Here is a 115,343-nt window from a genome sequence, read left to right as displayed (position 1 = left end):
CTAATACATTCAGGTCCCGTGCGATTTCTAGTATGACCATCATTGGAATAATAATTAATGCCATCTGTAAGACATTTTTAAAACTTCCCGTTAGGGCGACTTTGATTATTTCCGTCCAGTTCATTTTTTACGTCCTTCCTGTAGGGATTTAACTATACTTAAGTTTATAGAGTAATATTCAATATGACTCCTGCGAAAATAGCAAAGGCCATGCGACCTAACCCGATAACCCAGGGATTGATGCCTGATTTTCCAGCCACTGCGCATTCCACTGGTAGGGTATGGGAAAAAAGCAGCATCATAGCAATAATAGTGATCTCTCTAGGCTCTAAATGCAGTGATGTGATTACTCCAATGGCTGCATACATATTTAATACATTTCCGATTACCAAGGCCAAAGAAGCCTCTCCGGGCAAACCCACATATTTCATAAAAGGAGCACAAAAATCTGCAATTTTAGCTAATAGAGGAGTAAAACTTAAAATTGTGACAGCTACATAAATTGGAACCACCACCTTGGAAAGCATCCAGGTGGTGGATAGGCCCTTATGAAAACCCCTTTTTAGTGTATTCACTGTAACCAATTGTCAACAACCTCCGATGTCCTTATTTTTTACATATGCATTTTAGAATTCTCTAAATTAATTTAATTCCCTGCTCCTGACCGTATAACTAGTAAATAGTATAAAGGACAGCTAACTCTGTCCTTTATACTATTTATACCAATACTCTACTATCGCCCACCCTACGAGTAAGACGCTCACGATCCAAGGATTCCAGTAATGGCAAAATATATTTTCGGGAAGTGTTTAATAAATCTCTGGTTTGGGCTACAGAAATTTCCTTGTTTTCTTTTAAATATTCAACAATCTTGTCCTTAGCCTGGTGATATTTTTCTGCAGATAGGTATAGCTCATCATCACCTAATTTAAGCAATTTACCTGTACGAAGTAAATATTGTAGATATTCCTGAGCCTCTGTATCCTTTAATCGATATTTTTTTATTACTTCAGTCCAGGATGGTGGTTGAAACTTGCCCTCTTCAATGGTTTTAAGGATACCATCAACGATAGTCTGTTGACTATGAGCTAAGTCTCCAGTAAATTCAGGGCTGGCCAAGGTCTTATCATAAAGCTTAACGACTCCATCGACTTCCATAGACTGTAATATGTACTGAAAATTTTTATTGTTAGTAAAGGAAAACTTCCTAGAGCGTAGTTCTTCCTTCGGATAACCTTCCCTTAAGGGAAACTCCCGATGATAGTTTATAACCATACTTTTTATTTCCTGACACCATTTACGGTAAAGCGGCAGAGCTAGCAACAAGTGCTTTTTATCTGCGACTATAGACTTAATCTTTTGCTCAGATACAAGTTTTGACAAACTAATCTCCACAGCCTCACTGCTGAGTCCAGTTCCTGCAACAATTTCTTCTAGGCTAAAGAGACCCTGTTTATTGGCCAAAAATTGGTCTATTAACTCCTCTGGAGTTCCTTTTTCCTTAGTGGCAAGTGCCTCAATTACTTCAGGTCGGTGGCGTTTATGCTTAGGTGCATTTGAGTCAATAACCACACCCCCGCCGATGGTTCGCATAGGGGAATAGGAACGAATAACAAATCGGTCACCTTTTCCTGCAATACCCTCCTGCTCTAATTCCAGTTGGGCATAGACCTCCTGATTGGGCTCCAATTCCTCCCTATCTAAAAGTCTAACCCTTCCCAAAATCTCATCAGTTCCTAAATATAAGCGAACCCTAGCACGATTTTTCAAGGGCTTTGCCGCGCTTTCTAATAATAATAGCTTAACATCCATGCGATGAGATGGTTCCACACTGTTGGGTGTTACCAGTACGCTACCTCGCTTAACATCATCCACTTCTAAGTTTGTTAGGTTTACAGCAGTGCGCTGCCCTGCCCGGGCTTGCTCTACTTTTTGACCATGAACCTGAATGGAGCGAACCCTAGAAACCAATCCCTGAGGCATTATTCCTACAGTATCGCCGACCATTACACGGCCAGCCTGCAAGGTACCGGTAACTACTGTACCAAAACCAGTCACCGAAAAAACCCGGTCAATGGGTAATCTAAGATTGCCAATGCTAACTCTTTCTTCTGTGTCTTCAACAAATTTATCAATTAATTGTAACAGTTCTGGAACTCCTTCCCCTGTTAAGGAAGACACTGGAATAATGGGTGCTTGGCTGAGGACCGTTTTTCTTAAATATTCCCTGATTTCCTCAGTTACCAAGGCAAGCCATTCTTCATCCACCAAATCCGTTTTTGTTAAAACTACAATGCCCTTTTTAACCTGTAGTAGTTGAATAATATCGACATGCTCCTTGGTTTGGGGCATAACACCTTCGTCAGCTGCAATCACCAACAGGACCAAATCTATGCCGCCAACCCCTGCCAGCATATTCTTTATAAAACGCTCATGTCCAGGAACATCAACAATACCTGCCTGCTTACCACTGGGCAGCTTTAATTGGGCAAATCCAAGCTCTATGGAAATTCCTCTTTCTTTTTCTTCCTTGAGGCGGTCAGTTTCTGTTCCCGTTAATGTTTTTATTAGCTGAGTTTTTCCGTGATCAACGTGACCGGCGGTACCTATAATTATATGTTTCAAGAATGAGCCACCTCCCCAGAATTTATTGTTTTAGCCAAAATCTCAGCCAGCATATCAATTTCATGGGGTTGAACAGTACGCAGATCTATCTGATATCTCCCATCTCGAACCCTGGCAACAACAGCTGGTTCTGCCATACGTAATTTTACAGCAAGCTGGTCAACGGCAATATTTTCGACCAAAATAGTCAATATATAGGTGGGCAGTTCAGCAGTTGGCATAGAACCTCCACCAACTTGGGAAGATCCGGTAATAATCTCTAAATGTACCTTTGTTTTCAGTAATGACTTAAGTTTACTCTCTAAACTCCGAGCCCTGATCAGTATTTTCTCTGTATCTTCTGTAAGCATACGTAGTGTAGGAATGTTCCTTAGTACATTTTTCTCATCTATATACTCTCTCAACGTGGCTTCCAGTGCTGCAACTGTAAATTTATTGATACGAACCGCACGGGTTAAGGGATTTATCTTCATTTTATCAATCCAATATTTTTTCCCTACAATGATGCCTGCCTGGGGCCCTCCCAGCAGCTTATCACCAGAAAATGTTACAATATCAGCTCCGGCTGCAACGGTTTCTTGAACACTTGGCTCTTTAGGTAACCCATATTTGGCTAAATCAACCAAAAATCCGCTGCCTAGATCAGACATAACCGGGAGGTGACATGTTTGTCCTATTTGTACCAATTCTTCCACGGTTGTTTCTCTGGTAAAACCAACGATGCGATAATTACTCGTATGTACATGCAACAGAAGTGCAGTATTTTCCGATATACCATGCTGGTAATCTCTGGGGTGAGTTTTATTGGTAGCGCCTACCTCTACTAAGATTGCTCCGCTTTGTTCCATAACTTCTGGAATACGGAAGGAACCTCCGATCTCAACCAACTGTCCCCTAGAAACTATAACTTCTTTTCCTTTGGCCAGAGTACCCAAGGCAAGTAAGACAGCAGCTGCATTGTTGTTTACAACCAAAGCAGCTTCTGCACCCGTAAGCCGAGTCAATAGCTCTTCCACTGGTTGATAGCGAGAGCCCCTTTTTCCTGATTCTAAATTAATTTCTAAATTACAAAAAGAAGATGAAACTGCATTTACAGTATCTCTGGCGTTCTCTGACAAGAGAGCTCGACCTAAATTTGTATGTAATACAACCCCACTGGCGTTAATAACTCTTCGTAAGTTAGGCTGAGTTTGTTTTTCCACCAAAGTAACAGCCTTTTGTATCACCATCTCTTGCACTTGCTTTAAGTCATCAAGTTGACCGTCTAAAATTGCACTTCTAATTGAATCAATGGAATTGCGGATAGATTCAACTACCACTGCTCTAGGGGTGGTCAGCAACAGCTTTGCAATAACCTCATGTAACATTATTTGGTCAACTTTAGGTAGTTCTCTTAGTAAGGTTTTATGGTTTTGCGATTCCATACAGTTCCTCCGTTACTTTTTCTTCGTTCATTATAGGTCACCCCTTATGTAAAATGCAAGAAACCCAGCATTAGCTGGGTTTAACATTTTTCTTTTGACCTACTCCATAAATCCTTTTTCAGCATTATCTAAATTTATGAACATCGTTTTTCGAGCCTCAAGCTCATCACCTTTTATTATGGCCTCGAAGATTTTTTTATGTTCTTCCAACAGTCTAGTAGGTGTACCTGGTACTCGGTAAAGCTTTTCGCGGACTGTAACCATTTCTCTTTTCATGGTTTCTGAAATGGAGCTCATTAGCTTGTTTAATAAAGAATTATGGGCTGCCGCACAGATGGTGTAGTGAAATTTAATATCAGAGATATCTCCTAGGTTACCTTTCTGAATATCTTTTTCCATTTCATCCAGGGCTTTTTTTATCATTTGAATATCTTCTTCTGTTCTTCTCTGGGCAGCTAAAGCAGCAGCTTCCACCTCAACAATCTTTCTTAATTCCAACAACTCAAAGATGCTATTTTTTCCAGTTTGAACAGCTAAAGACATAATATCAGTCATAGATTTAAAACCCATTTCACGAACAAAGGTTCCTTCTCCAGGTTTTATTTCAATAATACCAATGGCCTCTAAGGCACGATAAGCTTCCCTAACCGCCGAACGACCTACTTCAAGTTTCTCAGCTAACTCCCGCTCCGGAATCAATTTATCCCCAGGATTAAGGTCTCCATGTACAATCATTTGCTTTATTTGCTCAACTATTTCTTCGTAAATCTTTTTTGTTTTTATCGGCTTAAAATCCATCGTTTACACTCCATCAATTTTATTCCATAGTTAACTAGCAAAAAGCCTTGTACCTAATTATAGCATAAAGTTTCTATTAGCTGTTAGCTATTAGCCTTTAGCTTTTAGCTTTTGAACTAATGACTAATAGCTAATAACTAGACCCCAAAGAATACCTCATAGGCTTTATAAATCTCCGGTCTTCTACAGGCTAGAAAAAAACTATTGGCCATAGATGAAGCTTTTCCTTTTCGAATTGTGTTTATTTTAGAACAATCTAAAGTTACCACCAGCATTGATTGCTCTCCCCTAAAATCCTCTGCTATAACATTGCCCTTTGGATCAATAACCATGGTGCCACCGCAAAATTGATGGCCATTTCCATCTTCACCTACTAAATTACAGGTAGCCACAAAGACAGAGTTATCATAGGCTCTGGCAGCCAGATATTTTAACCAAATAGCCTTGCGATCTCCCACTATGGTTGGGGATGCATGGGGCGTGAAAACAATTTCGGCTCCTTGCAGTGAAAGAATAGTTGTCATCTCTGGAAAGTGAGTATCCCAACATATTTGCATGCCAATAACTGCTTTCTTCGTAACAAAGTGTTTGATTCTATCGCCAGCTTGATAATAAGGCTGTTCACTGTTTCCCAGGTGAGCTTTGCGATAGTACTCAATATTTTGGTCAGGTTTAACAACCAAATGAGTTATAAAGGGCTTACTTCCCTGGTTCTTTTCTGCCATGCCGGCGAGGATGATAATGTTGTTGTCCACGGCCAGCTTTTTAAGGTTTGAAACTACTTCCCCTTCCAAGCTTACTAGTAACTGTTCAGGCATCTCCCGGGCATATCCTTGAATACACATCTCAGGAAAACATATAATATCCACTTCGTTTAGTGCTGCTTCTCGGATAAAACTTTCCATAGTGGCTAAATTTTTGGCAATATCACCAAAGGTTGCTTGCATTTGCACCAAGGCAATTTTGGTATTTTCCAACGGGGTACCACCCTTCATTTAGCTTTTAGCTATGACTAATATTATACCGCGCCTTAAGACGCGGTATAAATTAGGCTTTTCCTACATTTTTTAGTATTTCTGTAATATGCTGAGGCTTATTCATGGTGTATAGGTGAACACCATCCACTCCATTATCCAATAGGTCTTGGACCTGATTACTGGCATATTCAAGGCCAGCTTTCTCCATATCTTCTGGATTATCACCAAATTTATCAACCATTATTAAAAGTTTTGCTGGCATCGAAGCCCCACATAAAGAAATAATTCTCTTAATTTGTTTAGCATTTAGTACCGGCATGATCCCAGGTATAACCGGACAATTAATATTGACTCTGCGGGCATTTTCCAGGAAGTTATAAAAAACTCTATTATCATAGTAGAGCTGAGTTATAAGAAAGTCCACACCTTGTTCCACTTTATACTTTAACCAATGTAGATCGTCACTGAGGCGTCGACAATGAATATGTCCCTCAGGATATGCTGCTGCTGCCACACAGTAATCACCACTGTTTTTAATGTGTCTTACTAAATCAGAAGCATACTTAAAGTCAGAATCGGAGAAGTCATAGCCTTGGGCATCTGCTGGTGGGTCACCTCTTAGGGCTAAAACATTTTCAATATTTTCTTCCTGTAATCCCTTTAGGATTTGATTAATCTCATCCACTGTTTGACCAACACATGTTAGGTGGGCAAGGGCTTCTACTTTATATTTGTTTTTAATTGTCGAGGCAATTTCCTTTGTTCTATCCCTATTGCTGCCTCCTGCCCCATAAGTTACACTGATAAAACCGGGATTAAGTTTGATCAAACCCTCTAGAGTTTGATAGACCGTTTCCACCGGAGCAGTGCTTTTGGGAGGGAAAATTTCAAAGGAAATAACTGGTTTCTTTTGCTGGTATAGATTAGAAATTTTCAAATATATCACCTTTGTCTATTTCAGAATATCCTTTGTCTATTATAACGCTACACGACCAATGGGGAAATAAAAATATTTCCCAAACCTTACATCTATCTTAACTATTTCAAGAGATCCTTGTTTTATGTTGCCAGGGTTTATTATACTATTTTATGTAAATGATAGCTATTATAAGCATAATTAATATATCAAGGAGGATTTATATGAGTACAGATAATAACTTGAAGGCTTCCTTTGCAGGAGAGTCTCAGGCAAACCGTAAATATTCAGCCTTTGCAGCTAAGGCTGAACAGGAAGGATATCCAGCTGTGGCCAAACTGTTCAGGGCAGCCTCTGAAGCTGAAGCCATCCACGCTTTAAGTGAGTTAAAAGCTATGGGTGGAATCAAAACCACTGCAGAAAACCTTAAAGCAGCCATTGATGGCGAAACCTATGAATTTACTGAAATGTACCCTGATTTCATTAAGACTGCTGAAGCAGAAGGTAACAACCTTGCCAAGCGAACCTTTCACTTAGCCAACGAAGCTGAAAAGGTACACGCCAAGTTATACAAAGAAGCTTTAGAATTACTGGAAAGCAAAGAAGATGCTGATTATTACCTATGTCCAGTATGTGGATACATTCATAAAAACAATGCTCCCGAAAAATGTCCCATCTGTGGTGCCAACGCCAATGCATTCAAAAATGTTGGTTAGTAGAAATGGCCGTCTGCCTTCAGTTTTAGAACCTTGGAAAAAGCCATGGGCCTGGGGCGCTTATTAGGAAACTAACCTTAACGGATCAGCAACTGAGGGGCAGGGACGATAATATAAAAAGCGAGATGTCTAGAGATCATCTCGCTTTTTCATTCGCCCCATATTGACAACCGTACCCTTTCCTCAATAAGACCACTTTTGTAACAATAATCATAGAAGGTTAACAAAGCCCTTTTATGGTCTTCTGTAAACTCGTTATCAATGACCTTAAAAAACTCTTCCAAAACATCCATGGGCAGACCACTTCTGCGCCTGCCTTTTTTCAATACTGACATCAGGTTATCCACCCCATACTGTTTGGCCTCTAACAATTTACTACAGAGATTACCAATCTCCTCTTGATTATCTTTAGCAAAATCCTTGTGGGTAACCCATAAGTTATAGACCATACGTTCACCGGTAAATTGCTTCCAAATTTCGCCCAAATCGGTAACGTAATAGGGTAAGTTCGCCTGCTTGACCCTCAAGTGAGCTCTCATGGCATCATCGCCAATCAATAAAGCACCATCACCTTTGATCATCATACTATCAAAATCCGGCTGCATGGTAACAAAGTTAGCTTCCAAATGGTAATAATGCTGAAAAAGCACCTTAAGCAAGGCTACCGAAGTAGCCGAAGTAGAAGTTAAACAGACCTTTTTACCTTCCAATTCTACAACTGGTATTTTACTAAATAAAAGGGCATTTTGCACTGTTCCATCTGCACTTACAGACAAATTTGGTAGTATTATGCATTGATCAATATTTCTGGCGTATTCAATAGATGAAATAGGAGCTATGTCCAATTTACCAGCCAAAAACATTTTATTTAGCTCTGACTGTGATCCTTTGATCAACTCACCATCAAAGGCCAGAAGGCCTTCCTCCAAAGCATGGAAGACTAGTAGGGTATTAAGATATTCCGCCTGTCCAAACCTTATTTTGGCCACTAAAAACCCTCCCAAGACCTGTACAGGTATCTCGTTCAAATGGTTATTTTCCTGCACTTTTTGTAACACTAATTCAACATAACCTCTACCGCTATAATCTATCACCCTAGCTACATAGTGCGCTAGGTAGAGGGGAACGGACACACTGTGATTTCGTTTCTCACTGATATTGGAGTAATTTCCTCCTACAATTTTATTTCATTAACCATCAATCCATGACACTTAAATATGCTCTTTTTAGGTCATAATACTTGGTACAAAGGATTACAATTATTAGATACCATTTATTAGACAACCTTACGAACTGTCTGATCATTTTGCCATAGAGTTTGAAGAATTTGTTCTAACAATATTTTTTCAGGGTAATTTGGTAATTTCTCCAGTACCGATTTCGCCTGATTATAATATGTTAGTAAAATTTGTCTATCGTAAGAATTCCTTTGACTTAATCCAAATAACATCCCTAAATTATGGCCATATTCATTTAATAACATCTGATCTTCCTGCGATGCACCTGCCAGATTTCCTGCAATAGTTGCAGCTCCTGCCAGCAATTCAGCCACTTCCAAACGTGTTACTTCATTAATTAAATGATTATTTAATCTATTTTGGTTAACTTTTCTTAGAATGCCACCTTCATGGATGTGCCCTATGATATCAGCTAATGGACGAAGATACTGAAGTAACTTCGCATCACATAAGTTTGTAAAGAATTTTCCATAAAGATAATCCCCTACTAATACAGGAAACTGAGTCCCATCCTTAGGGTCAACTGTATGGGACTGTACGTTTGTATCCGGAATTTGCTTATGAATTTGAGAGGCCATAAAAATAAACTGCACTATTGCACCAAGAGAAAGTACCTTGGGTGATCTGTAATTATATAACCTTGCAACGGTAAGTACCACCGCCGGACGAATGAAACTGTCCATAGGGGAGAATTCCAAATGGGCATAATCTCCTACATGACCGGCTTTAACAAGTAATTGACCCTTTATATTATTATGAATAGTATGAATATCTTCCCGAATACTTACAAAAATATCGCCTGACATCAACGAAAGCCCCCTTTTTGGCGGTTAACTCATTATTATTTCGTTAACAAATCTGAATTTCCTCTTTTAAGTATTTGGAAAAAAGGCATAAAAAACTGACGAGCTTCGCTTCATCAAATGATGAGCCAAGCTCGTCAGGTCGTGCTACTCTTGGTACTAATAAATATCCCTCCTATGAGTTTACGGCCACCAAGTGCGGCGCCATACCAGGCAGGATTCCTCTCTTAGTCTCCTGAGCAGCCATATCCTTTGCACCAAATTCTCTGGTTAAGAAGTTGCATGCATCCCAGGGATTCACTGAATCACCGCAGGTAAAGACATCAACCGCAGCGTAGCCTAATTCAGGCCAGGTATGAATAGCCAGGTGGCTTTCACTAATTACTACTACCCCACTAACTCCCTGAGGGCTAAATTTATGGAAAACATACTCGCGGACCTCAGCCCCCGATTCCAGTGCTGCGTTAACCATAATCTCCTCAACCCTTTTTACATCGTTGAGGACTTCAAAATCACAGCCATAGATTTCAGCCAAGACATGGCGGCCCAATGGTTTCATTATAGTTATCCTCCTCCATTTCTTCAATTAAAATGTTGGAATTAACCAGCCCAAATGACAAAATTATCGGGCTGGCCAATTCCAACCAAAATCAATTTTAGCATAAACAATTTCCTTGTCAATAAAATCTTACACAATATTCGCCTATAATAGTCAAATATATTAATTTGTACCACAATTCACTTGTTTATTGCATTTACCTAAACATTCTTTCACAGTATATAGGTTTTACTCTCGCTTACTTTACATATTAGACTTACATAATCATATGTTTATTCTTTTGCCTTTGTTCAGATAAAACCAAGTATACCAACGGCGGTGCACCAAAAATCATGGTAGTGGCTGCAGCCACTACCCCTGAGTCATTAGCGGCAAAGGCAACTAGGGCTCCCACAATTACTCCAATAAACCCCTTAAATAAATAAGGGTATTTTACCCTTAATTTTTTAACCACACCATATGGGCGATAAAAAAGTAAAGCTAATATACCTAAGCTTGCAAGTAAAACCCTACTCCATACAGTATACCTCAAAAGCTTCATGTTCATAGACCATTTACGCTCAATTATTTCCAGAGCATAGGTGGGATTTTGTAGTAGTAAGGCTGCTGTGGTTCCCATGTGAGAACGCAAATCCACTGGTCTGCTTAGGTCGTAGACTACAAATCCTGATACAGCTAATAACACCAAAATTCCTACCAAGATAACCGTTCGGAATCGGAATCGTACACCCAACAGTAAAAGAAAAGTAACCAAAAGTCCCGTAGTTGCAGCAATTGTACCCCCTACATTGGTACCAATATGGGGTGCTGCCATTACATAAATGGTAAATAGATACACCAGTCCACTTATTACAATTAATGTCCGTCTCTGCTTCACCCAATATTGAATGGTCGCCGTAGTTCCTATAATTAAGGAACCGATCAATACTCCCATGTATTCATTGCCAATACCATAAAATCTTGCTCCAACTATGGGATCATAGCCCAGTAGGGATTGTTTCTGTAAGTTAGCCGCATTGACTAAATCAATTAAAATTGTTCCAGCAGTGGCAATGCATATAAATATGAAGGGATCTAAACCCGTTTTTCTGTTTATCAAGATAGCTAATCCCGCAATTATCAAAGCTAGTACAACCAATTGAAAGGCCATGATTGCCACAGACGTACTTGGTAAAAGGGGCAAGATTAACTCCACCAAAGGTACAGACATAACCAAAAGTAGCAATGGTTTAATCATTTCACATATATGTTTCTTCAGGAAAATTGCATATAGACTTATTGCCAGAACCAATAGTAGTACAAGCACATAGGCAGATTGTAAAGGTGCTCTAGCCTGATAGGTATTGACTAATTGCCTATTAAGGTCAAGCAAATATTCTAGACTACTGCCTTCAATTTGTACTTGTGAACTCACAAAATAACGCCCAGACATTTCTGCCCTTGGTTCAATTCCTAAACACTTTAATACCGTGGGAGCTATATCGGTGTTCATGATAATACCATCCCGCTTGGTGGTGCCGGATGTCAATAAGGTTCCAGGTTCAAACTTCGGACCCAGTGCCATAATAGGAGTCAGGCGCATATTATCCTTAACCGCCTCTGTGGTCGGGGTTGGTGTCACAATAAGTAATACTTCCTTATTGAAATTCATTTGACCAGCTAAATTTCCTATAAACTGATCTATTCTCTCCTTTGCCTCTTGGCGTTGCTTCTGATATGCTTGATCCGTTGCCAAATCTTTTTCTTCATATAGGCGAGTCATATCTCCGGTTTCAACAACAATAAAAGATGCTTTTTCCCTGTATTCCTCTATTTTAGCCAGTAATTTGTCAAAATCAGTGCGATATGCGCCAATATTTCCTTGTTGCTGCAATAAAATCGATTGATCCACAGCCCCCAAATCTGTAACTCCCGCTTCATTCATGGATATAGTGGTAATTAGCCTACGGTGAATTCCGGTTGTATCACTGTTGCCGACAACGGCGGTTTTTTTACCTACATCATTAATAGCCTGACCTAATGCCCCTGGAATTGCAGGATAATTTAAATCTCCATTGGTTCTTATTAATTTGCCAATTGCCAGTTGAACTACAGATTCTTCCGAAGCAGTTGACCCTGTACGGCGCAAGTATTCAGTCCCTGCATTCACATCTAAAATTTTTTCTTCTATATTAAAGCCATTAAGGGCTTCTCCGGTACCAATCAGGTGAGCTCCGCCGCCTATTGTTAGATATGTATGGTCTGAATAGATACCTGCCCCTGTATTGTTGTTTAATAAGCCAAGAGCTCCTTGTTTAGCTAAGGCTTTAAGATTGGTCAGTCCTTCTTCTTCATAGTCCTGTAGAGTCAGTTTATCAACAACCACAAGAATAACTCTATCAACAGATTCTTTGGTAGCTTCAGCTGAAGCTAAATTTATAGGTCCCAGAGTAAAGCATATTAATAATAAACTGGCAAAAAATTTATGCCAGAAAGAATTGATCAATTTTATCCCCCCACAAAATCCCATAAAATATTTATCGATCAACAAAAATCTTTTTTTCAAATAAGAGTTGTTTATACAGATCCATGGTCTTTTCTACCATAAATGTAATAGAAAATTTTTCATTTACATGCTTCTGTCCACATTTACCCATGGGTACTAAACGGTCCTTCTCTCCCAATAACCCAGCCAAAGCCACTGCCAAGGCTTCAGGATCCTTTGGAGGGACTACAATTCCACTTCTCCCATCTAGAATTGCTTCAGGAACACCTCCCACACGGGTAGCAACAATCGGTTTAGCTGCGGCCATTGCTTCCAATATAGTTAAAGGTAATCCTTCCGTTACAGAGGGTAGCACAAAAATATCCAAAGCAGCGAGAACTTGTGCAATATTTTCTCTCATTCCCGCAAAAACCACCCGGTCACCTAACCCTAGGGACAAGACTTCCTTTTCTAATTCTTGCCTCAGGGGACCATCTCCCACTATTAATAAAGTTACATTATATTCTTTAAGGTGGGAAGCTGCCTTTAGTAAGTAACTAATACCCTTTTGAGGTGCCAAGCGTGCGATGGTTCCTATTACCATACCAGAAACGGGTATATTTAAGTTTTTTCTAATTTCCTCGTTATTGTAATCTATGTCGAACTTTTCAATTTCAATCCCATTATAAATGGTCGTTAATCGTCCAGATGATATTTCTTCTTTTTCCATCAATTCTTTTTTTAACGCGTCCGATACGGTAATAATCCTATCAGTGAAACGTGCCAAAATTTTTTCAATCATGGCATAGATTTTTTTCTTCCACCAAGGCCATTCTTCATAAAATATACTGTTATGAGCAGTAAAAATAATCACCGGTGTTCTGGCAATAATGCCAGCAATTCGACCGACAAGTGCTGCCTTTGAGCTATGAGTATGTAATATTGTTGTGCGGGATTGGTGTAAATATTTAACTAGAGTATGAATAGTAGCATAGTCCTTTGAGGGTGATATTTCACCTTCTAAAGGAATGGGGATAAGGTTGACACCCATATGGTATAATTCTTCCCACAATACAGTGCTCGGCGGACAAGCCACAGAAATAGAAAATTTATTTTTATCAGTATAGCGAATTAAATTTATCAGGTGATTTTTCATCCCACCGGCTGCGGGCCTTACCACATGGAGAATTTTTATTTTGTTCAACGGTTTCCACCCCTGCAATTGTATATCATTTCCAAATAAAACCTTCTGTATGCATTCAACCTGTATTCGCCGCCTCTGATAAAATCACCTGCCCATAATATTATAAAAACATGTAAAAGACCGCCATTTAGGCGGTCTCGTGATTTAGCTTACTCTAATAGCCTCTGTAGGGCAGCTTTCAGCTGCTTCTTTTGCCGATTCTTCTTGATCCTGGGGAATCTCATCGACTATGGCATGGGCCTTTTCTTCGTCATTCCAATCATACACCTCAGGACAAGTGTCGATACATGCACCACAGCTAATGCAAAGATCTTGGTCAACAGATGCCTTCAACAGATTACACCTCCATTTTTTTGACGATAATATTTTACCTGCCAATACCGGTAATTATTCCCTGTTTTCTATAAAGTTAACCATGAATTAATGCCGGCAAACAACGGGTACAGGTCCAGACACTTTCACCGTTGAGTCTGGTAGGTAGTAAAGCCCTATCATGATCTTCACTACCGCAACGGTGACACTTTATTTCTACCCCTGGTGGCAGCCCTGATCCCTGTTTATTTTTGAGATTTTCTTCAACTGCCTTATGGTCAAAATCCATAGCCTCACGCTCCTCCAAAGATAATGCTCCTGTGGGACAGGTTCCCAGACAAAAACCAGCTCCATCGCACAATTCATCTTTTAATACCTTTGCCTTACCGTCGACGAGCTCAATGGCACCCTCCGCACAGGGAGAAACACATTGACCACAACCATTACATAACTCTTCATCAATTTTAACAATTTTTCTAATAGCCATATTCTTCTCCTTATCTATTTTTTAAATTTTGCCCAATCGGAAAAAATTAATGTTCTTCCATGTTAATTTTTCAAGAATTTTTCTGTATGTATTGTATCCTGAATCAACCAAAAAAGGTGTGATTTTCATCACACCTAATAATGGTCCCGCTCAGTATCCAATCTTTTTTCCTCATTTAGTCCAACGGTTGAAAATAACTCTTTAAATTTAAGGAAGTCCTCCAGCCTCATTACTTCAGTATTAGAATAGAAAACCCTTCCAAAATTGTTTACAGCACCCCAGGTAACTTTAACAATATCTCTATCAAATCCCTTGGTCGTCTTTGTCCTAATAAACAATTTAACAGACATATTTTCACCTACTTAGTTAAATAACTGATTAAGTTCAATTATAACAAAGGTTAAATTTAATGTAATGTATTGATCTGCTAAGACTAAAATAAATTAATATGCATATAGGAAAGTTTATCTCTCCTATATGCAAACAAGTGTTACTTCTGGCATTCAGAGGACATTTTAGCTATGTTATCAGAAACAGAGCTGCAGGAACTTGAGCTTTCACTTGCACAACTGGAAGTCATTTGTTCCATTTCTTCTTGAATCTTTGATGTACGTTTCTCTTTAGCCATTAATGTAACACCTCCTGCTAGTAGGTTATCCAATTTAGGACTTTTCACTCCTGTAAGGTTTTTCAAATTAATTATTAGACGAATATAGCATCGTGACAGCCGTTTGTGAATGTTTTAACTCTTGAAAAGATTCTATATATTATGAAGGATTTTGACGATAAATGTCTAATACTATTCTTCAGTGGTCATGCCACTAGATATTCAGGCCAAACATAACAACGAATTCTATTGTTGCAATAATCCTTGTATCATTGGTCATACCATTATATAATCATGACTTTATACCATGCATTTCTAATTAATCAGGCTTGGATATACTAACATAAGTGGTGACAAGGCTTCTAAATTATTCAATAGTGAGTTTTAAGTGAGTTTTAAAGTTTTTGAATATTTCAAACGGGAGGTGATTAACCCTTAAATTTGTTTAATAAAGAGGCAATCATAAATAACTAAACTTATAAGGAGGACCTCTAAAATTATGTTAGCACTTGCGGCCTTTGTGCCTATTTTAGTAACAATTGTGTTAATGGCAGCTTTTAACTGGCCTGCCAAAAGAGCCTTACCTTTATCTTTAGTCCTGAGTATGGGTATTGCATTAACTGTATGGCAAATGGATTTTCTACATGTAATTGGTTATTCTGTATTTGGTTTTCTAAAGGCAATTGATGTTTTGATAATTATCTTTGGTGCAATTTTAATTCTCAATACCATGAAAATCTCGGGTGCCATGACCACCATTAACAATGGTTTTAACGGCATCACCAAGGACCGTCGTATCCAGGCTGTTATTATTGGCTGGATGTTTGGTGCCTTCATTGAAGGTGCTGCTGGATTCGGAACTCCCGCTGCTATCTGTGGTCCACTGCTGGTGGGTCTCGGTTTTCCTCCACTGGCTGCAGCAATGGTTGCACTTATCTTTAACAGTACCCCTGTATCTTTCGGTGCAGTTGGCACTCCAGTATTCGGAGCTATGAGTACCCTGGCCGGTAACTTAAGCCAATTTGGTGCAGATCAAGAAGCCTTTAAATTAATTATGACCAAATGGGTTGCTATTCCCCACGGTGTGGTAGGTGTATTCATTCCTTTGCTGGGTCTTTGCCTCATGACCAAGTTCTTCAGTGAAGAAAAATCCATTAAGCCTGGCTTAGCTGCGGCACCCTTTGCTATCTTTGCTGGTTTAGCCTTTGTTGTTCCTTATATTATTACGGCCGCATTCTTAGGTCCTGAGTTTCCTTCTCTGGTAGGTGCCTTTATCGGTCTGCCCATCGTTTTACTTGCTGCAAAGTCAGGTTTCCTAGTACCTAAAGAAACCTGGGATTTCCCACACAAGTCCAAGTGGGAAGATGATTGGAAATCTGTTATGGAAGACAAAGGGGATACCGGCGAAGCGAAAATGTCTCTGGCTAAAGCCTGGGCACCCTATGCCTTAATTGCCATTATTCTAGTTCTAACTCGTATTCCTGCCCTTGGTTTAAAGGCAGTATTAACAGCTCAAACACTTACAATCCCTAATGTTATGGGCATTGAAAATTTAAATTACTCTCTACAGTGGGCTTACCTGCCCGGAACCATCCCATTTATTCTGGTGGCTCTGATTACCGCAGTAATTCATGGAATGAATGGTCAACAGGTTAAGCAAGCGTGGACTGATACCTTTAAGCAAATCACTGGTGCTGCCATCGCCTTGTTTGCTGGTGTAGGTCTAGTTCAATTGATGCTGAACTCTGGTACCAATGCTGGTAACCTGCCCAGCATGATGACTGCCATGGCTCAGGCTGCTGCTGCAATTTCTGGAGATGCTTTCCCCTTCTTTGCACCCTTTATTGGTGTACTGGGTGCCTTTATTTCTGGATCCAACACTGTTTCAAACGTCCTGTTCTCTTCCTTCCAGTTTGAAACCGCACGGATTCTGGCCATGCCTGAAGTATTAGTCGTAGGTTTACAGATTATCGGTGGTGCTGTGGGTAACATGATTTGTGTTAACAACGTAGTTGCAGTTTGTGCTACGGTTGGTACCATCGGTGTTGAAGGTAAGATTATCCGTAGAAATGCTATACCTTGCTTTATATACGGCATCATTGTAGCTACTGTGGTAGCAGCCATGATCTACAGTGGATTCAACCCCTTCCCAATCAAATAAGTATAAATGCGACAGCGGGGACGGTTCTCGCTGTCGCATTTTTTGGTTATTAATTTTGCGACAGCGAGAACCGTCCCCGCTGTCGCATTTAGTATTCTTTAGAAGGAAAGTCGATTTGCTTAAGGAACAACCTTTGATATCTTTCATCATTGGCCAATTCCAAATGTTTAAAGGCTGTTTGCAGATTTTCTGCTCTTTTTCGTTCCTGGTATGAAAGTAATATGCGAATGGCTCCTACTCCAGCGGCATTGCCAACCTGCTGTACTTTAGCTGAGGAGATTTTGTTTAAGAGACCAATTCTTTGGGCATTTGCTGGTTGTAAGTAATTACCAAAGCCCCCGGCCAGCAGCAAGTAATCGATTTCTTCCACCGTCAATTTTGCTTCTATTAAAATAACCTCAATGGCTGCGGCCACAGCTGCTTTTGCTAATTGCACCTCCCGGATATCCTGCTGGGTAATATTTATTGCTTCCGACAGATTAAAGATTGGGGCTAAGTCCTTTTTCAACCTTTGTTTTATTTTAAAGGATATTACCGGGGATAGTTCACTGGCATCCAGCAATCGGCCGTTAGTGTCAATGATACCTAGGCGAAGCATTTCAGCTAGGGCGTCCACCAGCCCAGAGCCACAAATTCCTTTTGCTTTGCCGCCTCCAATAACTCTCGTATGCACATCAAAATCTAGAGAAACCTCGTCAATTGCTCCGGGACCGGCCATCATACCCTGGTGAATATTACCCCCTTCCAGGGCTGGGCCTGCAGGGGCAGAAGCAGCCAGTAATTGGGTCCCCGCTTGTAATAAAAGTTCTCCGTTGGTACCAATATCCACCAGCAGCTTAGTTTCATTGGTTAAAGAAAAATGTTGCGCTAAACAAGCAGCCAAGGCATCGGAGCCCACAAAACCTCCTATGAAGGGCGGGAAATAACATACTGCTTTATTGGCTGTACGTATACCCAATTCTGCTGCAGTTTTATAAAAGGGCCCCTTTGCGTAGGGTTGAAAGGGGGCAGTGGCCAACCCCTGTAATGGCAACTGCAGTAATATGTGTATCATAGGTGTATTACCTACAGTTACAATTTCCCGTACTTGTTGAGGATCTACTTTAGCTTGCTTGGTGCACTCTAAGAATAGTAAATCTAGACTTTCCAATAATGCTAAGCGAAGGTTTTGATAGTTTGCCTCTTCCCTTATGGCATAAGCCAGACGAGTTATGACATCTGCTCCATAGAGAAACTGTCCATTTTTCCTTGATGCCACAGCCAGCCTTTTACCACTGAGGAGATCATAAAGATAACCAACCATTGTTGTGGTTCCTAAATCCACGGCCAATCCTAGTATAGGAACGTCTGCCCTAGCTGGATTTTCCACAGCTACTCCTGCACGGTGTTCTAACTCACCACTTTGCCTGATTATAAAAACCGGATCCATGGGGATCTCCCTGGCATGTCCTTCTTCCAAAATTACCAATTCCCCCATGGGTGGTACTTCTACTGTTAGGTTTTGATAAATTGGTGTTTTACAGGCTAAAACCCACTGTTTCCCGTTAACATAGGGGTAAACCTGCACCAGGCATTTGCCACATTGACCGGTCCCCCCACAGGGAGCAGCCAGATTAATGTCTAACATTCTAGCTGCTTCTAATATAGTTGTACCCGGGAGAACCTCTATGGCTTTTTCCATTGGTTGAAAGATAATTTGTACTTTACTCAAAGACAGATCCCTCTTTATTTGAGTTTACTTACCAAGCTTTTTGCCACTTGCACTGCTTCCACCGCATCAACTGCATAGCCATCGGCACCGATTTCCTGAGCATATTGTTCTGTGACCGCGGCACCTCCCACCATCACTTTGCAGTTTAGACCTTGTTCTTTCACTAGCTTAATTAATTCTGGCATGTGTACCATGGTGGTAGTCATTAAGGCGCTTAAACCAATAATATCAGCACTTTGTTCAACGGCTACCCGGATAATCTCCTCATTGGGCACATTTTTACCTAGATCTATAACTTCAAATCCGTGATTGGACAGCATAACCGAAACAATGTTTTTGCCGATATCGTGAATATCTCCCTTTACAGTGGCTAGCACCACTGTTCCTGCTTTCTTTGACGGACCCTTGGCCAATTCAGGGCGTAAACGTTCAAAGCTTTTGGTCATGGTCTCGCCGGCCATCATAAGTTGGGGCAAAAAGTATATTCCTGCTCCATATCTTCGTCCCACTTCCTCAATACCAGGGACCAAAGCTTTATCCAGCAGTTCCATGGGTGATAGACCTGTTGCTAAAGCTTCATTAATATATGAAACAACATTATCTTTGTCTCCCGAAAGCACTGCCTGGTGTAAAACTTCCAAGGGGGTGGTGGCCAACTGTTGGCGGGGTTTTTCCACTTGACCAGTATTGGCTGCCTGTTGTTCTATGGCAATGTATTTTTCCGCCCGTACATCTCTGCCCATAAGTACAGCTGATGCCCTCAGAGTCTCCATCATACGCTGATCCTGGGGATTAAGAATAGCCGCATCTAGGCCAGCATTTAAGGCCATAGCAAAGAAAGCAGTATTAATCAAGCCACGGTTAGGCAATCCAAAGGAAACATTGCTAACCCCCAAACTTGTAGTAACTCCTAGTTCCTTTCTAACCTGTTTGATGGCTTCAAGGGTTTCTGGCACCCCTTCGGGTTGGGCACTGACGGTTAAGACCAAACAATCCAGCATTAAATCTTGTCTGGGAATACCCACTGCTTCAATTCTTTCCACCAGCTTTCGCGCCACCTCTAATCTCCCTTGAGCCGTCGGTGGAATTCCTTGATCATCCAGTGTTAAGCCGATCAGGGCTGCCCCATAGCGTTTGGCCAGGGGAAGAATTGTTTCAATACTATTTTCCTCACCATTTACAGAATTGATAAGAGCTTTACCATGATATAGTTTGAGGGCATGTTCTATTACTTTAGGATCAGTGCTATCAATACAAAGGGGTGCTTCAACTAAAACCTGAATGGCCTGGAGGGCACGCTCCATGGCCGAAGTTTGATCTACACCACCTACACCAACATTAACATCCAAAATTTCTGCCCCGGCCTGTACTTGAGACAAAGCATCCCGTCTAGTTATTTCAGTTTTTCCTTCGCGGATTTCGGCCTGTAGAGCCTTTTTACCTGTGGGGTTAAGACGCTCGCCAATGGCTACTGGTATTCCTTGGGGATCAATTGTCACTGTTTTAACCCGGCTGGCTACCCTTAAACCAAATTTTTTATAACGGGTCTTAAGCTCCATATGCTTAACTTGGCGTGAGATCTCCTTTATATGGTCAGGTGTTGTCCCACAGCAACCACCTAGTATAGATGCACCGTAGGTTACAAAACGTTGGGCATATTGGGCCATAGTCTCTGCAGTCTCCCGAAAAACCGTATTACCGTCGATAATTTCCGGCATACCGGCATTAGGTGATACTAATATAGGAAGATTGGTGCTTTCTGTAAGTTTTTTTACCACATCTTCCAATTGACTTGGTCCCACAGAACAATTCACCCCAATGGCAGCCACACCAAGTCTTTCAGCCACGACGGCGGCAGTTTCCGGATCCGTTCCGGTAAAGGTGCGGCCAGTTTCATCAAAGGTAAAGCTGGCCACCACTGGTACATTACCAGCATCGGCAGCAGCAATAAGGGCTGCACGCATTTCACCTATATCGCCAAAGGTTTCGAAGAGAATTAAATCTACACCGGCTTCTACCATAGCAACACATTGTTCATAAAATTGCTCATAGGCTTGATCAAAGGTCATGGTTCCCAGGGGTTGTAAAAACTTACCCAGTGGACCCACCGAGCCAGCTACCATTGCTCCATATTGACCGGCCACTTCCTTGGCTAGGGTCACTGACCGGTGATTAATATCTTTTACTTTATCTGCCAGGTTATAGTCTGCCAATTTTAAGCCAATGGCTCCAAAGGTATTGGTAGTGATAATGTCTGCCCCTGCTTCTAAATATAGTTTATGTATTTCTTTAATGGCTTCAGGGTGGCTAAGATTCCATTCCTCAGGACACCATCCACCTGGTAGACCCCTCTGTTGCAACAAGGTCCCCATGGCGCCATCAATAATTAAAATTTCTTTTTTTACTCTTTCTCTAAAAGACAATTTCCTTTCTCTCCTTCCATCCTAGCTACGATACAAACAGTTAGTTTTTTGGCATAAATCACATTTACTATTTATTTTAAAGGGCTTTGAACCCCAACCGACAACAAAACAAAGGGATTTTGATGGGTTCATCTGGTAAAAGTCATTGCAGGTTATTTTTATCTGAAGGGCATCGGCCAATTCTAGCATGTCTGGCAAATACTCCATAGGTACACCACGATAACCAGGACCCAGCTTTGGCGTGGGGTATAGCCCCTTTAACCGCATCTGACTGGCAGCCAATCCAATTACTTGTTCGGCAACCGCTTCTACCGCAACAGTTCCTACAGCATCCATAATAACTCCCCGGGTTGTTTCTCCTCTACGAAACAACAGTGTTGCTTCCTGTTCAATAGCTTCCCCAACTGTTACTGCCACCACGCTAACAGCGCTAACTTTTTTTAGAACAGGATCTCTAATTTCAAGACTATCCCCAAGGGTAATCTTGCCCTTATCGAAACAGAAGGGTATTTGATTTATTACCGCCGTAGGTGTAATAAATATTTTAGCTTCTTGAATGATATCATTGATTTGCCTTAGCAGTTGTGGTGTTTGATTACTTACATTTTTTATACCCAGATATTGAAGAACTTTATTTGGTGGTATGTTTAATGGTATTTGAGGTAGCAGCATATTATCCTCCAACAAGGTCTCTTTTAAGCTAAAAAAACGCCCACTAAGGGCGTAAATGGTAATAGAAATTCCATCGCACCCTTATCTTTCAAGAACTAATTAATTCCTGCAGGAGTTGGCACCGCCGCCATACAATGGCCGGTTGCCGGGTTTCATAGGGCCAGTCCCTCCACCACTCTTGATAAGTGCAAAGAATATATTTTATTATTGGTAATGTACAACAAACCACACTTCTTCGTCAAGAGAATCTTAGAAAAACTTGTCCGGCTGGGTTTTAAGTGCCCTTTAGGGTATCGTCAGCTTAGTTTTTCTTATACTTTCGCCGCAGCTTCTCCGGCTACATAGCCTGTACTAAAGGCCACCTGCATATTAAAACCACCTGTCTGTGCATCCACATCCAGAATTTCTCCGGCAAAGAAAAGCCCTTTGATCAGCTTAGATTCCATAGTTCGCGGATTAATCTCCTTTACCTTAATTCCTCCAGCAGTTATGGTGGCTTCTTGGATTGGTCTGGTGCCAGTTATATGAATTGGCAGGCCCTTACATATAGAAGCAAGGTTGCTTATTTCAGTGCCATTTACCTGATTTGCCGGGCGTTCTGAGGAAATATCAGCCAATTGCAGTAAAACCTTGGCCAATCTTTCTGGGATCATTTCGGATAAAATGTTTTTTACGGAACGCTTACCCGCTTCCCCCATGCTTTTAAGTAGTTTTAGTTCCAAATCTGATAAAGAGTATCCGGAAAACAAATCAATTTTTCCTTGCACTAGGGCATTGGTATTCCTCTGACCTTCCTTTGCCACCACCCGACTTACCCGCAGAGCACCAGGACCTGAAAGACCCCAGTGGGTTACAATCAAATCTCCAACTTCCGAAGCCAATATTTTACCCTTCTGATTGTAAAGGGTGATAGTTGTATCCTTTAGTGAGATGCCCTGCACCTCCCGGTTGAGAATCCACTGATCATTACAGGTAATGGAGACAGCTGCGGGAAACAACGGTGTAACCTGGTGTCCCACCTCTCGAGCTAGCTTGTAACCCTCCCCAGTGCTACCGGTGGCAGGATAGGAAAGTCCGCCAGTTGCTACCACCACTGCCTTTGCCAGTATTACTTGCCCATTTACTCTGACACCTTGGCAGATTTGATCCTCCACCAACAGTGAATCTACCTTGTTACCATAACTTATTTTAACGCCTGATTGTTGCAGATATTTGACTAGGGCTTGGACTACGTCAGATGCCCTGTTGCTAACAGGAAAAACTCTTCCTTTTTCTTCTATTTTAGTCTTTATCCCAAGGGCACGTAAAAAATCCCTTAAATCACTCCCAGAAAATTGATGTAAAGCACTGTAGACAAATTTGCCATTGCCAGGAATATTGGCAATCATTTCATCAATGTCAGCACTATTGGTCAGGTTGCAGCGTCCTCCACCTGTTATCAGCATCTTTCTGCCCAGAGATTCGTTTTTCTCCACCAGCTGCACCCTTGCCCCCAGCGCTGCTGCCCGGGCTGCGGCCATCATGCCAGCAGGCCCTCCCCCGGTCACCACTACATCCCATTTTTGTTGCAAAGGAATCGACTCCCAGTTTCAATGTTTATACTTAATTGTTTATATTTTAACGCAAGTTAGGGGAAAAGCATACTAACAGCATATACAACTGCCATGGGCCATGTGCCTTGGGCCTTGAGCTAAAGAACCTACGGCAAACACCCAAAAAAGCCCATTGCCCATTGCCCATGGCCCAAGGCTCATGGTTTATACTAAAAACTAAAAGAGCAACCCTATAGGGGCTGCCCATTTACATAAAACTAAATATTACACGTTAAACCTAAAATTAATTATGTCCCCATCCTGCACAAGGTATTCCTTGCCTTCTAAGCGCAGCAGACCTTTATCCCTTGCTTTGGCCATTGAACCAGTGGCAGACAGGTCTTCGAAGGCAATAACCTCTGCCCGGATAAAGCCCCGTTCAATATCAGAGTGAATCTTGCCTGCTGCCCTTTTGGCATCGGTGTTGCGCTTTATGGTCCAAGCTCGAACTTCATCTTCACCAGCTGTGAGGAAGGAGATTAAACCCAGATAGTCATAGACAGCTCTGGCCAAACGATCTATGCCCAGTTCGCTGATACCTAAGTCTTCCATAAAAAGTTCTCGATCTTCAGCCGGTAATTGACTGATTTCCATTTCTATACGTCCACAAATTTCTAGTACAGCTATTCCCTTCTCTGCAGCGTATTTTTCTACCTTGTCTTTACCTGGATAAGTTCCCTCTCGATACTGATCTTCATCAATGTTGATGACCAGCATCATTGGTTTCTCTGTCAGGAAGGCGTAGTTTCTTAAAGTAGCCTTTTCCTCATCGGTTAGGCCCAATTGGCTGATAGGTTTTTCCTCTTCCAAGGCTTGTAGACATTTCTTCAGAACCTCTAGTTCAAAGGCATTTTCCTTAGTGATTTTTTTACCAGACTGGATTCTTTCAATTCTTTTTTCAACTAGATCCATGTCAGCCAAGAGGATTTCAACGGCAATGGTTTCTATATCCCGCATGGGATTAATATCATCTTCCACATGGGGAACGTCAGAATTCTCAAAGGCCCTTACCACATGCACCAATAGGTCAGCATTACGGATAGCACTGAGGAATTGGTTGCCGACACCCTTTCCTTCGCTGGCCCCCCGGACCAAACCTGGTACTTCGCTAAATTGAATTTGTGCATAGGTAGTTTTTCGTGGTTTGTACATGTTCACTAAAAAATCAATTCTCTTGTCTGGTACCTTTGCCGATGCTGTAATGGTTTCAGTTTTACCACTTAAAAAGTTTGATATCTCTTGATTAGAATTGGTCAATAAATTAAATATTGTGGTTTTTCCCACCATTGGCAGCCCAATAATACCAGTGGTTAGATTAGTTGACACATTCATCACCTCTGTTGTACGAATTTTACCATATCTTAGCTGGCTTGACTACAATTCGTTATATTGTATATATTTATCTAGATTGTAAGCGGGTGATACGAGTATGAATGTAAGAAACAACCAGTTAGGTATATATTGGCCTAATTTAAATGTTTTCAACCAATTGAACAAACTTCATAAAGCTGCTAATCCTTTCCCGTCCTTATTAGCCCAGTTGGTTGATCAAACTATAGGCTTCTTCTGCAGTTTTCTAATTCTTAATTGCCTGTTTCATTCTGCATACGTAGTCGACAACGTGGGGCACACAGTCCACACCATATTGCTCCACAATTTTCACAATGGCACTTCCTACAATTACACCATCGGCAAATTCAGCCATCCTGGCAGCTTGTTCCGGTGTAGAGATACCGAAACCAATTGCGCAAGGAATAGCCTTTACCTCTTTGACTAATTTGATCATTTCTTCCACATCATTACCTATCTCTTGTCGCACCCCGGTCACTCCCATGGATGATACACAATAAATAAATCCCTGGGCCTCACTGGCAATCATACGTATACGATTATTGGAGGTTGGTGCTATCATTGAAATCAAATTAATGTTGTATTTAGAGCAATAGGGCAGCAGTTCATCCCTTTCTTCATATGGCACATCAGGGACAATCACTGCATCGATTCCGACATCTTGACAATTTTTCATAAATTTGTCAGTACCATAAGTAACAATGGGATTTACATAGGTCATAAAGGCCATGGGAACATTACATGATTTGCGAATACTTCGCATCATATCAAATACTTTATCCGTTGTTGCTCCACCCAAAAGAGCACGATTATCCGCATCCTGTATAACCTGCCCCTCTGCAATGGGATCTGAAAAGGGGATACCTAGCTCAATCAAGTCTGCACCAGACTCCGCCATCTGGAGTACTAATTGTTCAGTTATTTCCATTGAGGGGTCACCTGCAGTGATAAAGGGAATAAAGGCCTTCCCATTGGCAAATACGTGTTGTAACTTATTCATAAATTTGCACCCCCTTGTAACGGGCTATGGCCGCAACATCTTTATCGCCCCTGCCAGAAAGGCAAATGACCATGCTTTGATCTTTACTCATAATGGGGGCAAGTTTTTTCGCATAGGCAACTGCGTGAGCACTCTCAATGGCAGGAATAATCCCCTCGGTTACTGAGAGATATTCCAATGCCTCCACAGCTTCATCATCAGTAACTGGTACATATTCGGCTCTACCCAGATCACGCAGGTTAGCATGCTCAGGCCCTACTCCAGGATAATCTAGTCCTGCCGAAATAGAATAAACAGGTGCAATCTGACCATACTGATCCTGACAGAAATATGACTTCATACCATGGAAAATTCCTATCGTTCCAGTCGCCATTGTTGCAGCTGTCTTATCTGTATCAACACCATGACCAGCTGCCTCACAGCCAACAAGACGAACATTTGAATCTTCTATAAAATCATAAAACAACCCCATGGCATTACTTCCTCCCCCAACACAGGCCAATAATACATCTGGAAGTCTGCCCTCTTTTTCTAACATCTGCTGTTTGACTTCTCGACCAATTACACTTTGAAAATCGCGAACCATGGTAGGAAATGGGTGTGGACCCATCACAGATCCCATCACATAGTGAGTATCATGAACACGCTGAGTCCATTCACGCATGGTTTCATTCACTGCATCCTTTAGGGTTTGGGTACCACTGGTAACTGCATGGACCTTAGCCCCTAGCAGTTCCATACGGAAAACATTGAGAGCCTGACGGTCGGTATCCTCCTTACCCATGTAGATCTCACATTCCATTCCCATAAGTGCCGCAGCGGTTGCTGTGGCCACACCGTGCTGTCCTGCACCTGTCTCTGCGATTACGCGTCTTTTGCCCATGCGTTTGGCCAACAGGACTTGCCCCAGTACATTGTTTATTTTATGTGAGCCAGTATGATTCAGATCTTCCCGTTTGAGGTAAATCTTAGGACCACCCAAATCTTTGGTCATCTTAGACGCATAATAAAGTAATGATGGTCGCCCAGCATAATTATTTAGCAGATCACCAAGTTCTGCTATAAAATCCTGATCATTCTTAAAATGATTGTAGACCTCTTCCAACTCAATAACGGCATTCATTAGCGTCTCGGGAATATATTGTCCACCGTGGATACCAAATCTCCCCATTGACATTTCATCGTTCTCCTTTCCAAGATAATTTAACAAATAAAAAAGAGCCTTTATCCCTTAAAAAGGGACAAAAGCTCATAAACTTCTGCGGTACCACCCAAATTGACGATAAATCGCCCACTTATTTTGTATACTATCATATACACCCCACTGATAACGGACAGGGTTCCCGTAAGCGCCTACTCTTTCTCAATTTCAGGCTTCCTTCGCAAGTCCATTCAGAATTAAGTTTGCAACCGCATTCTCACCAGCTAGCGGCTCTCTGAGTACAAATAATTATTCTTACTTCTCTTGCTCATTAGTTTTATTATTAGGTTGATGGGATTATATCATTGACAGTTATCTTCTGTCAACTGAAGTTACTTTCTGTGCTGTAAATTCTTCCTTTTGAAGGAGAGCTTCCTAATAATTTTCAGCCATTAATTCGTAGTAAGCCTGGGGATGAGCACAGGCAGGACACAACTCAGGTGCTTCTTTTCCTTTGTGAACGTAGCCACAGTTACGACACCTCCACTTAACTTCTTCATCCCGCTTAAATACTTTACCCTCTTCAATATTTTGCAACAAAGCCAAGAAGCGTTTTTCGTGTTCTTCTTCCACTTCACCAATTTCCTTAAACACATCGGCGATCTCGTTAAAGCCTTCTTCTCTAGCAATTCTTTCAAATTCCACATACATACTGGTGTATTCATGGTTTTCACCTGCAGCTGCTTCTTTCAGGTGAGTTTTGGTATCAGTAATTCCATTCAAAAATTTGAACAATCTTTTGGCGTGTTCCTTTTCATTATCTGCTGTTTCGATAAAGATTCCTGCAATTTGCTCATAACCTTCTTTTTTTGCTGCACTGGCCCAATAGGTGTATTTATTACGGGCTTGGCTTTCACCTGCAAAGGCTGCTAATAGATTAGCTTCTGTTTTAGTTCCCTTTAAACTCATGTTCGGATCCCCCTTATTATTAATAAATTTTTATTGTTATTTAAAATTCCCCAAAGAACTAATGTTTCCTTTTGAAACATAAGCATTTAAGATTTTATTAATTGTTTTGTCATAATTAAAAAAACCGACCAATAAATGGTCGGTTGCTACGCTATCTGATTATTACATTGGCTTTTCTTTACTGGAGGTAACTCACATCTTTTCCTTGGGCTTTTCATTTCCTTGAAAAAGATCATCAGCAAATTGATCCAACCTAGAGGGGTGACTGGCAGGGCGTTCCGGGTTTCTGGTATTAGGACTGTTGTTGGTACCACGATCTGACATTTTCTCACCTCCGATTAGTTTAGAAGATTATTAAGGCTTGGGCCAAATTCCCTTTGGGCAGATAAAGCCTGTTCAATGGTTGACTTGCTTTCAGGGTACCTTAAAAATTCTTCATGGACCCTGGCAAAGGCACGACGGAATTCAGGGCTTTCCTTCAGCATATTAGTAGCAATATCCGTCAGGGCCACCATTGCATGGACAATCTTTTCATTTTTTTCGGGATGATTATCCCGTAGTTCTATCATGGCATTTTCTGATAGATTACTAAACATTTCAAGGATCATTCAGTTCACCTCAACCTTTTGCTATTGAGGTTAGTATTCCCAGCTATTCCTGGTTACAATGCAAAGGCATTTTGCCAATCTTGTTCTTTAAAACCAACCAATACCTGCTCACCATTTGTCAATATAGGTCTTTTGACCAACATACCATCTGAGGCTAGAATATCATAAAGTTCCTCAAGACTAGCAGTTTTAAGCTTTTCCTTTAATCCTAATTCTCTATATTTAACGCCACTAGTATTAAAGAACTTTTTGATCTCCAGACCACTTCTTTGATGTAGTTCACGTATCTCTTCCTTGTTCGGATTTTCATTGACAATGTGTCTCGCAGTATACTCAATACCCTTTACATTAAGCCAATCCTTGGCCTTTCGAACAGTACTTCATCTAGGATAATCGAACAAAACCCATTTCATATTTTTGCCTCCACAATTTATATTATTTATTTCTCAATTTCCTTTTCCCTGCAGGCAAAGGTTTAAGTGCAATCTTATTTCCCGTCCTTTTACGGTATTCCCTTACCATATCATCATAGTCATCCTCAAGGGCTTTCATAATAGAAAAACACATGGAAACCATGATCATGGCAAAGGGCAGTGCTGACACAATAGAAGCTGTCTGCAGGCCTTGCAAACCTCCGCTCAATAACAATACAATTGCTATGGAAGATTGCAGTATTCCCCAAGTCAACTTTACCTTGTTGGAAGGGTTGTTATCCCCATTAGAGGATAGCATTCCTAGAACAAAGGTAGCGGAGTCTGCGGATGTAACAAAAAATGTGATGATTAATAATGTTGCTATAGTAGCTAACAAAGTGCCCAAGGGTAGCTGTCCTAGGGTAATAAACAATGCGGTTGTAATATCTTCTTGAACCGCAGTGGCAATCCCCTTATGTTCGAATATCTCAAGGCTTAACGCCGTCCCCCCAAAGGTTGCAAACCAAAAAAAACTAAACAAACTAGGAATGAGTAACACTCCCAAAATAAATTCCTTAATTGTACGCCCCCTTGATACCCTTGCAATAAACATTCCGACAAAGGGAGCCCAAGCTATCCACCAGGCCCAGTAAAACAAGGTCCAATTAACAACCCATTTATTCTGGGTAAAGGGCGTAAGACGAAGACTCATTTGTATAAGATTTTGCAGGTAATCACCCAGTGTAGTTGTTAGAGTATCAAAAATAAAGGAAGTAGGTCCTAAAAATAAAGCAAAAAGCAATAGAGCTGTTGCCACTGTGATATTGGCATTACTCAGAATTCTGATTCCCCTATCCAGTCCCGTGGTAGCGGAAATCATATATAATACCGTAACAACTGCAATAATGATAAACTGAACAAGGGTATTATTAGGAATACCTAAAAGGTGAAAAAGTCCACCATTAATTTGCAGAGTTCCTAAGCCTAAGGAGGTCGCAACGCCAAAGGCAGTGGCTACAATGGCCAGTACATCAATTGTTTTACCTATAGGACCATTAATGCGGTCGCCCAACAATGGATAAAAGGTGGAACTGATAAGACCCTTGTAGCCCTTACGAAAGTTAAAATAGGCTAATGAGAGTCCTATAATCGTATAAATAGCCCAGGGATGAAAACCCCAATGAAAAAAAGCATATCTCATGCCAACCCTAGCCGCATCTGTTGTCCCTCCTTGATAACCCTGGGGAGGGGTTAGATAATGGCTTACGGGTTCTGCAACACCCCAGAATACCAGCCCAATGCCCATGCCCGCACTGAATAGCATACCAAACCAAGTGATATTGGAATATTCTGGTCTGTCGTCATCATCCCCCAAACGAATCTGGCCATATTTACTGAAAGCAAGATAAATAGCAAATATGAGAAAACCAAAGGTTGCAAGCAGATAAAACCAACCAAACTTCTCAGTCATAAAGGCTAATAAACTATTAGCCTGATGACCTAGACTTTGTGGAAAAAGTGCTCCCCACAAAACAAATGCTATGATAATGGCTACACTGATAGAAAAAATAATAAACGACCCCCTGTTTTCATTAAAGCCGTTATTATTTTTATTTTTTTTTAATGGATCTATACGGCCAAATATCCGTAAGCCGCCGCACCTTTACTGCTAGCTAATAAATAGGCATCAATCCGGGATGATTTCCAGTGATGGAACGTCCGCCCTGGGGGGTAACCACAAAGGTGTTTTCAATTCCTACCATGCCAACATTTTTAATTCCTTTCTTAGGTTCAATGGCAAAAACCATTCCTTCTTGTAAAGGTTCGGAAAAACCTTTGGCTATTATAGGCAGTTCATCGGTCCACAGACCAATTGCATGACCAAGAAACGGTATAGCCTGTTTACCAAAACCCATAAAGTTTTCACGGAACTCATTGCTAAGTCTGTTCATGATAGTTTCATATATAGCAGCTGGAATTGCACCTGGTTTCAACATCTCTGCAATCTGGTACTGAATTTCCACACATTGATTATGAGTTGCGATAACTTCTGCTGGCAGGGGTTTTCCGAACATATAGGTCATGGTTTTATCAGTATGATAACCGCCTACCCCACAGCCTAAATCAATATAAATCAAATCTCCTTTTTTAAGTTTACGTTCTCGGCTACCCATGGTAGGCACTGCCCAACTTATACCGTAGCTCCCAGCAGGCCCATAAAAACAGGTCGGGTAAATGGAACTTTCACCGAAGGCTGTATATCCTAGTGCCATCTCAGTGTCAAACCCTCTTAAACGGGTTACCCCGTGGTGCCCTTCCTCAACCAATAAAGTAAAGGCTTCGGAGGCTAGTCTTGCTTCACTTATCCCCTCTGAAATGATTTTAGGTACATAATCCTCCATAACTACTTGATGAATTTTCCCTGATTGCTCCATTAGGGATAGCTCATAAGGGCTTTTTATTGCTCTTACAGCAGCTATTTGGGTATCTACAGAACGTGCTTCGGTAAAAGAGAAATACTTCTGAAGTCGCTGATAAAATGCCAAGGGAACTATCTCCGTTTCCATATAAACAACTTTAGGAAACTGCTTGAGGGATGCAGCTACATCTCGAAAAGTATGCATGGGTTTAATCAAGGGGAACAGTGATTCTCCCAAGGCACGTTCGAAACTACGACGCACCCAAAAAATTGCTTCATCCTCCCGGGGAATTATTAACAAACCGTCTTGCATAGTCCCAGTAAAGTAGTATTGGTTAACTTTATTAATAACTATCACCATTTGCCAGTCCGGATTTGACCCTTGCATTTTTTCTCTAAACCTTTTCATACGTGCTTGAAGTTCCGTTATAGGTACCTTAGACTTCAATAGACCTACCCCTTTATAATTTTCTAAATATATTGAATTATAACATAATTGTTTTCGGATATAACAGATAAGAACGACAGTGAAGAATAAATCCACTGTCGCATCTTAATAAATTTACTTAGATTTAACTAAACCTTTGGTTGTACTCCTTTTTTTAACTGACGGCCTACCTCTGTCTGGATCAACTATAACCCCTTTGTATACTCCTTTTTTATCAATTCTTATTTTAAGCTCTTTTTCAAATCTTTTAATAATATTAAATTCCCTTTCTGTAACAATGGTCACTGCCGTACCTTGCTGGCCGTTTCTGCCAGTTCTACCGGCCCTATGCAAATATTCCATCGATTCTTCGGTTAAATCCATATTAAAAATGTGAGTTACACCCTTAATATCTAGACCCCTGGCAGCGATATCCGAGGCCACTAAAACTTGGTTTTCCTCTCCTCTAAAGGCCTCTAAGGACCTCTGACGCTCTTCCTTGGACACTCGGCCTAAAATTTTGTAAGCTTTGTAGTGATGGTGTTGAAGCTTTTCTGTAATTCTTTCGATTTCCTCACTACTATTGACAAAGACAATTGCCTTCTTTGGTTTATAGGCAGCCAGCAGTTTTCTTAAAACCTCAAGTTTATCCCTTTGACTACCGGCAATAAAATAATAATGAGAGATATTTGTATTTACCAAAGTCCTATCTGCAATCCTTATAACTTCAGCATCCTGCAATAACTCCTTAGCTATTATTAATGCCTTTTCATTTATGTGTGCTGCAAAAACCATCAATTGTCTATCCTTCATGGTAGCTTTAATAACTGCTTTTACGCGATTAATATCATTTTGGTCCAGAAGTCTGTCACCTTCGTCTATGACGATGGTTTTAATGGTATGGGCACTGATCTTTTTCCTGCTGATAAGTTCCTGAATTCTTCCCACTGATCCTACAATAATATGGGGTTTCTCCCTCAGGGTCTCTATTTGTCTTACTATATTAACTTCCCCAATAATTGGCGCAGATGTAACCGCTAAGCCGGAATTTTCGGAGAGGATCCTTATCTCCCTATGAATCTGCATAACCAATTCATGGGTTGGTGCCAAAATAATGGCTTGCATTTCCCTTTTATCACTATTGATCTTTTGAAAAAGTGGCAGTAAATAGGCCAATGTTTTGCCACTTCCAGTCTGTGATTGTCCGATAAGATCCCTATTTGTCAATAAAACTGGTATTGCTTGGGCCTGAATCTCGGTAGGTTGAGTTATGCCTACCTTTTTTAAACCTTCTATAAGTTTTGAATTTAATCCTATTTCTTCAAAATTTGTCATGTTATCTCCTGTAGAATATTTACCTGCCATCTATTTGGTAGTATTTTAACCTAGATTATGATATCCTAAGCTTCTATTTTTCCTTCAGAAATAGGACAATGTCAAATTCGCCGATAGTAGTTTTTAAAGGTAATAACAGAGCTTTTTCCTTGGCCAGGGATAAGGATTTGTATTCCCCAACAAATACCTGTGGTGTTACAATATCGCAAATGTAATTGTTAGCTGCCAGGTTTGTCACTGCATTACCACCAATGATATTAGCTACCTCGCCAATGGCTGAGGAGACAAAGCTATCTATTTCATTCATTTCCATACCGCTCATAATTTTAACCATTTCTAAACTCATATCTTTGGGGAAGTTAAATAATACGGTTCCCTTGATATCACCAGTCATACCAAGAAGAACGCTGGCATCTTTACTAGGAATCATATCTTCCAATAACCTTAGTGCCCCTCGTTCAACTTTTAGATCCAGCATCAAAGCAAATACATCAATGGTTGCTTGGAAAAAGGAGTTCACATATTCTGCTTTCATCAGATTTCCCCCCCTTGACCCTCTACATATTCGCCGATTTTCTGATCCATAGCAGCCACATGCATAATCAACCAGGCCATTAGTTTACCGCCAAATTCTTGTACAAGTTCCTCACTGTAGCCCTCTTGTTCCAACCGCTGGACATAGCCATTTACATCTGCTTTAAATTTTGCATGGACCTTTTTGTGATTTTCCAAATCGGGATATTTGATTTTTTCTTGGTAAATTTCCTCTGCATTAAAATGAACCACTACATATTCTTGCATAAATTCCATGTTTTCTTTTACTTTACTAAGCTTAGATTCCCAATCACCCTCTCCTCGAACCGTTTGGATAAAATCCGATACCCGTTTAAAAAGCTCTTCATGCTGCTTATCGATGAGAGGTACGCCAATTTTATACTTCTCTTTCCACATCATCTAAATCCCGCCTTTCAATTCAAAACTGTAACTAGCAAAAAGTGGATAATGGTTCACATCATAGTAATATATTACCATATTGTTCTATTTCATTAGCTAATTAATAATCATTAGTATTGGAACTTAAGGAATTTGTCACTTTTTTGAAATCAACTGACTAAGTCTCATGGCATAAAAACTTGCAATCTTAATAAAGTTTTCCTTTTTTAACATTTCCCGTTACATAAAATAAGTGTATTATGATAACTAGAAAATAAAGTAAAGGATTGATGAAGGTGGATGCAAGTGAATCACTAAAAAAATATACCCTTTTGGTGGCCTGTGGGGCATCCTTTTTGACTCCCTTCATGGGCAGTGCTGTTAACCTAGCTATACCATCAATTGGCAATCAATTTAATGGTAATGCTCTTTTACTTAGTTGGGTAGCTACCAGCTATTTATTGGCCTCAGCCACCTTTCTGGTACCCTTCGGTAGACTAGCGGACATTGTGGGCAGAAAAAAGATATTTTTATTTGGGATCACTGCCTTTGCCCTGTCCTCTGTTCTCTGTGGCCTAGCCTGGTCCATACACTCATTAATTTTTTTGCGGGTTTTGCAGGGTATTGGTAGTGCTATGATCTTTGGTACCAGTATGGCTATTTTGACCTCGGTTTTTCCACCTCAACAGAGAGGTAAGGTTTTGGGGATTAACGTAGCAACCGTTTATACTGGTCTATCTCTAGGTCCGGTACTGGGTGGTTTCCTGAACCATAACTTAGGTTGGTCATCGATTTTTTACTTGACAGCTTTTATTGCCTTTGCTGTACTATTCTTTGCCGTTGCCAAGTTAAAGGGGGAGTGGGCTGGTGCCAAGGGAGAACCCTTTGATCTGTTAGGATCGATTCTCTATTCAGTGGGTTTGGTGTCCTTCATGTATGGAATTTCAGCCATTGATTCAGTTGTTTGGGCTAAATATGCCCTGGTCATTGGCCTGATAGTATTAATCGCCTTTATCCGCTATGAAATGAAGGTTAGCCATCCTGTATTACATTTAAGTCTTTTTAGTAAAAACATCACCTTTGCATTCTCTAATCTAGCAGCACTCATTAACTACAGTGCAACTTTTGCCTTAGGATTTTTACTCTCCATGTACCTGCAGGTGGTATTGGGTTTCAACTCCCAAACAGCTGGTTTGATTCTCCTTTCTCAACCAGTGCTGATGGCTCTGTTGTCACCCCTTGCAGGAACCATATCTGATCGTATTGATCCTCGGATTGTTTCTTCCTGGGGTATGGCCATTACCACCCTTGGGTTATTCGTATTTTGTTTCTTAACCAAGACCACTCCAATTTGGTTAGTGGTAATTAACCTTGGTTTGCTGGGCATTGGCTTTGCTTTGTTCTCATCACCGAATACCAACTCCGTAATGGGATCGGTAGAAAAAAGATTTTATGGGGTAGCCTCTTCCACCCTGGGCACCATGCGACTTACCGGTCAAACTATCAGCATGGCTGTAGTAACCTTGCTGTTAACCATTTTTATTGGTGATGTAAATATAAATTCAGTAGACCCAGACTTACTCATTAAAGGTACTAGGACTGCCTTCATTGTATTTACCGTAATGTGCTTTGGAGGAATATTTGCCTCCTTGGCCAGGGGAAAAGCCCGTACCAGTGTGCAGCAAGCTAAAAAATATTAAGTTATAATTCCCAATGGATCATGGAAAATAAAAAGAGAGTCAAGGAAACATCCCTTGACTCTTTTCTCTACCTATAAAAATAATTCTGGTTCTCTCCTACTGGCAAAATCAACTTCTAATTCATATTTATGTCTTAAATAATCAGGGTCATCGTAATACTTCGCTTCTGTTGGGCAGTTTTTAATACAGGCACCACATTTAATACAAATTCCATTTAATTTTGAGACATCATCATAATCAATGGAGCCCATAGGACAGACTTCTACACATAGCTTGCAATCATTGCAATTGCTATTTGTTTTTGGCGTAACTTTCCTAATGTCAACAGAGGCACCTTCATTGTTTTTGGGCTTGTAATAGTTTCTATAAGGTATATTCCCTTTTACATCTACTATTTGCCAAGTATCTTGAGACGTTAATTTATTATATATTTTATTGGCAAAATCACTTACGATGGCCATATCTTTGTCATCTGGTCTGTCCTTGGCAAGGGTTTTAGAAAATGAGTGTTCCCCTATAAAAGCACCTCCTGCAATAACTTTAAAACCGCATAACACAAGAATATCTCTTAACTCTATTAAAGCATCGTCATAATTTCTGTTGCCGTAGACAACTACAGCAACAGCTAACGCACCATTACCTTTAATAGTATTTAAAAAATTTAGTAATACATTTGGCACCCTTCCTGCATACACTGGAACCCCTATAATGACAATATCCTTTTCTGAAAAAGAGCATTGTTCTTTTCTTGCGCCTGGTAATGTAAAATCAATGCTATTTATGGTTGTTTTCTCTGGGATATTCTCTGAAATTTTCTTTGCTATGCCTGAAACTATCTTACTAGTTGTTCGCGTGGGACTAAAAAACATTGTATTTATTTTTTTATTCACCCTGACCCCTCCCATGTTAAAAAAATTCTTTCTTATCTTATCTGCATCTCTAAATAAACAAAAATAGCCTAGGCTATTTAGATTAGGTAATTCATTCTTCGACCAAGTTCTTAACACCTTCTTAAAATTAAAAATTTTCAATAATTTATTTCATTAGTTATATGTTTGATATATACCTATTAACTAGTTATTTATAATCTTTTTTGTAACCTTCTACGGTTCCCTATCAATAATAGAATTCGATTGCTAAAAATATACCTTCTTGTTGTCATCCAGCTTGTTTTAGGAAAAAGAAAATCCTCCAAGTTAATAATAAACTTGGAGGAAATACATGCTAATAATTATTTTATTATTAACCAGTAATATCGGAGTGGTATTCTTGTAAAGACTTTTTCTTAGACTCTGACAAACTATTTTTTATATAGGCTGCAATACCCTTTGCACTTGCTAGAGCTGCAGTCATGGTGGTGATATAGGGTACTTTGTGCTTGATGGCTATCTTACGGATATATGAATCATCCAATTCACTAAGTTTAGTTTGTGGTGTGTTAATGATCAGATTTATTTCCTTGTTAGCAATGCTATCGGCTATGTTGGGTCGTCCTTCAAAGATCTTTTTAATATTCTCACAGGGAACGCCATTTGCTATAAGGAATTTGCAGGTCCCTGCTGTTGCTCTGATTTTAAAGCCAATATTAGAAAATTCCTTGGCTGCCACAAGTACGTCTTGTTTATCACTATCATTCACACTAATCAGCACAGTTCCCGAGGTAGGCAGTGATATCTGTGTTGCTTCCTGAGCCTTGTAGTAAGCAAGTTCGAACGAATCCGCCATGCCCAATACTTCTCCGGTTGAGCGCATTTCGGGTCCTAATACTGGGTCAACCTCAGGGAACATATTAAAGGGTAGTACCGCTTCTTTGACCCCATAATGAGGGATTTTTTTATTTACAAGACTGTCCATGGGATACTCTTTACCAGCATAGTCAGCCATGATGATTTCTGTGGCTATGCGAGCCATGGGGATATTGCAGACCTTTGAAACAAGAGGAACTGTTCTTGATGCCCTTGGATTGGCTTCCAGAACATAAACTTTGTCGTCTGCGATGGCATATTGCATATTCATAAGGCCAACAACTTTCATTTCTTTAGCAATCTTCTTGGTATATTCCACAATGGTGTTCATATGTTTCTCTGCTATGCTAACAGGAGGAATAACACAGGCGGAATCCCCAGAGTGGACGCCAGCATATTCAATATGCTCCATCACAGTTGGCACAAAGGCATCTTTACCATTGGCAATGGCGTCTGCCTCTGCTTCAATGGCATGTCCCAAGAACCGATCCACCAAGATCGGTCTTTCAGGGGTAACTCCCACTGCTGCAGCCATGTACTTGCGAAGCATTTCCTCATCATGAACGATTTCCATACCCCTGCCCCCAAGAACATAGGAAGGGCGAACCATTAAGGGATAGCCAATTTCCTTGGCAATGGCAATAGCTTCCTCAATATCAACTGCCATACCTGACTCAGGCATGGGAATACCGAGTTCTTGCATCATACTGTTAAACCTATCACGGTCTTCAGCCAAGTCAATGGTTTCCTGGGATGTACCAAGGATTTTTACACCAGCCTGTTCAAGTTCCTTTGCAATATTAAGAGGAGTCTGACCTCCAAATTGAACGATTACACCAAGGGGCTTTTCCTTCTCATAGATACTTAAAACATCTTCTACTGTAAGTGGTTCAAAGTACAGCTTATCGGAGGTATCGTAGTCAGTGGAAACAGTTTCCGGATTGCAGTTAACAATAACTGTTTCAAAACCTAGATCTTTCAGAGCAAAGGCTGTATGAACACAGCAGTAGTCAAACTCAATACCTTGACCTATTCTATTGGGCCCACCACCCAGAATCATAACCTTTGGCTTGTCACTTACTGAGGTTTGATCTGGAGCATTGTAGGTAGAAAAATAGTAGGATGCATTTTCAACGCCACTTACAGGTACTGCTTCCCAGCCCTCAACGATACCTAAAGCAGTTCTTGCCTTACGGATTTCTGCTTCGCTCAGATTTAATAGCATAGCTAAATATCTATCAGCAAAACCATCATTTTTAGCCTTGATTAACAAATCATCCGGCAATTTTACACCCTTGTATTTCAGGATTTCCTCTTCAAGAAGAACAAGCTCCTTCATTTGTTCAATAAAATAGGGTTTTATATAGGTTATTTTATAAAGCTGATCAATGTCTGCACCCTTACGAAGTGCCTCATACATGATAAACTGACGCTCACTGGTTGGTTCAGTAAGCATAGAGAGTAATTCATCAAGGGAATACTGATTAAAACTTTTGGCAAAACCCAAACCGTAACGATTGATTTCCAGAGAACGAATGGCCTTTTGTAAAGCTTCCTTATAGTTTTTACCAATACTCATAACCTCGCCAACTGCACGCATCTGGGTCCCTAGTTTGTCTTGGGCACCAGGGAACTTTTCAAAGGCCCAGCGGGCGAATTTAATAACAACATAATCACCGGAAGGAGTATACTTTTCTAGGCTTCCATCCCTCCAGTAGGGAATTTCATCAAGGGTTAAACCAGCTGCCAGCATGGCAGAGACAAAAGCGATAGGGAAGCCCGTAGCCTTTGAAGCCAGTGCTGAGGAACGGGAAGTACGGGGGTTAATTTCAATAATAACAACCCTGCCGGTTTTTGGATCATGGGCAAACTGAACATTGGTTCCCCCAATTACTTCAATAGCTTCCACAACAGCATAGGCATACTTTTGTAAGCGCTGCTGCAGCTCAGGGCTGATGGTAAGCATCGGAGCTGCACATAAGGAATCACCTGTATGTACCCCGATGGCATCAATGTTTTCAATAAAACAAACCGTAATCATCTGGTTTTTACTATCTCTTACAACTTCTAGCTCAAGTTCCTCCCAACCGAGAACCGATTCTTCTACAAGAATTTGTCCCACCATACTGGAAGCAATACCACGATTGGCAATGGTCCTCAGCTCTTCCACATTATAAACAAGTCCCCCACCGGTACCACCCATGGTATAAGCAGGTCTGATAACAACAGGATACCCAAGCTCCTGTGCTATTTTTTCAGCCTCTTCAACACTATAGGCTGCCTGACTGCGGGGCATTTCGATACCAAGCCTGCTCATTGTTTCCTTGAAGGCAATGCGGTCCTCGCCGCGTTCAATTGCGTCTATCTGAACGCCAATAACTTTTACTCCATATCTTTCTAAAATACCGCTTTTATTAAGCTCTGAGCAAAGATTGAGAGCCGTCTGCCCACCCAAATTAGGCAAAACAGCATCAGGTCTTTCCTTAACAATGATTTCAGTAAGACTTTTGACATTTAGAGGTTCTACGTAGGTCGAATCTGCAATTCCAGGGTCAGTCATAATGGTAGCAGGATTGGAATTTACTAGAACTATTTGATAACCTAAATTTCGTAAAGCCTTACAGGCTTGGGTTCCAGAATAGTCAAACTCACAGGCTTGTCCAATTATAATAGGACCGGACCCTATGATTAAAATTTTATTTATGTCCGTTCTTTTTGGCATGTTAGTCCTCCCTTTAAACCATTTAGTAATGTCAATCAAAAAGTTGACCACCGTGACAACCAAAAAATTGACCACCCTCGAGGCGGTTTATTGATTTAAATCTGGGTCTAGTTTTTCCTTGCTCTCTTTAAATCGGTAAGACTCACCCACAAACGGAAGTACATGGGCATGGTGCGTTAACCGATCTAGGAGAGCGATTGTTAGTGCATTATCCCCAAACACCTCCTCCCAACGTGAAAAATCTAAGTTTGTAGTTATGACCAGGCTTCCCTGTTCATAACGCTCAGAGCAGAATTGGAAGAGAAGGGGGCTACCGGTACCAAGGTTTATGTAGCCAAGCTCATCTAAAATAACAAGGTCATATTTATTCCAGATCTTAAGGTACCTCGGGAGGCGATACTCACTCTCTGCCTTTAAAAGTTCTTGAATAAGGTCATAAACCTTTATGAATCTTACCCTGTATCCCAGCTGAATAGCTGTAATCCCAATGGCTGTGGCAATGTGCGACTTACCAGTGCCAGATTGGCCTATGCAAATGACATTTTCTCGTTCTTTGATGAATTTGCATTCTGCCAAGGAGATAACCTTTGTCTTAGGAAGTTTAGGAATACTGGTGAAATCAAAGCTTTCCAGAGTTTTAATTTCACTAAATTTAGCTTGTTTCAGTCTTGTAGATAATCTTTTTTGAACCCGTATTTCAACTTCCTTAGCTAGACAAGCAGCTAAAAATGAAGTGGGTGTCTGGTTTTGTTCCATGGCATCCCGGGCCAGTTCTCGGAAAGAAGCTTTTAACCCTGGAAGCTTAAGTTGCTTGCAGTAGATATCCACCATGGCCTCCCGTGGATCTAAATGCTCACTCATGTTGTGGCACCCCCTATGAGGTAATTAAACTTAGAGGGGCTGTCAACGGGAATGTCCAGGTTGGGAAGTGTATTGGTGGCGACCCCTTTGACTGTATGTTTTATTCTTAATCCTTTAGATATCAACAACTGTCGTATGTGCTCAAGCCCTATGTAGCCTGATTTTAGACTATCTTCTACGGCAGTTAATACATCTTTGAAATTATACTCCATGTTTAGGAGAAGAATTTTAGCATATTCCCGATATCCTTCCGGAGAACGTTTACACAACATAACCCTTAGTTTTTGGTAAACTTCAGGAAGCTTTCTAACTACCAGGGCATTCTTGGCAGCCCTTGGCTTCCGTGCAATTACAGGTAGATAGTGTTCCAGTTCCATGACTTTTTCGCCACGTTTATAGGAACGGTTATGAATAGCTACTAATTTGTTACTGTCATAGACTTCTAGCTTATCCACAAATGCTTCTACCCGGAGTCTTTTGTGTCCACAATCCATGGGAACTGAGTAATAATTGCGTTCAAACTGGAACAGAAGTAAACTGTTAGCCTTAACTACGTTGGTTTTACAACATCTAAAAGGACTTGCTGGCAAAGGTCTTAATTCCAGGCGTTCCAATTCCCAATTTTTAGCGTTAGTTTGGCGTTGTTTTTCACACCAGCTTATTAATTTCTGATTTAGTTCTTCAAGGGAATTAACCCGTGGTAAGGGAACCATGGCATTACGCCTTACATATTTAACAAGGTTCTCTACGGTACCCTTCTGGTTAGCCCTACTAGGGGTGCAAAACTCACTGTCAAATAGGTAATGGGCTCTTAGGCTAGATAACATGGTGTGTTCAACCCTATATGGCCCTTTTAAAATCTTAGTAACTGCTGTCTTTGGGTTATCATACACAATGGTCTCGGGTACTCCACCTAGCCACTCAAAGGCAAGTCTATGACCTTCTAGAAATGCTTCTAATTTTTCAGTAGGAGAGGCCCAAACAAATGGAACTAAACTAGCTTTAAGTCTTAGACAGAAAAGGCAAACCTCGGTTAAGCGATCATTGATGTAGACCTTTGCTCTGCCCCAGTCTACCTGGGCTTGCTCACCCCAATCAGCTGTAAGTGGAACGAACACCTCTTTAGTTGTATTTCTTTCTAACTGGATGAAACGTCTTACCGATGATTCGCTGCCAGTAAAGTCAAACTCTTCGCAGAGTCGGTTAAAAATACGTCTGGCAGTATGCCGTTGTTTAGGAGGCTGGGTTTTATCGAATTCTAGCCATTCCCTAATGATATTTTTGTATGGGTCCATAACTGGACAAGGCTTGTTTTGGGATAGGTTGTATTTTGGTATGTCTGAGCTTTGAAGAGCTTTACGGACGGTCTGCCGTGCAACGTTAAGGTTACGGCTGATTTTACGTATTGACCAACCTTCAATAAAGTGCTTTTTTCTGATATACTCTATATCGACCATCTTGAGCATGTCCTTTCCTCCTGTATGTTGTTGTCTCGTCAACTTCAATCATACAGGATAGGGCTCTCGGGGTGGTCAATTTTTTTATTATCACTGGCCACCAAGGTGGTCAACTATTATGTTAGCACTACTACCATTGAATAATAAATATTTAGGTTTGTATTTTTATACATTTTTATGCATTAATATGATATCATCAATTTTATCATATTGTTAATAATGTACAAGTAGCAGTTTTTAAAAAATTTAACTTAAAACAAAAATTTTCTTTAACACATTGTTACAAATCTATTTAATCCATAAAATTAAAAAATACCCCTCACTTCTTTACTGAGGGGTATTTTGCTTCCATTCAACCCAAGTTATACCATTATTACAATTTCAATTCCAAATAGCTTAAGGTTACAGGTTTTTCAAAAATAGGCGAATTACATCGGCTCCGCCGATAAAGGTTCCTATTGAACCTCCCAAGTTGGCTAATGATACTATCAAAAGAATTCTCGTCACCTTATTATTCCAGAAACCTTTGAGGCTAAAAATATCTTCGGTCAGATTTTCAAAATCCCTTACACTGGGTCGACGTATATAGGCCTGTGTAAGTCCAGCAAACCACCCAGCTGCTATCAATGGATGTAAGGTAGTAATGGGTGCTACAACAAAGGCAGTAAGAATAGTAAGGGGATGTCCAAAAGCAAGGGCAGTTCCCAGAGCTGCAAAGGATCCCGTCCAGAGCACCCAACTTATTGATTGTTTAGCCCCAACAACAGGATTAGTGATAAAGGTATAGGCTATCAGTGCAATAAAAAGGATCGGAATAGCCCAGACTAAAATTTTTGTAATGTTAGATTTAGCAGGTAGCTGAACTAATTTGGTTAAATCATGTTCTTTTTTTATTTCTTCTTTAATACCTGGTACATGGGCAGCCCCCAGTACTGCAACAACCTTGTTACCCGGAGCTTCTTTTATTTTCTGTGCTAAATATTGATCCCGTTCATCAACTAAGGTAGTCTTTAATTTGGGAAAGGATTTTGTAAAATCACTGAGTATAGAGTTTAGCATATCTTGGGATTTTAATTTTTCCATTTCCTCTTCCGTAATGCTCTCATCATCGAAAATACTAAGGATAAGATCCTTAGCAAGCCTTAGCTTACCCCAAAATCCTACGCTATGCCAAATACGGGCAAAGGTAATTTGAATATTTCTATCGGCCAATACTAAGCTGGCACCTATTTCTTTTGCTGAGTTAATTCCCTGAATCATCTCTTGTCCTGGATTAATACCAAATTGGTTAGCCATACGTTTTTGAAAGGATGAAGCTAAAAGATTAACTAAAAGCAGCGTGGCTTTGTTTTCTTTAATTATCTTAAAAATATCCGTATCCTGCCATTTACTTCCTTCGGTTATGGTTTGATATCTTTGTTCATCCAACTCTATACAAACAGAATCTGGTTTTTCAGCTTCAATAACTTCCTTAACTAGTTCTGCACTGCGTTTTGATACGTGGGCAGTACCAATAAGAATAAATTCTTTGCCATCTAAATTTATTCTAGTAATGTTTTCCATTTCTTCCGACATGAATTACCTTCCTTTGCCTTAGAGTCTCATCTTATCTTTCTCTCCTCGGAATGGCTATTTTATTTTGGACACTCCAAATCTATGAGCAATTTTAATAATGGCAATAATATTTCACCTACATAAAAATGCTATATTCTATTTAATTTATCAATACCATCTTAATTTTGCTCATAAAAATAAACTCCTGAATCATTATATTGTACTATACACAATATTGTAAAGCAAAAGCACCTACCTGATGGCAGATGCCTTTTGAGTTATTATTGCTATTTTTCTTGTACATCTTTAATTCTTTTTTTATCCTTAGCATATTTCTATCCTTACCAAGTAACTATTTTATCTAATATTTTAAGAAACACCCTTACTAACTCTGGGTCAAATTGTACCCCAGCATTGTTATTGAGTTCCTCTAGTGCAACTTTTCTTGGTAATGCTTTACGATAGGGACGATCGCTTGTCATTGCATCAAAGGCATCTGCAATAGATAGTATTCTACATTCTAAAGGAATGGCATCTCCCTTCAGACCTAAAGGATAACCATTTCCATTCCACCATTCATGGTGTTTAAAAATCCAGTCTGCAATGGGAACTAGGTCAATGGATGAAATGGCTATTCGATATCCTGTTTCACAATGCTTTTTGATAATTTCATATTCTTGAGAAGTTAATTTTCCTTTCTTAAAAAGAATTTCATCTGGTGTACCTATCTTTCCTATATCGTGAAACTGAGCAAATAAATGTAAGTCTGCAAATTTATGTTCTGGTATTCCAATACCTCTAGCGATCATAGTAACCAAGGATTGTATTCTTCTAGCATGTCCTTCTGTAACAAAATCCCTTACTTCTAAAGCTTTTTTTAGAGTTTCCACTATAGTACTACGAGAACTTTGTTTGTGATGTAGTTTTTCCCTATATAGGTTGTTGTCAGCTTCTGTAAATAGGTCATTTATATTAGAACTAGCTTTTGAAAAGGCCCTCCCAATGGAAGTACTCAATAATAGCTCGGGCTCTTTCCTGTTGTATTCTTTGATGTTGTTTTTTATTTTGTTGTATGTATTATTAAGAGTTTCTTCATTAATATTAGACAGGATTATAGCAAATTCATCTCCCCCGATTCTGGCCAATATATCATTACCTCTAATCGATAATTTTAATATATTGGCCAAGAATATCAGAAGTTCATCACCTTTTTTATGTCCTAATGTATCATTGACTATTTTTAAGCCATCAACATCTATTATTATTAATCCAATTGGGACATTCCCCAGTAATTTAAGTCTTTGAGTTTCTTGCTCAAAGAACCTTCTAGTATAGGTATTGGTAAGAGAATCATGTAAACTAATGTACCTTAAATGTTCTTCCTGTTGTTTTCTCAAAGTTATATCTCTAACAATATTTAAACAAATATTTTCACTTCCAATTTTTGCTACTTGAGAACTTACTTCAACATGAAAAGTATGTCCATCCTTACGACTATGAACTGCCTCAAATATTTGGTTATTGTTTAACATTTTTAATACTTTTGAATTACAAATATCATAGACCCTTTGGGAAAGCAATTGTTCCCTAGAGTATCCATAAGCTTTAAGAGCCGCATTGTTTGCTTCAATAATAGAACCGTCATTCTGGCGTACAATTAAAATAATATCTCGGGTATTCTCTGATAGTAATTGATATAGTTTTAGGATTGCTTCGCTTTTCTTTCTTTCGGAAATATCTAAGATAACTCCCCTTAAGCCTACAATCTTGCCATTTTTAATTATTGGGGCACTATTAATCATAATAGGAAAAACAGTGCCGTCGGTCTTAATGGCCAAGTATTCTTTTGCTCCAATATTTTTGCCCTGTAAAACAGCCTTCATATTATGTTGAATTCTTTCTCTGTCCATTGGATGAATTCTTGAAACAACATAAATTTCTTCAGGTAGTTCATTTTTGGAATACCCAAAGAATTCAAACCCCCTCAAATTTGAGAAACATAACCTCCCCTTAATATCGATTTCAAAAATTACCTCTTGTAAAGAGTCAACAACTTCTTTGTACCTTTCTTCGGTTTCATGCAATATTTTTTCTAAAAGACTCTTTTCACTTACATTTATTAGTTGTCCAATATAGATTTGATCAGCTAAGTTCCTTATTTTAGAAAAATAACAATCAGTATTAATGATATTGCCATTAAATGTTACCACCCTAAATTTGATGTGGTCTTGAGTATACTCTTCTAAATTATTTATCAGGAACAGTTCAACCATAGTTTGATCCTCAGGATGAACTATCTCCAAAAACTTCTTTGTTAATATAGAATGCTCAAACATTTTCAACATAGCCTGATTAGTATAAGTAATAGTTGCATTTTGTAGAATAAAAGTTGGAATGGGTAAAAGTTCAATTGTGTCTTTCAAATCATACATGATAAAACCTCTTATTAAATCTGATTTTTAAATAAAAAAGACGACAAATCTCTGTCGTCTCATGATGATTATATATTTTAACAAAATCCAGACTATTGTCACTACATTATATGTTATTATACCTATTCTCTTTTGAAAAATAAATGTTTATATATCCTTTATTTCCTATTGATAATTACCAAGTCGTCTCAATACCTCCTTCGGTAATTTTGATTGCTCCTTCTTTTAATAGTCGCCCAACGGCCCTTTTAAAGGCCCGTTTACTTATGTTTAATTCTGCCTTTATATATTCAGGAGAGCTATCATCATTGATTGGAAGTGTACCACCGCTTGTTTTTAAGCGATCCATAATCATTTGTGCATCACTTTCTATTTCGTTGTATACCTCATTCCTTAAACTGAGTTCCAACTTACCATCCTCTCTAACCTTTTTTACCCTTATTTCAAGAATATCACCTACAGAATAATCGCCGTACAATTCATTATTATGAATTAATCCATGGTACTTATTATCTACGGCTACAAACATACCATAATCCGGATTTATACTATATACCGTTCCGTGGACCCTATTATTCTTTTGATATGGTGATTGGGTGCTTAGCAGATTATATATTTTCATAGTTGCACATATTCTATTATTATTGTTAATAAACAAACCTACTAAACATAAATCTCCCTTTTTGATCTTACCCACTTGCTCTCTTGAAGGTAATAACAAGTCTTTCTGTAAACCCCAGTCTAAAAAAGCACCAAAATTGGTATCTTCCACCACCCTTAAAAAACCTAGTTCTCCAATCGTTAGCTTTGGTCTTTTAACTGTAGCTATGTTTTTGGCCTCAGAATCTTTATAAACAAAGACCTCTATTTCATCTCCTATTTCAACTCCCCATGGCACCTCATTTTTAGGTAATAAAATATCATCCCTATCCGCTGCGTTAGTAAAATTTAGATAGGCACCGGTCTCGGTCTTCCGAGTTACGCATAGTTTCTGCATTTTACCTATTTCTAGCATCTTATTCCTTCCTTTTTCCGTTGTTGTCAGCATTATTTTTAGTCATAATTAGTTTTTCCTATAATAACATATTACTTCTTTCATTTCTTATTTTCAGGTGCAATTAAAGAGTTAAAAGAAATAGATTATTGCTACTTGTTACTTCTTGATATTCATTGGTAAAACTTTTTTACCCTGATAATGCCAATAATAAAAATACTAAATCCCCTAGACTTTTGATCTTAGGGGTTTTAGTATTCTATACTATTTAGTTGTAAAATTATGTAATTTGCCCCATTGACAGATTACGTAAAATTTAATGCCCACCACATTCATCGTGGTGCTTATGGTCGTGGCAAACAGAGCCCGTAGATTTAAGAGAACCCTGTAAATAGCTTTTTGCCGCGGTTTCGGCATTTCCTTTAGCACCTGTAATGACTTCAATACCTTTTTCATTAAAGATATTGACGGCACCGCTACCCATTCCACCGGAAATAACAACATTAACTCCCATGTCATTTAGAAAATTAGGTAAAAATCCGGGCTTGTGTCCTGGGTTTGGTATCGACTCACTTTTAACAATTTGATTGTTTTCAACTTCATAAATACTGAAACTCTGACAATAACCAAAATGCTCTGTAACTAAACCATTCTCACTTGCTACTGCTATTTTCACTTATTTCATCTCCATCTCTTTTTCTAAAATATCTCCCATATTCTCTAGCCAATCACCATCAAAAAGTTCAATTGAGCCCTTGTCACAGGCTGCTGCTATTCTCGCGTCAATTGGTAGCTTGGCAAGAACATCAATACCGTGCATTTGAGCAATTTCCTCAATATTGCTATTTCCAAATATATTATATTTCTCGTCGCAGTTCGGACATTTAAAATAGGCCATATTTTCAACTATTCCTAAGATTGGTATCTTCATCATTTCTGCCATCTTAACTGCTTTAGATACTATCATTGAAACCAATTCTTGTGGTGAGGTTACAATAATAATTCCATCTATGTCTATGGATTGAAAAACAGTAAGAGGTACATCACCTGTGCCAGGTGGCATATCAATAAACATGAAATCCACATTGCCCCATATTACATCTGACCAGAACTGTTTGACTGCGTTAGCAATAATCGGCCCCCGCCAAATTACAGGGTCTGTTTCATTGTCTAAAAGCAGGTTAATCGACATAATATCAATACCTGTTTTGCTTTTAGTGGGATACAAGCCTAGTTCATTTGCTATTGCTTTTCCTTTCAAACCAAATGTCTTTGGAATAGATGGGCCAGTGACATCAGCATCAAGGATAGCTGAGTGATAACCTCTTCTGTTCATCATCACTGCTAGCATTGAGGTTACAAGTGATTTACCTACTCCGCCTTTACCACTCAGAATACCAATTACTTTTTTGACATCACTTAATTCATGAAGTTTTTGGGAAAAATCTGGTTTCTGCTCTATCTCTTTAGTATCTGCCGATTCATTGCTGCAGGTATTGCAGCTTTGATTACTAATTGCACTCATTTTACCATCTCCCTTCTTTTATAAATTTTTAGACTTCTTCAAGCAGTAACTTGAAGGTTTTTTCATAGATATCTTTTGTTGCTTGACCTGCCACACAATCTATATCAACAATACTCTGACTATTATTGATAGCTGTTACAGCTTTTGAATCAAAGGGAATAGTGCCAACAAAAGGCAGATTCTGTCTATTACAGTAGGACTTTATTTTTTCTGTATTTTCCATATTAGTATCATATTTGTTGATACAAACTGCGATTCTCGTTTGGAATTTTTCTGCAGTTTTTATTATCCGTTCCATATCACTGATGCCTGATATAGAAGGTTCTGCAACAATCAAAACCATATCAACACCGCTCAGCGATGCAATAACCGGACACCCTATACCAGGTGAACCATCTATAATTGCTACCTTAGTATCTAAAGCTGCTGATTTCATCTGTTTTTTTACCTCGGTGACCAGCATTCCAGAGGTACCGCTTCCCATTTTCAGTTGAGCAGTAGAAAATACAGAATCATTCATATATAGCATTAAATCACCTGCTATGGCAGGATTTAGAGATATGGCCCTCACTGGGCAAATGGCTTCACAAACCCCACAGCCTTCACAGTCATAATAATTTACCTTATAATCAGCGCCAACATTAATAGCGTCAAAACGGCAGTTTTGCCTACACAAATCACATTGTACACATAAATAGGGATCAATTTCAGCCTTTGGCAATCCATAATAGTCCGATTGCTTAACTTCCGATGACTGATGCATAACCAAATGCAAATTAGGTGCATCTACATCACAATCTGCATAGGCTTTAGCATTAGCTAGCTTAATAAAGGCACTAGCAATAGTTGTTTTTCCAGTGCCACCTTTGCCACTAAGGATTAGTAACTGCTTCATGCCGCACCTCCTTAGTAACTGTTTGTAGCAAAGAAGAAAAAAGATCTTGATACTTTTTGTTTTCCCTCACTAAGATCTGGGCATTTGAGTTTATCTTTCCAAGATCATTGTCGAAGGGAATCTTGCCCAAAATTTTTATACCATGTTCAATACAAAATTTCTCTGCTGGATTATCTTCATCAAGACACTTATTAAGCACTACTCCATGTGGTTTGTCAAATAGTTTCACAAGATCATAAACCATATTAAGATTGTGAACCCCAAACAAAGTAGGTTCTGCAACCAAGATGCAGAAGTCCGCATCCTTGATACTCTCCATGACAATACAAGCACTACCTGGCGGACAGTCGATAAATGTGTTATCTTCATTGGTATAACTTAAAAGTCTTTTAATAATGGGAATACCTGATGCTATTCCTGTATTTAATATCCCTGTAATTACAGAGACATTTTCAGAAACACCTCTTTGAACTACACCGATAAATTTTTCTTTTTCCGACAGTGCTTTCTCAGGACAAAACAATATGCATCCGCCACACGAATGACAAATTTCATCAAAAATCAACAGATTGTTGCCGATATAGGCTAATGCATTGAATTTACAAAACTCAACACATTTACGACAGCCATTGCAAAGGTTTTCATCTATCTGAGGAATTTTGACCGAGATTTCTTCAGATTGAATACTTTTCGGTTTGAAAAAAAGATGTCCATTTGGCTCTTCAACGTCACAATCAATATATGTGGATTGCTTTACTGAAGCAGCCAAATTTACAGATACAAGAGTTTTTCCTGTGCCTCCCTTGCCGCTTAGCACAGCTATCTTCATACTATTTGCCCCCATGATTATGAAATCCAGCATGAATATCGTCTAATAATGATATCTTTCTGTCAATAAAGGCATTGATATTATCCTTGATGGAATCGTTGACAGTCTTGTATATTTCGATATTAGCTGCTTTTAGAACATTCGCAGCATTCTCGCCACATCGTGGGGTGAGTAAAGCACTTACCTGGTTATCCACAATGGTCTGTGCTGCCTTAATACCAGCACCACCTTGGCTGGCGACTGCACTATTATCTAGAAAAGTACTTTCCTTTGATTCCTTATCATAAATAAGAAAATATGGAGCACGACCGAAGGACTGACATACACTAGTTTCCATTGACTTGTCGTCAACTGGAATTGCTATTTTCATTATTAAAAAACCTCCTTTATATTTATCTACCACCTAGAAGTCATTATCTTCCAAAAATCCTCTGCAGCATCTATGTCTACGGAAACCACCCATACAGGGTTTTTCGATACCGTCGCAAAGCTTGTAATCGCCACCCTCAATCCTTAGCACTTTTCCGTTTACTAGAGATTCTGCAAGTTTTTTCCTTGCATCATTATAGATACCCTGGACAGTAGTTCGTGCGATATTCATTTGTTTGGAACATTGTTCCTGTGTAAAACCTTCTAAATCAATTAGTCGTATCGTTTCGTATTCATCAACAGTCATAATGACATAATGCTCATGATTTATTGGGGCGTTAAGTGGCCCAAATCGATTGCTCTCCGGCAGGCTACACACCTTTCTCCATTTTCTAGGCCTTGGCATAATTCATTAAACCTCACTTATTACAAAAGAGCTTTTTTGTCTTATAAAGAACCCTTTTGTGATCTGTCCACGGTAGAACCTGCTGCTAACCCTCTTCCAAATCCTCTTCCATTACCGTTTCCTAACCCTCTTCCAGATCCTCTTCCACTACCATTTCCCAACCCTCTCCCAAAACCTCTTCTATTACCTAACCCTTGTCCTTGGCCTAACCCAGTTCCACTGCTGCTAGTATTTGCTCCACTGCAAACTCCGAGGCCTCTTCCTTTCATTGAGCCTTTTCCCATAGGACCAGTTCCATCTCTTCTTGGCATATAAAACGCCTCCCTTGTTTTTGACATATGTCATTTTTATTTTATATTATACTCGGTATTTAACATATGTCAATAACCATTTATATGTATTTTATATATTTGTACATAAAATTTTACCAAGCAAATTTTTATGCTACCTTGCTTTGTAGGAACTTAACAAAAAAATGGCCTCAACCTTAAATATAAAGGTTGAGGCCATTTTTTAACTATACAGTGTAAAACCTGTTCACCCGCAGCCACTGTACCCAAAGACTATAATATTAAATAAACCCAAACTACCTAGGTTTAAATTACAACTTCTTTTCCTAGAATATATCTCATACATATATTCCTATCATCTCCCGCATAGCAAAAGCGCTCAAGGCGTTCCACAGGAGTAATATCCTCTCCGAACATATTACTGTCATCGATTACTAATGCATTGAAACAGTATCCTTTATCAAATGCTCCTACTTTATTAAAATATCTTCCCCCTGAACGCGTTGCCATATAAAAAGCTTCTGCAAGATTTACAGCTTCCCACTGAGGGTCAAAAATATTACGAATTTTAGAATGCTGAATAGTGCTGGCTATTCCTCTGGCAATTGATAAACTTGCACCAGAACCTATATCACTTCCAATTGCCAAGTTTATACCCATTTGCAAAAGTTTTTTAACTGGCATTATGCCACCAGCGTTAATATTAGCAGTTGCATCCGGACAATGTACTGCCAAACAGTTTGGATTTTTCATCAGGTCTAAAACATCGTCATCCATAAAAATGCAATGGGCCATGATGGTAGGTCTTTGACCAAGTAGATTATTTTTATAAAATATGTCCGCTCCATTTTTGTAGGAAGGAAATAGTTCCTTAACAACCTTCATTTCATTAACTGCTTCACACATATGTGAATGAATGGGAACCTCGTATTTTTGAGATAATTCACCTAATCCAGCTAACAATTTCTCACTGCAGGTGATAGTAAATCGGGGAACAATTGTGACTTTAACATTTCTACTTTTTTTATGTTGTATAATAAATTTTTCGGTCTCAATAAGGGATTGTTCTGTCTCCTCGATATAATATTTTGGACTATTTTGATCCATATTTAGCTTCCCTGTAAAGGCAAACAACCCTCTCTGCTCAAGTATTTCAAACAATATTTCCGATGCTTGATAGTGAATAGATGGGAAACAATTTACATGTAAAGTACCCTGGCGTAATAACTCATCAACAAAAAGCGTATAGACTTTCCTTGCGTGTTCTTCATTCTTAAATTTTGCTTCAGTGGGATATGTATATGTATTTAGCCAGTCCAAAAGCTCTCGATCCATTCCAAGGCCTCTTTGTAAAAACTGAGGTGCATGTACATGCATATCACAAAAGCCCGGAATGATCAGATTATTTCCCCAATCTATGATATTATCCTTTGGAAACTCCTCTGGTAATTCATAATAAATTCCCATTATAATTCCATCTAATACCAATATGTATGAATTCTCTTTGCTAATAAGAATATCTTTATTTTGACTGTATATTATGTTTCCTTTATACGCTATGTATTTGCTATACTTTCCCATTAAGTTCTCCTTTGTTGTCTTGGCACCTACTTCCACTTAATTATACTCTAAATTTTTCAACAGAACCTTGTAAATTTTGGGCTATTCTGGCTAATTCTTGGACTGCACTTACCATCTGTTCTGTAGAAGAAGCAATTTGTTCTGAACTAGCAGATAACTGAGATGTTCCCACAGAGGCGTACTGGATATATTTGGTAATATCTTCAATCATAGAAACATTTTTTTTCATTATATCCATAATATTATTTATTGATAAACCAGCTTGTTCAGCTAATTTTACACCATCAGATATAGTTTTTATCGTTCTACTAGTATTGTTAACAGAGTCATCTACAGTGTTTGTTACATCTTTGATTAGGTTACCTATTTCTTTGGCAGCAGTACTAGATTGCTCTGCAAGTTTCCTAACCTCTTCTGCCACTACAGCAAAACCCCGTCCGTGTTCCCCTGCGCGTGCAGCCTCAATAGCAGCATTTAATGCCAATAAATTAGTCTGATCTGCAATATTAGTTATGGTTTCAGTAATATTTCCTATCTTAGCTGAAAGCCCACCCAAGACATCCATACTCTTACTGGTTTCAGCAGCAGTATGCGCAATCCCATTAATCATATTAATTGTGTTATTAACTGAAACATTTCCCTCTTGAGCGGTTAAATACATTTTTCTGGATTCATTCAAAGTTTGGTTAGATAAATCCATTGCTTGCTCGGCTTTAACTGCGACTTCATTCGTTGTACTGGCCGCTTCCTCTGTTGAAGCACTTATTTCTTGGCTACTTGCGGCGAGTTCTTGACTCTGGGCTGCTATATTAGTTCCGTAATCTACTACTTCACCAATTAATAACTTTAAGTTTTCAGACATCTTGTTGAAAGAAATAGCAAGTTGACCAAGTTCATCCCCCGAATCAATAGCAACTGATTCGGTAAAATCTCCTTTGGCCATGTTATCAGCAACTTGCGATAACTTAAGAACTGGTATTTTAATACTTCTTGTTAATAACAAACCCATGAATAATGCCATAACTGCGGACGATATCATGACACTTATTGCTATGATTCTGGATTTTTCCATCATACTATCAATTAGCTTATTCTCTTGTTTAATTAAGCTATCATTATTGTTGATAAGAACTTCAAGTGAGTCAGTTAACTTAGTAGCAACTGGTTCCAACTCTACCACTAAACTTGCGATTTTTAGATCATAAAGCTCCGTCGCAGCATCATCTTTACTCTCAAATGATTCATACCATTTTCCAACCAACACAATATACTCTTCGTTAATTCTTTTATCAAAAGCATTTATATCTTTGATTATATTATTAATCCTATCTACCTCTACCTTATCACTAATTTTGAGGAGTTTTTGTGAATGTTCCTTAATTTCGTTGATTTCATTTTTGTATGAGTCAATATATTCTTCCTCACCATATGCATAATAGCCTCTAAATGAAGCCATACCAATGCCAAAGTGCCCTTTAATTTCTCTAAGCAAATCTATTCTTTGGTTGTAAAGCTCGATTTTTTCAGTATTATAAGAGATTTGATTTAGCGTATAAATAGAATTGATTCCAATACCAACCAGAATAAATAGAGCTAATCCAAAACACAACGTAATTTTTGTACCAATTTTCATATTTCTAAATATACCCATATACCTAGCCCCCCTAATATTTCTTATAATCCAGGCCAAAAACTTCAGGGTAATGTTTTAAGTTTATGATCAAAATTGTCCCCATTAAAATAAAAACAAAATCCTCCATTCGTACTGATGAACCATCACATTATTCACTCTTTTTGGACATTAAATTAAGTTTATTTAACAATCATTTTTATTAATTATAAATGTATTGACAATCAAATTTAGTTCTTCGGCCAACTCTGCCATTGTACTAGCTGAGTTAGTTACTTGATGTATAATTGAACTTATTTGTTGGGTTGAACCGGCTAGATCTTGGGTACTCTTACTAATATGCTCCGACCCAACCGCAATTTCATCGATTCCCAATGCAGCCTGGGAAACCTCTTCGGTAATTTGTTCAAATGAAGATACAGTTTCTCTAACAGACACGGTAACAACTTGAACTTCAGCTTGACATTTCTCCATATCCCCCAATACTTTAGCAATGCGATTTTCTATATCATAAATAAGATCTTTAATTTCATTAGAAAACTGTGCAGATTTTTCTGCTAGTTTTCTTACCTCCTCAGCTACTACTGCAAAACCACGACCATCCTCCCCTGCCCGTGCAGCCTCAATTGCTGCGTTCAGTGCCAGTAAGTTTGTTTGGTCAGCAATTTGAGTGATAGCCTCAAGTATTCTACTAATGTTTTGTGAACGCTCATGTAATAAATCAACTGCTTTGGCCGAGTCGTTAACTACACTTCTTAGTATGTTCATTTTCTCAATAGCTTCTTTAGCTAATTGATTTCCTTTCTGAGCAATCATGTTTGTATGATTTATATTTTTAGCAGTTTGCTGTGAACCTAGCGCACCTTGTTCTGTAATAGCAGCTACTTGACTACTATCTGATGCAATTGTTTCAATAGTCGCGTTGGCTTCTTCGCTTGATGCTGCAAGTTCCTGGCTTTGACTTGTCAAAACAGTTGAATGTTCTTTTAATTTAGAAATAATATTTTTGAGATTGTCTATCATCATATTGAATGAATCTGCTAATTCCTTTAGTTCATTATTGTCTCTAACTGTAATTTTCTCTGTTAGGTTTCCTTGAGCTAATGTTTGGGAGCCAATAACAACATTATTTATAGGCGTTATAATTATTCTTTTAATTCTCCATCTAAGCAAAAGAAAGGAAAGTAGTAAGATGGGAAAACCAATCAATAACATCTGCTTTAGAGAGTTTAGGAGCATATCAATAATAAATTTCCTAGAAATGCCTACATATAGCATACCCACAACTTTACTACCACTATATAAAGGCATGTAAGCTGTTTGGTGTTTTATACCAACTACATCTGCCACTCCATAATAATTTTGCTTATTTTCTAGTACCTGTTTAACAACTTCAGGAGCAGCCTTAGTCCCTATTGCCCTCTTACCATTTTGTTTAACGTTTGTAGTTATTCTTGTGTCATTTAAGAAGATAGTACAAGTATCTCCTGTTTTCTTACCAATTTCGTCTACAAAGTTATTATTGCCGTTTAAAGCAACAGAACCTTTATATAGGGTTGTCCCCTTTACCATCCAGGGACCAGGATACATTTTTTCTAACAAAATTTCGGCAAATTGCAAGTCACCTTCTGCCTTTTGCAAAGCAAAGTTATCAGCACTGGCATATATTTGACGATATGCCAGAAAACCTGTAAAACTTAGAAATACTATTAAAATAAGTAAGATTGAACTAAGTATCTGGAAATTAACGGATATTATATGCCGATGTATTTTAGAATTTTCCCATATCATATTGTTTCTCCTCAACGATTATAAGATAGTTTTTAATATTCTATATATTTATAATAATATCCTACATAATTTAACAATTTAGTTTTAAATAAAGACATTAAAAGGACAAAAGTTTCTTAAAGTACTTAAGGAACTTTAAACTTAACGTAGAATGTAGTTCCCTTTGGACCGGAATTCACTTCAATTTTTGCATTATTCCTTTTGGCAATACTATAGCTTATAGCTAGTCCCAAACCAGTCCCATCAGGTTTTGTTGTTAAAAACGGAGTACCTAATTTCTCAAGAAGAGCAGGTTCTATACCTTTACCTTTATCCTGCACCAATAGAATTACCTCGTCTTGTTCGGTGTAAGTTTTTATGGTTATACATTCTCCAGGTGACATTGCCTCTAACCCATTTCTGACAAGATTTAATAAAAGCTGTCGAATTTCCTTTTCATTTAATAGTAACTCAGAAACAGCTCCTATCTCAATTTTTACATCTTTATTTAGGTTTGCGGCATCGGCTTTAATCAAGGGGTATATGGCTTCTACTATTAAATTAAGATTTTGGAGTTGTAAATTATCCGGTTTATTTTTAGCTAAGGATAAAAATTCAGAAATAATTGAATTAGCCCGATCAAGTTCACTTATCATAACATCGTGGTATTCCTTGTATTTAAGGTACTCTTTTTTACTTCCTAACATTTGTAAAAAACCACGAACAGTAGTCATAGGGTTTCTAATTTCATGAGCAATTCCCGCCGCCATTTCTCCAATAAGATTAAGTCGGTCAAGGCGGGATATTTCTTTTTGGTATGTTCTAATTTCTGTTACATCAAGTGTTGTTGATAATATACATTTCTCATCGTTAAGGGTAATTGCCACTCCAGATAGTAATACAAGAAATATTTCGCCCGATTTTTTACGTGCTCGAAATTCATGATTATGAGCAAAACCTTTTTTCTCAATGTCTTTTGTATACTTTTCACGTACGTCCAAATCTACCCATACTTTTAAATCTTGTTCGGAACGCCCTATAATCTCTTCCCTACCATAACCATACATTTTAATACAGCTCTCATTTATAGCAAAATATTTATCACTATCAATGGAATATATTGACATGGAAATAGGGCTATAATTAAAGGCTTTTGAAAATCTAGCTTCTGATAATCGTAAATTATCTTGCAAGAGTTTACGATCAGTAATATCACGAAAATAAACTGATATGCCACCCTGATAAGGATAAGCATTTACTTCTAACCATCTTTCGCCATACATGCCATAAACTTCGAAATAGGTAGCTACTCTTTCTGACATTGCTTTATTAAAATTACTGTATATAATGGTGTTTCTGGTCTTTGGAAATACATTCCAAAATATTTGATCTAAAAGTTGCTCCTTTGTTTTTTTGAAGTATCGTAGAGCTTCCCTATTTATGTAAGTTATCTTCCACTCGTTATCTAACGCAAAGAATGAATTTGTAATACTCTCAAGAATATCCGTTACTTGCTGATTTACTCTTTTTAATTCTTCCTCCATATTTTTTCGTTCAGTAATATCAAAGGCAATCTCCACTCGCACCAACCGACCATCAACCCATGTTATAGCTCTATCAATACATTGAAACCACCGATTACTTACAGTGTTTTTAAATTCCCAAATATAAGGTTCTTGTGATAACCCATTACGAAGAAGTAAATTATTGGTACAAAAAGCACAAGGTTCTGCCTGATCGGACTGTAACACTTGAAAACAAGGTTTACCTACAACTTCTGCTCCCAATCTATCTACCCCATATTTATTAATAAAAAACAATTCATAAGTTTCTATGTCAACAGCATAGACTAGCGCATCGATCGAATCAAATATTGTACTTAATTGTCTAAACTGATTTAAAAGTAATTCTTCAGCTCTTTTGCGTTCAGCTTTTCGATTGGTAATATCCCTAATAACAACTTGAATACATTTTTTACCTTGATAAGTTAATGAAACTGCTGTTGTTTCTACATCTATAATTGTTCCATCTGAACAAATCATTCTTTTTTCCAAAAAAGGTAAACTAATACCTTCCATGGCCAAATAATACCTTGTTTTAGAACCTTCTTGATAATCAGGATGAATAAATTCCAATAGGTTTTTACCATATACTTCTTCTGGTTCTTTGAAACCTAAAAGCTTTGCTCCCGCTACATTAGTAGCAATAATAACACCCTTATAATGGACAAAAATTGAATCTGGAGAGAGTTCAAAAAGTTTACGGTATCGTTCTTCACTTTCTTGTAAAGCTATCTCCATTCTTTTACGCTCTGAAATATCTCTGTAGTAGACAGATATTCCATCCTTAGAAGGGTATATGTGTATAGAAACCCACTCATTTGAATAAATACCTTTACCCTCTGTATGAACCACTAATCTGTCTTTCATAGCTTTAAAGAAGTCCTTTTGATATTCTGTACCAATATATTGAGGAAATTCTTCCCAAATATTTTTACCAATAACTTCTTGTTGTTTTCTTTTATAGGTACTTTCTGCCTTCTTATTAAAATATGTAAATCTCCATTCATTATCTAAAGTAAAAAAGGCATCACTAATGCTTTCAAGAATAGTATTTAGGTGATCGTTTGCTTTTTTAAGGTTTTCCTCTGCATTACATCCAAGGATAGTCTTACAAAATATAGGGTTAATGCGTTTTATTTTTCCATCAAGTCCAACTAATACAAATGCATCTGGGGACGGATCTATAAAATTAATGAGGTCATCTTTAGTTTGTTGGCAATTGTTAAATTTTATTTGTAATTGTTCATAAGATTTCCTCAGGTCTAGCAATTCAGCGATTATTTGTTCTTTTGATTTATCCTCAAAAGTCATTAAGTCAATCCCCCTATTCCTAAAGTATTAATTTTTAGGTAGCTGGTTTGAATATATTAACTTTAGAATACAATATCTTCATAATTATTACCTCGGGAATTTTGTCAAACTTTGGTATTTTTAAATGTTTATTGGTTGAGTTTGAGCTTTCTATAGCTGTTTCTCCGACCTTAACCTACTTTTCAAGATAAAAAAAGATGCGTTGCGAGAGAACTTCCGTCTTCTCAACCAACGCATCCCGGTCCAACTGAGCCTTTTGTTTCCGCAGTTCTTCATGCTTACAGGATATTTTTTATATTCCTTTGACAAACTGCGTCATTAATATTGATTCGTATCTGAAACTTTATAAGTTCTTTAGGATCATTATCTATGAAAAGTCATCGTAGCCTTATGGTAAGTTTTCTTTCCCTTGCGTATTTTGACGCCGTTTTTCAATTGTTCTGAAGTAATATTGTGATCGATGGATTTAACTTTAGCATCATCAATAAATACTCCACCCTGCTGAATCAGACGTCTTGCTTCACTCTTAGAAGATGTTATACCACACACCACCATCAAATCCAAAATACCGATAACACCATCGATTAGCTGCTCTTCTGCAATATCAGTAGTTGGCATGTCAGAATCATCTGTGCCACCTGCGAAGAGAGCGTGTGAAGCTTTCTTTGCCTTTTGGGCTTCTTCTTCACCGTGAACTAGCTTAGTTAATTCATAGGCTAGGATTTCCTTGGCTTCATTTAGCTGACTGCCTTCCCATTTATCCATTTTGTTAATCTGTTCAAGTGGCAAGAAGGTAAGCATACGTATACACTTAAGAACATCAGCATCGCCAATATTACGCCAATACTGGAAGAATTCAAAGGGTGAGGTTTTATTTGGGTCAAGCCAAACGGCTCCCTTTGCAGTTTTTCCCATCTTTTTACCTTCAGAATTCATTAGTAGTGTAATTGTCATGGCATATGCATCTTTGCCTAATTTACGTCGAATTAACTCTGTACCACCTAACATATTAGACCACTGGTCATCACCACCAAACTGCATATTACATCCATAATTTTTATATAGGTGATAAAAATCGTAGGACTGCATAATCATATAATTGAATTCTAAGAAAGACAGACCCTTTTCCATTCTCTGTTTATAACACTCTGCCCGTAACATATTATTTACAGAGAAGTGAGCTCCTACCTCACGAAGTAATTCAATGTAATTTAACTTCAATAGCCAATCTGCATTGTTAACCATGATTGCCTTATCAGCACCGAATTCAATGAATCTTTCCATCTGTTTCTTAAAGCAATCACAGTTATGTTGAATTATTTCGGGTGTCATCATAGAACGCAAATCCGTTCGACCAGATGGATCGCCAATATAACCTGTTCCCCCTCCTATCAGAACAACCGGTTTGTTTCCTGCCATCTGCAAGCGTTTCATAAGGCATAGTGCCATAAAATGACCAACATGCAAAGAGTCCGCAGTTGGATCAAACCCAATATAAAACGTTGCCTTACCACTATTGATAAGTTCTTTAATTTCTTCTTCGTCGGTAACCTGGGCAATCAAGCCACGAGCTACAAGTTCATCATAAATTTTCACTATAAAATCTCCTTTTCTAAATTTTTAAAAATAAAAATGCCCCCTGTTCCAATGGAACAGAGGGCAGAAACTGCGGTACCACCTCTGATTCGAGAATTCCTCACAGAATTCCCCTCAACAAGTGCAATTGCACTCACACGCTGTATCGGGCGTACCCGTCAAACCCTACTATCAATTCAGGCTGCGGCTCCAGGATGTATTCGAATCAGCCCGTCTGCAACCTCTCACCAACCGGATGCTCTCTGAATGACGTAAAACTGACCTACTTCTTCCTTTCATAGCTTCTGTATAATTCAATTTAATTAATTTTAGTTGAGAAAGCAATAAAAGTAAAGCTACAATTCGACACATATGTGACATTCCGTAGTTTTCTTTTAATTAGCAATGTGAAAATTCATTTCTAGAATGCTATGCCTGTCATTCATTTGATCGGCAGCTTCTTCACCCGGATGAAAGCACTGACTACAGACCCCTGTATCTCCTGTCGTTCTTCCTCCGAGGAATTAGGCAAAATCTGCTGGCCCTGGTCACCGGCGAAATCGTAGACTCGGGTCACCTGGATCTCGCTATCCACAAAGCCAGCAGCGGCCAGCTTCTCTCGGTACTCCTGTTCCTGCATGGCACCGGCAATACAACCGGCCCAAGCCAGTAAATCCTGCTGTAGTTTTTCCGGTAAGGGTCTGGTTAATACAATGTCAGACACCGCCAAGCGTCCACCAGGCTTTAATACCCGATAGGCCTCCCGCAAGGCCTGGTCTTTGTCTGCCGAAAGATTGATCACACAGTTGGAAATAATCACATCGATGCAGTTATCTGGCAGGGGGATTGCTTCCAGATGGCCCTTTAAAAACTCGACATTCGTAATACCAGCCTTTGCTTGGTTAGCCCTAGCTTCGGCCAGCATTTCATCGGTCATATCCAAGCCATAGGCCTTACCCGTGGGACCCACCCGGCGGGCTGACAGCAATACGTCTAAACCTGCTCCACTGCCTAAGTCCAGCACCACTTCACCTGGGTGTATCTCCGCCAGGGCCGTGGGGTTGCCACAACCAAAGGTATTGGCCACCAAATCCTCAGGCAGGCCTGCCACCTGCTCTGAGCTGTAAAGCCCACCGGTAATGGGGTTGGCCTGGTCTGCCGAACCACAGCAGCAACTACTGCCACCACAACAGCCACCGCTCTTTTGGGTAATGGCTCTGGCATAACTCTGCCGCACCATTTCCCGGATACTCTCATTCATTAAAAGGCCTCCTTCAAATCAATTTTTTTTGATTTATTTATCTAAAAAAATTTACTTCAAGGCAAAATCCTGGTCTAACTGCTCCATGAATTGTCTCAGGGTCTTGGTATTGATAAAATACATCTTCCACTTCCCCCTGGGTTCCTCGGTCACTAGCCCTGCCTCCACCAGTTCTTTCATATGATAGGACACCCTGGACTGGATAAGACCCAACTCTGTCATTAACTCACAATTACATAAACCTGGTCGCTGGTCTTCCACACCGGGTATGGGACAACAACCGGCCTTACTTTGGGCCAGCATCAGCATAATTTTATAACGAATCGGATCACTTAGTGCTTTGGCAATTTTCACATTGTTGTTCATAGCCCTATCATATCAAATTTTTTTGATGAAAAGCAAGGGCAAAAACAAAAACACCCCACAAAGTTGTGGAGTGCCTCACACTATTTTCTACTAGGACGGAAGGCGCTCATGGCTTCGCCCGCTTCTTTTGAAGAATTTAATTGGCCAATTCCAGCATCTCAATGACTTCCGGGTTGTCATGAAATTTAAATTCCTTTAGTGCAGAAAACTTAGGCCTTCCCGGTGCGAATAATCTCAGCAAATTCCCTCGGCAGGCCCACAGCCTCGATCTCCCTAGCTGTTTGTTCAAAATCATAGGATACCTGAATATACTCCATCTGCAAGCTTCCTTTGGTCGCAACCACCAGGGCATAGCCAACATTGGCATTGCCGTGTTTGGGCTTACCGGCACTACCTGCATTGATGACATGCCCACCAAACACCTGCTTATGATAGGGCAAATGGGTATGGCCACAAACCAACACATCACAATGATTCTCCGTTAAGAACTGCCTTAGGATTTCTTCGGAGGTATCTTCAAAAAGATATTCATTTAGCTGGCGAGGACTACCGTGCACCAACAAGAATTTCAACCCACCGGCGGTAAACTCCAAACGCTCTGGCAATTGCCTGAGCCACGCTTTATTTTCTTCGGAAGTATGTTCTTTGGTCCAAAGGATGGAGCTTTCCCCCAGTTTCATGGCCTGTTCATTCTTATAGTCACAACCACAGATAATACGCATATTGCCAATGGCATCATCGTAGTTACCCATGATGGTAGGAATGTTCTCATGCCGTAGCAGGTCAATCACTTCGTTGGGCCGGGGGCCGTAACCCACCAAATCCCCGACACAATAGACAGCGTCTACACCCCTTTGTCGAATATCCACCAGCACTGCCTGTAAACTGAATAAATTACTGTGTACATCTGCAAAAATGGCAATCTTCATGTCTGATGTCTTCTCTCCTCTGTTCGTTTTATGACACCTGGTGATTCTTTACTATCAATATTTTGAGTCGAATCAGTTTCAAAAAGCAATTAAGTTTATGTAAAATTTCTGTTAAAAAAAGATAACGGAGAATAAGTTGATTATATCATTAAATAGTAATATAATAAAAAATCATATTTAAAGATTTAAATATATGAGGTAGTGAGATATGGAACGGTTAGTGAGTCTTTATAAGGCTTTGGGAGATGCCCATCGGCTGAACATTCTTCAAATGCTGTCGGGACAGGAAATGAGTGTCTGCGAAATCATGCAAGGCCTCAGCCTCTCCCAACCAGCGGTGTCACACCATTTAAAAATTTTACGTCAGGCAGACTTAATAGAAAACGTCAAACATGGCAAGCTAGTGCTGTACACCCTGAAAGCCAGTGGTTTACAACAAATTTACCCGCTGGTGGATCAGCATTTAGGTGAGTTACTGCAAACTACCACCGTTGAAGTCAAACCCTCGGCCCTACGAGAGACTCCTAATTATTGTGAGCTGATGGGCTTAAAAAAATCTGTCTGTGAAAAAGATGAATAAGGAGAATTTCTCCATATGGCTGCCTTTGCAGCGATCATTGGTCCCCTGATTGAGGTTCCGGTGGGGATCGCTCAGGTGGTGCGGTAAAATAACAGTCTCTTTAAAAATATCAACCCCGGAAAAGAACTTTACTCTGTTCTCTACTGGGGTTTCATTTCGTTTGCCCTGGCAATCATTAAAACTTAACTAGCCAAGCTATCTTCTAAAAGTTTAGCCAGCCTGGGAGCCAGCATTGGCTGAATCCTGTTGACCTGCATGGTTCTGTCTAGCATCTGTCGGACTTGCCTATGGTGTCAACCCTTGGCAAATGATATTGACAAATCTTCATTTTAAGCTTAATATTCATATATAATTATATTTGCATATATCAATTGGGTTCAGAAAGGAGACGGCTACCAATTCGTTAACCCAAGTCTTTAGAACTTGCTGATTAAACAAGGCTTAGGAATTGCTTTAGGCAGTAAAGCTTTTATTTGTCGGCTCAAAGAAAAGTTAAGGGGATGATTTCATGTTTATATTTGACTGGTTAAATAGTCATCTGCTAAAGATGGAGTGGCTCTCCAACCTAGTCAAGACCTTAGTGGAACAGGTATTTGGATTAAGCATTCAAGGACGTTTGGGCGGCAGTATTCATTTTTTCATCTATGATGTGATCAAAATATTTATCCTTCTATCTGTACTTATTTTTGCAATTTCCTATATCCAAAGTTTCTTTCCACCCGAAAGGACCCGTAAAATACTAGGAAGATTCAATGGGATTACAGCCAATACGCTGGCCGCTTTATTAGGCACTGTTACCCCCTTTTGTTCCTGCTCTTCCATTCCGCTTTTTATCGGCTTTACCAGTGCCGGGCTTCCGATTGGCGTGACTTTCTCCTTTTTAATTTCTTCCCCGCTGGTGGACTTGGCATCTGTCCTGTTGCTCGCCAGCATCTTTAATTGGAAGATTGCCATTGCCTACGTGGTCGTTGGACTGATACTTGCTGTAGTAGGGGGCACCGTTATCAGTAAAGCCAAGATGGAGGAATATGTTGAATCCTTTGTTTTCGGCAATCAAATAGCTGAGGTTGAGGAAGAGGAATTAACAACTCGTGCCAGATTGGAATTTTCAAAAAGCCAAGTGAAAGACATTGTTAAAAGAGTATGGCTCTATATTCTAATTGGGGTGGGGATTGGAGCCGCCATCCATAACTGGATACCGGATCATATCATCAGTGCGGTACTAGGACAGGATAAATGGTATTCCGTGCTCTTGGCAACAATAGTAGGTGTGCCAATGTACGCCGATATCTTTGGTACACTGCCCATTGCCGAAGCCCTCGTTTTGAAAGGAGTTGGAATAGGAACCGCTTTATCATTCATGATGGCAGTAACCGCCTTATCCCTTCCTTCGATGATTCTGCTTAAAAAGGTAGTCAAAACAAAGCTTCTAGCCGTATTTTTTGGGGTTGTAACCATTGGCATCCTCATCATCGGCTATACCTTTAACGCCTTTGGCCATCTGCTAGTATAATACACTCAAAACTGAAATAACCACGACTGGGAAGTCGTGGTTATTTTTATGTTAAACAATCTATGTTCTCCAATTTATTGGAACTCTCCAATATTCCTCCTGGTAAACTCCATTCCCAAACAGGACCATAGCCCTGCATAAATATGACTTATTTCCTGTTAACTCTATAACATAGGACTGATATATATATACTTAGAGTCCCAAAAGTTTTTATAATCTGAAAAAGGCAAACTTAGTGAAAGCTAAGGACGCAAAGCCACGGGTCTAAGGTATTAGTTGCTAAGATAGCCGGGTTGCCAGGAAAAGGAAAAATAGGTTCCTTAAGATTCCCTGGCCTTCCTTTGGGATTTTTTATTTCTAGGGAAGGGGAATAGGGTTATGAGAATAAGCTCAATCCTTTTAATTGATGATGATGATTTTCACAGTCTTTCTATATCAGTAGCTTTATCAAATTGCAATCTTAAAGTGGACATGGCAAGGTCATTGGCTGAAGGGCACAGGATACTTATTGATAAAAAGCCGACTGTAGTTATCTTTGGAGCTGGTATGACTGATAATATCTCACTAAATCAGAGTCTCAAGTATTCAAGTATTTTGAATAGGAAATATCCCGGAATTAAAATAATCTTTATTACTAAAAAAGCCTATAAACAAACGGTTTATAAAGTCTTCAACACCGGGTGCAATTCAATACTTTGTTGGCCTCTAAATTTTTCAAGGCTGCTTAGAGAAGTGGTAGAAGATACCTCGGCAATTCAAAGAGCCTAAATGCTAATAATATATATTTTTTTATCGTTACTTATAATGACGGGGTATAAAGGAAGGTTTTAAACAAACATAAAAACGACACATGTAGAGCATAGCTCGTAAATCTGATTACGGAATATGTTATACGTGTGTTTTTTTATGTTATAGGAAGCATACGCTCAAAGCTTTCATATCTTACTTCAACCAATTGAACAGCCCCATATAAACTATCCGGGGCATCTTAGCAGACTTTTGAAAATCCGACAACTGATTATTATACCTAATACTGGAAGAATTAAATAGGATATGTCCTTTCTTAATCCTGATAATATTGGCATCCTTCTTTTCTACAGCCGTGCGGATGCCGTTTGCTATCACCGCAGACCAACTCCATAGTACAGGGTAGGGCAATTTTTAGATATTCCTTTACGAGTTGGCAGCTTAAAGTTAAAGCCGTCCGTACAAAATTTTTACAACAACATGGGCCAGTTTGATTTGCTATGGTTTCAATAACCCGAGACACAACAATCATGGTAGTGGCAGTTTCCTTATCTTTTGGACAGGCGGCACCCAAAATAACGCTAAAGCAAGCCCCAATAGCAGGAGCTACGCCGCAAATACCAGTTAAGCCACAATAGGCTCCTATAGCCTGTTTTCTTGTTCGGGTCAGAGCTTCGACGATTTGGCTGTCTGTGATTTTAATTTCTTCGTTGTTTTTAATTGCTGCCAAAAGAGCTCCCGCAGCAATCCATGCATGTTCACAACCCAGCATAGGTATGGGGACTGATTTTATCATCATTTCGGCAATTTCCAATGGATTAGTGCCCTGCGACATGAGAGCCAAATTTAAGATTTTTTCATAAGAATCTTTCCCATGACATTCGTCACAGACATAATGGCCATTTGAACAGCAAACATAGCCAATTTCTTTTCGCCCGCAATATATGCAAGAAAACTCTCTACCAGATTCCAGGTAATCAAGTTTATTTCCACAAATCAAGCAGTTTTCTAAAATATTTTCCTGGTGTTGACCAACACCTTCTTGGGATGGGCCTCAACAGCGTGTCCCGTGTCCCATTCCTTCTATGGTCATTATAACACCCCCCAAATCTCATCTTACTGGGATTAGTGACGCTACCGTTTCATGGCTTGCAACAGCTATATGTTAGGTGCTGCTGTTATGGTAATTATGGATGCGGTGACGACACTTGGTCCGTTACTAAGTGTTATTATTTCATGGTGAACATCTATATCCTTTGCTTTTAATACAAACTTTCTTGTTGTTCTTATTATGAACTGTTTATAAACTACTCCTAAAAATTATTTAGAAAACTCAGCCAAAATATTGTAAAATGTTATATTTTTCTATAAACTTATAGTAAATTCGCACCATTGTAAACAGGACAATAGTCATGGGTATCTCGTCACTAATGGAGGGAATTAATCTTGTGGCAAAAACGTTCTTATATACAAAGCCTTTCTGATCAACTAGAAAAAGAAGATTCTTTGTTGATCAAACAAATTTATATTTTTATTATTTCTAGTTCTGCTGTCTACCTTACCTGGAAAGTTTTAAATTACCAAAATTACCTTGTTTGAGCCTCCAAGTACCCAATCCTCTCTTGGTCCTAAAAACAAAACCATTGTCATCACTGCCGACCTTCTCAATATACCTATTTACAATAACATCACATATTTAGACTCAAGTTCCATCATTTAGCATATCGTATGTGTGGTATGTCGTTTCATTGATACTGTTCTACATAAAGATGGCAAAAGCCAGACTTTAACTATTGGGGAGTCTGGCTTTTGCCATCTTTAGGCTAATATTTGCTTTACAAAAGCATCAAGCAGTTTTTAAGGACATAATTTATATAAGAAATTTCTTTTGTTATTCAGTTCTGTGGTGTTCTTCAGCTTCTTCAGCATCTGCTTTTGTTCTATGAACAGTTCCGTGTGGATGCTGAGGTGGTGCATAAATAGAATATAATTTAATTGGTTTATTACCCATGTTAATTAGATTGTGCCATTTACCAGCAGGAATAACAAACACATAATCATCGCAGACATATGCTTGAAAATCCAATCTGTCCTTTCTATCTCCCATTAGAACAAGTCCTACCCCTTCTTCAATACGTATGAATTGATCGAGGTTGGGGTGCATTTCTAAACCTATGTCTTCTCCCACATTAATGCTCATCAAGGTAAGTTGTAAATATCTTCCTGTCCATAAAGCAAGACGAAAATTATTGTTCTGCTTTGCAGCTTGTTCTATGTTAATAACAAATGGGTAAGGCCCATAATCCATTAATCTAATTGGAACACTGGGTTGATACTGATTAGGGAACTGATTCCCATATCCTGGAACTGGATAGTAAGGCCAGGGATACATTTTACGATAATTACTCAAATTAAACACTCCTTTCCTTAAATTTACAATATTATATGTCGGGTATTATGAAGTGTGCATGTGAGAACCAGTGTGGAAGGCCCCCCACGGACTGCAAATCAGTTGGCCTATCTGTGACTATTCCTTTTAGCTAATTTATACTACTGTTTCAGGTTACCAGTTGGCTGTTGCATCAGCGGGCACCTTTCTGAGTGGGACCAGAGGTATAAAAATACCCCTCTTGGGAGGGGTTGCCGCTGTTGGTTGAGTAATAAGACAGGTATATCTATATGTAAGGGTAGCTCTCCGTTAGTTCCAGTAGACTTCTCCTTTCATTTGCCTTCTGACCCAATGAACAGAAACGCAATTATAAATAAAAAATACTCACCCGCTAAAGGTGAGCATAAATAATCAATGGCCTTTTCTTTTTTTCTTTTTCTTTTCCTGTTGAAGCCTAAATTTTAACTCCAATAATTCTTCCTTTCTTGCCTTTGAAAACAGCTCTTTTTCCTTTTTGTTAGCCTCATGTTCTAATTTCATGGCAAGTTGCGCTTTGGTACTATAACCTGCATTTTTTACTTCTTTGTGTATTTCTCTTTGTAGCCTTTTGGGATTAAGTTTTTTCCTGGTTACATCGTATGTTGCTAATGGTCTACTAAACTTTAACTTTTTAAAGTTGTGATTTACAAACTGGAAAACCTCATAATCTTTAGGCTCTGAACCAAACACTACCCTTGAAGTCTCCAAAAACTCCTCATATGTCCTTTCAAAAACTCCTACCCAAAATGGCTCTTCAAAAAATACGGTTAATTTGATGCTAACAATATTCATTTTCTTCCCCCTGTATAATTTACTACAGAGAACGGACAACCCCAGGGGGGGCAGGTTACTGACACCAGATAAAACTGGTGCGTTCGGACTACCAACCGAAACTGTGTTTTTATCTCTAAATAACATTATAAACTGTTTTTATCATTTTAGTTAGAATAGCTGTTATCTTCGCTCATATTTTCATAATAATCTTTATATTGTTGTTTTGCCAGAGAGTTTTTTGCAGTTCATTTACATAGTCACTCGCTTTCACTCTAAGCTTTGCCCCTTTCTCTTAAGTGATTATATTAACTTACCAAGAGACCCATAAGACTGTTTGTGATATTATGACTGTATTTTTAAAATTTTGACAAAAAACGTACCAGTTTGACAGATTATTTGAAGGAAAATTCGACATGAATATCAAATAAATAATGCTAAATATTTTTACACATTTTGAAAACTCGAAAGTGTTTATCAAGTTTAATCTTATAACAACTTTTTTTAACGACGGGAGGAGTGCAGCAGTGAAGAGTATTAAAATAAAAATGATGGTTTTTATCGGTAGCCTGTTTTTAATTATCTGTGGTGGGCTTGGTCTGATTGCCTATCAAACTGCCTCTAAAGCTCTGATTTCGACAACTGAAGAAGTCCTTCCTATGATCGCTAAAGAAGCCTCTGACATTATTGAAGCAAGATTAAGTGAGAAATTTTCAGCACTTGAAACTGTTGCTGCAACAGAGGTTTTAAAAGACCCAAACAGTAACTGGGAAACTAAGAAACGAGTTTTGGAAGAAGAAATTCAAAGAAATGGCTATCTAAGAATGGCCATTACTGATAACCATGGTAATGCCATGTCTTCTACGGGTGAGATCAACACTATAAGTGACCTAGAGTATTATAATAAAGCTTTATCTGGCCAAAGGGCTGTCTCGGACCCCATTAAGAGTAAAGAAGACGGGACACTGGTAATGGTTTACGCCGTACCCATTAAAAACGACGGTTCAATTGTGGGTGTCCTTACAGCAACTGTTGATGGATATACAATATCTGAGGTTACCAACAGTATTACTTATGGTAAAACGGGCAAAGCCTTTATATTAAATAAAGACGGGGTTACCATTGCTCATAACAAAAGAGAACTGGTTGAAGCACAAGATAATGACTTTGAAAACGTCAAAAAAGATCCTAAGCTGCAATCCTTGGTAGATTTAGAAAAGCAAATGGTTGCCGGCAAATTAGGGGTCGGTCAATATCAATATGATGGCGTTATAAAATATATGGGTTTCGCACCTGTTAAAAGTACAGGTTGGTCTGTGGCAGTAGCAGCCCCTAAGGTTGAAGTTTTATCTGCACTTGACGATTTAAAAAGATCGATTATGATGGCTACTCTGATGTTCCTACTACTAGGATTATGCGTTATTTATTTTATTGCAAAATATATAACCTCTACTTTAGGGGCTATGTCAAATCAGGTAAAACAAATTGCTACCGGAGATTTCAGTGTGGCTGTTCCCGAAAAATATTTAAAGATTAAGGATGAAACTGGGGATATTGCTAGGTCCGTTGATACCTTACAAAAATCTATGAGAGAGTTAATCCAGCAGATTTTAGACAAGGCTTACACCCTCTCTGCATCTTCCCAGCAGCTTACATCCGGTTCACAGCAGACTTCCGCAACGGCAACGGAAACTGCATCAGCCATGTCGGAAATGTCCAGTACAGTTGAGCAAGTTAATCAAAATATGCAGTCAATTTCAAGTGCTTCTGACACTGCTTCCCAACATGCAGAAAAAGGAAATCATGGATTGGCTGAAATTAATAAGCAAATGGATACTATCTCTTACTCTACCAATAGAATCGCTCAATCCGCTGGTGAACTAAATAATAAAACACAGCAAATTAATAAGATTATAGAACTGATTACCCAAATAGCTGATCAAACAAACCTGCTTGCGCTCAATGCTGCCATAGAGGCTGCACGAGCCGGTGAACAAGGCCGAGGGTTTGCCGTAGTGGCCGAAGAAGTAAGAAAACTGGCTGAACAATCTGCAGGTGCTGCCAATCAGATTGGGGATTTAATTTTAGCGGTACAGTCTGTAGTTAACACAGTGGTACAAGACATCATAACCACTGGGGAAGACGTAAAAAATGGTACTGTAGTTGTAGAAAAAGTAGGGGAAAATTTTAAAGAAATCATTGTTCAAGTGAAGGGTCTGTCTGAGCAGATACCAGATGTAGCTTACGCTATGGAACAAATATCATCTAATGTTCAGAGTGTAGCTGCCGCTTCAGAGGAAGAAACAGCAGCTATGGAAGAAGTATCTGCATCAGCTGAGTCTTTAGCTAAAATGGCTGAAGAACTTAATCAATTAATGAGCAAGTTTAAGGTGTAACATGTGCTTTTGTTTTTTACACAGTTAACAAAAACTCCCGAAACTGCAACTTACAGCTTCAGGAGTTTTTTCTTAAGTATTATCTTTTACAAAAGGCTTGAACCCAGATATAACCGTTACCGTTATAACAACCCCATAAACAATTTTAAAGAAGCCAATTGCAATATGCAACTGACTTCTAGCATAAACTTTTATTTAATTCTCAGAGTCCAATTACCATTTACCACAAAGCGCGGCCAGCTCAAGTTTAACTGAGCATTTTTTAATTTTTCATCAAAACTGATACGCATTGTGCATACGTCACCTTGCCAAAGGCTTTCGCCACTTTGCACTTCTTTACTGTAAAGGTTAACCTCTCTAACAGCAACTTCTGCTTTGTCTCCAGTGTTCAAAGCAAATTTTAACTCGGCTGTTGTTGCAGAGGTTCTTTTGATACTTTGCAAGATGATTTTTTGCAATTTCAGATCTATTTCCCTATCGATCCTTTTTTCTTCATTCAACTCCGGAATTGCCACATCAATGTTAGCAAAGTCCTTTTCATAACCAACAAGCAGACTTGGTATTTTTAGTTCAATTTCTTTGTCGGCAGGAGCCTGGGTTTCAAATTGGGTAACGGGCCTGCCGACAGCATTTTTATCCTGGCTGTAGGTATAAAAATTTTTATCATTGGCATAACCTAGGAGGGGCTTGGTCATTGAGGAAGTCCCACTGCTCATGATACCATTTTCATTTTTAAACATTTGTGTCACATTTTTTTGAGCCGGTTCACCAATTCCTACCAATTTTAAGTCTTTATCAGTGAAACTAGTTAAAATCTGCACACCCCCGTCAATTTTTTTATAACCAACGTTTACCCAACCAATATCCGTTTTTTCAGCAGGAATAATTTCGCCGCTGCCAACCACAGGTGCCCCTTCCTTTAAATGAATACTATAACTTTTTTCTCCAATCATCAATTTCAAATCTTTAGTGGGCGAGAACACGTAGTTATGCTCCGCTTCATTCCAAAAGCTGAGAAGCAGACCATCTTTGTCGTCACCGTAACCGCCCGGTTTATATATTTTTCCGTTTGCCGTAACAACTAATATTTCAGGAAGCTTATCTTCTTTTAAAGGAAGCGTTAAACTCATGTCTAACGTGTCCTTTGTAAAAATAACGTTCTTCAGTTCGCTTTTCTCATCCAATTGCAGAGGAGATTCCAGATAGTAGGCGCTTCCGTCTACAACAGTTGAATAGATTGCCCTTTGATTGAAAAATGATCTGACAAAATCGGAAATCTCCGCGGCATAGGCGTTGGATATACAGATAATCGCAATTAAAGACGCTGCCAACAGGGGATAAACTCTTTTTCTTTTCATTTTTAACCGCCTATTATTCAGCTTAGAAAACGATTTTTTTGTAATAGAGTCCAGATCTATATCCAAGCCTCTTATTAAATCATCCAGTTCCTTAGACAACAAATCATTATCAAGATTTTGCATTAGCGTCTGAATTTGTTTTTCAGTCATAAGATAAAACCTCCTTGATTGTTTTTCTACCTCTTAAGAGCCTATTATCTATCGCTGAACGGCTCAACCCCAAAGATTGCATGATATCGCTAACTCTCTCGTTGTAAAAATACCTACGGATAAAAATTTCCTTATCCTTTTTATTAAAGCTATTGATTGTTTCCAGAAGTTTTTTCTGTGTTTGTCTATCGATGATCTGCTTTTCAACGTTATCAAACTCCTCGAGCTTGTAATCATCAATGTTATCGACATGATTTTTTCTAAGTTTGCGCTTATATGTAAGGGCTTTATATTTTGTGAGGATTAAAATCCAAGTTTTGAAATTGCTTCTCGTAATGTCAAATTCGTTGATTTTTAGCCAGACCTCAAAAAAGACGTCGGATACGCACTCTTCTATGTCTTCTTTACTGTTTCCGATATTTAAAATGTTATAGGTTAAATAATAAACAGGCTTGGTATACTCTTTGATTAAAAATTCATAAGCGCTCAAGTTTCGCTTTTTAATTTCAGATATCAGTTCACTCTCTGAAAAATTCATTTTTTCATCTCCTTTCATAGAGTACTACGTTATCCATCTATAATTTCTCTTAAACTTTTTAATAATTAAAGCATTAGAATGAATATAATAATTTGCGGAAATAAAAAAGAATTGATCGTGCTTTTGCCAGATTCCCTGGTCATTCCAAAAGCTTCAATCAACCCTTTGTTGTCTAGCATATATTTTAGTTCTTGAAAAAGCTCTTTGTGAACTTCCCCAAACTTACGGTCAAAATATTTTGGAAGTAGCATAGAGCAAAAATTTCTATATCCATCTCACCTAATATAATCTGCGAAGCACTAAAAATGAAAACTCCCCAACAAGTTCTTCTATCTTGTTCGGTGTTAAATTATTTGGTCTAAAGACATCACCAAGGTTATTCTGCACTTTGAGTAATCATAGTTCTAGCGATCTTAAAAGTTGATAAGGATAATTTTAAATATTCTACTTAACAGGCATGTTCTATTCTATTTCGGCCTTTTCGTTTTGCTTTATATAGCAAATCATCACAGTGCTTTATGAATACTTCAGGTGATTCACCCATATGCTGTTTAATTCCACCACTTATTGTTACCTTTAAATGTTTAGAAAATTTATAGTTAATAACCCCTTGTCTGATTTCTTCACCAAAACTAATTGCTTCATTTATCCCTTTTTGAGGAAGTATTATAATAAACTCTTCTCCCCCAAATCTACCAACATGCCCATTATTTTTTATAATTGAGTTCATGATTTCCGATATGGTTTTTATAACATAATCACCAAACTGATGCCCAAAAGTATCGTTTACATTTTTAAAGTAATCTATATCAATCATTATAATAGATAGTTCCATTTTATTCTGGGTCTCGATGCTTATCTTTTCTATTTCTTCTTTTACCAGTTCTATAGTGTATTGATGATTGTAAAGATTTGTCAAACTATCTCTTATTGCCTTTTGCTTAAGTTCATCATTTTTACTTTTTAATTCATGTATTAAGCTATTGTCCTGCATAACAATAACTGACCCTAAAAAGTCATTAATTTTCACATCATAAACTGGTATATATGAAATATTTACAGGAATTTTTTCTTTATTCTTTTTGATTAAGTATACATCATTTAGATTCCTAGTCTGCATTTCTAAATTTGTTTCCGAAAACTCTATCCCACTATTTCCATCAACTATATAATTAATATCCTTACCGAGAAGTGCCTCCTCTTTAAATCCCAGCAAATCTAGAGTATGCTTAGATATCTTAACAAATTTGCCTTTTTCGTTTAATATTACTACCATATCCATTATCTTATTTGTTATTTCTTCAAATAAAATAGTTTCTGGAAACTTGAAAAACTTATATTTAGTGATTACTATGTACACACCAGCAATCATTATGACAGAATAAAGTTGCCCCATAAGTGGAAACTCCACAAATCCAAACATCGGAAGTATTGTTTGGGTTAACAAATTAAGCAGAAATGGAATAATGCTTGATAACACCAGTATGTTGGATTGTTTCTTTATTCTTTTGCTGTCATTTTTTAATCCCCAATAAAATAAGACTATTATACTAATTAATAAGAATGAAAAATTATATAAAAAATCGCCAATATAAAAAAATTCTCTTATGATTGGTGGTGTATTTATACCCTCTCCAAATAAAAAGATAGCCATAAAGAAAAATACAAATGCTGGAGAAAAAATTAATATTTTAATTATTCTATATTTAAAAATTTTGCTTTCTGTTATTAAAAGTACTAGCAATAGTGAAAGCGCACTAAAACTACACCATCCTATAGCGGATATTTTATTCCAGAAAGAAAACATATGTTTGTCTATCGATACATACGCAAAGGTATAAGCAAATGACCAAATAGCATAACTTGTACACAATAGAAGAAAATATATGTGGATCTTGGAACTTTTATTTTGTCTGTATGTATAGATACCAATGTACAAATAAATTAATGTAGCAACTAATGAAAATGCCGAAAATAAACTACTCGTATCCATTTTTTCCACCTTTACTACTGTACCTGATTAATCTTCCAACAATTTGATGATTAAATTTGTACAAATTCATGTAAAGCTGTTAAATATTATAATTATATTTTATCAGAACAAAATGCATCGGTTAGTCTATCTTTTAACCAACATACTAAAATCAGAAAGGATTTTAGTATATTGCTATCTTTTTACTTGCTCATATTAATTATCGTTATTTTCTATGTTCTGGAACTTTTTATCCCAACATTCGATGTTTTATTTCATTTTCCTTCATATAGATATCATTCTTTTATATAAAAGCATAATGCTTTTGGCACTTTCCCAGACAGTACCTTTTCTATATTCTCAGTTAGAGTTTTAATAAAATCATCTCTATTTTCATTTATCCAATTAGATAACCTTCCATCTTTACAAGTAATACTGGAAGGATGCTTTTTGTGATGTAAATCCAGAACATAAACGATATGGATACTCGGCTCTTGAAAGGATTAAATGACCATCGAGCGTTGACAATGCATTCTTTATTACGGTAATGGTGTTATTGTTAAAATCATCCAAGGTTTCTATCTTGGCTTCATTTATACCTGTGCAAAAATCATCCTCAACAATATTTTCTGTAAGTCCGAATGATTTTTAAATTGGCTCTACCCCAAAATGTTCTCTTAGTAATTTGATAATTTCCTTTCTCTCCATAATAAAAACCCTCCATTTCTTGAATTGATGTACCATCACATTAATCACTCTGTGCGGACATTAAATCAAGCTAAATGAAGGGTACTTTTAAAAATTAGTCTAATGGTTAGTGAATACTTGCTATTTTATGACTACTTTCATGCAGTGCAAAAACATTATCTAATATATTGAGTAACTAGATCAGTAAAAAGGATACCTTCTAAGTGGTCAATTTCATGACATAAACACTTTGCCAAATCTCCTGAGCCAGTCATTATAACTTCTTCGCCGTTTTCGTTTAATGCTTGTACTGTTACCTTTGCTGGCCTCATTAATTTTCCCCATACATTGGGAATACTCAAACAGCCCTCTATAACTTCCTGATTTCCTTCCTGCTTAATTATCTTTGGATTAACTAATTTGATAAGTCCTTGGCCCATATCAATAACAATTAATCGTTTTAATATACCAACTTGTGGAGCTGCTAACCCTGCACCATTTTTTGTATTATACATAGTATCTGCCATATCATCTAGTAGCTGTCTTATTTTATCATCTACCACATCAACAACTTTGCTCTTTTTCCTCAGTATTTCATCACCTAAAAAACTTAGTTGCCTTAAAGCCATCTAAATTACACCTCTACTTTGCTGTGCTCTTGATTTCCTTTCACTCTCTCCAAAAAGAAATACTTCCTCAATAGAACAGTGAAATATTTTGGAAATATCGTATGCTAACCATATAGATGGTTCGTATTTTTCCGTTTCAATAGCATTAATCGCTTGTCTTGATACCCCTACCAATTCTCCCAATTGTTCTTGGGTTAACCCAATAGATTCCCGAAGTTGCCTTAATCTATTTTTCATTAATTGCCACCTCTGTAATGTCGACTTTACATATGAATATATCATCATCCCCTCTCAATGTCAAGTTGACCTTACATTGGTTATGAGTTTATTTGTAAAATGAAGTTATTATTATGCTGTAAAGTGATTTTCTAGGATGTGAAGTTTAGGCAGAGGTGATTCGAGCTGACCAAATTCATTTTTGAAAGGTCGATCAAACTTCCATAAAGTAGTTTGTTTTCTATCGCCATTCCAATAATGTCTACCAGTAGGTTTCCAACCAACTAGACAGGTTCATGTTGTCAATGATAATCTTGTCTCCATCAGGCACCGGTTGCAACAATGCTGGCATCTGTATTTTAAACTCGGGTAAATTTTCAGTAACTTGGCTATTTAAATGTACCTCTACACCCTTTAACGTCAGTTCACTTTTCTACCATTCGTCTCATTTCCATAAACTTTCTACCCACCTTAAACAAAAGTTCCCTCAGACAATTCGTCCAAGGGAACCTAATTGTTTACTTATCATTTCCTTTTTTCATTAGTTCCTTCATCTGCTGTTTTGCTTCTTGTGGCAATGCATCTATTAGATAATGATGTTCTCTTCTCCTTTGTATTTCCTGACTTACTCTTTCATTAGCCTCATCGATCTCCATCTTCAATTCTCTGGCGGATAACAAGGCACAGCCTGCCCCCCTGATAATGAGCTGCTGCAAACCGTCTGACGTTGCCACGGTGATATGATATTTTTTCTGATTATCATGGGCAAATCTTTCAATATACTGGTCCGCCGTTTGGGCCTCCCTGGTAAATACCATATGGATATTATGATAGTCGATTACTTCCTCAATATGCCCCTGCACACGGTAAGCATCAAAAACAACGATAACCTGACATTTTCGAATCCCCTGATAATTACTGAGTGAATCAAGCAATTTCATTCTGGCACTGTCCATATTCTCATCTGCAAGCTCTTTCAGCTCAGGCCAGTCATGGATAATATTATAGCCGTCCACAAGGAGATACTCTTCTTTGCTTTCCTTCTCTCTGCTGGCAGAGAAAGTCGATTCATAATAACTTTCGCGAGCTGTTTTACGTCTTTTCCAGGCAGACTTCTTCCCTTGATTCGCATAGAAGGTGTTATTGATAATTTGGTCAATCTCATCTAAACTGATAAACCTATCTTTTGTATAGGGGGCCTGGTTTCGGACTGTTTCTCCCGATAAATCGACTTCTTTCTGAAGATAGCTTTCCACATGCATGTAGTCCTTCACCTCATGCCAAGCCACCAAAAAGCCTGTACCCTGGGCACAAAAAACAGAACCTGTGGGATTTTCTAAGTCCTTTTCCGAATCGTAACCGATCCTTTCTATGACTTCTTCTGGATTATGACACGGCTCGTACCCTTTCAGGCTGCAAAACAGCCTACTAAGACCTTTGGTATAGGCAACTACCTCTTTCTGATAATTCCTCATGGTAACAACTGGAGCGCTCCCCACAAGAACCGCCATCTCGCCATCTGTCTGTGATAATACGCATGTACCATGCATTTTCTCAATGTCTGCCATAGCTCTTCCGACCATTTTCTCAGGCAGTTCCAATTGAAAGGCATAATAAGGCTCCAACAGGATGGATTCGGCTTCCTTTAAACCCTGGCGCACTGCTCGGTAGGTGGCCTCTCTGAAGTCACCGCCCTCTGTATGTTTATTGTGTGCTCTACCTGAGACTAAAGTGATTTTCATATCTGTAATCGCCGATCCTGTCAGAACTCCTTTATGGGCTTTTTCTTCCAGATGGGTTAAAACAAGTCTTTGCCAGTTTTTACCCAGCAGATCCTCACTACATGCTACCCCAAACTGTAAACCACTTCCTGGTTCACCTGGCTCCAATAACAAGTGTACCTCGGCATAATGTCGCAAGGGCTCAAAGTGCCCTACTCCTTCTACAACATTGGTAATCGTCTCTTTATATACAATCCTCCCAGCATCGAAGGCTACCTCAACACCAAAATAGCTTTGTATAAGGCTCTGCAGAATTTCAATCTGTACCTCTCCCATGATTTGTACCTTAATTTCCTGTAACTGTTCATCCCAGACAATATGAAGTTCCGGTTGCTCTTCCTCGATCAGACGCAGCTTGGGCAGCATCGCTCTCGGGTCGCAGCCTGCCGGAAGTATAATCTGATAGGACAGTACGGGTTCCAATATCGGTGTAGCTGAAGCTTCCTTTATCCCTAAGCCTTCTCCCGGTCTGGTTTGGCTGAGCCCGGTTACTGCACATACAGAACCTGCCTCGATCTCGTTCACGACCTCGAATTTCTGTCCAGAATAAATCCGGATCTGATTCACTTTCTCTTTCCAGATCCCATTCGTTAAGACATCCTTCACCTTCAGCCTTCCGCCTGTAAGCTTCATATACGTAAGGCGGGTTCCCTGCTCGTCCCTTGCTATTTTGAATATTTTAGCCCCGAATTCGGCGGGGTAAGAAGGAAGCGTGGTATACTTCACAATGCCCTGCATAAACGGCTCAACGCCCTCTAATTTTAAAGCAGAACCAAAAAAGCACGGAAATACTTTGCGCTCACTGACAGCTTTTTTTATCTGCTCGGTTTCAATATGCCCTGTATCCAGATAGGCCTCCAGCATGATTTCATCACACATGGCCAATTGGTCGAAAAAGCCCTCTGTGATAACTTGTCCGAATTCGATGCAGCCATCATCCAGTTGACTTTTCATTGCTTTGATTAAGCTGTCCTTATCCGTACTATTCTGATCCATCTTATTGACGAATAAAAAAACCGGTATCTGATACAGCTCCAGCAGACGCCATAAGGTTTTGGTATGGCCCTGCACCCCATCCGCACCACTTATCACTAAAATGGCATAATCCAGCACCTGAAGTGTTCTCTCCATTTCAGCCGAAAAATCTACATGCCCCGGGGTATCCAGTAAGGTAATCTGTGTCTCACCTATTTCAAATATGGCCTGTTTGGAGAAAATTGTGATTCCTCTTGCCCTTTCAAGCTCATAGGTATCTAGGTAGGCATCCTTATTGTCCACCCTTCCTAATTTTCCAATTTTACCGCTCAGATAAAGCATACTCTCTGATAATGTCGTCTTGCCCGCATCCACATGTGCTAATAGTCCAATGACTAATTTTTTCATAATCTATTTAAAATCCTCATTTTGTCTTTTTCTAGAACCACAGCCCATTTAGGCCTGTATTTTAACTCTTCATTATTATGATACCAGTAGGTTTCTAGTTTAACAATTTTATGGTATCACTTTCGCATTAAAAAATTCGCCAAAGCATAGTGGCATAATTTCTTTGCTTAATCGGGAGTTTGTCAAAGTAAACCTTTTTAGCAAAAAAGCCTATAAAACCATAACCAAATTTTTATGATTTACATTCTACCACTGGTAAGAAAACATATTCAGTTTGAAAGTAATATTCTAGCGTTCTAGGTATCACGGTAGAGGAAAGCAAGAAAATATCTGTGCATTATGCAGTTATCTGATCTTTATCAAGTGTAATACTTTGATCAACGACTAACTCTCTCTTTGTAAAAATATAAAATGCTGCCAACAATATCATTACAGATATACCTAAGCCAAACAATACACTATTAGTTAATGCCATTATCGTATAACCCACTATGCAGATTACAGCTACTAAAGTAGCATAAGGTAGTTGTGTGTTAACATGGTCAATATGATGGCAGGATGCTCCTGTGGAAGACAAAATAGTAGTATCCGAAATGGGGGAGATATGGTCACCATAAACCGCACCTGACAGAACAGCGGCCATCGCCATCAAAACAAATTCAGTTCCAGTACCAGTTGCTGCTGCCATTGGAGTAGCAATGGGCAGCATTATACCAAAAGTACCCCAGGAGGTCCCTGTGGCAAAGGCCATTACACCAGATAGAGCAAAGACTATGCCTGGTAATAGGTAGTAAGGAACCTTACCATCTAATTGAGAAGCTAGGAACTTTCCGGTTTCCAATTCACTAATAACACCACCAATGGCCCAGGCCATTATCAGAATGATAACAGCCGTAACCATAGCCTGCATACCCTTTAATAAAGTAGGAACAAACTCCGAGGGTTTCATTAACTTGCGGGGTAAATACAGCAGGGCGGTGAAAGTAATGGAGAGAACTGCACCATATACCAGAGACATGCTTACAGCAGTATTCAGGAAAGCATCCATTATAGAACCGCCATCCTTAGCAAAGTATCCCCCAGTGTAAAGCATTGACAGGGTAGTAAAAGCAATTAGCGCAACAACAGGAAGAACCAAGTCAACAACTTTTCCTTTAGCAGCATCTTTATTTATATCTATCTCCAAATTACCTGGAGGTGTTCCTTTAGCACTATCGAATAATACCCCTGTTTTCATGGCCCGTTCCTCTTCTTTAGCCATAGGACCAAATTCAATATTCGAAACTGCAATTACCAAGACCATAAGAATAGCTAATAGGGCGTATAGATTCATAGGTATCATACGAATGAAGGCAGTTAAGGGCTCAACCCCAGTAATCTGTACTGCCTTGAGTTGGTCTGCAATGACAGTAATTACGTAGGCCCCCCAACTGGAAATAGGTGCAATGATGCAGACTGGGGCGGCAGTAGAGTCAATAATGTAAGCTAACTTTGACCTAGAAACTCGGTGGCGGTCAGTTATTGGACGAGCAACCTGGCCCACAGCCAGACTGTTAAAATAATCATCAATAAAAATGATTATACCTAGCAGCATAGCAACCAATTGAGCTCCCACACGACTTTTCACCCGGGATAATGCCCATTCTCCAAAGGCTCTACTTCCACCGGAGGCAGAGAGCAAAGCGGTTAACCCACCCAATAATAGCAGAAAGGCTAATATTGGAATGTTCCATTCTGGGTCTGACATACTCTTAAAGCCAATAGCAAAGGTCTTCTCAAAGGTATTAAAAACATTATAATCAGTTAATATAAATGAGCCTACTAAAACACCTAAAAACAATGCAATTAGCACTTCTTTTGTTACTAATGCCACACCAATAGCAATAATAGGTGGCACTATAGACAACCAACCATATTCCATTAAATAAATCACTCCTCTATATTTAACAGTATTTTACTAACAACTTATATTGTTGTTTGAGTTGCTGCATATTTAAAATTATATCACGCGGCTTAAATTACAAACAACCTACCTATTCCTTCGTATACGATTATAATGAACAAAGTAGCCAATATTACGTGATTAATACTGTTATTAAATAAATAATTCTATCTATAACGTCAGTGTTCAATGCTTTACATTTATCTATAACTCCATGTGATATGCATTAAGTTTATAGGGTATTACTATTTTGAAATAGTTATCCTAGGGGGTTTAGAATTTGGTAAGGCATTACCCACATTGGCGGAGGATTTGAGGATATGAACATTTGGGTTAAACTATAAGCTCGATAATAAAAATCAAATACATAAAGTTTGGACTCTTGAAGACACCGTTTGGCTCAATCCCGAGCGTGTGGATAAATCTAAATCAGAAGATAATTGCTCTGCCTATAAAAAAGAGCATAGTTATGTACAACAATATTTACTGTAAGCCCTATGCTTTCTTTATAAGCGCCTGTTTACTGTAAATCATATTAACCAGATTCCTCAGTGTAATTCCGGTATGCCCTTCCATCGGAAATGCTACTTCAAAGGTCGTGGTTTCTGTTGCTGTAGGTTCTATTGTTTCCTGTAAATTCTTTTCATTTAGTAATGTCTCAAGCTCCACTTCAGTTCCTTCCGAAGTTGTGATCTTTCCTTCTTGGCCAACTGTGTAATTTCCTCCGCTGTTCAAATCGATAAGCAAAACTTGGCACTCCCAAGTACTTTGGTTCTACTCCAAAATGATCACCTAATAATTTGATAATTTCCTTTCTCTCCATAATAAAAACCCCCCATTTCTTGAATTTATGTACCATCACATTAATCACTCTGTGTGGACATTAAATCAAGTTAAATGAAGGGTTAGTTTTTATCTTTTGGAATTAGAAGTTAAAAACTGTACTCCAGTCAAAACTACCGGATTCCTCTACGTTTTTAGGCCAATTATAGCACCATTCTGGTACTGATGGATTTTCTACTCTATCAAGGCTAGGAGTGTAGGGTTTAATGTCCAAAATAGGTGTTCCGTTTTCCGCATCGATAAAGGCTAAACCAATAATACCGCTTTGAGAATCAATATAATTGACATAGCAACAGGTTAGCGCAATAGGGTTTGGTCGCTCTGGTGAACGAGTGGCAAATGTCCCTAATATATCTGGGGAATTTTTGTAAGGGCTTTTCTCAATAAGTTTTGAGCGAGAGTAAGAGTTATCGCATTGATCAAACCACCAGAGTACATTAATATAACTGTAATCTTTAAGATTTGTAAGAGCAGGGATATATTCTTTATTCAATACTAATCGCATTCCCTTTTCATCTGCATGAACCTTGGCGTGGAAACTGGTGATGGAGCAAATAAGAATGTCCTTTTCTAAAATCGTCTTCTGCATTCAGTATATACACTCCCCGATATTTAGGGCTTAGCAGCACCAAGCACATTTTCACAATATGTCTTCTTTTTTAGATTTAAAAACATACTAGTTTAAAATTAATAATTCATACTTGGCGACTTTCTATTGACAAGTGAACGTTCGATCACTATAATATTCAGTGAACGAATGTTCACTATGATGGAGAGGATATAAAATGGCTAATACAAAGGAAAGAATTCTTCTCACGGCACTTCGATTATTTGCAAGGGACGGATACGAAACGGTTTCTGTAAGCAAAATCGCTGGTGAGCTTGGGTTGACAAAAAGCGTATTATATAAGCACTACAAAAATAAGCACGATATTTTTGATCGTATTGTAGAGCGAATGAATCAAATGGATTATGAACGTGCTAAAGAATATGAAGTGCCAGAGGGAACAATTGACCAAATGGCTGAAGCTTATGGTAAAACACCTTTAGAAAAAATTAAAACCTATAGCGAGGCTCAGTTTAGATATTGGACCGAAGAAGAGTTTTCGTCTAACTTCCGAAAAATGTTGACGCTAGAACAATACCGAAATGATGAAATGACAGCATTATATCAGCAATATCTTGTTAGTGGTCCTCTGGAGTATATGAAGGACTTATTTGGCGCCATTACTAATACATCAAAAGAGGAAGCACAGCAACTTGCCTTGGCGTTTTATGCGCCAATTTTTACGCTTTATAGCCTTTATGACGGGTGCGAGCATAAACAGGAAATATTTGATTTACTGAAAACCCATATTGATAACTTTGCTTATCAATAAATCAAACAAAAAGCGAGCTGGTATGCGTTGAAACGCTGCATTGCAGTTACCGGATAGTTGAAGAAACATACACTGATTTTAGGAGGATTTCAAATGACTATTCCGGAAAAGAAGATTTATCCCCGAACAGGAGATAAACAAACAGTTTACTTAAAAAACGTGATTACCGACCCAAGTATTATGGTCGGTGACTATACGATGTACAATGACTTTGTGAACGATCCCATCCAGTTTGAGCGGAACAATGTTTTATACCACTATCCTGTCAATCACGACAGACTGATAGTCGGGAAATTCTGTTCGATTGCCTGTGGTGCAAAATTCCTATTTAACAGCGCAAATCACATACTGTCGTCGCTTTCAACCTACCCGTTTCTGATTTTCTATGAGGAATGGGGCTTGGATATCAAGGATGTCGCAAACGCATGGGACAACAAAGGTGACATTGTTATAGGAAACGATGTCTGGATCGGTTACGAGGCAATCATTATGGCCGGAGTAACCATCGGCGACGGAGCTATTATTGGAGCTCGTGCAGTGGTGACAAAAGATGTGCCGCCATACGCGATTGTAGGCGGTGTTCCGGCAAAACCGATCCGAAAGCGTTTTCCCGAAGAAACCATTTCAGCATTGCTTGAAATAAAGTGGTGGGACTGGCCGAGAAAAAAGATTGCACAAAATATCGATGTAATCCAATCTGGACACATTGAGCAACTGAGATAAATTCACTTTATCGAGGATTATTTATCTAAGAGGATGTTGAACAGCATAAATCATAGACGGCACAGTATGAGCATTGCACGAAGTTACAAAATATCAGCATATCAAAAAAAATGATAATTACTGAATTGTATTTGGAGGAAAAGCGATGTATTACATACGCAGTGGAAAATATAATACACCTGAATTACAGGCGAAAATTATGGGTCCGAACCCCATCAAACTGGGAGAAGAATTACTACTTGATCACAAAATCCCTGACGGTGCAGTTATCTGCGATCTCGGAAGCGGTCAGGGATTAACCAGCGTGTTTCTGGCGAAGGAATACGGATTTACCGTGTATGCTACTGATCTTTGGAGTGATTCAGAAGAAAACAGAAGATTTTTTGATGAAATGAGGATATCTCATGAACAGGTTATTCCAGTTAAAGCTGATGCAACTGATTTGCCATTTGAGAAAGAGTTCTTCGATGCAGTAGTTAGCATAGATTCCTATAACTTTTTCGGGCGTAGCCCCAAGTATCTTGACGAAAAGCTGCTACCTTTTGTGAAAAAAGGAGGCTATATCTATATAGCTATTCCCGGTATGAAAAAGGATTGTCACGAAAACTTACCCGAAGAACTATTGCGTTCCTGGACACCGGAGCAATTAGACTATATGCACGACGTTGCTTATTGGACTGATATTGTAAGTCAAAGCCGTGACGCAGAAGTAATTTCTACTCATGAGATGGAAAGCAATAATGAAGTTTGGGCTGACTGGCTGAAGCAGGATAATGAATATGCCATTGGCGATCGCAAGGCCATGGAAGCCGGTGGCGGAAAATATCTTAACTTTATTGCGATTATACTTAGAAAGAATGTGTGAGTATAATGCGCTCAGAACACGAATCAAAAGGTGAATGGGCTTATTGTCCCGGCCTGTAGCATAAGACACATTTAAAGCCTCAAGAATATGAAGTTAAAGCACTTTCTCTGTTATGTCCGTAATGTAGGCAAGGCACTCTACGAAACATACGTAGGATGCCTTGCTTTTCTGTAATATAGGCTGCTAAAAAATGTACACTCCCTCAATCTGCTCTCAACGTCATTAAAATTCGTCTTCATATCTTTTAAAAAATTCATAATACGTACGCACATTTTTCAGTTCAGTCCACCGTTTCACTTCAACTGGATTTTCATCAAGATCGTATAATTTTGCTCCACGCATGGCAAGCAGAAACGGTGAATGCGTGGATATAATAAACTGACAGCCAAAAAACCGTGCAGAGTCCTCAATAAACTTCATTAATTCCATCTGACGCATTGGTGAAAGACTGTTTTCAGGTTCATCCAATATATAAAGTCCATTTTCACCAATATTTTCAGTAAAATACCGGAATGCACTTTCCCCATTCGAATATTCCCGCACATTACCCATCAATTGATTTCTCACAAAACGTGACTGAGTTTTACTTTTAGTAGCATTTACTTTTTTAAGCAACTCGTAGTCTGCTATAGAATTCATCTGAAAAGAAGAATATTTGGCATCTAAATATTCTTCAAAAAGTTTTTCCCGTTTTTGGTCAATTCCTTCATTGAGGTTACGGATATTCAACATATAGTCAAATACATCATCACTGGTAATAATTCTGCTATTTTCAGGGATGTCGACCTTAAGATGCATCTCACACATATCTACGTAATCGGAATAGAAATTTGATTTATTATAGATGGAATCGCGATTAATTTTTGTTCTTTCTGCTATTACATTTAATGCTGTTGATTTTCCCGATCCATTTCCACCATATAAAATTGTAACTGGCTCAAAATCAATCCTTTCAAAACCATGTCTTGATAGTACCTTAAATGGATAAAAAGAGTCATAGCATGTTCTCTTTATCTTCATAAAAAAGTCAAATTCCATATCATCATTTGGAAATGTAAAAGAACTTAGATATAACATTGTTGTTCTCCTTACTATAACATTAAATATATAATTTTCACATTATCTTCTGTTTCCTCATATTTAAAACACATTCTTCTGTACACCCTTTTATAAGAAATATAAGAGTATGCTTTTAGTTAATGAGCATACTCTTGAGGATAATTATATATCAACGAAAACTTTATTATCCACCTTTTTATTCCAATTTTTCCACTCTCATCCCACTCTTCAGTACAAAGATAAATTTAAATCTTTAGGTTGTGTATTGCCATTATTATTGGGTGGAGTATAGCCATCCCCCTTGAGCCTTTCTTCTACAGCAGCTTGTACTGAGGAGCCAAATACTTCTTCAAATTTGCTGATATTAGACAAGATTGTTTCTTCATCTCCAGCAATAAATAGGTCAACCAGCTTATTAATAGGAAGTTTCTTTTCAGAAGCTATGGTCAAAGCCTTGTTTTTTGGACAAAAAAATAAAGAGGTTCTTTAACCTCTGTTTGATTACTTTTTCCATTATTGCTTCTTTCATTGACACCCTATTTTCCAGGTTCAAAAGTTTATTTCGCAAGGCCAATGATGAGGTATTAGATGCCCAGTTTTCATTGAAATTCCAATGCATATTTGGGATCTTTCCCCATCTTTTCTAATACTTTAGGCGAAATGATTATATTATGTTTAAATTGCGAATAATCAACCACACTGTTAATACCTTTAGAATTTATTTCAGTCCTTTCATTAGAAGATTTGTCTGTGTAACTAATATTGTTGATAAAAGAAGAGTATATCGCATTTTCATTAATATTCATAATATTACCTCCAAATATAATAGACCCTTATAATATTAAAACCAACCAATTTATTATGTTATATAAAACAATATTATACTAAAACACAAATATACAGCAATTGAACGTAGTCCAAACAATAGTTTCTAATCTAACAGACTTAACATTATACTGTTATCTATCTTCTTTATCCATTTACTTAACAAGTTGCCAATATATTAAATCCATATCTCTTTTAATTTCTATCATATCTGCTTTTTCTAAGATTCGTTTAGAAGCAGTATTATTTATTAAACAACGTGCCTTAACAACTTTTACGTTTTCCTGATTGAATAGCCAATTTTTTATGGCAATAAGAGTTTCGAATCCAAATCCCCTTCCTCTTTCATGCTCCACTAACCCAAATCCAACTTCTACTTCGCCTTTTTCGTTTGGTTTACCATAAAACCCAATATCACCAATTATTTTCATATTATCTTTTCTAACTATCATCCAAGTTTCAAATCCACTTGGAATCTTCTCTACTTCTAATGATTTATTTATGATAGGTAAAATATCCATCGTATCTTCTGTAGGCCAGCTACCATCAGTATTAATTCCTAATTTTTCGATTTCTTTAAAGCTGCCTGTTAATAAAGATGAAGTAATTTCAAATGTTATCGGTATTATTACTAACCGATCCGTATTTATTCTATTTAAGGTCATTCTCTTCTACCCCTTTTACAAAATAACTCTTATTAATTCACAAAAGCCATTGATTATTTCAAAACAATAAACTCCTATCATAAAACTTCAAACTCTTAACCCCTTCAACCAACTGAACAGCCCCATACAGGCTATCAGGGGCATCATCAAACTTGGCTGACTTGTTGTAATCCTTTATTTGATTATTATACCTAATATTGGAAGAGTTGAATAGGATATGCCCTTTCTTAATTTCCGGTTCCAAAGAGATAATTCTTTCATGTTTCTGGCCTTTACTAATCACTTCAACTACAGGAGTATATATCTTATTTTTCCAGAGTTCTTCCTCAAATTTTTGCTTCATGTAGCTTTGAGCCTGTGTAGTTTCAAAGCCAATTTTGCCAATTGGATATTGCTGTAATTTTTCAATGGCAATCTGGAATAAATCATCCGGCAGCAACTTATAGATACTGCCATCAATAACATACTTCTGTTTTGTCTTGAAGTGCTTTCCTAAAACTGTCAAAGTTGAATAGTCATTTCGGTTTTCCAGCCTTTATTGCTGGATCAATATATAAGACAACTTCCATATCCTCAAAATCAGGAAGCCTGTCCCAGTATTGAATATCCTGAAAAATATAATCATCGGTGCTGCGTGGATCATTCTGCATTTCTTTGTAGAAGGATTTGTCTCCCATTGCTTGCTTTTTGCACATGATAATAGTAATCAAGATACTCTGACCACAATATTTCTGTGCCTTCCAACATTTCTTCTTCATGGGCATAAAAAAAGGACTTGGCAGTTTCTATCCTATCCAAGTCCTGGAGATTATTATATTTAGATTCCCATTCACTCCAAAGATCATCTCGTTCAGCAAAACTTATTACTGCTGATTTTTTAATACTCCTAACCCCAGGAATTTTTCCTCTCAGTAATTCAGCCATCAAATCTTCTTCATGGAGAACGGTTCCACAGATTAATATATTGGTATCCCTGGTTCCGATTGGAATTACAACATCGGTAAATGTATTCTTGACTTGCTCACGTTTGGCATCTGATTTGGCGGTATCATCTTTGAGTAGGTCATCTAATAGAACCAGTTGTGGCCTGTGCTGCTTGAAATGGATGCCTCTAAGTGAACCGTCAATACCACGAATCATTATGCAAGCAGCTAGGCCACCTCTACTGATTATTGCCATAGAAAAGATCCAACTATGCCATATTTTTGAACCACTTATGACATTAATAGGGCCACCACTTTTAGTGGTGACCCCAGATCACTATTTTTCTAAACCATGTCGTTCTCTCATAGATATCTCACCATCAATCAGATTATTATAGGAATCAAACAATACGGTCTAAAATGGAATCTGCTAAGGTTACTTCACCTATTTTTTCATGCCACCCTCTTGGATCGAACTGGGAGCAGAAAATGGTTGAACCGGTCTGATGTCTTGATTCCACTATTTCTAGAAGGTCTCGTGCCTCGGGTCCTTTTAAAGGTGTTAGAAGCCATTCATCCAGTATCAGGAGATTGAATTTCTTATATTGCTTAATAACCTTTTGGAAAATGCCCTCACCTCTGGCGATTGCCAATTCATCAATCAGATCAGGTAGCCGAACATACCTAGCTCTATAGAACTGGCGACATGCAGCAACTCCAAAAGCGCAAGCTAGATAAGTTTTACCGTCGGCGTTTGTCAATAAAGTTGTCGTCAAACCTCTAAAAAATATATCAATTAGGCAGAGTAATTATCTTCTGATTTAGATTTATCCACACGCTGAATAATATGCTGAGATAGAGCCACCGTTCCGATGTGTGGGAGCCACCATGTGCATGTAATAGAGCCATCATGGTACTCAAGAGAGCCACCTGAAACTGCCTCTAGTACCCTTAATACTGCATAACATGGATGTACTGTTCATTGCAAACTTGGACTGAGGAACCAGATTCTAAACCCTACGATATATTGTAAATTTGCGGTGAACAGTGATAGGTGTTATAATAATTAAGTTCCAAAACTATTACTTATTTAGGAGATGTTTTTAGCTGTGATCATCCAATTTATTCGTTTACGGTAATGTAAGGTACAGACCACTTAGGCTCGGCTCAACTTATGGGCTTGGGTTTATTTGACTGTGCCTTTTTTCATTCACGTACAACGGATGAATGGGGTGCTTTTTTATGTCTAAAAACAAACTAAATACAGGTATATTTGCACAGAACGAATATCTTTTTAGGTGTCCATTATGTTATGAGCGGATGAAGTTGATTAACCTAAAAAGTTTAATCTGTACCAACCAGCATTGCTTTGACATATCAAAGCAGGGCTATATAAATATGTTATCTCGTGCCACACAAACAAAATACAATAGTCAAATGTTTGAATCCCGAAGAACTATTTGTAGAACTGACTTTTTTCTACCTATGATTAAAAAGATAAGTAGAATTATTATGAGTAATTCTGAATGCCAAAATAAACAGATTAAAATACTAGATGTTGGATGCGGTGAAGGTTCAAATCTATCAATGATACAAGAAATAGTATCCCAAAATATAGAGAAGGATCTTTTGGGGGTAGGTTTAGATATTTCCAAAGAAGGTATTTGTTTAGCTTCAAAGGAATATCCGAATACGATTTGGTGCGTTGGGGATCTTGCAAAAGCTCCTTTAGCCGATAACCAATTTAACTTCATTTTAAATATTTTAACTCCAGCAAATTATAGCGAATTTAAACGAATGATTTCCCCAGGGGGAATGGTCATCAAGGTGATTCCCGAAAGGGGCTATCTCCAGGAAATAAGAGATGTATTTTATGAACACACTGATAAACAGGTCTATTCCAATGACAAAACCATAGAGCTTTTTAGGAATAAGTTTAACCTTGTGGAAATTGATCGGTTACGCTACATTGTAAACCTAGATCACACACAGATCGAATCCCTTATCCAAATGACACCCCTATCATGGGGAGCTACTAAAGAACGCTTCCAAAAGGCACTAGAAATGACTTTAAGTGAAGTCACCGTAGACTTAACTATTCTTGTAGGTAAAATAGCTTAAACACTAAACCCAGCCGTGTAAATTCACAGAGCTGGGTTTTGTGTTTAATGGAATACTACTAATATGCCTGATGGCTCAAGAGTTGAAAAAGGCGTTGGGATTGCTTGCTTGTGTATTGTCTGGTACATCGTAATAAACTTCATCTTGTAAGATAAGGTAATAACAAAATTCTAGGTTCGCATATAGCTACTCTTCATCAAAACATCTTTACTATTCCACATCCGTATGATACGTAGTAATTACTGCCTATAATTAAGAGGTGAATTTGTTTATATAGTCCAAAACTAATTGAGTGGCTCTCATATGAACACTGTGGCTCTATTTGATGAACATTGAACTGTACCCCAAAAGTTAGACAGATTTATGTTTAAACTCAAACAGGTTTACTGACTGTTCCAGTTATTTAAGTATGCCAAAAGAGGCCCCTTAATTGGAGGATAAGTCTTCTATACACAAAACAAGTTCCCAAGGAAAATCATCATCATTAAGCCGTTTTCTGCAATCTGTATTCTATCGGACTCATGTAATTAAGTTTTTTCTTTATTCTTTTGGAATTATAGTAGTCTAGGTACGCATGGAGTTCCTGGACAAAGTGTTCTACAGAATTAAATTCCTGGTTATAAAGTAACTCAGATTTAAGGTGGCCAAAGAAGTTTTCCATTACGGCATTATCTAGGCAGGTAGCCTTGCGTGACATGCTCTGGCGGATTCCTTTTTTCTTTAAGGCTTCTTGGTAAGCTGCCATGCGATATTGCCATCCTTGATCCGAGTGTAGGATTAGTTCAGTACCATCGGGAATTCTTTCAAAAGCCCGGTTTAACATCGTCATAACTTGATGAAATCGTGGATGGTAAGAAATATCATAGCTGATAATTTCCCCATTATAGAGATCTAATATGGGGGATAGATATAGCTTCTGGCCATAGAGATGAAACTCTGTAACATCGGTAACCCACTTTTCATTGGGTTTTGTTGCTTCAAATTCTCGGTTTAATAGGTTGGGGGCAACTTTTCCGACATTACCTCGGTACGAGTTGTATTTTTTTATTCGTACGAAACAATGCAGATTTAATTCATTCATTAGCTTGAGTACAGTTTTATGGTTGATAGTTATACCTTTCTTTTTTAACTCAGCAGTTATTCTACGGTGACCGTAACGACCCTTATTTTCATTGAAGATCTGCACTATTAACGGCCGAACCGTTGCATACTTATCCGGTTTACATTGGTTTTTCGTGCAATAATAATAAGTGCTTCTTGGAATATCTGCTATTTTAATAAGCTCAGTAACTTTGTATTTATGCCTTAGCTCGTGTACTATTTGAGCTTTATCTTTGGCTGTGACTTTTCCTTTTTCCGGACTAAGGCGTTTAACTTTTTTAGATATTCGTTCTCCATTCTTAGCCTGTTGAGTTCTCTTTTGACTTCATCAGGCAATGAAGACTCGTCAACCTTGGAATTCTTTGATTTTCTTAATATAGCTATATCTTTAGGATCTGAGTCTTGTGGAGGTGGAATTTCACTAACTAGCTGGTCATTATGTTTAGATATATCTCTGTAAAGCGACTTCTTACCTTTTTCAAGATACAAACGCATCCAAGTTTGAATCATCTTATGGGTTACACCATATTTTCGAGCTGTCTCTCGTAGACCCATATGATTGATAAGCACTTCTTCAACAGCACTAACCTTAAAATCCCCTGAATACTGTTTTAGTTTACGGCCCTTTATCCCCATCTTTGGACTCCTTTCGTCTACAAAATGATTATATCATGGTGTCCAACTATTGGGGTTCAGTTCAGTTCCAGAAAGTGAGAGCCAAGTCTCCGGCCAAATATAGCCACCGTTCCATTTAGAAAGCCAGGGATAAACGGAACGGTGGCTCTAAACTTCAATATTAGGGCGTTTTATTGATGTACTATCCACTAACATACTAATTCTGATTCTCTAAAATGAGATGTCTAAAGTATATAAACCTGCCAGATTGGCAGGTTTATGACTTAATCATACCAGTATGCAATAACTATACTGAGAACTTATTATAACTTTTGTGTATCTTTTAAATCATACGATGCCTTAGAGGCCACCCCAAGAATGGGGCTTACAGATAAGAAATTTACTCTGAATGGGATATTATTTATTTAAAATGATATAAGACTGCTCATGGCCGATTTAAAAAGCGCAAAAGGTGACTAGACACCTCTTGCGCTTTTTAGGTCCTCCTGGCTTAATGCTAAAGATTTATTGTTATTAGTTTGTCAATTAAGATGCGCTTTAGATAGTAAACCTTTACGTCTATAAACACTTAATACAAGACCAATAATAGCCATGTTAATAAATGTTTGAGAACCACCATAACTGAAGAACGGTAGATTAATATCACTTAAAGGAGCGTATCCTAAAGTCATTAGAATATTCCAGATAAAGTGCATCGCGAAAATACAGGTTAATCCACCAACCATTAGTCTTCCGTACCTATCCTTTATCTTAATAGCCACACTCATCATTATACCCACCAAAGCCAGCGCTAGAACGACAACTACCGCACCAGCAACCCAGCCAAAGGCATGTACTATATAGGGAAAAATAAAATCAGTATGAATCTCAGGTAAATTTACCACCATACTGAACCCCTGGCCCCATAGCCCGGCAGATTTAATGGCTTCAATTGATTGGATATATAAATACCCACTGCCTGTTGGATCAGTATAGGGGTTAATAAACGATAGTAATCTACTTAATCTATAGGGTGCAGTTAAGATAGAGAAAACAAACAGACTAATCGGTATTGAAGCAATGCATATTAACTGTTTTTTATCAACACCAGAGAGTAACATTATGGCTAGAAACATCACTGTGTATATACCGGCGGTAGCCCAAGAACTACTCATTATATAAAATATATCAGGAACTACCAGCAACAAAACAGGGCTTAGAAACCAACTGTTTTTTGACCATTCCTTGTTGATAAAGATACTGGCCAAGGCTACTGCCAGAAACGCCGGGGTAACAGCATCTACATAGTTAATAACAATAAAACCTAGATTCAGGTATGGTTTACCATTAATAACTGTATTACTTAACACCAGTATCATTAACCAGACAAACATGGTTCCGGCAAATAAATGCCAACCATAAACTTTTAGCTTTCTGTAGTCAAAATAGGTCATTCCTAAAAGTGCTACCAAACCTAAAAGAGTATAGGACAAACTCCTGGAAAAAACCGGTACTGAAACCCGCCCTGTCAATAAGCCCTGCATTTCTATGGAATATAGTGCAATTAAGCCTATTCCCGTTAATATGGCTACTATGAATAACAATTTCCAATCGGTGGGGGGCCTATGAGTTTGATGTAATTGTTTGCCTAATGTCTCTGAATCACCCATCCTATCTATGGCCTTCTGTATTGCTTCCTGCTCAGGTAAGCCCTCAGCAACGTACTCCGATATACAATCCTCTATATGTGTAAGCAATTCTTGTTTAACTTGTTGGTGGGTCTCAGTCCATTTAATATGAGAACAAACATTCTTCAAATAGCCCTGTACCTTACAATTCTGTTCTATCGACATAAGATAACCTCCCCTAGAACCTTATCAACTGTTGAACGAAACACAACCCACTCCTTACATTTTTCTTTTAGTTGTAAACGACCTTTGTTTGTTATGCGATAGTATTTTCTTTGCCGACCACCGGCAAAGTCTGACCAGTATGCTTCAACCATTTCTTCAGACTCTAAAGAATGTAGAATTGGATAAAGAGTTCCTTCTTTAAAAGCAAACACCCCTTCTGAAGCATTTTCAATTTCTTTAATCATTTCATATCCATACATAGGTTTCTGTTCAAGTAGTTTTAGAATAAGGATCACGGTACTTCCCTTAAGCAATTCCTTGTTAATTTTCATTAGAATAGTATCACCTCTCAATAGCATAGACTCACGATACATCGTAATTCTATGTATTATTGTAAAAGGCATCCATTCTTTTGTCAATACTGGGTATTTGTTTTAGCTAATGCCTTCTGATAAATCCGAGGTCAAAATTATTGTAAAATCGTAGTAATTAATAAACATTTTCCTTTGCCAAAAAAGTAGAAATGACACCCTAGATTATTGTCAATCTGAGTGTCATTTCTTAAACCAATTTAATTTTTGAACTCCAAAATGGAACCCGTTAACGTATTATTTAAGGGCACATTTTGTTTAGGGGGTTGCACTTTACGCAAAATTTCACCGATCAAACAGGCCGCGGGTGATTGAAGGAATAGGCGTGCCCCAGGGGTGTCTGACTCTGGAAAAAGCTCCTTGGCCTTCGACACCGAGTGGTTACCTGTTAGTAGTATGCCACCCTCCGGCACCTTCTTCCAGCTTTATAAAAAACCATAGTTGCTGCGAGTATTATAGAAAACTCTAAAGAGCCTTCAAACTGATGGTCCTTTATTTCGAGAATGCTTTAGCGTGTTAAATTAATAAACTGGAATTATTTCTACTTTTAATCTGTCCGAAATCTTGACTGAAGACCAGTTGACCCCCATATATCAAAAGAACTGAAAGGTTGACCTTCAGTTCTATTCCTTCAAAACATCCTGCATTAGCTCAAATCCATTTTCAGTAAACAAATAATCCATAATCCTGTTTTTATTCTTAATAATAACCTGACAATGACCTATTAAACTGTTTCCACTCTTTTTAAATGTCATGTCCAAGTTTCCAAATAGCTGTGAATCAAAGGATTCCTTGTAGAAATCATGTTTATTTAAATGGATGCAGTGGATAAAATTCAAAATATTAAATGTAATTTCCTCTTCCAATGTAATATTCTTGAATCCTTTATTAGATATTTTCTGAAGTTCAATTTCAGAGAAACGCATACTTCTCGTCACTCCTGTCACATTTCGATTAGATGACATGAAAAATAATTTTCTCAAGCATCAGATTGCCATCAATTTCGGTAAGATAATCAAGTTTATACTGCCAAATGTGGTATTGACGTTTCTTAATCATTCTGAACCCCCAAGATATACTGATTCGAGCATTAAAAACAAAAGCTGAGGAAATATTTCCCCAGTTATATTTTACAACAGTAACCTTATTATTTGAATTGTTTAATTAGTTCTTTTAGAAACTATCTGCGAACTCTATTAGACGCCAACTAATTTTCCATATTTTTTCTTCTATGCACTTAACTTACCGATTACTAGAACATTTTTCAAAAAGTTTTACCATTAATACTGAAGCCTCGGCTTTTGTAAGCACATTTTTAGGTCTTATTGTTCCATCTGGATATCCGCAAATAATACCTGTATCTAGCCCTTTAATTATTTCTGGCTTTGCCCAGTCACTTACTTCATTAATGTCAATTACCGATATTTTACTCTGAGCAACTCTTTCTTCGTTTAGTAAAATAACAACCTTCCAATCTTCAAAAAATAAGTAGTTATTTTTCTTTGACATTTCGTAAATACGCATTAAAATGATTAAAGCCTCTTCTCTGGTTAAACTTTTTTCCGGTTTAAATAAGTCTTCACTAGTTCCACTTATTAAGCCAATTTCCTTAGCCTTCTCAATGTAGGTTGAATACCATTCTTCTTCTAGAACATCTTTAAAATATCCCTGATACTCATTTCTGATTTCTCTTTCTTCTCGCTCTAATGCTTTAACAAGCATTGTTACAAACTCAGCTCTGCTGATTGTTTCATCAGGAAAAAAGTCTCCTTCATTAAAAGCTTGTATAATCTGTCTTGATGCAAGCACTTCAATATATTTTTGTGCCCAATGGTTTTGAATATCTTTAAAACTCTGGTTATTTTCAGCAGCAAATAGTATTTGTTTTTCTGGTTTTACTTCAATTTTAAAGCAATTATCACTGATATCGAGTTCTCCTCCATAGTATTCATATGATATTCCATCAACTAACTTGAATACTCCCATTTTCCTCAAATCTAACCATTGGCCATCTTGAGATTCCTCTTTTTTCAGCCTAATAGTTAGCTTCAATCTAATATCACTTGTTTCCTCTGGGAAAAACTCTTCCCCATCCTTAAAGTAGCGTAAGTCTGTTTTTACGATATTTGATGATAGATTTATATTCTTTACCTCGTCTTGAAATAATGGTAGCTGTTTCTCCGCTGTTTCCCTTATCAAACTAATAATTTCAAGTTGTATTTGATTGATGTCGATGCTTTTCATTTTATAAACTTGGTCATAAGGTATAATTAAATCAAAATCAGAATATTTTATTATTACACCTATTTTTAAATCCGCGAACTTTTTTAAAATACTTTTTGATCTCAAAATCTTATCATAACTTGAACCAACGCTAGTTTGTGATAAATCAATGGTGAAGTATTGTGTATCTTTAAGTTGAATATAATCTTTAAGTTCAAGTGTATATACATTGCAATTTCCTAGCTCCTCAACTTTAAGAATATAATTATCTGTTTCAATAATTGGGTTCTCTTCTTCAATTTCCAATAGAGGATCTAGGATAGGTTGTCTGTACCAATAAGAAGCCACTGAGCTTGTAAATTTCCCTAAAATGGTTATAGCATTAATATTCACATCATCTGTTATTCTAATCGGTTCAGAATAGCATTTTGCTTCTGATCTTAGTTTCCCATCTTTTAAAGGGGATTCTCCATCAGTTGTATAGTAGACAGTGCCTTCATCTAAAGAAGTAGAAAGTTCCAAATTTATTGGCAACTGATAATATCCACTTTTAAGATTTGCTTTAGGTGCTTCCGGAAACAAGGTGAATTTATAGCGATTCCCGGCATATTCCTGATTTAAAGAACATGTTCGTGTTTCATAAAAACCAGGTTCCTTGAGTAAAACCTCTTGTTCACCTTTTCCATATACTATACTAACGACCGACTCCTTTTCTAAATGATAATTACCATAAAAGTAATTCCCATAAGACTTATCAAAATCAATTTCAAAACTATATAGATCCTGGTATACATCATTAGATACCGATGACTGAACATTTTGATTAATATCTTCCATAATCAAAGAGAATTGAAGAGATTTTTCTGGATAAAACATATTGGATGAGGATGATTTGACTTTTACAAGAGGCAATCCTATGCTACTTTTGGGATTAACAATTCCGTAACCATACTGATCATCTTTTCCTGGCTCTCCCTTATCATCAGCCCCAGCTTCAATAATTTGCTTTACTTCATAAGGGTTTAACTGATTGTTTTTTGCTAGAATTAATGCTGTTAATCCCGTGACAAATGGGGCGGCAACAGATGTACCATTCTGAAATTCGTATGTATTGCCAGGCATTGTGCTGTAAATATCCTCACCTGGTGCTGCTATGCTAACTTCTTCCCCAAAGTTATTAAATATTGAATAATCCCCCAACTGGTTAACTGATGTTACAGCAATTACATCTGGATATGCTGCTGGATAGGAAACCGCCTCTGAATAATTTCCAGTAGCAGCTACAACAACAACCCCTTTACTGATTGCATACTGAATTGCAGCGTATTCAACGGGGTTGAATGCATCTACTCCGTCCTTATACCTTCTTCCACCCACGCTGAGGTTAATCATGTTTGCTCCGTTATTTACAGCCCAAATGATACCTTTAATTTCTGTCATTACATCCCCCGAACCCTGATTGTTTAGAATTTTTACAGGCATTATTTTAACACCAGAGGCCACTCCAACAATTCCTTTATCATTGTTTACTGCTCCTACTATTCCCGAAATATGTGTTCCGTGGCCATAATCATCGTTTGTATCTTCATTATTGCTAATAAAGTTATATCCTTTTACTAAAGCATCTTTCAGATCTTCATGTTGAAGGTCGACTCCTGTATCTAGAATAGCAACGGTAATTTGTTTAATCTCAGAATCATCAATTTCTTCAAGAATTTCTGGTATGTCAAACTGCTTTATAGACCATTGTTCATTTGATAGTGGGTTTTGGTATACTTTATCACAAACTGATTTACTACCACTTTCGGATTCTGATTTAATCATATTCGGATCTAACATTCGAGTATCATTTGTAGCAACAAACTGAACCCGTTCATCCTTCTCAAAAGCCTTTATTGCCGCCTGCATACTTAAAGAAGGGGGAATCTTATTTTTGACGACTCCTATTTCGGGCAGAAGATCTTCAGCAACAGGTATCTTTTGCTGGCTTAAAAATATACCCTTCCCTGGTTCCAAATAAGCGGTTTCCCCAAGCTTCTACTGCTTCATCTTTATATTTAACAAGAATTTCTTTTTCTTCGTGATTATATGTTGTTTCTTCATCAGCAATAGCAATACTAGTTCCCCAAATGGGCGAAATAATAGCAAGGATTAAAACTAAATATTTCAAGTTCTCCTACCCCAATATTAAAAATATTTTGGATTTCGCTGAAGAAATGATTACACCAAGACTTCCACTTTTCGAAGCAGCCAGTGAACAATAGAAATTGGGATTATCTCTAATCAAATTTAAAAGCTGATTCACGGTTATCATGAAGATCACCGTAGTATTCCATTCTCATTTTCTGTTATTTAATTAATTTCGTTGGAGGAAAATTGATGAAATACTTCTCTGCAATCTTCCTTTTCTGCTCATCAACCCAGCTTTTAAACCTATTCTCAATATCGTCTAAACTCTTTATGTCGCTATTTGGAACATTTAATATAATGATTTCATCGTTTATTTCCAAATAATTTTGTAAAGAACCTTCGTCATAATATAAATCCCAACTACCATCTTTTCTCTCACGTGCTGTTCCTTCATCCTCACATTCAATTGACAAATCACCATTTTTATTTATTTCTTTGTATAAAGTAATATGAAAATGTCTGTATTCTCTTACAAACTTCTTCGCAAAATCAACTCGTTTTTTTAATTTTTCTATTTCTTCATCGGTTAATTTAATTCTATACTGTACATTGCAACTATTCTCTATTGTCTCTAATTTTACAAATCTACCTTCTACCTTTTCCGAAGGTTTTTCTTTTAAAATACGAGTAATAATCTCTATTATTTCAGAATCAATTAAATCATTTATTTTTAAGTAACAATTGTAATATTTTAAATAATTACTCATTCTGTATTAACCTCCACATGTAACGCTTTAAACTATAGTCATTGTTTAGGATCGGGAATGTCATTATATTCCAATGTACAATAACATTACACCGATCCTAATCTAAATTATAGAGATATTAAACTTCAGATATTAAAATTTTTTCTAAAAACCAGGTGGTTTATCTTTACCCCAATAAATAGTACCATCTCCAGATATTAGACTGTGATGATCATTTAAATTTGGCTTAACATGATAATGCGGGTAAATATAGTAGCCATTATATTTCTTAAGTAAGTCAACGTCAAATCGGAATACTTCACCTTGCTTTTTACTAACTAACTTAAACACTCTTCCTCCGCTACCTGGCCTGTATATTACGATAAGATAAGGCCACTATCACGGAGAAATAAGGCCAGTAAAACGGTGTAAGAAGGCCACCATCACGAAACGACAAGGCCACTATATATTGACGGAAGAATCTCGCCTATAATGAAAAGTGCACACTTTGAGTGTGACAACGTTATAGGAGGTATGATAATTATGATTAATTATCGAGAGATCTTGAGACTGCGAAGCTTAGACTACAGCCAACGTCAAATTGCAGCTAGCGTGCGCAGCTCTCGAGACACGGTTAGCCAAGTCTTTAGGCTAGCGACAATTCACGGTCTTTCTTGGCCATTGCCAGATGAAATGTCCAATCAGATGATTTATGAGATGTTTTTTCCGGCACAGCTTGATTCAAACGCCAAGCGAATTCCCGATTACGCACAGATGCATAAGGAATTGGCAAAACCAGGTGTTACTTTAACACTGTTGTGGGCTGAGTATTGCGAAAAGTGTTATTCAGAAGATGCAACACACTACCAATACACTCAGTTTTGTGATAACTATCGACGGTGGGCTCGGGCCACAAAAGCCACTATGAGGATTAAGCGGAAGCCAGGTGATGCTTTTGAGGTGGATTGGGCCGGAAACAACATGTCAATCTATGATAAAGTAACCGGTGAACAAAGCGAGGCTTATATATTTGTTGGTGTATTGCCCTGTAGTTGCTACGCTTATGTTGAAGCTTTTCCAAGTATGGTTACCGAAAACTGGATCACCGCCCATGTTCATGCATACAACTATTTTGGTGGTGTTACACGGATTGTTATTCCCGATAATTTAAAGACCGGGGTGATTAAAAACACCCGTTTCGAGACTGTTTTAAACCGAAGTTACAATGAAATGGCGGCGCATTATGATACCGCGATTATACCTACCCGAGTGGAACGACCGAAGGATAAACCCAATGTCGAAGGCACCGTGAATCACACAGCTACGTGGATTTGTGCGGCTTTGAGAAATGAAAAATTCTTTACCATTCAAGAATTAAACGATGCCATCTTCCTTAAACTGGAGGAATTCAACGCAAAACCATTCCAGAAAAGAGAGGGAAGCAGACTGTCGGCGTTTTTGGATGAAGAGAAACCATTTCTAAAGCCTCTGCCTGCTTCCCCGTATGAACTCGCAGTATGGTCCACTGCCGTAGTTCAATCTGATTATCTCATAACAGACGGAAAAAACAAATATTCCGTTCCCTTCGATTTAATCGGCGAAGAGGTCAATATTCGTCTAACGAGTCGCACCGTAGAGGCATTCTTTAATGGATCCAGGGTGGCTTCCTTTCCTCGTGAAGCAGTCCGGCATCGCGAACCCATTGTCAAAGTGGAGCATATGCCAGACAATCATAAGAAATATCTGATGTACAATGAAACAGCGTTTTTGGAATGGTCTGCGAGTATCGGTTCAAGTACACTTCTCACAGTCAAACAGTTTTTAGCCGCAGGCTCCGTTGTGGAGCAGGGATTTAAAGCCTGTGCTAGTCTAACAAGGCTGGCTGATCGTTATGGACATGCACGCCTTGAAAGAGCTTGCTCTCGTGCATTGGCCTATACTCCCGCACCTAGCATTAAAATCATCAACACTATACTTAGAACCGGTCAAGATAAAGTAGATCAACAATCATCGCCAAACGAAACCAACCCGGGAAGCCGTTATGGCTTTACTAGAGGGGCGGCCTACTTTGGAGGTGAGAAGAATGATTAATCAATCTACAGTCGAAACCCTTCGCCAAATGCGAATGGGAGCGATGGCCCAATCCCTGGAAGAACAACTATTGGATCATGAAACGTATGTAAAACTATCTTTTGAAGAACGTCTTGCCCTATTAGTTGACGCCGAGTGGAGTAAGCGGCAGGCCAACAAGTTGAATCGTTACATCAGAAGTGCTCAATTCTCCAATCCCGAAGCTTCTATTGAAGGCATTGAGTACCATCCTGATCGCAAGCTCGATAAGGTACAGATGCTGCGCTTGTCCACCTGTTCTTACATTGACCAAGGACATCATCTAATTTTAGAAGGAGCCTCCGGTAACGGAAAGACATGGATTGCTTGCGCCCTAGGAATTGCTGCCTGTCGAAAATTCAAAAGTGTGCGTTACATTCGAATGCCAGAGTTACTGACCGAGTTGAATGTGGCAAAAGGACTAGGGACTTTCCGAAAGGTGATCAAATCTTACCAAAAGCCCGATTTGCTTATTGTTGACGAATGGCTCATTCGTTGTCTCACCCAGCAAGAATCCTACGACCTCTTAGAGATCATTGAAGCTAGGATTCACCGTGGTTCTCTGATTCTCTGCGCTCAATATGCTCCTAAAGGCTGGTATGAACGCATCAGCCCGTCCAATGAGGGACCGATCTCCGAAGCAATCATTGACCGTATCATTCATAATGCTTTTGAGATCATTATTGATGGACAAGTCTCTATGCGCGAAAGACATGGTTTGAAAGCAACGGCCACTAAGATGCCGAATCAAACATAGTAATTTGATTAACTAACGCTGTGTAAAGAGGGTGGCCTTGACGACCGTGATAGTGGCCTTCACTTACCGTCAAGGTGGCCCTCTTTGCCCGTGAAGGTGGTCTTATTTGATCGGAATACACACTGAAATTCCTCACCAATATACCCCCCTATCTATTCTTAGTGGTTTATCAATTGAGAATTAACAAAGAATATGGTTAAATAGAACTGTAATAGTGGTTATGTCAGCATATTTATGGGCACGTGATTGTCAGGTCTGTACCCGGTTGCTGCTAAATCCACTATTACTTTTTTAAGGGGGATACCGGGATAGCTCATTAATAATCAAGATTTTTCACCTCCTCTTTAGAATGTAAAATTACAAATCCCAACAAGCTGTTAAAACGGAAAGCCAAGCAATTGAAGTACACTTGGTAATTATCTATTACTATTGAAAATCCTTTAAAAATTCCGCAAAATCCCCAAAACTAGACCTAAGATGCCTTAAAGCTAGTTAATTGTTAATATTTTTGCTAATTATGATATTGTTTGTCTCTATATATAAGAGTATTAAGTGACCAAAATGGTTTCAACAAATTTACTAAAAAATACTAGAAATAATGTCGAATTTGAAGAATTGTTAATGTAGAATATGATAATTTCTACCACATTCGCTAAAATGATAAAATTAAAAAGCCATGACAAATAATCCACGGCTTTTCATATGTATTTCATAAAACTGAAATATTGAGCACTTCTCTGTTAGTTACACATTTTGTAGCTCTGTGCTTTTTCTACACTAACCAAGTGAGAACCCTCAAGGACTGCAAAAAACAAGGATTTCCAAACCTATCTTCTTTCTATCCTTACCACACACTATCGATCTTTTTCAATAATATTCAGCTAAAAAAAATTTACATTTCAGCTATATTGCATTACAATATAGTGGTAACTTGCTATGCAAGGTAGGTGGTTTTTATTAATGATAAATCTCAGCTCCTAAAGGGAACACTTGAAGGATGTATATTAAAGGTGATAAATGACTCAGAAACTTACGGATATGAAATCTCTGAAAAGTTAAAACAACACGGATTTTCCGAAATATGTGAAGGCACAATTTACCCTTTACTCATTAGACTTGAGAGAAACGGTCTGTTAGAGTCAATTAAGAAGGACTCCCCCTTTGGCCCAAAAAGAAAGTACTATAAATTATCGCCACTTGGAGAGGAAGAACTAAATAGTTTTTATAACAATTGGCTTGAATTACAAAGTAACGTTAACCGTCTTTTTATGGATTGTCAAAGAGGTGTTGAAAATGAATAGTGAAATCCAAAAATTTATTCAAAATAATTTTGAGCTTAGTAAAAAACTAACCCCTGAGAATGATATGATCTTTACTGATATAGTCTGCTATTTACGAACTAGTTCAATGGGCGCGCTGCACACCGAAGAAGCTATTCAGCAAATCCTAGACATGTTTATAAGTGCCCAGCAAAGGGGAGAGTCAATAAACCAGGTCATAGGCAGTGACTACAAGCTTTTCTGCGATAGTATCATTGAAAACTCCCCAAAAGAAAAACTTTGGGCAAGTTTTTTTACTTTTATTGAGTTATTTTTGTTCAGCATGATTTTTATGTGTTCTATTAATTTACTTTTCGATATTTTACCTGTAATGATAGAAAATAAACAAATAATACTTGAGTATAATTTAACGCTTGGTCTTGTTTTTAAAATAGTCACAGTTCTAGCGATTGCATATGCTATCGTAGGATTTATTGGTAAAAATAGTTTTAAACTAACTAATAATTCAAAAGCATATAGGTTCTTAGTTGGTGCATTACTAGGATTATTTATATTCCTACCAGGGTTTCTCTCTTATAAAATGAATAACTATGTTTTATTCACCACACAGTTTCATTACGTAGCCATTGTACTGATACCCTCTTATTTGATCGTAAGATTTTTTAATAAAAGGAGATAGTTGCATTGATACGCTGAAATCAAGCTATTTACTTTCTATCCTTACCACGCACTCCACATGTGTGGAGACGGTAAAAGGGATATATGGTTTCGTTAACCATATAATAGGTAAGGATGTTTATTTAATACTTGTAATAAAAAAATGACTTCTTGTTTACTTCCTTCAAGTGAAACCCACATTGATAAATCACTAAATTTATAATATTTATCAACAATTGAGGTGTTAAACTGCATTAACCATATAGAAAGAATCGTTTTTTCTGAACTGGAAAGGCTGTTCATATATTTTGAAGCAATATCCGAGTTAAATCCTTTGACTTGACCATTTTCCACAATCCAAAACATGTCAAAACTCATTAAAGGACTTTGAAATAAGTAATTCCATATATCCCTCAAAACTTTTTCCTTTGTATATTTTTTATACTTATCTTGTAATGTTTTCTTTATATTTATTAATAAATCACTAATGATCTCAATTGAATCAAAAATATATTTTTTATTAATTTCTAGATTCTTCCCAATGTCATTGCCCCTTTTGCATTTTCCAGCAGTTTCAATATACTTGCTGTTAATTTTCAAGTTATTATGTAACAGTAGATTCCTGGTAGCCTTTTTCTCTATGAGCCTATTAAAATAATCTTCATTAATATTAGGTACAATGCCGAAAATTTTGCAATATTCTTTAATATATTCAACTAATGAGAGATAGGATAACCTAATCACATAATTTTCAACATGATTTTTAATAATATCCTGTGGAAAGACACTTTCTATTAGTAAATCTCTGTCAACTTTAATTTCTTTATTTTCAAGATTTTTAGGTTGAGCATTTAAAAAATATTCTAGTGTATGATTCAACGAAACCTCAAATAATGCAAAAACATAAACAAATATACTATTTATCAGACTTTTCTTGTCTATATTCTCTATATCTATTCTTATATTATTATAATCACTCAATGTATTATTTATAGGCTTTAATAGTTCTTCACATAACAAAATCATAGGCCTTTTAGAATCCATACATAACCCACCATTTCTTCAAACTAATCCTATATATCTCTAATTAAAATTGCTAGCATTATATGATTTAATTCTAAAGTCTGAGTTGTCCAAAACCTAACCAATATATAAAATACTTTCTTTTGTATACCATAAAGATGCTACCAACCAATTTAGTTATTTTTATTTACATTTTTCATATTACCTGCCAAATATAGCCCAGATTATTTTGCGCTTTTTAACTTAATGAAATAACTTATTACTTTTATAATAATCAGATTTTGCAATCATAACTGTAATTTTATTAACCAAAATGCAATTTCCTATGACAGTTGGGACAAACGGCAATTGCATTATCAACAGTATCCTCTCCTCCATCTGCTAATCTTATTATATGATGCACCTCAAGGTAGGGGGTTCCGTCGGAAGCTCTATTGAATGGTGCTGGCTTTCTGCATTCCTCACATATTCCATTAGCTCGTTCAAGAACTTCTACTATGACATCGGGGTTTCTTTTAAAGTCATTACTTACCCTTTCAATTCTGTCAGGAATATTACTCTCTCTACTTTCTAATCGTTTTTTTCTCTCCTCATTAGTTAGTTTTCTTGATTCTTGGACTTCTTTTTCAAGTAACTCATAGTAATCCTTGGAAGTATTAATAGTATCAAGCATTTGTGCAATTTCTTTAAAGTGTTTTTTTCTTATATCAAACAATGTTCCTCTGTGTAATCCAACAACACTACAGTCACTTAATTTTTGATTTGTTTTCATTTTATCTAAAGTTAAAAACTTTTCAAAACGCTTCAGTATTTGAAATTCAACTAATATCTCATCATTTTCCTCATATTTACCAATAACTACACAGATTGCTGTAATTGCCTTTATTTCACCTGTTTCATAAGCTAAAACTTTATCACCAATATTAATGTTTTGAAAACAACTTTGGTTTTTCCTCTTATCACCATCTTCATTAAGGTTTGAATAGGTCTGTTTTCTGACTACATTAACACCAGAAAATGACCATTCATAATTTTCAGAATTATTTAGCCAATAATAATTCAGTTTCTTTCTATAATCAGGATGAAGTATATACTTTCCCTTAGAAACACGAATAAAATACTTAGTATATGTAGGACTATGATTATTTTCTGTTGAATTTGAAAGAATGACTCTTATATAGTTTTCAGGAACACTATAACCCTTTTTTTTAAAAAAAGATTCTACTTTCTTATAGTCTAATGGTTCTGATATTTCTCCATTATTAACAGCATTAACAATTTCATTTCCCAATCCTTCAGCATACTTAGCCATCAATTTACCTCCGAAAAAATAGAGTAAAGCAATCGTTCAATGCTTTACTCTATTGTAAGAATAATTTGGTTATTTTTCAATTAATTATTACACTTCCTCCACCCTCATCCCACTCTTTAATACAAAAACAAAATGCGTTGGTGAGAGAACTTCTATCTTCTCAACCAACGCATTAAAAATCTTATCATCAAATTCAGTTAGTAATTCCTGTTTACCCAGCACTTCAATAATCTCATTAACCCTTTGCCGATAATCTTCCCTATTACTATTCTCCTTTTCCAACTTGGCCTTCTGTCTCCGCAGTTCCTCAAGCTCATTGGACAATTTCCAGTATTCCTCTTTATAAACTCCATCATCAATATTGTTTCGTATCTGAAACTTTATAAGTCCCTTAAGGTCATTTTTCATAATCTCAATCTGATTATCCAAAGCATCCATTTCCTTATTGGCACTTTTCCCAGACAGTACTTTTTCAATATTCTCAGTTAGTGTTTTAATAAAGTCATCTTTATTTTCATTAATCCTGTTAAATACCCTAACGAAAGCATCCATTAGAACTTGTTCACCCACAGCCTTGGCATCACAAGCTTCTTTACCATCCACAATGTATGTTTTGCACTGCCATACAATTTTCTTGTATTTGCTTTTGCTGTTCCAAGTTCTCCGTTTAAAAATGTTGCCACAGTCACCACAGATGACCTTTCCACTGAAAGAATATTTGCTGGAGTATTTATGCCGATCCCCTACTAGATTACCCTTTAATAATGCTCTTCTTTCCTTCTCATCCTGTACCTTATCAAATATTTCTTTAGAGATGATAGGCTCATGGTTTCCTTCTATTAAATATTGCTGAGCTTGCCCCTTGTTATCAACCCTTTTATGATCTAAAAAATCAACAGTTATTGTTTTTTGCAAAAGCAAATCACCATAATATTTCTCGTTAGTTAGTATACCAGTAATTGTAGAATCCCACCATTTTGTACCACCAGTTACCGTCTTTATTCCATCCTTCGTTAATCCTTTGGCTATAGCATTATAGCTCTTACCCTCTAGGTATTCCCTGTATATACGCCTAACCAATTTGGCCTCTTCTTCATTAATTATGAGTTCCCCGTTTTCATCCTTATCATAGCCTAAGAATCTGGTAGTATTAACTATTGTTTTACCATTTTGAAACTGGCATGCTATCCCCCATTTAACATTTTCTGAAATATTACGGCTTTCGTCTTGGGCTAGTGAACTAAGGATAGTAAGTAGGACTTCCCCTTTAGAATCAAGGCTATTGATATTCTCCTTTTCGAAAAATACTGCAACGCCTTTATCTTTAAGCTTCCGTACAAAACGTAAACAATCAAGGGTGTTCCTAGCAAAACGCGAAATCGATTTTGTGATAATGATATCTATTTTTCCTTCCATACAATCCTCAATCATTCTTTTGAATTCATCCCTATTCTTAGTGCTGGTTCCTGAAATCCCCTCATCGGCATATATATCAACAAAAGTCCATTCAGGTTTATTTTTAATATAGGCAGTATAATAAGTTACTTGTGATTCATAACTGGATTCTTGTTCCCTATGATCTGTACTCACCCTGCAATAGGCACAAACTTTTTTCTTTGAGTTTTCAGGTAGCCCCTGTATAACCTCAATGGGTTTAGCAGGAATAACCGCAACTTTCTTTGCTGATTTTGCTGCCAATATAATCCTTCCTTTCTATTCTTTTTGTGGTCACATGATATAATTGGTGTCCGCATTAATCAACTTAATCCTTGACATATCTGGACTTGAAAGGATTTTTGATTCTCCTTATCTATGGCAGCAAACTCTTCCTCGGTAATCAGATTCATTTCTCTTAGGGAATTTAATATATGTAAACTCAATTGATAATTGACTGTACTTTGATTCATCAAAAGCAATCTTCTCCTTCCAAAAATTAAAAAGAGTGGGCTTTTTAAAATGGACCCTATGGAATGAACACTTGAAAAAAAGTGTTTTACCCATAGGGTTCTTTTTTTGTACAATCATAGCAACAGGAGGAAGGATAAAGTGAGCAAAATTATATTTTCATCCGATGACATCAAAAAACTGGAGATAAACCCCTATGTTGCTAAGGTTTCTGAACGTTCCATCACATACACCAATGATTTTAAGCGTTTGTTCATTGACCAATACTTGAAGGGTAAGTTGCCTCGAGCTATATTTACGGATGCTGGATTCGATATTGATATTATTGGAGTAAAACGATATGAGCAGGCTGCTTACAGATGGATTAGGTCCTATAATGAAGATGGAATCTTAGGACTAAGAGATACTCGTACAGAAAATTCCGGTCGTCCACGGATTAATGAACTTTCACAAGAAGAAATTATTACCCGCCAGGAGGCAAAGATAAAGTTACTCGAGGAGCAAATAGAACTGCTAAAAAAGTTAGACAAAATCGAAAGGAGGATGGTAAACACAGGAAAAAGTCTCGCAACAAGTGATATATTTCAGTTAATTAACGACACCATTTCAAAATATAAAATGAAGGGTATGGTATCGTATTTCTGTGATATGTTGGGGGTTTCACGGTCTGGGTATTACAATTACTTGTCGTCTGAAGAAACTCGACAGTTACAGGAAGAAAAAGACCTCCATGCAAGGGATATGATTCTTAACGCCTATTACAAGCATGGATACAAGAAAGGCTCACGTTCAATAAAAATGGTATTAGAACAGGAATTCGAATTGGTGTTTAATAGAAAACGGATACAAAGAATCATGCGTAAATATGATATTAAATGTCCAATCAGGAAGGCTAATCCTTACCGACGGATGGCAAAAGCCACAAAAGAACATAGGGTAGTTCCCAATCTTTTAAATAGACAATTCAAACAGCGTATTCCTGGAAAGGTACTTCTAACTGATATTACATATCTTCCATTTGGTGTATCTAAAATGGCCTATTTATCAACAATTAAAGATGCTTCTACAAATGAAATTCTTTCTTATCATGTATCTGAGCGCATCACCTTAGATATTGCCACAAAAACCATTGAAAACTTGATAAATCATAACAGTGAACTACTGCATTCTGAAGCATTTGTTCATTCCGATCAAGGATGCCATTATACCAGTCCAACGTTCCAGAGGCTTCTCAAGAAATATGGTTTAGGCCAATCTATGTCTAGGCGTGGCAACTGTTGGGACAACGCTCCACAAGAATCCTTCTTTGGTCACATGAAGGATGAAATTGATTATCGAACCTGTAATACGTTTCAAGAAGTAGAAAAACTAATTGACCACTATATCAATTACTATAACAACCATAGATATCAATGGGGATTAAAAAAGCTGGCCCCTGTACAATACAGGAACCAGCTTTTAGCAGCCTAATTCTCTTTTTTAAACTGTCCTTGACATAGGGTCCACTTTATTTACACCCACTAAAGAATCTATAAAAACTCCTATATTTTCTATTAAAAAGTCTTTATAACAAGCCATTTATCTTTCAATTTAAAAACATATAAATTGGTTACGAAGGAATATATACCTTACCTATTGAATTACCAATAAAAATAAGTTGAGGGGTAACTTGATGGAAATATTAATCAAAAGAAGACTCATTATTTATTTTATTCTACTGCTAATCTATATTTTAGGGCTTCTTAATTTCTTTTTTCCGGTATTAAGATTTCAGTACCAGATTGCTAACCAAATATTTGTATTATTTTTACTTTTTATCCCTTGGATTTTAGTTGTAAAAGGCTTCCCTTTAAAATCCTTGCTACTAAAAATAATAAACGTGATTATTTTGATAATACCATGCTTAATAGCCATTCCATTTGCTTTTATCATTTTTATAGGTATCGTTACTTTTAGTTACCAATATGCTTTTATGCCTATTCATCATTTAAATCTCAAATCTTCTTTTATAACGGCTTATCAGACAAATGGTGGAGCCACAACAGCTTGTGGTATTGTTGTTCGTCAAGAAAAGAAGATATTCCCTGGTATTTTACTAGTTAAACAACTTTACAAGGAATATCCTAGGGAAGATATTTTAATTAAAAGGGTAAGTGATAATGTTATTGAATTTGGTGAAAAAAGATTTGTATTAAAACGAAATGTTTATATACCCTAATAGTATGCATTTTAGAACAAACTCTTTAATTGTACCGAAAACTCTTTAAATACAGTCTCATCATCCGAAAGCGTTGATCTGAGAACTACGTACCTATTTAAATATGTACTACTACTAACGGCTTTAATTGTTACACTATTTCCTGTACTTGCAGTAATGGTGGCATAGGCAGGGGAAGTAGTCCCATCTTGATTCCTTACGCTCCATACTACAGATTTATCAAAGACTTCAGTACCATTATCATATATATGGGCAACATAGGATTGGCTCATTCCAAGCCTTATTGTGGTACTTCCGGTTATCAAAACAGTATAACTGTGAGTAAGGGTTTCTATAGTGGTTATCGTAATTGAATCTGAAACCGTATCATGATATGTAAGCTTGGCGGTTATAATTGCTTGTCCAGGGGCTATCCCCATAACTTTGCCTGTATTATCAATACTTACAATATTTGAATCGCTGCTGGTAAAAGTAACCACTGGGTTCTCTACCGCAGTTCCATTATCAGTTACTGATAAATTTAATTGTATAATATCATTTAAAAGGACATTGGCTGTGTCCCCGTTATTGATGGTCAATGTATAGGTATGGCTTATTTCATATTTCCAGCGGTCTACAATATTGTTTTCAACATCATCGGCAGTACTTATAGAATCCAACTCACAATTTAGCTTAATAAGACCAGGTTGTGATTTATCTATTCCATTTACTTTGAATGGTTGATTAGTCACATAAAATCGCTGCCCCAGAAAAATATCCTTAGTTTCAGCATTGTTCTGAACAAAAATATTAATATTACCTGTTGGTAAAGATATATAATTGCCGGATGAAATATCAAATGTATTACTTTCTTCAATACAATCAAACCATTTGATGTTTCCTGACCAATTGAAGGCTATTCTATAACTGCATTTTCTAATCCTGGCTCTGTATGATTTTTCTTTCTTGTCAATCTGGCTGATGATTATGTAATATGAATTGTTATATTCAACAATATCTCCAGTTTGGATTTGGTATTTGCACCGGATAATTTTGTCATCGTAATATGTTAATTTGTCCTGAGCATCTATTATTAAAGCACGTTGCTCAATTCCATTTATTGTTATATCTTCTCCCTTTTCAAAAAGGAAAAAGTCAATCATTCCATCTATGCCCTTCATGGCTACACCTGCCTAACTAATTCATACAGGTAAACTTCCAAATAATCATCCCATTCTTTAATTTCCATAACCTTAAACTTTTTATTTTCTATTTCCAGATAGCTTTCTTGGGTTACTGATGCATCCCTATCACAAAACATTCTCTTGGTAATATCAATCTGGAAACCATCCTCAAAGGTAATGCTTTTTGAGTAGGGTTGGACATCTGCATTGATAACATTTAAATAGGAAGAAAAAATATTATCCGAATAGATTTTGACTTCTGTATCATTAAACATTACTGGCACCCTACCTTAATTTTAGGAAGGGGTAAGGCCAGTTTTATTGATTCCGGTATTCCTTGGCCAAGTTTTACACTTCTTTCTCCTTCGGTTTTACTGGCAATGCCCTCAACATCTCTGTTTTTATATAGATATACGGTAAAATCAGCCAATACATCATTATATGATTCAGGAAGTTCCGCAATATTACAGTAACCAAGAGCTATGTCCCTCGCTTTCTTAATAAAGTGGGTTAGAATATTGTCTTTTGATATGCCACTGGCATCTATACCAAGTAGCATTTTTACAATTTCTAAGATGGTCAAAAATATCACCTACTTATATTCAGTTTCTGGTTTAGCTTCATTTTCCTTATCCCATGCTATTAATGCTTTGATTAACCCTTCCTTTTTCATACCGATACCATTAAAGCCCCTTTCCTTAGCCAGATCAGTAAGCTCCTTATAACCCATAGAATCATAAATAACTGGTTCCCTTTTTTCTTCATCAACGGTATAGCCATGTTCTGCAAACCATAAAACGAGGTAGGGATCATCAGTGACCCCTACCCCGTTAACAAAGTTTACACTGGCCGATATACCATTGTATTGCTTATTATTGCAGTATACCTTAGCCATATTTTCCCTCCGTTAAGTTACTTTGATATTCCTAAATACTCCAGCACTTTTAGTTGCTTTAAGTGCCACAGCAGCAACCATTTCAACTTCACCGTTCTTAACTGCTCCAGCAGTAGTAAAATCAGGAAGCCATATTTTAACTAAATCTTGATTGGCAAGGGATACCGCATGAAAACCATCTAAAGACAGTCTTGCTGCGTAGAGGTCAGTAAGCCCTGTGACTATATCTGTGCCATTTGGCTTTCTGGTATTTACAACAGAAATTACAGGATCGTTACTTCCTACCTTAGCTCCAAGGTCAACAAGAACAATACCATCATAATTATCTACCTTTCTACCAAAAGCATCTTCACTTTGAGTTAAATATCCTGCCCTTCTAGCAACTGCTTTTATTTTAGTAATCAATTTGGAGTTCCCACCCAGGAAGGTTGGCTTTCCATCAA

The 115,343-nt window shown here is 37.9% G+C and carries 106 protein-coding genes, 2 pseudogenes, 2 riboswitches and 2 other annotated features (2 of these 112 only partly in view); of the genes and pseudogenes, 17 read left to right on the top strand and 91 right to left on the bottom strand.

Annotated elements, in window-relative coordinates:
- From ACYQ03_RS09280 to metF, 7 genes are all read right to left on the bottom strand, one after another.
- Positions 1-124, bottom strand: the start of a protein-coding gene (locus ACYQ03_RS09280) for a nucleoside recognition domain-containing protein (protein WP_459909425.1). It extends 386 nt beyond the left edge of the window; 124 of the gene's 510 nt are visible here — the first part of the coding sequence; it begins with the start codon at positions 122-124; the stop codon falls past the left edge of the window.
- A 40-nt stretch (positions 125-164) separates the two neighbouring features.
- A complete protein-coding gene (locus ACYQ03_RS09275; protein ID WP_459910787.1) occupies positions 165-575 on the bottom strand; it encodes a nucleoside recognition domain-containing protein in 411 nt (136 codons plus the stop codon).
- 142 nt (positions 576-717) lie between these two features.
- On the bottom strand, positions 718-2,625 hold the full coding sequence (selB, locus tag ACYQ03_RS09270) for a selenocysteine-specific translation elongation factor (RefSeq protein ID WP_459909424.1): 1,908 nt from the start codon (positions 2,623-2,625) through the stop codon (positions 718-720).
- Positions 2,622-4,049, bottom strand: coding sequence for an L-seryl-tRNA(Sec) selenium transferase (selA, locus tag ACYQ03_RS09265; protein ID WP_459909422.1), 1,428 nt, complete (start codon positions 4,047-4,049; stop codon positions 2,622-2,624). Before selA ends, selB begins: the two co-directional genes overlap by 4 nt.
- A gap of 99 nt (positions 4,050-4,148) precedes the next feature.
- Positions 4,149-4,847, bottom strand: a complete 699-nt coding sequence (locus tag ACYQ03_RS09260) for a FadR/GntR family transcriptional regulator (protein WP_459909420.1) — start codon at positions 4,845-4,847, stop codon at positions 4,149-4,151.
- A 137-nt stretch (positions 4,848-4,984) separates the two neighbouring features.
- On the bottom strand, positions 4,985-5,824 hold the full coding sequence (locus tag ACYQ03_RS09255; protein ID WP_459909419.1) for a nitrilase family protein: 840 nt from the start codon (positions 5,822-5,824) through the stop codon (positions 4,985-4,987).
- 70 nt (positions 5,825-5,894) lie between these two features.
- Positions 5,895-6,761, bottom strand: coding sequence for a methylenetetrahydrofolate reductase [NAD(P)H] (gene metF / locus ACYQ03_RS09250; RefSeq protein WP_459909417.1), 867 nt, complete (start codon positions 6,759-6,761; stop codon positions 5,895-5,897).
- A gap of 203 nt (positions 6,762-6,964) precedes the next feature.
- Here metF and ACYQ03_RS09245 point away from each other — a divergent pair, with 203 nt between their 5' ends.
- Positions 6,965-7,456, top strand: coding sequence for a rubrerythrin family protein (locus tag ACYQ03_RS09245; RefSeq protein ID WP_459909415.1), 492 nt, complete (start codon positions 6,965-6,967; stop codon positions 7,454-7,456).
- A gap of 149 nt (positions 7,457-7,605) precedes the next feature.
- Here the strand turns inward: ACYQ03_RS09245 and ACYQ03_RS09240 are convergent, their stop codons facing one another.
- The 9 genes from ACYQ03_RS09240 to ACYQ03_RS09200 all read right to left on the bottom strand — a co-directional run bounded on the left by ACYQ03_RS09240 (position 7,606) and on the right by ACYQ03_RS09200 (position 15,151).
- Positions 7,606-8,445, bottom strand: coding sequence for a menaquinone biosynthetic enzyme MqnA/MqnD family protein (locus ACYQ03_RS09240; RefSeq protein WP_459909413.1), 840 nt, complete (start codon positions 8,443-8,445; stop codon positions 7,606-7,608).
- Between the two features lie 287 nt (positions 8,446-8,732).
- Positions 8,733-9,500 carry a polyprenyl synthetase family protein gene (locus ACYQ03_RS09235; protein ID WP_459909412.1) on the bottom strand — a complete coding sequence of 256 codons (768 nt, stop codon included), beginning with the start codon at positions 9,498-9,500 and terminating at the stop codon, positions 8,733-8,735.
- 172 nt (positions 9,501-9,672) lie between these two features.
- Complete coding sequence (speD, locus tag ACYQ03_RS09230) at positions 9,673-10,056, bottom strand: adenosylmethionine decarboxylase (RefSeq protein ID WP_459909410.1); 384 nt, start codon at positions 10,054-10,056, stop codon at positions 9,673-9,675.
- A gap of 256 nt (positions 10,057-10,312) precedes the next feature.
- Positions 10,313-12,541, bottom strand: a complete 2,229-nt coding sequence (locus tag ACYQ03_RS09225; RefSeq protein ID WP_459909409.1) for a hypothetical protein — start codon at positions 12,539-12,541, stop codon at positions 10,313-10,315.
- Between the two features lie 31 nt (positions 12,542-12,572).
- The gene (locus ACYQ03_RS09220) at positions 12,573-13,724 is read right to left on the bottom strand and encodes a glycosyltransferase family 4 protein (RefSeq protein WP_459909408.1); all 1,152 of its coding nucleotides are present in this window, start codon (positions 13,722-13,724) and stop codon (positions 12,573-12,575) included.
- 144 nt (positions 13,725-13,868) lie between these two features.
- The gene (locus tag ACYQ03_RS09215) at positions 13,869-14,057 is read right to left on the bottom strand and encodes a ferredoxin (RefSeq protein WP_459909407.1); all 189 of its coding nucleotides are present in this window, start codon (positions 14,055-14,057) and stop codon (positions 13,869-13,871) included.
- Positions 14,058-14,133: 76 nt separating this feature from the next.
- The gene (locus ACYQ03_RS09210) at positions 14,134-14,523 is read right to left on the bottom strand and encodes an ATP-binding protein (RefSeq protein ID WP_459909405.1); all 390 of its coding nucleotides are present in this window, start codon (positions 14,521-14,523) and stop codon (positions 14,134-14,136) included.
- 134 nt (positions 14,524-14,657) lie between these two features.
- Positions 14,658-14,873, bottom strand: coding sequence for a hypothetical protein (locus ACYQ03_RS09205; RefSeq protein WP_459909404.1), 216 nt, complete (start codon positions 14,871-14,873; stop codon positions 14,658-14,660).
- Between the two features lie 140 nt (positions 14,874-15,013).
- Positions 15,014-15,151: a hypothetical protein gene (locus ACYQ03_RS09200; protein ID WP_459909402.1), complete on the bottom strand. Its 138-nt coding sequence runs from the start codon at positions 15,149-15,151 to the stop codon at positions 15,014-15,016.
- A gap of 478 nt (positions 15,152-15,629) precedes the next feature.
- On the opposite strand from ACYQ03_RS09200, the gene ACYQ03_RS09195 reads away from it, so the two are divergent.
- A complete protein-coding gene (locus ACYQ03_RS09195; protein WP_459909400.1) occupies positions 15,630-17,291 on the top strand; it encodes an L-lactate permease in 1,662 nt (553 codons plus the stop codon).
- 88 nt (positions 17,292-17,379) lie between these two features.
- Here the strand turns inward: ACYQ03_RS09195 and ACYQ03_RS09190 are convergent, their stop codons facing one another.
- The 16 genes from ACYQ03_RS09190 to ACYQ03_RS09115 form a co-directional block, all read right to left on the bottom strand.
- A complete protein-coding gene (locus tag ACYQ03_RS09190; protein WP_459909398.1) occupies positions 17,380-19,002 on the bottom strand; it encodes an ASKHA domain-containing protein in 1,623 nt (540 codons plus the stop codon).
- Positions 19,003-19,016: 14 nt separating this feature from the next.
- The gene (locus tag ACYQ03_RS09185; protein WP_459909396.1) at positions 19,017-21,425 is read right to left on the bottom strand and encodes a homocysteine S-methyltransferase family protein; all 2,409 of its coding nucleotides are present in this window, start codon (positions 21,423-21,425) and stop codon (positions 19,017-19,019) included.
- Positions 21,426-21,446: 21 nt separating this feature from the next.
- A complete protein-coding gene (locus tag ACYQ03_RS09180; RefSeq protein ID WP_459909395.1) occupies positions 21,447-22,097 on the bottom strand; it encodes a Vitamin B12 dependent methionine synthase activation subunit in 651 nt (216 codons plus the stop codon).
- A gap of 78 nt (positions 22,098-22,175) precedes the next feature.
- Positions 22,176-22,285: riboswitch (SAM riboswitch) on the bottom strand.
- A 123-nt stretch (positions 22,286-22,408) separates the two neighbouring features.
- Positions 22,409-23,668, bottom strand: coding sequence for a BaiN/RdsA family NAD(P)/FAD-dependent oxidoreductase (locus tag ACYQ03_RS09175; RefSeq protein ID WP_459909394.1), 1,260 nt, complete (start codon positions 23,666-23,668; stop codon positions 22,409-22,411).
- Positions 23,669-23,914: 246 nt separating this feature from the next.
- Positions 23,915-25,015, bottom strand: coding sequence for a redox-regulated ATPase YchF (ychF, locus tag ACYQ03_RS09170; RefSeq protein ID WP_459909392.1), 1,101 nt, complete (start codon positions 25,013-25,015; stop codon positions 23,915-23,917).
- A 250-nt stretch (positions 25,016-25,265) separates the two neighbouring features.
- Positions 25,266-26,039: a tryptophan synthase subunit alpha gene (trpA, locus tag ACYQ03_RS09165; protein ID WP_459909391.1), complete on the bottom strand. Its 774-nt coding sequence runs from the start codon at positions 26,037-26,039 to the stop codon at positions 25,266-25,268.
- A complete protein-coding gene (trpB, locus tag ACYQ03_RS09160; protein ID WP_459909389.1) occupies positions 26,032-27,216 on the bottom strand; it encodes a tryptophan synthase subunit beta in 1,185 nt (394 codons plus the stop codon). The genes trpA and trpB overlap by 8 nt, the downstream gene beginning before the upstream one ends.
- A 57-nt stretch (positions 27,217-27,273) precedes the next feature.
- Positions 27,274-27,521 (bottom strand) — a binding site (T-box leader).
- A gap of 94 nt (positions 27,522-27,615) precedes the next feature.
- Complete coding sequence (gene rbr, locus ACYQ03_RS09155) at positions 27,616-28,149, bottom strand: rubrerythrin (RefSeq protein WP_459909387.1); 534 nt, start codon at positions 28,147-28,149, stop codon at positions 27,616-27,618.
- A 192-nt stretch (positions 28,150-28,341) separates the two neighbouring features.
- Positions 28,342-28,473 carry a hypothetical protein gene (locus ACYQ03_RS09150; RefSeq protein WP_459909385.1) on the bottom strand — a complete coding sequence of 44 codons (132 nt, stop codon included), beginning with the start codon at positions 28,471-28,473 and terminating at the stop codon, positions 28,342-28,344.
- A gap of 14 nt (positions 28,474-28,487) precedes the next feature.
- Positions 28,488-28,757 (bottom strand): hypothetical protein, encoded by a 270-nt coding sequence (locus ACYQ03_RS09145; protein ID WP_459909384.1) that lies wholly within the window; start codon positions 28,755-28,757, stop codon positions 28,488-28,490.
- Positions 28,758-28,810: 53 nt separating this feature from the next.
- Positions 28,811-29,170, bottom strand: coding sequence for an arsenate reductase family protein (locus tag ACYQ03_RS09140; protein ID WP_459909382.1), 360 nt, complete (start codon positions 29,168-29,170; stop codon positions 28,811-28,813).
- A gap of 22 nt (positions 29,171-29,192) precedes the next feature.
- Positions 29,193-30,743 carry a glycine betaine uptake BCCT transporter gene (locus tag ACYQ03_RS09135; RefSeq protein ID WP_459910786.1) on the bottom strand — a complete coding sequence of 517 codons (1,551 nt, stop codon included), beginning with the start codon at positions 30,741-30,743 and terminating at the stop codon, positions 29,193-29,195.
- 100 nt (positions 30,744-30,843) lie between these two features.
- The gene (locus tag ACYQ03_RS09130) at positions 30,844-32,037 is read right to left on the bottom strand and encodes a M24 family metallopeptidase (protein ID WP_459909380.1); all 1,194 of its coding nucleotides are present in this window, start codon (positions 32,035-32,037) and stop codon (positions 30,844-30,846) included.
- Between the two features lie 114 nt (positions 32,038-32,151).
- Positions 32,152-33,351 (bottom strand): DEAD/DEAH box helicase, encoded by a 1,200-nt coding sequence (locus tag ACYQ03_RS09125; RefSeq protein ID WP_459909378.1) that lies wholly within the window; start codon positions 33,349-33,351, stop codon positions 32,152-32,154.
- Positions 33,352-33,424: 73 nt separating this feature from the next.
- Positions 33,425-33,886 (bottom strand): chemotaxis protein CheX, encoded by a 462-nt coding sequence (locus ACYQ03_RS09120; protein ID WP_459909377.1) that lies wholly within the window; start codon positions 33,884-33,886, stop codon positions 33,425-33,427.
- Positions 33,886-34,305: a bacteriohemerythrin gene (locus ACYQ03_RS09115; protein ID WP_459909375.1), complete on the bottom strand. Its 420-nt coding sequence runs from the start codon at positions 34,303-34,305 to the stop codon at positions 33,886-33,888. Before ACYQ03_RS09115 ends, ACYQ03_RS09120 begins: the two co-directional genes overlap by 1 nt.
- 275 nt (positions 34,306-34,580) lie before the next feature.
- Between ACYQ03_RS09115 and ACYQ03_RS09110 the strand changes: the two genes are divergently transcribed.
- Positions 34,581-35,984 carry an MFS transporter gene (locus ACYQ03_RS09110; protein WP_459909373.1) on the top strand — a complete coding sequence of 468 codons (1,404 nt, stop codon included), beginning with the start codon at positions 34,581-34,583 and terminating at the stop codon, positions 35,982-35,984.
- Between the two features lie 71 nt (positions 35,985-36,055).
- Here the strand turns inward: ACYQ03_RS09110 and ACYQ03_RS09105 are convergent, their stop codons facing one another.
- The 22 genes and pseudogenes from ACYQ03_RS09105 to ACYQ03_RS09000 form a co-directional block, all read right to left on the bottom strand.
- Positions 36,056-36,874 (bottom strand): EFR1 family ferrodoxin, encoded by an 819-nt coding sequence (locus tag ACYQ03_RS09105; protein WP_459909372.1) that lies wholly within the window; start codon positions 36,872-36,874, stop codon positions 36,056-36,058.
- A 352-nt stretch (positions 36,875-37,226) separates the two neighbouring features.
- Positions 37,227-40,451, bottom strand: coding sequence for a carbamoyl-phosphate synthase large subunit (gene carB / locus ACYQ03_RS09100; protein ID WP_459909370.1), 3,225 nt, complete (start codon positions 40,449-40,451; stop codon positions 37,227-37,229).
- A gap of 87 nt (positions 40,452-40,538) precedes the next feature.
- On the bottom strand, positions 40,539-41,312 hold the full coding sequence (istB, locus tag ACYQ03_RS09095; RefSeq protein ID WP_459909266.1) for an IS21-like element helper ATPase IstB: 774 nt from the start codon (positions 41,310-41,312) through the stop codon (positions 40,539-40,541).
- The gene (istA, locus tag ACYQ03_RS09090) at positions 41,309-42,778 is read right to left on the bottom strand and encodes an IS21 family transposase (RefSeq protein WP_459909265.1); all 1,470 of its coding nucleotides are present in this window, start codon (positions 42,776-42,778) and stop codon (positions 41,309-41,311) included. Before istA (ACYQ03_RS09090) ends, istB begins: the two co-directional genes overlap by 4 nt.
- Before the next feature lie 393 nt (positions 42,779-43,171).
- Positions 43,172-44,344: a TraB/GumN family protein gene (locus ACYQ03_RS09085; RefSeq protein ID WP_459909369.1), complete on the bottom strand. Its 1,173-nt coding sequence runs from the start codon at positions 44,342-44,344 to the stop codon at positions 43,172-43,174.
- A gap of 320 nt (positions 44,345-44,664) precedes the next feature.
- Entirely contained in the window at positions 44,665-46,755 is a 2,091-nt protein-coding gene (locus ACYQ03_RS09080) for a PAS domain S-box protein (protein ID WP_459909367.1), read from the bottom strand.
- A 175-nt stretch (positions 46,756-46,930) separates the two neighbouring features.
- Entirely contained in the window at positions 46,931-47,770 is an 840-nt protein-coding gene (locus ACYQ03_RS09075; RefSeq protein WP_459909365.1) for a CvfB family protein, read from the bottom strand.
- A 295-nt stretch (positions 47,771-48,065) separates the two neighbouring features.
- On the bottom strand, positions 48,066-48,425 hold the full coding sequence (locus tag ACYQ03_RS09070; RefSeq protein ID WP_459909363.1) for a NifB/NifX family molybdenum-iron cluster-binding protein: 360 nt from the start codon (positions 48,423-48,425) through the stop codon (positions 48,066-48,068).
- Positions 48,426-49,274, bottom strand: a complete 849-nt coding sequence (locus ACYQ03_RS09065; RefSeq protein ID WP_459909361.1) for a P-loop NTPase — start codon at positions 49,272-49,274, stop codon at positions 48,426-48,428.
- A 28-nt stretch (positions 49,275-49,302) separates the two neighbouring features.
- Complete coding sequence (locus ACYQ03_RS09060) at positions 49,303-50,169, bottom strand: ATP-binding protein (RefSeq protein WP_459909359.1); 867 nt, start codon at positions 50,167-50,169, stop codon at positions 49,303-49,305.
- Positions 50,147-50,998 carry a nucleotide-binding protein gene (locus tag ACYQ03_RS09055; RefSeq protein WP_459909357.1) on the bottom strand — a complete coding sequence of 284 codons (852 nt, stop codon included), beginning with the start codon at positions 50,996-50,998 and terminating at the stop codon, positions 50,147-50,149. The genes ACYQ03_RS09060 and ACYQ03_RS09055 overlap by 23 nt, the downstream gene beginning before the upstream one ends.
- Before the next feature lies 1 nt (position 50,999).
- Complete coding sequence (locus tag ACYQ03_RS09050) at positions 51,000-51,368, bottom strand: NifB/NifX family molybdenum-iron cluster-binding protein (RefSeq protein ID WP_459909356.1); 369 nt, start codon at positions 51,366-51,368, stop codon at positions 51,000-51,002.
- Positions 51,369-51,401: 33 nt separating this feature from the next.
- A complete protein-coding gene (locus ACYQ03_RS09045) occupies positions 51,402-51,773 on the bottom strand; it encodes a DUF134 domain-containing protein (RefSeq protein WP_459909355.1) in 372 nt (123 codons plus the stop codon).
- A gap of 41 nt (positions 51,774-51,814) precedes the next feature.
- Positions 51,815-52,084 carry a DUF5320 domain-containing protein gene (locus ACYQ03_RS09040; protein ID WP_459909354.1) on the bottom strand — a complete coding sequence of 90 codons (270 nt, stop codon included), beginning with the start codon at positions 52,082-52,084 and terminating at the stop codon, positions 51,815-51,817.
- 285 nt (positions 52,085-52,369) lie between these two features.
- Entirely contained in the window at positions 52,370-53,680 is a 1,311-nt protein-coding gene (locus tag ACYQ03_RS09035; protein ID WP_459909353.1) for an amidohydrolase family protein, read from the bottom strand.
- A gap of 4 nt (positions 53,681-53,684) precedes the next feature.
- Entirely contained in the window at positions 53,685-55,295 is a 1,611-nt protein-coding gene (locus tag ACYQ03_RS09030) for a methyl-accepting chemotaxis protein (RefSeq protein WP_459909351.1), read from the bottom strand.
- Between the two features lie 324 nt (positions 55,296-55,619).
- Positions 55,620-57,065 (bottom strand): annotated as a pseudogene (locus ACYQ03_RS09025) (methyl-accepting chemotaxis protein); the annotation flags it as partial.
- 125 nt (positions 57,066-57,190) lie between these two features.
- On the bottom strand, positions 57,191-59,917 hold the full coding sequence (locus ACYQ03_RS09020) for a PAS domain S-box protein (RefSeq protein ID WP_459909349.1): 2,727 nt from the start codon (positions 59,915-59,917) through the stop codon (positions 57,191-57,193).
- A gap of 363 nt (positions 59,918-60,280) precedes the next feature.
- Positions 60,281-61,513: a tyrosine--tRNA ligase gene (gene tyrS / locus ACYQ03_RS09015; protein WP_459909347.1), complete on the bottom strand. Its 1,233-nt coding sequence runs from the start codon at positions 61,511-61,513 to the stop codon at positions 60,281-60,283.
- A 56-nt stretch (positions 61,514-61,569) separates the two neighbouring features.
- Positions 61,570-61,801: a binding site (T-box leader), on the bottom strand.
- A 133-nt stretch (positions 61,802-61,934) separates the two neighbouring features.
- Positions 61,935-62,753 carry an arsenite methyltransferase gene (locus ACYQ03_RS09010; RefSeq protein ID WP_459909346.1) on the bottom strand — a complete coding sequence of 273 codons (819 nt, stop codon included), beginning with the start codon at positions 62,751-62,753 and terminating at the stop codon, positions 61,935-61,937.
- Between the two features lie 51 nt (positions 62,754-62,804).
- Complete coding sequence (locus ACYQ03_RS09005; protein WP_459909344.1) at positions 62,805-63,119, bottom strand: ArsR/SmtB family transcription factor; 315 nt, start codon at positions 63,117-63,119, stop codon at positions 62,805-62,807.
- A gap of 209 nt (positions 63,120-63,328) precedes the next feature.
- Positions 63,329-64,048, bottom strand: a complete 720-nt coding sequence (locus ACYQ03_RS09000) for a metallophosphoesterase family protein (protein ID WP_459909342.1) — start codon at positions 64,046-64,048, stop codon at positions 63,329-63,331.
- Positions 64,049-64,256: 208 nt separating this feature from the next.
- Here ACYQ03_RS09000 and ACYQ03_RS08995 point away from each other — a divergent pair, with 208 nt between their 5' ends.
- The 3 genes from ACYQ03_RS08995 (at position 64,257) to ACYQ03_RS08985 (ending at position 66,909) form a co-directional block, all read left to right on the top strand.
- A complete protein-coding gene (locus ACYQ03_RS08995) occupies positions 64,257-64,628 on the top strand; it encodes an ArsR/SmtB family transcription factor (RefSeq protein ID WP_459909340.1) in 372 nt (123 codons plus the stop codon).
- Positions 64,629-65,136: 508 nt separating this feature from the next.
- The gene (locus ACYQ03_RS08990) at positions 65,137-66,141 is read left to right on the top strand and encodes a permease (RefSeq protein WP_459909338.1); all 1,005 of its coding nucleotides are present in this window, start codon (positions 65,137-65,139) and stop codon (positions 66,139-66,141) included.
- Positions 66,142-66,356: 215 nt separating this feature from the next.
- Positions 66,357-66,442, top strand: a riboswitch (cyclic di-GMP riboswitch).
- A 77-nt stretch (positions 66,443-66,519) separates the two neighbouring features.
- A complete protein-coding gene (locus ACYQ03_RS08985; protein WP_459909337.1) occupies positions 66,520-66,909 on the top strand; it encodes a response regulator in 390 nt (129 codons plus the stop codon).
- Between the two features lie 295 nt (positions 66,910-67,204).
- Here the strand turns inward: ACYQ03_RS08985 and ACYQ03_RS08980 are convergent, their stop codons facing one another.
- From ACYQ03_RS08980 to ACYQ03_RS08970, 3 genes are all read right to left on the bottom strand, one after another.
- On the bottom strand, positions 67,205-67,966 hold the full coding sequence (locus tag ACYQ03_RS08980) for a DUF5714 domain-containing protein (RefSeq protein WP_488193074.1): 762 nt from the start codon (positions 67,964-67,966) through the stop codon (positions 67,205-67,207).
- Positions 67,967-68,779: 813 nt separating this feature from the next.
- Complete coding sequence (locus ACYQ03_RS08975; RefSeq protein WP_459910785.1) at positions 68,780-69,280, bottom strand: cupin domain-containing protein; 501 nt, start codon at positions 69,278-69,280, stop codon at positions 68,780-68,782.
- Between the two features lie 408 nt (positions 69,281-69,688).
- Positions 69,689-70,108 carry a YjdF family protein gene (locus ACYQ03_RS08970; RefSeq protein WP_459909335.1) on the bottom strand — a complete coding sequence of 140 codons (420 nt, stop codon included), beginning with the start codon at positions 70,106-70,108 and terminating at the stop codon, positions 69,689-69,691.
- A 506-nt stretch (positions 70,109-70,614) separates the two neighbouring features.
- Here ACYQ03_RS08970 and ACYQ03_RS08965 point away from each other — a divergent pair.
- Positions 70,615-72,483, top strand: coding sequence for a methyl-accepting chemotaxis protein (locus tag ACYQ03_RS08965; RefSeq protein WP_459909333.1), 1,869 nt, complete (start codon positions 70,615-70,617; stop codon positions 72,481-72,483).
- Positions 72,484-72,674: 191 nt separating this feature from the next.
- On the opposite strand, the gene ACYQ03_RS08960 is transcribed toward ACYQ03_RS08965, so the two are convergent.
- From ACYQ03_RS08960 to ACYQ03_RS08920, 9 genes are all read right to left on the bottom strand, one after another.
- Positions 72,675-73,991 carry a hypothetical protein gene (locus ACYQ03_RS08960; RefSeq protein WP_459909332.1) on the bottom strand — a complete coding sequence of 439 codons (1,317 nt, stop codon included), beginning with the start codon at positions 73,989-73,991 and terminating at the stop codon, positions 72,675-72,677.
- On the bottom strand, positions 73,984-74,529 hold the full coding sequence (locus tag ACYQ03_RS08955; RefSeq protein ID WP_459909330.1) for a sigma-70 family RNA polymerase sigma factor: 546 nt from the start codon (positions 74,527-74,529) through the stop codon (positions 73,984-73,986). The genes ACYQ03_RS08960 and ACYQ03_RS08955 overlap by 8 nt, the downstream gene beginning before the upstream one ends.
- Positions 74,530-74,977: 448 nt before the next feature.
- Complete coding sequence (locus tag ACYQ03_RS08950) at positions 74,978-76,522, bottom strand: histidine kinase N-terminal 7TM domain-containing diguanylate cyclase (RefSeq protein ID WP_459909328.1); 1,545 nt, start codon at positions 76,520-76,522, stop codon at positions 74,978-74,980.
- A gap of 842 nt (positions 76,523-77,364) precedes the next feature.
- Positions 77,365-77,817 (bottom strand): peptide deformylase, encoded by a 453-nt coding sequence (gene def, locus ACYQ03_RS08945; protein ID WP_459909326.1) that lies wholly within the window; start codon positions 77,815-77,817, stop codon positions 77,365-77,367.
- Positions 77,818-78,054 carry a helix-turn-helix transcriptional regulator gene (locus ACYQ03_RS08940; protein ID WP_459909324.1) on the bottom strand — a complete coding sequence of 79 codons (237 nt, stop codon included), beginning with the start codon at positions 78,052-78,054 and terminating at the stop codon, positions 77,818-77,820.
- A 497-nt stretch (positions 78,055-78,551) separates the two neighbouring features.
- Positions 78,552-81,197 carry an NYN domain-containing protein gene (locus ACYQ03_RS08935; RefSeq protein WP_459909322.1) on the bottom strand — a complete coding sequence of 882 codons (2,646 nt, stop codon included), beginning with the start codon at positions 81,195-81,197 and terminating at the stop codon, positions 78,552-78,554.
- A 337-nt stretch (positions 81,198-81,534) separates the two neighbouring features.
- Positions 81,535-83,118, bottom strand: a complete 1,584-nt coding sequence (locus ACYQ03_RS08930) for a Na+/H+ antiporter NhaC family protein (protein ID WP_459909320.1) — start codon at positions 83,116-83,118, stop codon at positions 81,535-81,537.
- A 516-nt stretch (positions 83,119-83,634) separates the two neighbouring features.
- A complete protein-coding gene (locus ACYQ03_RS08925) occupies positions 83,635-83,886 on the bottom strand; it encodes a hypothetical protein (protein ID WP_459909318.1) in 252 nt (83 codons plus the stop codon).
- A gap of 178 nt (positions 83,887-84,064) precedes the next feature.
- Entirely contained in the window at positions 84,065-84,571 is a 507-nt protein-coding gene (locus tag ACYQ03_RS08920; protein ID WP_459909317.1) for an SAM-dependent methyltransferase, read from the bottom strand.
- Between the two features lie 196 nt (positions 84,572-84,767).
- Between ACYQ03_RS08920 and ACYQ03_RS08915 the strand changes: the two genes are divergently transcribed.
- The 3 genes from ACYQ03_RS08915 to ACYQ03_RS08905 all read left to right on the top strand — a co-directional run bounded on the left by ACYQ03_RS08915 (position 84,768) and on the right by ACYQ03_RS08905 (position 86,949).
- Positions 84,768-85,361, top strand: coding sequence for a TetR/AcrR family transcriptional regulator (locus ACYQ03_RS08915; protein ID WP_459909315.1), 594 nt, complete (start codon positions 84,768-84,770; stop codon positions 85,359-85,361).
- A gap of 93 nt (positions 85,362-85,454) precedes the next feature.
- A complete protein-coding gene (locus tag ACYQ03_RS08910) occupies positions 85,455-86,084 on the top strand; it encodes a CatB-related O-acetyltransferase (protein ID WP_459909314.1) in 630 nt (209 codons plus the stop codon).
- A gap of 145 nt (positions 86,085-86,229) precedes the next feature.
- Positions 86,230-86,949 (top strand): SAM-dependent methyltransferase, encoded by a 720-nt coding sequence (locus tag ACYQ03_RS08905; protein ID WP_459909313.1) that lies wholly within the window; start codon positions 86,230-86,232, stop codon positions 86,947-86,949.
- Positions 86,950-87,171: 222 nt separating this feature from the next.
- Here ACYQ03_RS08905 and ACYQ03_RS08900 read toward each other — a convergent pair whose 3' ends face one another.
- From ACYQ03_RS08900 to ACYQ03_RS08865, 8 genes and pseudogenes are all read right to left on the bottom strand, one after another.
- Complete coding sequence (locus ACYQ03_RS08900) at positions 87,172-88,026, bottom strand: AAA family ATPase (RefSeq protein WP_459909311.1); 855 nt, start codon at positions 88,024-88,026, stop codon at positions 87,172-87,174.
- 210 nt (positions 88,027-88,236) lie between these two features.
- Positions 88,237-88,458, bottom strand: a complete 222-nt coding sequence (locus ACYQ03_RS08895) for a capsid assembly scaffolding protein Gp46 family protein (protein WP_459909309.1) — start codon at positions 88,456-88,458, stop codon at positions 88,237-88,239.
- Positions 88,442-88,627, bottom strand: coding sequence for a phage portal protein (locus tag ACYQ03_RS08890; RefSeq protein WP_459909307.1), 186 nt, complete (start codon positions 88,625-88,627; stop codon positions 88,442-88,444). The genes ACYQ03_RS08895 and ACYQ03_RS08890 overlap by 17 nt, the downstream gene beginning before the upstream one ends.
- Entirely contained in the window at positions 88,608-88,814 is a 207-nt protein-coding gene (locus tag ACYQ03_RS08885) for a hypothetical protein (protein WP_459909305.1), read from the bottom strand. The genes ACYQ03_RS08890 and ACYQ03_RS08885 overlap by 20 nt, the downstream gene beginning before the upstream one ends.
- Positions 88,815-88,988: 174 nt before the next feature.
- The gene (locus ACYQ03_RS08880; RefSeq protein ID WP_459909303.1) at positions 88,989-89,498 is read right to left on the bottom strand and encodes a GNAT family N-acetyltransferase; all 510 of its coding nucleotides are present in this window, start codon (positions 89,496-89,498) and stop codon (positions 88,989-88,991) included.
- A gap of 58 nt (positions 89,499-89,556) precedes the next feature.
- The gene (terL, locus tag ACYQ03_RS08875) at positions 89,557-90,003 is read right to left on the bottom strand and encodes a phage terminase large subunit (RefSeq protein WP_459909301.1); all 447 of its coding nucleotides are present in this window, start codon (positions 90,001-90,003) and stop codon (positions 89,557-89,559) included.
- Positions 90,004-90,137: 134 nt separating this feature from the next.
- Complete coding sequence (locus tag ACYQ03_RS08870) at positions 90,138-90,677, bottom strand: hypothetical protein (protein WP_459909299.1); 540 nt, start codon at positions 90,675-90,677, stop codon at positions 90,138-90,140.
- An 81-nt stretch (positions 90,678-90,758) separates the two neighbouring features.
- Positions 90,759-91,167, bottom strand: a pseudogene (locus ACYQ03_RS08865) (ATP-binding protein); the annotation flags it as partial.
- 496 nt (positions 91,168-91,663) lie between these two features.
- Between ACYQ03_RS08865 and ACYQ03_RS08860 the strand changes: the two are divergent.
- The gene (locus ACYQ03_RS08860; RefSeq protein WP_459909298.1) at positions 91,664-92,542 is read left to right on the top strand and encodes a putative RNA methyltransferase; all 879 of its coding nucleotides are present in this window, start codon (positions 91,664-91,666) and stop codon (positions 92,540-92,542) included.
- 484 nt (positions 92,543-93,026) lie between these two features.
- On the opposite strand, the gene ACYQ03_RS08855 is transcribed toward ACYQ03_RS08860, so the two are convergent.
- From ACYQ03_RS08855 to ACYQ03_RS08820, 8 genes are all read right to left on the bottom strand, one after another.
- A protein-coding gene (locus tag ACYQ03_RS08855; protein ID WP_459908225.1) for an IS3 family transposase occupies positions 93,027-94,279 on the bottom strand; the annotation gives its coding sequence in 2 pieces (ribosomal slippage) (positions 93,027-93,913 and positions 93,913-94,279; 1,254 coding nt in all).
- A 521-nt stretch (positions 94,280-94,800) separates the two neighbouring features.
- Complete coding sequence (locus tag ACYQ03_RS08850) at positions 94,801-96,111, bottom strand: FtsW/RodA/SpoVE family cell cycle protein (protein WP_459909296.1); 1,311 nt, start codon at positions 96,109-96,111, stop codon at positions 94,801-94,803.
- On the bottom strand, positions 96,102-96,443 hold the full coding sequence (locus ACYQ03_RS08845) for a PadR family transcriptional regulator (protein ID WP_459909295.1): 342 nt from the start codon (positions 96,441-96,443) through the stop codon (positions 96,102-96,104). Before ACYQ03_RS08845 ends, ACYQ03_RS08850 begins: the two co-directional genes overlap by 10 nt.
- 662 nt (positions 96,444-97,105) lie before the next feature.
- Positions 97,106-97,408 (bottom strand): hypothetical protein, encoded by a 303-nt coding sequence (locus ACYQ03_RS08840; RefSeq protein ID WP_459909293.1) that lies wholly within the window; start codon positions 97,406-97,408, stop codon positions 97,106-97,108.
- 316 nt (positions 97,409-97,724) lie between these two features.
- Positions 97,725-100,721: a S8 family serine peptidase gene (locus ACYQ03_RS08835; protein ID WP_459909292.1), complete on the bottom strand. Its 2,997-nt coding sequence runs from the start codon at positions 100,719-100,721 to the stop codon at positions 97,725-97,727.
- Positions 100,669-100,875, bottom strand: a complete 207-nt coding sequence (locus tag ACYQ03_RS08830) for a hypothetical protein (protein ID WP_459909290.1) — start codon at positions 100,873-100,875, stop codon at positions 100,669-100,671. The genes ACYQ03_RS08835 and ACYQ03_RS08830 overlap by 53 nt, the downstream gene beginning before the upstream one ends.
- A gap of 178 nt (positions 100,876-101,053) precedes the next feature.
- Positions 101,054-101,602 (bottom strand): hypothetical protein, encoded by a 549-nt coding sequence (locus ACYQ03_RS08825; protein WP_459909289.1) that lies wholly within the window; start codon positions 101,600-101,602, stop codon positions 101,054-101,056.
- A 144-nt stretch (positions 101,603-101,746) separates the two neighbouring features.
- The gene (locus tag ACYQ03_RS08820) at positions 101,747-101,959 is read right to left on the bottom strand and encodes a YpjP family protein (RefSeq protein WP_459910784.1); all 213 of its coding nucleotides are present in this window, start codon (positions 101,957-101,959) and stop codon (positions 101,747-101,749) included.
- Positions 101,960-102,124: 165 nt separating this feature from the next.
- On the opposite strand from ACYQ03_RS08820, the gene istA (ACYQ03_RS08815) reads away from it, so the two are divergent.
- The 4 genes from istA (ACYQ03_RS08815) to ACYQ03_RS08800 all read left to right on the top strand — a co-directional run bounded on the left by istA (ACYQ03_RS08815) (position 102,125) and on the right by ACYQ03_RS08800 (position 106,406).
- Positions 102,125-103,672 carry an IS21 family transposase gene (gene istA, locus ACYQ03_RS08815; RefSeq protein ID WP_459908223.1) on the top strand — a complete coding sequence of 516 codons (1,548 nt, stop codon included), beginning with the start codon at positions 102,125-102,127 and terminating at the stop codon, positions 103,670-103,672.
- Entirely contained in the window at positions 103,665-104,447 is a 783-nt protein-coding gene (locus ACYQ03_RS08810) for an ATP-binding protein (RefSeq protein ID WP_459909287.1), read from the top strand. Before istA (ACYQ03_RS08815) ends, ACYQ03_RS08810 begins: the two co-directional genes overlap by 8 nt.
- A 956-nt stretch (positions 104,448-105,403) precedes the next feature.
- The gene (locus ACYQ03_RS08805) at positions 105,404-105,748 is read left to right on the top strand and encodes a PadR family transcriptional regulator (RefSeq protein WP_459910783.1); all 345 of its coding nucleotides are present in this window, start codon (positions 105,404-105,406) and stop codon (positions 105,746-105,748) included.
- A complete protein-coding gene (locus tag ACYQ03_RS08800; protein ID WP_459909286.1) occupies positions 105,741-106,406 on the top strand; it encodes a DUF1048 domain-containing protein in 666 nt (221 codons plus the stop codon). The genes ACYQ03_RS08805 and ACYQ03_RS08800 overlap by 8 nt, the downstream gene beginning before the upstream one ends.
- 92 nt (positions 106,407-106,498) lie before the next feature.
- Here the strand turns inward: ACYQ03_RS08800 and ACYQ03_RS08795 are convergent, their stop codons facing one another.
- From ACYQ03_RS08795 to ACYQ03_RS08780, 4 genes are all read right to left on the bottom strand, one after another.
- Complete coding sequence (locus ACYQ03_RS08795) at positions 106,499-107,428, bottom strand: hypothetical protein (protein WP_459909285.1); 930 nt, start codon at positions 107,426-107,428, stop codon at positions 106,499-106,501.
- Positions 107,429-107,711: 283 nt separating this feature from the next.
- On the bottom strand, positions 107,712-108,719 hold the full coding sequence (locus ACYQ03_RS08790; RefSeq protein ID WP_459909284.1) for an HNH endonuclease: 1,008 nt from the start codon (positions 108,717-108,719) through the stop codon (positions 107,712-107,714).
- A gap of 87 nt (positions 108,720-108,806) precedes the next feature.
- Positions 108,807-110,417 (bottom strand): recombinase family protein, encoded by a 1,611-nt coding sequence (locus tag ACYQ03_RS08785; protein WP_459909282.1) that lies wholly within the window; start codon positions 110,415-110,417, stop codon positions 108,807-108,809.
- A gap of 59 nt (positions 110,418-110,476) precedes the next feature.
- The gene (locus ACYQ03_RS08780) at positions 110,477-110,626 is read right to left on the bottom strand and encodes an SHOCT domain-containing protein (protein WP_459910782.1); all 150 of its coding nucleotides are present in this window, start codon (positions 110,624-110,626) and stop codon (positions 110,477-110,479) included.
- 139 nt (positions 110,627-110,765) lie between these two features.
- Here ACYQ03_RS08780 and ACYQ03_RS08775 point away from each other — a divergent pair, with 139 nt between their 5' ends.
- On the top strand, positions 110,766-112,094 hold the full coding sequence (locus ACYQ03_RS08775) for an IS3 family transposase (protein WP_459909281.1): 1,329 nt from the start codon (positions 110,766-110,768) through the stop codon (positions 112,092-112,094).
- 202 nt (positions 112,095-112,296) lie between these two features.
- Entirely contained in the window at positions 112,297-112,842 is a 546-nt protein-coding gene (locus tag ACYQ03_RS08770) for a hypothetical protein (protein ID WP_459909280.1), read from the top strand.
- Positions 112,843-112,853: 11 nt separating this feature from the next.
- Here the strand turns inward: ACYQ03_RS08770 and ACYQ03_RS08765 are convergent, their stop codons facing one another.
- The 5 genes in view from ACYQ03_RS08765 to ACYQ03_RS08745 are tightly spaced (at most 12 nt apart) and all read right to left on the bottom strand, a layout consistent with a single transcriptional unit that may run on beyond the window.
- The gene (locus tag ACYQ03_RS08765; protein WP_459909278.1) at positions 112,854-114,002 is read right to left on the bottom strand and encodes an Ig-like domain-containing protein; all 1,149 of its coding nucleotides are present in this window, start codon (positions 114,000-114,002) and stop codon (positions 112,854-112,856) included.
- Positions 114,003-114,004: 2 nt separating this feature from the next.
- The gene (locus ACYQ03_RS08760; protein WP_459909277.1) at positions 114,005-114,280 is read right to left on the bottom strand and encodes a hypothetical protein; all 276 of its coding nucleotides are present in this window, start codon (positions 114,278-114,280) and stop codon (positions 114,005-114,007) included.
- Positions 114,280-114,588 (bottom strand): phage head-tail connector protein, encoded by a 309-nt coding sequence (locus ACYQ03_RS08755; protein WP_459909276.1) that lies wholly within the window; start codon positions 114,586-114,588, stop codon positions 114,280-114,282. Before ACYQ03_RS08755 ends, ACYQ03_RS08760 begins: the two co-directional genes overlap by 1 nt.
- Before the next feature lie 9 nt (positions 114,589-114,597).
- Entirely contained in the window at positions 114,598-114,900 is a 303-nt protein-coding gene (locus ACYQ03_RS08750; RefSeq protein ID WP_459909275.1) for a hypothetical protein, read from the bottom strand.
- Between the two features lie 12 nt (positions 114,901-114,912).
- On the bottom strand, positions 114,913-115,343 hold the 3' end of the coding sequence (locus ACYQ03_RS08745) for a major capsid protein (protein ID WP_459909273.1). 553 nt of this gene lie beyond the right edge of the window; the window shows 431 of its 984 coding nt (coding positions 554-984); its start codon lies beyond the right edge, outside the window; it ends in the stop codon at positions 114,913-114,915.

Source organism: Desulfotomaculum defluvii, from assembly GCF_054657375.1.
The sequence above is the reverse complement of the archived record's forward strand: the minus strand, read 5'-3'. Positions and strand labels throughout refer to the sequence as shown.

Excerpts from the sequence above, each read along its gene's own strand:
- selA (WP_459909422.1), bottom strand. The coding sequence starts at position 4,049 with ATGGAATCGCAAAACCATAAAACCTTACTAAGAGAACTACCTAAAGTT.
- ACYQ03_RS09260 (WP_459909420.1), bottom strand. The coding sequence starts at position 4,847 with ATGGATTTTAAGCCGATAAAAACAAAAAAGATTTACGAAGAAATAGTT.
- ACYQ03_RS09245 (WP_459909415.1), top strand. The coding sequence starts at position 6,965 with ATGAGTACAGATAATAACTTGAAGGCTTCCTTTGCAGGAGAGTCTCAG.
- ACYQ03_RS09235 (WP_459909412.1), bottom strand. The coding sequence starts at position 9,500 with ATGTCAGGCGATATTTTTGTAAGTATTCGGGAAGATATTCATACTATT.
- speD (WP_459909410.1), bottom strand. The coding sequence starts at position 10,056 with ATGAAACCATTGGGCCGCCATGTCTTGGCTGAAATCTATGGCTGTGAT.
- ACYQ03_RS09210 (WP_459909405.1), bottom strand. The coding sequence starts at position 14,523 with ATGGCTATTAGAAAAATTGTTAAAATTGATGAAGAGTTATGTAATGGT.
- ACYQ03_RS09205 (WP_459909404.1), bottom strand. The coding sequence starts at position 14,873 with ATGTCTGTTAAATTGTTTATTAGGACAAAGACGACCAAGGGATTTGAT.
- ACYQ03_RS09200 (WP_459909402.1), bottom strand. The coding sequence starts at position 15,151 with ATGGCTAAAGAGAAACGTACATCAAAGATTCAAGAAGAAATGGAACAA.
- ACYQ03_RS09195 (WP_459909400.1), top strand. The coding sequence starts at position 15,630 with ATGTTAGCACTTGCGGCCTTTGTGCCTATTTTAGTAACAATTGTGTTA.
- ACYQ03_RS09180 (WP_459909395.1), bottom strand. The coding sequence starts at position 22,097 with ATGCTGCTACCTCAAATACCATTAAACATACCACCAAATAAAGTTCTT.
- trpA (WP_459909391.1), bottom strand. The coding sequence starts at position 26,039 with ATGAATAAGTTACAACACGTATTTGCCAATGGGAAGGCCTTTATTCCC.
- trpB (WP_459909389.1), bottom strand. The coding sequence starts at position 27,216 with ATGTCAATGGGGAGATTTGGTATCCACGGTGGACAATATATTCCCGAG.
- rbr (WP_459909387.1), bottom strand. The coding sequence starts at position 28,149 with ATGAGTTTAAAGGGAACTAAAACAGAAGCTAATCTATTAGCAGCCTTT.
- ACYQ03_RS09150 (WP_459909385.1), bottom strand. The coding sequence starts at position 28,473 with ATGTCAGATCGTGGTACCAACAACAGTCCTAATACCAGAAACCCGGAA.
- ACYQ03_RS09145 (WP_459909384.1), bottom strand. The coding sequence starts at position 28,757 with ATGATCCTTGAAATGTTTAGTAATCTATCAGAAAATGCCATGATAGAA.
- ACYQ03_RS09125 (WP_459909378.1), bottom strand. The coding sequence starts at position 33,351 with ATGACAAATTTTGAAGAAATAGGATTAAATTCAAAACTTATAGAAGGT.
- ACYQ03_RS09120 (WP_459909377.1), bottom strand. The coding sequence starts at position 33,886 with ATGAAAGCAGAATATGTGAACTCCTTTTTCCAAGCAACCATTGATGTA.
- ACYQ03_RS09115 (WP_459909375.1), bottom strand. The coding sequence starts at position 34,305 with ATGATGTGGAAAGAGAAGTATAAAATTGGCGTACCTCTCATCGATAAG.
- carB (WP_459909370.1), bottom strand. The coding sequence starts at position 40,451 with ATGCCAAAAAGAACGGACATAAATAAAATTTTAATCATAGGGTCCGGT.
- istB (WP_459909266.1), bottom strand. The coding sequence starts at position 41,312 with ATGAGTGAGCATTTAGATCCACGGGAGGCCATGGTGGATATCTACTGC.
- istA (WP_459909265.1), bottom strand. The coding sequence starts at position 42,778 with ATGCTCAAGATGGTCGATATAGAGTATATCAGAAAAAAGCACTTTATT.
- ACYQ03_RS09085 (WP_459909369.1), bottom strand. The coding sequence starts at position 44,344 with ATGTCGGAAGAAATGGAAAACATTACTAGAATAAATTTAGATGGCAAA.
- ACYQ03_RS09080 (WP_459909367.1), bottom strand. The coding sequence starts at position 46,755 with ATGTATGATTTGAAAGACACAATTGAACTTTTACCCATTCCAACTTTT.
- ACYQ03_RS09075 (WP_459909365.1), bottom strand. The coding sequence starts at position 47,770 with ATGCTAGAAATAGGTAAAATGCAGAAACTATGCGTAACTCGGAAGACC.
- ACYQ03_RS09065 (WP_459909361.1), bottom strand. The coding sequence starts at position 49,274 with ATGAGTGCAATTAGTAATCAAAGCTGCAATACCTGCAGCAATGAATCG.
- ACYQ03_RS09060 (WP_459909359.1), bottom strand. The coding sequence starts at position 50,169 with ATGAAGCAGTTACTAATCCTTAGTGGCAAAGGTGGCACTGGAAAAACA.
- ACYQ03_RS09055 (WP_459909357.1), bottom strand. The coding sequence starts at position 50,998 with ATGAAGATAGCTGTGCTAAGCGGCAAGGGAGGCACAGGAAAAACTCTT.
- ACYQ03_RS09050 (WP_459909356.1), bottom strand. The coding sequence starts at position 51,368 with ATGAAAATAGCAATTCCAGTTGACGACAAGTCAATGGAAACTAGTGTA.
- ACYQ03_RS09045 (WP_459909355.1), bottom strand. The coding sequence starts at position 51,773 with ATGCCAAGGCCTAGAAAATGGAGAAAGGTGTGTAGCCTGCCGGAGAGC.
- ACYQ03_RS09040 (WP_459909354.1), bottom strand. The coding sequence starts at position 52,084 with ATGCCAAGAAGAGATGGAACTGGTCCTATGGGAAAAGGCTCAATGAAA.
- ACYQ03_RS09030 (WP_459909351.1), bottom strand. The coding sequence starts at position 55,295 with ATGGGTATATTTAGAAATATGAAAATTGGTACAAAAATTACGTTGTGT.
- ACYQ03_RS09020 (WP_459909349.1), bottom strand. The coding sequence starts at position 59,917 with ATGACTTTTGAGGATAAATCAAAAGAACAAATAATCGCTGAATTGCTA.
- ACYQ03_RS09010 (WP_459909346.1), bottom strand. The coding sequence starts at position 62,753 with ATGAATGAGAGTATCCGGGAAATGGTGCGGCAGAGTTATGCCAGAGCC.
- ACYQ03_RS09005 (WP_459909344.1), bottom strand. The coding sequence starts at position 63,119 with ATGAACAACAATGTGAAAATTGCCAAAGCACTAAGTGATCCGATTCGT.
- ACYQ03_RS09000 (WP_459909342.1), bottom strand. The coding sequence starts at position 64,048 with ATGAAGATTGCCATTTTTGCAGATGTACACAGTAATTTATTCAGTTTA.
- ACYQ03_RS08995 (WP_459909340.1), top strand. The coding sequence starts at position 64,257 with ATGGAACGGTTAGTGAGTCTTTATAAGGCTTTGGGAGATGCCCATCGG.
- ACYQ03_RS08990 (WP_459909338.1), top strand. The coding sequence starts at position 65,137 with ATGTTTATATTTGACTGGTTAAATAGTCATCTGCTAAAGATGGAGTGG.
- ACYQ03_RS08985 (WP_459909337.1), top strand. The coding sequence starts at position 66,520 with ATGAGAATAAGCTCAATCCTTTTAATTGATGATGATGATTTTCACAGT.
- ACYQ03_RS08975 (WP_459910785.1), bottom strand. The coding sequence starts at position 69,280 with ATGTATCCCTGGCCTTACTATCCAGTTCCAGGATATGGGAATCAGTTC.
- ACYQ03_RS08970 (WP_459909335.1), bottom strand. The coding sequence starts at position 70,108 with ATGAATATTGTTAGCATCAAATTAACCGTATTTTTTGAAGAGCCATTT.
- ACYQ03_RS08960 (WP_459909332.1), bottom strand. The coding sequence starts at position 73,991 with ATGACTGAAAAACAAATTCAGACGCTAATGCAAAATCTTGATAATGAT.
- ACYQ03_RS08955 (WP_459909330.1), bottom strand. The coding sequence starts at position 74,529 with ATGAATTTTTCAGAGAGTGAACTGATATCTGAAATTAAAAAGCGAAAC.
- ACYQ03_RS08950 (WP_459909328.1), bottom strand. The coding sequence starts at position 76,522 with ATGGATACGAGTAGTTTATTTTCGGCATTTTCATTAGTTGCTACATTA.
- def (WP_459909326.1), bottom strand. The coding sequence starts at position 77,817 with ATGGCTTTAAGGCAACTAAGTTTTTTAGGTGATGAAATACTGAGGAAA.
- ACYQ03_RS08940 (WP_459909324.1), bottom strand. The coding sequence starts at position 78,054 with ATGAAAAATAGATTAAGGCAACTTCGGGAATCTATTGGGTTAACCCAA.
- ACYQ03_RS08935 (WP_459909322.1), bottom strand. The coding sequence starts at position 81,197 with ATGAAAAAATTAGTCATTGGACTATTAGCACATGTGGATGCGGGCAAG.
- ACYQ03_RS08930 (WP_459909320.1), bottom strand. The coding sequence starts at position 83,118 with ATGGAATATGGTTGGTTGTCTATAGTGCCACCTATTATTGCTATTGGT.
- ACYQ03_RS08920 (WP_459909317.1), bottom strand. The coding sequence starts at position 84,571 with ATGCAGAAGACGATTTTAGAAAAGGACATTCTTATTTGCTCCATCACC.
- ACYQ03_RS08915 (WP_459909315.1), top strand. The coding sequence starts at position 84,768 with ATGGCTAATACAAAGGAAAGAATTCTTCTCACGGCACTTCGATTATTT.
- ACYQ03_RS08910 (WP_459909314.1), top strand. The coding sequence starts at position 85,455 with ATGACTATTCCGGAAAAGAAGATTTATCCCCGAACAGGAGATAAACAA.
- ACYQ03_RS08905 (WP_459909313.1), top strand. The coding sequence starts at position 86,230 with ATGTATTACATACGCAGTGGAAAATATAATACACCTGAATTACAGGCG.
- ACYQ03_RS08900 (WP_459909311.1), bottom strand. The coding sequence starts at position 88,026 with ATGTTATATCTAAGTTCTTTTACATTTCCAAATGATGATATGGAATTT.
- ACYQ03_RS08890 (WP_459909307.1), bottom strand. The coding sequence starts at position 88,627 with ATGCATTGGAATTTCAATGAAAACTGGGCATCTAATACCTCATCATTG.
- ACYQ03_RS08885 (WP_459909305.1), bottom strand. The coding sequence starts at position 88,814 with ATGAATATTAATGAAAATGCGATATACTCTTCTTTTATCAACAATATT.
- ACYQ03_RS08880 (WP_459909303.1), bottom strand. The coding sequence starts at position 89,498 with ATGACCTTAAATAGAATAAATACGGATCGGTTAGTAATAATACCGATA.
- ACYQ03_RS08870 (WP_459909299.1), bottom strand. The coding sequence starts at position 90,677 with ATGGCAATAATCAGTAGAGGTGGCCTAGCTGCTTGCATAATGATTCGT.
- ACYQ03_RS08860 (WP_459909298.1), top strand. The coding sequence starts at position 91,664 with ATGTCTAAAAACAAACTAAATACAGGTATATTTGCACAGAACGAATAT.
- ACYQ03_RS08850 (WP_459909296.1), bottom strand. The coding sequence starts at position 96,111 with ATGTCGATAGAACAGAATTGTAAGGTACAGGGCTATTTGAAGAATGTT.
- ACYQ03_RS08845 (WP_459909295.1), bottom strand. The coding sequence starts at position 96,443 with ATGAAAATTAACAAGGAATTGCTTAAGGGAAGTACCGTGATCCTTATT.
- ACYQ03_RS08840 (WP_459909293.1), bottom strand. The coding sequence starts at position 97,408 with ATGCGTTTCTCTGAAATTGAACTTCAGAAAATATCTAATAAAGGATTC.
- ACYQ03_RS08825 (WP_459909289.1), bottom strand. The coding sequence starts at position 101,602 with ATGAGTAATTATTTAAAATATTACAATTGTTACTTAAAAATAAATGAT.
- istA (WP_459908223.1), top strand. The coding sequence starts at position 102,125 with ATGATTAATTATCGAGAGATCTTGAGACTGCGAAGCTTAGACTACAGC.
- ACYQ03_RS08810 (WP_459909287.1), top strand. The coding sequence starts at position 103,665 with ATGATTAATCAATCTACAGTCGAAACCCTTCGCCAAATGCGAATGGGA.
- ACYQ03_RS08800 (WP_459909286.1), top strand. The coding sequence starts at position 105,741 with ATGAATAGTGAAATCCAAAAATTTATTCAAAATAATTTTGAGCTTAGT.
- ACYQ03_RS08795 (WP_459909285.1), bottom strand. The coding sequence starts at position 107,428 with ATGGATTCTAAAAGGCCTATGATTTTGTTATGTGAAGAACTATTAAAG.
- ACYQ03_RS08790 (WP_459909284.1), bottom strand. The coding sequence starts at position 108,719 with ATGGCTAAGTATGCTGAAGGATTGGGAAATGAAATTGTTAATGCTGTT.
- ACYQ03_RS08780 (WP_459910782.1), bottom strand. The coding sequence starts at position 110,626 with ATGAATCAAAGTACAGTCAATTATCAATTGAGTTTACATATATTAAAT.
- ACYQ03_RS08770 (WP_459909280.1), top strand. The coding sequence starts at position 112,297 with ATGGAAATATTAATCAAAAGAAGACTCATTATTTATTTTATTCTACTG.
- ACYQ03_RS08765 (WP_459909278.1), bottom strand. The coding sequence starts at position 114,002 with ATGAAGGGCATAGATGGAATGATTGACTTTTTCCTTTTTGAAAAGGGA.
- ACYQ03_RS08760 (WP_459909277.1), bottom strand. The coding sequence starts at position 114,280 with ATGTTTAATGATACAGAAGTCAAAATCTATTCGGATAATATTTTTTCT.
- ACYQ03_RS08750 (WP_459909275.1), bottom strand. The coding sequence starts at position 114,900 with ATGGCTAAGGTATACTGCAATAATAAGCAATACAATGGTATATCGGCC.